82 protein-coding genes are annotated in these 101792 nt (G+C 33.7%); 54 read left to right on the top strand and 28 right to left on the bottom strand.

Annotated features, from left to right (window positions below; all coding sequences use genetic code 11):
- Positions 1-203 precede the first annotated feature (203 nt).
- The 4 genes from LUU93_RS17800 (at position 204) to LUU93_RS17785 (ending at position 4440) form a co-directional block, all read left to right on the top strand.
- Positions 204-1931, top strand: a complete 1728-nt coding sequence (locus LUU93_RS17800) for a M14 family metallopeptidase (RefSeq protein ID WP_232682511.1) — start codon at positions 204-206, stop codon at positions 1929-1931.
- A gap of 183 nt (positions 1932-2114) precedes the next feature.
- Complete coding sequence (locus LUU93_RS17795; protein ID WP_232682510.1) at positions 2115-2462, top strand: cyclic-phosphate processing receiver domain-containing protein; 348 nt, start codon at positions 2115-2117, stop codon at positions 2460-2462.
- Positions 2463-2756: 294 nt separating this feature from the next.
- Positions 2757-3872 (top strand): DUF4236 domain-containing protein, encoded by a 1116-nt coding sequence (locus LUU93_RS17790; protein ID WP_232682509.1) that lies wholly within the window; start codon positions 2757-2759, stop codon positions 3870-3872.
- A 337-nt stretch (positions 3873-4209) separates the two neighbouring features.
- Positions 4210-4440, top strand: a complete 231-nt coding sequence (locus tag LUU93_RS17785) for a DUF4287 domain-containing protein (protein WP_232682508.1) — start codon at positions 4210-4212, stop codon at positions 4438-4440.
- 122 nt (positions 4441-4562) lie between these two features.
- Here LUU93_RS17785 and LUU93_RS17780 read toward each other — a convergent pair whose 3' ends face one another.
- The gene (locus tag LUU93_RS17780) at positions 4563-5162 is read right to left on the bottom strand and encodes an NUDIX hydrolase (RefSeq protein ID WP_232682507.1); all 600 of its coding nucleotides are present in this window, start codon (positions 5160-5162) and stop codon (positions 4563-4565) included.
- A 7-nt stretch (positions 5163-5169) separates the two neighbouring features.
- Here LUU93_RS17780 and pyrE point away from each other — a divergent pair, with 7 nt between their 5' ends.
- A complete protein-coding gene (pyrE, locus tag LUU93_RS17775) occupies positions 5170-5814 on the top strand; it encodes an orotate phosphoribosyltransferase (RefSeq protein ID WP_053473537.1) in 645 nt (214 codons plus the stop codon).
- Between the two features lie 182 nt (positions 5815-5996).
- Complete coding sequence (locus LUU93_RS17770) at positions 5997-6389, top strand: SRPBCC family protein (protein ID WP_232682506.1); 393 nt, start codon at positions 5997-5999, stop codon at positions 6387-6389.
- Between the two features lie 180 nt (positions 6390-6569).
- Here the strand turns inward: LUU93_RS17770 and LUU93_RS17765 are convergent, their stop codons facing one another.
- Entirely contained in the window at positions 6570-7298 is a 729-nt protein-coding gene (locus LUU93_RS17765) for a biotin--[acetyl-CoA-carboxylase] ligase (RefSeq protein ID WP_232682505.1), read from the bottom strand.
- A gap of 92 nt (positions 7299-7390) precedes the next feature.
- Between LUU93_RS17765 and rsfS the strand changes: the two genes are divergently transcribed.
- From rsfS to LUU93_RS17695, 14 genes are all read left to right on the top strand, one after another.
- Positions 7391-7762, top strand: coding sequence for a ribosome silencing factor (rsfS, locus tag LUU93_RS17760; protein ID WP_012024667.1), 372 nt, complete (start codon positions 7391-7393; stop codon positions 7760-7762).
- 17 nt (positions 7763-7779) lie between these two features.
- Positions 7780-9705: an ATP-dependent zinc metalloprotease FtsH gene (gene ftsH / locus LUU93_RS17755; RefSeq protein WP_232682504.1), complete on the top strand. Its 1926-nt coding sequence runs from the start codon at positions 7780-7782 to the stop codon at positions 9703-9705.
- 116 nt (positions 9706-9821) lie between these two features.
- A complete protein-coding gene (locus tag LUU93_RS17750) occupies positions 9822-10427 on the top strand; it encodes a lactate utilization protein B/C (RefSeq protein WP_232682503.1) in 606 nt (201 codons plus the stop codon).
- Position 10428: 1 nt separating this feature from the next.
- A complete protein-coding gene (locus LUU93_RS17745) occupies positions 10429-11319 on the top strand; it encodes a phosphatidate cytidylyltransferase (protein ID WP_232682502.1) in 891 nt (296 codons plus the stop codon).
- A complete protein-coding gene (locus LUU93_RS17740; protein ID WP_232682501.1) occupies positions 11309-11962 on the top strand; it encodes a phosphatidylserine decarboxylase family protein in 654 nt (217 codons plus the stop codon). Before LUU93_RS17745 ends, LUU93_RS17740 begins: the two co-directional genes overlap by 11 nt.
- Entirely contained in the window at positions 11963-12232 is a 270-nt protein-coding gene (locus LUU93_RS17735) for an acyl-CoA-binding protein (RefSeq protein ID WP_232682500.1), read from the top strand.
- A 9-nt stretch (positions 12233-12241) separates the two neighbouring features.
- The gene (locus LUU93_RS17730) at positions 12242-13024 is read left to right on the top strand and encodes a superoxide dismutase (RefSeq protein ID WP_232682499.1); all 783 of its coding nucleotides are present in this window, start codon (positions 12242-12244) and stop codon (positions 13022-13024) included.
- A gap of 245 nt (positions 13025-13269) precedes the next feature.
- Positions 13270-17451, top strand: coding sequence for a hybrid sensor histidine kinase/response regulator transcription factor (locus tag LUU93_RS17725; protein ID WP_232682498.1), 4182 nt, complete (start codon positions 13270-13272; stop codon positions 17449-17451).
- A gap of 203 nt (positions 17452-17654) precedes the next feature.
- Positions 17655-20738, top strand: coding sequence for a SusC/RagA family TonB-linked outer membrane protein (locus tag LUU93_RS17720; protein ID WP_232682497.1), 3084 nt, complete (start codon positions 17655-17657; stop codon positions 20736-20738).
- A 10-nt stretch (positions 20739-20748) separates the two neighbouring features.
- Positions 20749-22296: a RagB/SusD family nutrient uptake outer membrane protein gene (locus tag LUU93_RS17715; RefSeq protein ID WP_232682496.1), complete on the top strand. Its 1548-nt coding sequence runs from the start codon at positions 20749-20751 to the stop codon at positions 22294-22296.
- A gap of 183 nt (positions 22297-22479) precedes the next feature.
- A complete protein-coding gene (locus tag LUU93_RS17710; RefSeq protein ID WP_232682495.1) occupies positions 22480-23538 on the top strand; it encodes a glycoside hydrolase family 130 protein in 1059 nt (352 codons plus the stop codon).
- Entirely contained in the window at positions 23538-24824 is a 1287-nt protein-coding gene (locus LUU93_RS17705) for an MFS transporter (protein WP_232682494.1), read from the top strand. The genes LUU93_RS17710 and LUU93_RS17705 overlap by 1 nt, the downstream gene beginning before the upstream one ends.
- Positions 24825-24840: 16 nt before the next feature.
- Complete coding sequence (locus LUU93_RS17700; RefSeq protein ID WP_232682493.1) at positions 24841-26562, top strand: glycoside hydrolase family protein; 1722 nt, start codon at positions 24841-24843, stop codon at positions 26560-26562.
- 208 nt (positions 26563-26770) lie between these two features.
- Entirely contained in the window at positions 26771-28354 is a 1584-nt protein-coding gene (locus tag LUU93_RS17695; RefSeq protein ID WP_232682492.1) for an alpha-glucosidase, read from the top strand.
- Between the two features lie 112 nt (positions 28355-28466).
- Here the strand turns inward: LUU93_RS17695 and LUU93_RS17690 are convergent, their stop codons facing one another.
- Positions 28467-30338: an alpha-amylase family protein gene (locus tag LUU93_RS17690; RefSeq protein WP_232682491.1), complete on the bottom strand. Its 1872-nt coding sequence runs from the start codon at positions 30336-30338 to the stop codon at positions 28467-28469.
- Positions 30339-30695: 357 nt separating this feature from the next.
- On the opposite strand from LUU93_RS17690, the gene LUU93_RS17685 reads away from it, so the two are divergent.
- The 7 genes from LUU93_RS17685 (at position 30696) to LUU93_RS17655 (ending at position 39967) form a co-directional block, all read left to right on the top strand.
- Complete coding sequence (locus LUU93_RS17685) at positions 30696-32372, top strand: OstA-like protein (protein ID WP_232682490.1); 1677 nt, start codon at positions 30696-30698, stop codon at positions 32370-32372.
- Positions 32373-32639: 267 nt separating this feature from the next.
- Entirely contained in the window at positions 32640-33830 is a 1191-nt protein-coding gene (locus LUU93_RS17680; protein WP_232682489.1) for an aspartate aminotransferase family protein, read from the top strand.
- Between the two features lie 160 nt (positions 33831-33990).
- Positions 33991-35385 (top strand): tetratricopeptide repeat protein, encoded by a 1395-nt coding sequence (locus LUU93_RS17675; RefSeq protein ID WP_053473553.1) that lies wholly within the window; start codon positions 33991-33993, stop codon positions 35383-35385.
- A gap of 2 nt (positions 35386-35387) precedes the next feature.
- The gene (locus LUU93_RS17670; protein ID WP_232682488.1) at positions 35388-36137 is read left to right on the top strand and encodes a shikimate dehydrogenase family protein; all 750 of its coding nucleotides are present in this window, start codon (positions 35388-35390) and stop codon (positions 36135-36137) included.
- A gap of 65 nt (positions 36138-36202) precedes the next feature.
- On the top strand, positions 36203-36964 hold the full coding sequence (locus tag LUU93_RS17665; protein WP_232682487.1) for a lipid A phosphoethanolamine transferase: 762 nt from the start codon (positions 36203-36205) through the stop codon (positions 36962-36964).
- A 246-nt stretch (positions 36965-37210) separates the two neighbouring features.
- Positions 37211-39208, top strand: a complete 1998-nt coding sequence (locus LUU93_RS17660; protein ID WP_232682486.1) for a DUF349 domain-containing protein — start codon at positions 37211-37213, stop codon at positions 39206-39208.
- A 339-nt stretch (positions 39209-39547) separates the two neighbouring features.
- Positions 39548-39967 (top strand): OsmC family protein, encoded by a 420-nt coding sequence (locus LUU93_RS17655; protein WP_232682485.1) that lies wholly within the window; start codon positions 39548-39550, stop codon positions 39965-39967.
- A gap of 71 nt (positions 39968-40038) precedes the next feature.
- Here the strand turns inward: LUU93_RS17655 and LUU93_RS17650 are convergent, their stop codons facing one another.
- Together LUU93_RS17650 and gyrA are read right to left on the bottom strand one after the other, a co-directional pair.
- Positions 40039-41310, bottom strand: a complete 1272-nt coding sequence (locus tag LUU93_RS17650) for a tetratricopeptide repeat protein (RefSeq protein ID WP_232682484.1) — start codon at positions 41308-41310, stop codon at positions 40039-40041.
- 46 nt (positions 41311-41356) lie between these two features.
- Positions 41357-43996 (bottom strand): DNA gyrase subunit A, encoded by a 2640-nt coding sequence (gene gyrA / locus LUU93_RS17645; protein ID WP_232682483.1) that lies wholly within the window; start codon positions 43994-43996, stop codon positions 41357-41359.
- A gap of 257 nt (positions 43997-44253) precedes the next feature.
- On the opposite strand from gyrA, the gene LUU93_RS17640 reads away from it, so the two are divergent.
- The 3 genes from LUU93_RS17640 to LUU93_RS17630 all read left to right on the top strand — a co-directional run bounded on the left by LUU93_RS17640 (position 44254) and on the right by LUU93_RS17630 (position 48925).
- On the top strand, positions 44254-46800 hold the full coding sequence (locus LUU93_RS17640) for an ATP-dependent Clp protease ATP-binding subunit (protein ID WP_232682482.1): 2547 nt from the start codon (positions 44254-44256) through the stop codon (positions 46798-46800).
- 139 nt (positions 46801-46939) lie between these two features.
- Entirely contained in the window at positions 46940-48310 is a 1371-nt protein-coding gene (rimK, locus tag LUU93_RS17635) for a 30S ribosomal protein S6--L-glutamate ligase (protein ID WP_232682481.1), read from the top strand.
- Positions 48311-48406: 96 nt separating this feature from the next.
- On the top strand, positions 48407-48925 hold the full coding sequence (locus tag LUU93_RS17630; RefSeq protein ID WP_232682512.1) for a DUF421 domain-containing protein: 519 nt from the start codon (positions 48407-48409) through the stop codon (positions 48923-48925).
- A gap of 7 nt (positions 48926-48932) precedes the next feature.
- Here the strand turns inward: LUU93_RS17630 and LUU93_RS17625 are convergent, their stop codons facing one another.
- The 4 genes from LUU93_RS17625 to hutH all read right to left on the bottom strand — a co-directional run bounded on the left by LUU93_RS17625 (position 48933) and on the right by hutH (position 53269).
- Complete coding sequence (locus LUU93_RS17625) at positions 48933-49313, bottom strand: hypothetical protein (RefSeq protein ID WP_232682480.1); 381 nt, start codon at positions 49311-49313, stop codon at positions 48933-48935.
- Between the two features lie 374 nt (positions 49314-49687).
- Positions 49688-51031 carry an inorganic phosphate transporter gene (locus LUU93_RS17620; protein ID WP_232682479.1) on the bottom strand — a complete coding sequence of 448 codons (1344 nt, stop codon included), beginning with the start codon at positions 51029-51031 and terminating at the stop codon, positions 49688-49690.
- A gap of 30 nt (positions 51032-51061) precedes the next feature.
- Positions 51062-51706 (bottom strand): DUF47 domain-containing protein, encoded by a 645-nt coding sequence (locus LUU93_RS17615; protein WP_207296872.1) that lies wholly within the window; start codon positions 51704-51706, stop codon positions 51062-51064.
- 48 nt (positions 51707-51754) lie between these two features.
- The gene (gene hutH / locus LUU93_RS17610) at positions 51755-53269 is read right to left on the bottom strand and encodes a histidine ammonia-lyase (RefSeq protein ID WP_232682478.1); all 1515 of its coding nucleotides are present in this window, start codon (positions 53267-53269) and stop codon (positions 51755-51757) included.
- A gap of 637 nt (positions 53270-53906) precedes the next feature.
- On the opposite strand from hutH, the gene thrA reads away from it, so the two are divergent.
- From thrA to LUU93_RS17580, 6 genes are all read left to right on the top strand, one after another.
- Positions 53907-56354 (top strand): bifunctional aspartate kinase/homoserine dehydrogenase I, encoded by a 2448-nt coding sequence (thrA, locus tag LUU93_RS17605; protein ID WP_232682477.1) that lies wholly within the window; start codon positions 53907-53909, stop codon positions 56352-56354.
- Positions 56355-56515: 161 nt separating this feature from the next.
- Positions 56516-57439, top strand: a complete 924-nt coding sequence (locus LUU93_RS17600; RefSeq protein WP_232682476.1) for a homoserine kinase — start codon at positions 56516-56518, stop codon at positions 57437-57439.
- A 361-nt stretch (positions 57440-57800) separates the two neighbouring features.
- Positions 57801-59090 carry a threonine synthase gene (gene thrC / locus LUU93_RS17595; protein WP_232682475.1) on the top strand — a complete coding sequence of 430 codons (1290 nt, stop codon included), beginning with the start codon at positions 57801-57803 and terminating at the stop codon, positions 59088-59090.
- A 249-nt stretch (positions 59091-59339) separates the two neighbouring features.
- Complete coding sequence (locus LUU93_RS17590; protein WP_232682474.1) at positions 59340-60386, top strand: hypothetical protein; 1047 nt, start codon at positions 59340-59342, stop codon at positions 60384-60386.
- 227 nt (positions 60387-60613) lie between these two features.
- Positions 60614-61234 (top strand): hypothetical protein, encoded by a 621-nt coding sequence (locus LUU93_RS17585; protein WP_232682473.1) that lies wholly within the window; start codon positions 60614-60616, stop codon positions 61232-61234.
- A 1-nt stretch (position 61235) separates the two neighbouring features.
- Positions 61236-61733: a TIR domain-containing protein gene (locus LUU93_RS17580; protein ID WP_232682472.1), complete on the top strand. Its 498-nt coding sequence runs from the start codon at positions 61236-61238 to the stop codon at positions 61731-61733.
- A gap of 96 nt (positions 61734-61829) precedes the next feature.
- Here LUU93_RS17580 and LUU93_RS17575 read toward each other — a convergent pair whose 3' ends face one another.
- Positions 61830-62213: a helix-turn-helix domain-containing protein gene (locus tag LUU93_RS17575; protein WP_232682471.1), complete on the bottom strand. Its 384-nt coding sequence runs from the start codon at positions 62211-62213 to the stop codon at positions 61830-61832.
- Positions 62214-62739: 526 nt separating this feature from the next.
- On the opposite strand from LUU93_RS17575, the gene LUU93_RS17570 reads away from it, so the two are divergent.
- The 4 genes from LUU93_RS17570 to LUU93_RS17555 all read left to right on the top strand — a co-directional run bounded on the left by LUU93_RS17570 (position 62740) and on the right by LUU93_RS17555 (position 65429).
- Complete coding sequence (locus LUU93_RS17570) at positions 62740-63270, top strand: DinB family protein (protein ID WP_232682470.1); 531 nt, start codon at positions 62740-62742, stop codon at positions 63268-63270.
- A gap of 24 nt (positions 63271-63294) precedes the next feature.
- Positions 63295-64122, top strand: coding sequence for an SMP-30/gluconolactonase/LRE family protein (locus LUU93_RS17565; protein ID WP_232682469.1), 828 nt, complete (start codon positions 63295-63297; stop codon positions 64120-64122).
- A gap of 132 nt (positions 64123-64254) precedes the next feature.
- Complete coding sequence (locus LUU93_RS17560) at positions 64255-64761, top strand: GNAT family N-acetyltransferase (protein WP_232682468.1); 507 nt, start codon at positions 64255-64257, stop codon at positions 64759-64761.
- Positions 64762-64880: 119 nt separating this feature from the next.
- Entirely contained in the window at positions 64881-65429 is a 549-nt protein-coding gene (locus LUU93_RS17555) for a HutD family protein (RefSeq protein ID WP_232682467.1), read from the top strand.
- A gap of 303 nt (positions 65430-65732) precedes the next feature.
- Here the strand turns inward: LUU93_RS17555 and LUU93_RS17550 are convergent, their stop codons facing one another.
- On the bottom strand, positions 65733-66305 hold the full coding sequence (locus LUU93_RS17550) for a Crp/Fnr family transcriptional regulator (protein ID WP_232682466.1): 573 nt from the start codon (positions 66303-66305) through the stop codon (positions 65733-65735).
- Positions 66306-66542: 237 nt separating this feature from the next.
- Here LUU93_RS17550 and LUU93_RS17545 point away from each other — a divergent pair, with 237 nt between their 5' ends.
- Complete coding sequence (locus tag LUU93_RS17545) at positions 66543-67658, top strand: pectate lyase family protein (RefSeq protein ID WP_232682465.1); 1116 nt, start codon at positions 66543-66545, stop codon at positions 67656-67658.
- Between the two features lie 218 nt (positions 67659-67876).
- On the opposite strand, the gene LUU93_RS17540 is transcribed toward LUU93_RS17545, so the two are convergent.
- The 3 genes from LUU93_RS17540 to LUU93_RS17530 all read right to left on the bottom strand — a co-directional run bounded on the left by LUU93_RS17540 (position 67877) and on the right by LUU93_RS17530 (position 70219).
- Positions 67877-68260, bottom strand: coding sequence for a DUF3037 domain-containing protein (locus LUU93_RS17540; RefSeq protein WP_232682464.1), 384 nt, complete (start codon positions 68258-68260; stop codon positions 67877-67879).
- A complete protein-coding gene (locus LUU93_RS17535; protein WP_232682463.1) occupies positions 68250-69032 on the bottom strand; it encodes a HipA family kinase in 783 nt (260 codons plus the stop codon). Before LUU93_RS17535 ends, LUU93_RS17540 begins: the two co-directional genes overlap by 11 nt.
- 338 nt (positions 69033-69370) lie before the next feature.
- On the bottom strand, positions 69371-70219 hold the full coding sequence (locus LUU93_RS17530; RefSeq protein WP_232682462.1) for an NAD(P)H-hydrate dehydratase: 849 nt from the start codon (positions 70217-70219) through the stop codon (positions 69371-69373).
- 374 nt (positions 70220-70593) lie between these two features.
- On the opposite strand from LUU93_RS17530, the gene gcvT reads away from it, so the two are divergent.
- The 3 genes from gcvT (at position 70594) to LUU93_RS17515 (ending at position 74807) form a co-directional block, all read left to right on the top strand.
- Entirely contained in the window at positions 70594-71676 is a 1083-nt protein-coding gene (gcvT, locus tag LUU93_RS17525; RefSeq protein WP_232682461.1) for a glycine cleavage system aminomethyltransferase GcvT, read from the top strand.
- 208 nt (positions 71677-71884) lie between these two features.
- A complete protein-coding gene (locus LUU93_RS17520) occupies positions 71885-73915 on the top strand; it encodes a S41 family peptidase (protein ID WP_232682460.1) in 2031 nt (676 codons plus the stop codon).
- A gap of 178 nt (positions 73916-74093) precedes the next feature.
- Positions 74094-74807, top strand: a complete 714-nt coding sequence (locus tag LUU93_RS17515) for a YebC/PmpR family DNA-binding transcriptional regulator (RefSeq protein WP_026729302.1) — start codon at positions 74094-74096, stop codon at positions 74805-74807.
- Between the two features lie 380 nt (positions 74808-75187).
- Here LUU93_RS17515 and LUU93_RS17510 read toward each other — a convergent pair whose 3' ends face one another.
- The 4 genes from LUU93_RS17510 to LUU93_RS17495 form a co-directional block, all read right to left on the bottom strand.
- A complete protein-coding gene (locus LUU93_RS17510) occupies positions 75188-76075 on the bottom strand; it encodes a LamG-like jellyroll fold domain-containing protein (RefSeq protein WP_232682459.1) in 888 nt (295 codons plus the stop codon).
- A gap of 317 nt (positions 76076-76392) precedes the next feature.
- The gene (locus tag LUU93_RS17505) at positions 76393-77304 is read right to left on the bottom strand and encodes a LamG domain-containing protein (protein WP_232682458.1); all 912 of its coding nucleotides are present in this window, start codon (positions 77302-77304) and stop codon (positions 76393-76395) included.
- Positions 77305-77686: 382 nt separating this feature from the next.
- Positions 77687-78727: a cysteate synthase gene (gene capA / locus LUU93_RS17500; RefSeq protein ID WP_232682457.1), complete on the bottom strand. Its 1041-nt coding sequence runs from the start codon at positions 78725-78727 to the stop codon at positions 77687-77689.
- A 70-nt stretch (positions 78728-78797) separates the two neighbouring features.
- Entirely contained in the window at positions 78798-80933 is a 2136-nt protein-coding gene (locus LUU93_RS17495; RefSeq protein ID WP_232682456.1) for a S9 family peptidase, read from the bottom strand.
- Between the two features lie 69 nt (positions 80934-81002).
- On the opposite strand from LUU93_RS17495, the gene LUU93_RS17490 reads away from it, so the two are divergent.
- Entirely contained in the window at positions 81003-81323 is a 321-nt protein-coding gene (locus LUU93_RS17490) for a YbaB/EbfC family nucleoid-associated protein (RefSeq protein WP_053473588.1), read from the top strand.
- Between the two features lie 221 nt (positions 81324-81544).
- Here the strand turns inward: LUU93_RS17490 and LUU93_RS17485 are convergent, their stop codons facing one another.
- Positions 81545-82564: a threonine aldolase family protein gene (locus tag LUU93_RS17485; protein WP_232682455.1), complete on the bottom strand. Its 1020-nt coding sequence runs from the start codon at positions 82562-82564 to the stop codon at positions 81545-81547.
- Between the two features lie 348 nt (positions 82565-82912).
- On the opposite strand from LUU93_RS17485, the gene prfB reads away from it, so the two are divergent.
- From prfB to hemN, 8 genes are all read left to right on the top strand, one after another.
- A protein-coding gene (gene prfB, locus LUU93_RS17480) for a peptide chain release factor 2 (protein ID WP_232682454.1) occupies positions 82913-84011 on the top strand; the annotation gives its coding sequence in 2 pieces (ribosomal slippage) (positions 82913-82975 and positions 82977-84011; 1098 coding nt in all).
- 89 nt (positions 84012-84100) lie between these two features.
- The gene (gene msrB, locus LUU93_RS17475; RefSeq protein ID WP_232682453.1) at positions 84101-84547 is read left to right on the top strand and encodes a peptide-methionine (R)-S-oxide reductase MsrB; all 447 of its coding nucleotides are present in this window, start codon (positions 84101-84103) and stop codon (positions 84545-84547) included.
- Positions 84548-84867: 320 nt separating this feature from the next.
- Positions 84868-85866 (top strand): UDP-3-O-(3-hydroxymyristoyl)glucosamine N-acyltransferase, encoded by a 999-nt coding sequence (gene lpxD, locus LUU93_RS17470; protein ID WP_232682452.1) that lies wholly within the window; start codon positions 84868-84870, stop codon positions 85864-85866.
- Between the two features lie 272 nt (positions 85867-86138).
- Positions 86139-87767, top strand: coding sequence for an acyl-CoA carboxylase subunit beta (locus tag LUU93_RS17465; RefSeq protein WP_232682451.1), 1629 nt, complete (start codon positions 86139-86141; stop codon positions 87765-87767).
- 121 nt (positions 87768-87888) lie between these two features.
- Positions 87889-88311, top strand: a complete 423-nt coding sequence (locus tag LUU93_RS17460; RefSeq protein WP_053473598.1) for a DoxX family protein — start codon at positions 87889-87891, stop codon at positions 88309-88311.
- Between the two features lie 114 nt (positions 88312-88425).
- Positions 88426-88773: a hypothetical protein gene (locus LUU93_RS17455; protein WP_232682450.1), complete on the top strand. Its 348-nt coding sequence runs from the start codon at positions 88426-88428 to the stop codon at positions 88771-88773.
- 112 nt (positions 88774-88885) lie between these two features.
- Complete coding sequence (locus LUU93_RS17450) at positions 88886-89356, top strand: hypothetical protein (protein ID WP_232682449.1); 471 nt, start codon at positions 88886-88888, stop codon at positions 89354-89356.
- A 125-nt stretch (positions 89357-89481) separates the two neighbouring features.
- Positions 89482-90846 carry an oxygen-independent coproporphyrinogen III oxidase gene (gene hemN, locus LUU93_RS17445; RefSeq protein ID WP_232682448.1) on the top strand — a complete coding sequence of 455 codons (1365 nt, stop codon included), beginning with the start codon at positions 89482-89484 and terminating at the stop codon, positions 90844-90846.
- On the opposite strand, the gene LUU93_RS17440 is transcribed toward hemN, so the two are convergent.
- The 8 genes from LUU93_RS17440 to LUU93_RS17405 all read right to left on the bottom strand — a co-directional run bounded on the left by LUU93_RS17440 (position 90843) and on the right by LUU93_RS17405 (position 99946).
- Entirely contained in the window at positions 90843-91544 is a 702-nt protein-coding gene (locus LUU93_RS17440) for a sulfite exporter TauE/SafE family protein (RefSeq protein ID WP_232682447.1), read from the bottom strand. The genes hemN and LUU93_RS17440 overlap by 4 nt on opposite strands.
- Before the next feature lie 480 nt (positions 91545-92024).
- Positions 92025-92474 carry a FixH family protein gene (locus LUU93_RS17435; protein WP_232682446.1) on the bottom strand — a complete coding sequence of 150 codons (450 nt, stop codon included), beginning with the start codon at positions 92472-92474 and terminating at the stop codon, positions 92025-92027.
- A 13-nt stretch (positions 92475-92487) separates the two neighbouring features.
- The gene (gene ccoG, locus LUU93_RS17430) at positions 92488-93906 is read right to left on the bottom strand and encodes a cytochrome c oxidase accessory protein CcoG (protein WP_232682445.1); all 1419 of its coding nucleotides are present in this window, start codon (positions 93904-93906) and stop codon (positions 92488-92490) included.
- Positions 93907-93916: 10 nt separating this feature from the next.
- Complete coding sequence (locus tag LUU93_RS17425) at positions 93917-94858, bottom strand: cbb3-type cytochrome c oxidase N-terminal domain-containing protein (protein WP_232682444.1); 942 nt, start codon at positions 94856-94858, stop codon at positions 93917-93919.
- A 2-nt stretch (positions 94859-94860) separates the two neighbouring features.
- Entirely contained in the window at positions 94861-95055 is a 195-nt protein-coding gene (locus tag LUU93_RS17420; RefSeq protein WP_053473606.1) for a CcoQ/FixQ family Cbb3-type cytochrome c oxidase assembly chaperone, read from the bottom strand.
- 7 nt (positions 95056-95062) lie between these two features.
- Positions 95063-97249 carry a cytochrome-c oxidase, cbb3-type subunit I gene (ccoN, locus tag LUU93_RS17415; protein ID WP_232682443.1) on the bottom strand — a complete coding sequence of 729 codons (2187 nt, stop codon included), beginning with the start codon at positions 97247-97249 and terminating at the stop codon, positions 95063-95065.
- A gap of 3 nt (positions 97250-97252) precedes the next feature.
- A complete protein-coding gene (gene ccoS / locus LUU93_RS17410; protein WP_232682442.1) occupies positions 97253-97444 on the bottom strand; it encodes a cbb3-type cytochrome oxidase assembly protein CcoS in 192 nt (63 codons plus the stop codon).
- 114 nt (positions 97445-97558) lie between these two features.
- Positions 97559-99946 carry a heavy metal translocating P-type ATPase gene (locus LUU93_RS17405; protein ID WP_232682441.1) on the bottom strand — a complete coding sequence of 796 codons (2388 nt, stop codon included), beginning with the start codon at positions 99944-99946 and terminating at the stop codon, positions 97559-97561.
- Positions 99947-100144: 198 nt separating this feature from the next.
- On the opposite strand from LUU93_RS17405, the gene LUU93_RS17400 reads away from it, so the two are divergent.
- The gene (locus tag LUU93_RS17400; RefSeq protein WP_232682440.1) at positions 100145-100825 is read left to right on the top strand and encodes a Crp/Fnr family transcriptional regulator; all 681 of its coding nucleotides are present in this window, start codon (positions 100145-100147) and stop codon (positions 100823-100825) included.
- A 1-nt stretch (position 100826) separates the two neighbouring features.
- On the opposite strand, the gene mazG is transcribed toward LUU93_RS17400, so the two are convergent.
- Positions 100827-101597 carry a nucleoside triphosphate pyrophosphohydrolase gene (mazG, locus tag LUU93_RS17395; protein WP_232682439.1) on the bottom strand — a complete coding sequence of 257 codons (771 nt, stop codon included), beginning with the start codon at positions 101595-101597 and terminating at the stop codon, positions 100827-100829.
- Positions 101598-101792: the final 195 nt, after the last annotated feature.

Genomic DNA, 101792 nt, shown 5'->3' with positions numbered 1-101792 from the left:
AGCGTGAAAACACAAATGGCTTTACACGCTATAGAGACTAGCTCAAAGACTGTCTTGAAAAAACAAAACTAATAAAAATTAAGATTTTAATTTGGAAATCAACACAGAATCTTTGCGGTTAAAAAAACACAAAGTACATCAAACTTGAAACCTGAAACTTGAAACAAAAAATCCTATATTTGATTCATAATAAAACCAAAATCATGAGATTTTTTACCATTATCATTTCATTTTTCACAATCACAATTTTCGCTCAAAACAATAAAAAATACGATACTTTTTTTGAAAAAGGAAACGGAAATCAATCGGCTTCATATCAGGAAACTATTGCTTATTTTAAGCTTTTAGCAAATGATTTTCCGACGATTCAAATTAAAGAAATGGGTTTAACAGATTCTGGTGAACCTTTGCACATGGTAACTTTTAATCCTGACAAAGAGTTTGATTTCGACAAAATCCAGAAAACAAAAGCTGTTCTTTTTGTCAATAACGGAATCCACGCCGGAGAACCAGACGGAATCGACGCCACAATGCAATTTTACAGAGATTTAGCTATAGGGAAACTGAAAGCTCCAAAAAATACCGTTTTAGTCTGCATTCCGGTTTATAATATTGGAGGTGCTTTAAATCGTAATTCGACAACGCGTGCAAATCAGGACGGACCAGAAATTTATGGTTTTAGAGGAAATGCGAGAAACTACGATTTGAATCGTGATTTAATGAAATCGGATACGAGAAATACAAAGAGTTTTGTCGAGATTTTCCAGAAAATAAATGCCGATGTTTTTATCGATAATCACGTAAGTAACGGTTCTGATTATCAATACAAACTGACTTATATTATGACACAGCATAATAAACTCGGAACTGTTTTGGGCGATTTTATGAATAATGAAATGATGCCGGCTTTGGTAAAAGATTTACAGAAAAAGAAAATCGAAACAATGCCTTATGTGGATTCTTTTAAAGATATACCAGACAAAGGTTTCGGACAGTTTGTCGATAGTCCGCGATATACAACGGGTTACACTTCCCTATTTAATACTATTGGTTTTGTGATCGAAACACACATGCTGAAAAAATATGCCGAACGTGTAAAAATGACGTACGAATACATGAAATCGACTTTGGATTTTACCGACGCCAATTATCAGAAAATCAAAGAACTTCGAGTGAAAAACTTAGAACAATATCAGTCTAAAAAATCGTATACTTTAAAATGGGAATTAGACAGCACAAAAGCCACAACTTTTTCATTTTTAGGATATGAAGCAGGTTACAAAAAAAGTGACGCCACAACAGGAAATCGTTTGTATTACGACCGAAGTAAACCTTATAAAAAAGACGTTCCATATATCAAAGAATTTAAATCGGTTAAGGAAATTGTGATTCCTACAGCTTATATTGTTCCAAGGGGATATTGGAATATTATTGATCTTTTGAAGAACAATAATATCTCTTTTTCACAACTTAAAAACGATACAATTATTGAAGTTGAAAGCTACAAAATTGTCGATTTTAAAACTGTTCCGTCTGCTTACGAAGGACATTATGCACATAGAAATACAACCGTAACTTCTAAAATCGTTAAAATGGCTTTCGCCAAAGGAGATTACATAGTTCCTACTAATCAAAAAGGTGTAAAATATCTTTTGGAAGCTTTTGAACCAGAAGGCATTGATTCGTTTTTTAACTGGAATTTCTTCGATCCTATTTTACAGCAAAAAGAACATTATTCAGAATATATTTTTGAAGATACTGCTGCACAGCTTTTAAAAGAAAACCCAGCTCTAAAAGCGGAATTAGAATCTAAAAAACAAACTGATGCTGAATTTGCTAAAAATCCTGAAGCGCAGTTGGATTGGATTTATAAGCATTCTGTTTATTATGAAAAGGCGCATATGCAGTATCCTGTTTATCGTGTACTTTAGTTTTTTTAAACCACAAAGATTTTATAATAGCCCCTAGCTTTAGCTAGGGGAATTAAAATGCCAATCGAACAGGCTTCAGCCTAATCGGCTTTTTTTTTGGCTAAAGCCTGTTTGTTACGTTTAAATTTTATCATCCAGCTAAAGCTGGACGCTATTCAAATTCATTTTTATATTCACTAAAAGATGACATACAAACTCTTTCTCGACGATATTAGAGACGTAAATATGGTTTACAAAAAATTAACTAATGATGATTTCATTGTGGTTAGAAATTCTCACGATTTTAAAAAAGTAATTCTTGAAAAAGGACTGCCAGAACTAATTAGTTTTGATAATGATTTAGGTCTTGATGAAAATGATCAAGTTGCCGAAGATGGTTACGCTTGCGCCAAATGGCTGGTTTATGAATCTGGAATAGATTTACAAAATTTAAAATTCAATGTTCATTCTGCTAATCCTGTTGCCAGTAAACAAATTCAGGGATTACTTGATAATTATATTAAACATTTAAGAAGTCAAGCAATGAATTAATATTTGTAAAATCTTGACTTTTAATCTGCTCTTCGAGTTACTCATTTGCAAGACTCTCTTATTACTGTGCGAAGTCTCCTGACTTTGTACCCGTTTCTATATTCCGTTCCAAAATTATTTTTTACTCTCTTTGTGGACTATTGGAATGAGTACGAAGTCAGGAGACTTCGCACAGCAATTACAAACACTTCGCAGGGCGGGAATTTTAAAATTCAAGCTATTTATGGATTTCCGTAATTTTTAAACTTTACATGTCTTTATTTTTGAATATTCATAAATTTAAAAATAAAAAATATGACTTGGAGTTTTCGCAAACGTATCAAAATTATCCCAGGAGTTCATCTTAATCTTAGCAAAATCGGTATCTCTACTTCTATAGGAATTAAAGGAGCCAATATGACTTTTGGAAGTTCAGGGACTTATCTAAATACAAATGTATTAGGTATTAGCAATAGACAACGATTAAACTATCCAGAAACTAATTTTAATCCTCAAATTCATAACGAAACACTAGAACTCACAGACAATATCTTTAGTTCTGACATACATGAAATTACAAGTCAAAACATGCAGGGAATTAAAGAAGCAATAATCTTGGCTAATCAACAAAGAAAAGATTTAAAAAAGGATTTGTTAAAAATTCAAGCTTCTTTGAATTCTTCAAAATTAAAACTGGGTTTAAGTTATTTCTTAGTGTATGGATTAGTTAAGAAAAATATTCCAGAAAATATCAGACTCAATATTGAAGTAAAGAAAGAAGCCATAAAACAAACCAAAGAGCAAATAGAAAACAGCTTTGTTAAACTTGAGATAGAATTTGAACCTGAAATTAGAGAGCAGTACCAAGCTCTTGTAGAAGCATTTAAAAAACTGATAACTTCACAAAAAATTTGGGATGTTACAAGTGCACATTACCAAGATAGAGTTGCTGCGAGATCTTCTGCCAGCACTTTAGTAAAAAAGAGAGAGGTTAGATTTACTATGAAATCACTTCCAGATATAAAATCAGATTTTAATGCTCTGTATTTTCAAAATACAAATGGTGCAGATTTATATTTCTATCCAAGTTTTATAGTTATGCATTCAAACAATACAAATTTTGCTTTAATTGGGATTGACGAACTAATTTTTAATCAAAATTATGTCAGGTTTACAGAAACTGGAATTATTCCAAAAGACTCCAAAGTAATAGATCGAACTTGGGCAAAAGTAAATAAAAATGGAACTCCGGATAAAAGATTTAAAGGTAATTATCAAATTCCTATTGTTCGTTATGGAGAAATTAAACTGAGAACAAATACTGGATTAAATGAAGAATACGAATTCAGTAATTATGAATTTACAGAAGAATTTGGCAAGGTCTTTAGAGATTATCAATCAACAATAAAATCTTTAAAACAACTTAATTAATATTCCGTAGGAATATCCCATCGGTAAAAAAAATAGTATTGTTTTGTATGTGTCCAGTAAGGACACCTGCTTTTTATAGAAATAACATATCTGCCCCATTAATCAAACGTTCCTACGGAACGTATAACTGCAATTTAAATTTAATTCTACCTAGCAGACATTCCTATGGAATGAAATGTTTTTTTGACCCCACCAGCGAAAGGAAATAAATTATTTTAAACCAGATAATAAACAAATTCAAGATTTACTTTATAATTACAACAGCCATCTGAAAAGTCAAAACAATTAAATATTAATTTGTATTTTCGTACAAATACGTTAACTAAATTAATATTGTATGTCATTTCAAGGATACTTAAAAACAATTAAAGAAAAAACAGGAAATGGCCCAGCCGAGTTTAAAACTTTAGCAGAACAAAAAGGATTTACCATAGAAGGAAAACTAAAACCCGAAGTAAAAGCTGGAGATATTGTAAACTGGCTTAAAAATGATTTTGACTTAGGCCAAGGACATTCAATGGCAATTTATGCACTGCTTAAAGGCATAAAAAATGAGGATAGTGAATAAAGAGTGTAATATTATTTAAAATCTCCTCTTTATTTATCCCTAGTGTCATCCTGAAAATGAAATCTCAACTTTTTAAATTCCAAATTCCAAAAATTAATTAAGATTGGAATTTGGAATTTTTATTATTGGATTTTTTCCTCCTGAAACAACAGCTTAATATTCTCATACGAGTTTTTAAGTGCGTCTTTGATCTGTTCCGGGTTCAGCCAGGCTACTTTTTCAATTCCTTCTTCGATTTGTCCATACGGAATTCCTTCAAAATCAGAATGCATTTCGAACCAATGCGTGATTTTGAGTTTGTATTTTCCGTTGCGTTTGAAGATATGATAGGTTTTTTGAAGTTTCTGGACAATACGAAGTTGGTTTACGCCGGTTTCTTCCTCAACTTCTCGCATGGCGGTGGCTTCAATGTCCTCGCCTTTCTCGATTCCGCCTTTAGGTAAATCCCATTTTCCGTTTCTGAAGATAAATAAAACCTCGCCTTTTTTATTGTACACAAAACCTCCGCCGGCTTTATTTACCGGAATTTTGGCTTTAAGGGTTTTCATTATCTCACTTTCGTCAGGATGATATAAAATGGCTTTTTGAATTTTATTTTGAAAAATTTTTATGATAAGCTGTTCGATATCAATACTTTCTAACAAGAACAATTGAAAATCTGTCTCGCGGGAGATTTCATTTGTCAAAAAAAGTGGTTTGTCGTTCACAAAAACTTTATACATTTGTACTATGATTTTTAATAAAGATACTGCCGAAAAAACAGCCGAATTGCTTTTGCAAATAAATGCAATTAAATTGAATCCCGAAAATCCTTTTACATGGGCTTCTGGTTGGAAATCTCCTATTTATTGCGATAATAGGTTAATTCTTTCATTTCCGAGCATCAGAAACTATGTTCGTGATGAGTTTGCCAAGAACATCGAAAAACAATTTGGGAAACCTGACGTTATTGCCGGTGTTGCTACTGGAGCCATTGGAATTGGAATTTTAGTTGCCGAAAGTCTAGGGCTTCCGTTTGTATATGTTCGTCCGGAACCAAAAAAACATGGCAGACAAAATCAAGTTGAAGGTTTTTTTCAAAAAGGCCAGAATGTTGTAGTTGTCGAGGATTTAATCAGTACAGGAAACAGCAGTTTGCTTGCCGTTGAAGCTTTACGCAATGAAGGCGCTAATATTAAAGGAATGGCAGCGATTTTTACCTATGGTTTTAATGTTGCCGAAGAGAATTTCAAAAATGCTAATGTTGACTTGTTTACATTAAGCAACTACGAAAATCTTTTAGATTTAGCAGTCCAAAAACAATATATAACAGAAGACCAGCAATCTACTCTACAAGAATGGAGCGTAAGCCCATCGACTTGGGGACAGGAGTAAAATTTTAGATTTTAGATTTTAGATTTTAGATTTTAGATTTTAGATTTTAGATTTTAGATTTTAGATTTTAGATTTTAGATTTTAGATTTTCTAAAAATCGCTTCGCTCTTTTTGAGATTTGGAATTTAAAAAATTGGAATTTATTTTGATTGCTACATACAAATAAAAAAACAAAATATTATATGAACTTAGAAAGTCCAAAAGTTACCGTTCAGAAATCAGCTCAGGATTTATTCGATCAACTGACTGATGTTAAGAATTTTGAAAAACTAATGCCGGATAACATCGCTAAATTTGAAGTAACAGGCGAAGATGCTTTTATTTTTGGATTGAAAGGTATGCCGGAAATCAAACTAAAAATGAAAGATAAGGCAGCGCCAAACAAAATTGTTTTGGGTGCAGCAAGTGATAAACTTCCGTTTACTTTAACTTCAAATATTGATACTATTTCTGATTCAGAAAGTGCCGTTCAATTATTCTTTGAAGGCGAATTCAACGCTATGATGGCGATGATGGTTAAAGGTCCAATCAGTAAGTTTATTGAAACTTTAGCAAACAATATGAACAAACTTTAATAATGGTTAATTATTAATTGTGAATTATAAATGAAAAGCCTGATTTAATTGTCGGGCTTTTTTTTGACACAGATTAAAAGGATTAAAATGATTTTTTTCTCACGCAGATCTGGCAGATTCTGCAGATTTATTTTAAGCAAAAAACCTTTGAACCTTTGCCTCTCTGCACCTTTGAACCTCCTAGTAAAGCATCTGAATCTCCTTTATCTCAAATTCTGAAACAGAATCATCTTCCAATAAAACCTGCAATTTCCCAATAGGAGAAACGCCCTGAATAATTCCCATGAAATTTTTGTCCTGAAGGTTTTTAAAAGGCATTGGAATTCCTTTTTTGAACAGCGAATTAAAATAATCTTCCCAGAAAACGGAAGATGTCGTTTTCCATAATTCGGTTTTTTCTTTTATTTTTTCTGTAATTAAAATTGTGAGATCGTTTTTATCAAAAGTTTTTCCGGAGATAACTGCCAACGAAGATCCGCGAGGCAGTTCTTCAAAATTAGTTTGATTGACATTTATTCCGATTCCGACAACTGACACTATCCTGCCATCGCTTTTTAGGGTATTTTCGATTAGTATGCCACCAATTTTTTTATTGTATGACATTATGTCGTTTGGCCATTTTATACATAAATCAGGAATATTTAACGATTTTAAAGTTTCTAAAACCGCTAAGGAAACTACAATACTCAAATTAAAAACCTGCTCATTATCAAACAGAAAATCTTTTACCAAGACGCTCATAATTAAGTTTTTACCCTTCTCAGAGTTCCACTTTGCCCCCATTTGCCCTTTGCCTTTTGTCTGATTTTCAGCCGTTACCACCGTAAAATTCTCCAGTTCATCCTGACTTGACAACGATTTTAAGAAATCATTTGTAGAATCTATGGCATCGAGTTTGATTAGTTTCATTAAATAATTTAAATATCTTAATTTAATATTTTGTTAAGGTTCAAAAATAATCACAAAATTTGGTAACTTTACAAATTCATATAAAATAATTCATGGCGAAAAAGACTATTAATAATGATGTTCTATTGGCGAACATAATCAAAGGGATTGAGGAAGTAAAAGGAAATGATATCGACATTCTTGACTTAAGAGATATAGACACAGCGGTTTGTGACTATTTCGTCATTTGCAACGGTAGCTCAAATACCCAAGTTAACGCCATTGTAAACTCAATACAAAAAACAGTATCTAAAGACTTAAAAGACAAACCCTGGCACGTAGAAGGAACCGATAACGCAGAATGGGTTCTTATGGATTATGTGCATATCGTGGTACATGTTTTCCAAAAACACATTCGTGAATACTATAATATCGAAAGCCTTTGGGGTGACGCCAAAATAACTACAATCGAAAACAAATACTAAAAGAAAAATTTTTCTAAATGGCTAAAGATAATAATCCAAATCCGAGTAAATTTAAAATAAGTCCCTGGTTAATATATACTGCAATACTTCTAGTTTTTTTATTTATAAGTTTTGCAACCGGTGGATCTAATTTAAGCGAACCTGCTCAATTGACTTCTTCTAAATTCAATACTTTATTAGAAAAAGGACAAATTGAAAAAGTTATCGTTTATAACAAAGCCGAAGCTGAAGTATACCTAACTGCTGCAGCTCTTAAAGATCCGGCAAATGAAAAAGTTTCTAAAGATATTTTTAAAAACCCAAACAAAGGGCCGCATTATACTTTAGAGATTGGTAACGACCAAATCTTTCAAACAAAACTTGAAAAAGCAGTTGGCGAAGGCAAACTAAAAGATTTCAATTTCCTTCAAAAAAATAACTGGAGCGATATTTTAATCAGCTTACTTCCTATCATCATTATTATTGGTGTATGGATATTCATTATGCGTAAAATGTCTGGCGGAGGCGCTGGCGGAGGCGGACAGATTTTCAATATTGGAAAATCGAAAGCTAAACTTTTTGATGAAAAAACAGATATCAAAACTACATTTAAAGATGTTGCAGGTTTAGAAGGTGCAAAAGAAGAAATACAAGAAATTGTAGAATTCCTTAAAAACCCTGAAAAATATACAAATCTTGGAGGTAAAATCCCTAAAGGGGCTTTACTTGTAGGACCTCCGGGAACTGGTAAAACATTATTAGCAAAAGCTGTTGCGGGTGAAGCGCAGGTTCCATTTTTCTCTTTATCAGGTTCTGATTTCGTTGAAATGTTTGTGGGAGTTGGTGCATCTCGTGTACGTGATTTGTTTAAACAGGCAAAAGAAAAATCTCCGGCAATTATCTTTATCGACGAGATTGATGCTGTAGGTAGAGCCCGTGGAAAAAGCAACATGTCTGGCGGAAACGACGAAAGAGAAAATACTTTGAACCAGTTATTGACAGAAATGGATGGTTTTGGTACAAACTCTAATGTAATTGTTTTGGCTGCAACAAACAGAGCCGACGTTCTTGATAAAGCTTTAATGCGTGCAGGACGTTTTGACAGACAAATTTTTGTTGACTTACCAGACATTCGCGAAAGAGCTGAAATTTTTAAAGTTCACTTAGCTCCTATCAAAAAAGTTGAAGGTCTGGATCTTGATTTCTTAGCAAAACAAACTCCGGGGTTCTCTGGTGCTGATATTGCAAATGTTTGTAACGAAGCTGCCTTAATCGCTGCCCGTAATAACAAACCTGCAGTTGACAGACAAGATTTCCTTGATGCTGTTGACAGAATTATTGGAGGTCTTGAAAAGAAAAATAAAATTATTACTCCAGAAGAAAAAAGAGCAATCGCGATTCACGAAGCAGGTCACGCTACTGTAAGCTGGATGCTGGAACATGCTGCCCCGCTTATTAAAGTAACTATTGTTCCCCGCGGACAAAGTTTAGGTGCTGCATGGTACTTGCCAGAAGAGAGACAAATCGTAAGAACAGATCAAATGCTTGATGAAATGTGCGCTACTATGGGAGGAAGAGCTGCTGAAAAGGTAACTTTTGACAGAATTTCGACTGGAGCATTAAGCGATTTAGAAAAAGTAACACGTCAGGCTCGTGCAATGGTAACGATTTATGGTTTGAACGATAAAATTGGAAATGTCACTTATTATGATTCATCTGGACAAAGTGAGTACAACTTCTCAAAACCATATTCTGATGAGACAGCAAAAATTATTGACAAAGAAATTTCAGAATTAATTGAAGGTCAATACCAAAGAGCGATTGAAATTTTACAAGAAAACAAAGACAAGTTAAATCAGCTTGCTGATATATTAATTGAAAAAGAAGTTATTTTTAAAGATGACTTAGAAGCAATTTTCGGAAAACGTACTTTTGACAAAAATTTAGAAGAAGTCGTTTCGTAAATTATTCATTAAATACACAATATTTTTTAAAATCTTAATTCAAAATACCCTTTTGAATTAAGATTTTTTTATCTTTGAACGTTTTCAATTAACATGTAAAGTATTTCATATAAAAAATGAATTTTTTCAAAAAAATATTTGGTTCCGGCGAATCTGCTTCTGACGAAGAACACGAAAGTGAGTACGCAGGAACTCCTGCCCCAAATAGTCATTTGTCTTTAGACGAACAATTCATTTTCAACTTCAAGAAAAATGGCGGTAAATTTTTGTATTGTGAAAACAGTCAGGAAGCTGCAGAACAATTCGAAAATATTTTAGAAGAAAACGACTGGTTTGAAAGTGAAGTATTGTGTTACGAGCCGGCTCTTTTTCATTTATTAGAAGAAAACAAATTATTCTATATTGCTCCGTCAAAACCTAAATTTTTATTAGCAAGCTGCGAAAATCTAATTTCAGATGAAGGTTCTATTCTTTTCTCTTCAAAACAGATCAGACAAAATAAACCAAACGAATTACCAGCAAATATTGTAATTATTGCCACAACAAGTCAAATTCTCCCAATGAAAAGTGATGGTTTAACTGCCATTAAACGTAAATACGATCGAGACATTCCAACTAATATCACCACAATAAAATATTTCGAAAAAGCAAAAGAAGAAGATTTTACCCAATACGGAAGTGTTGCCAAGAACCTTTATTTATTGCTCTTAGAAGATCTTTAAGATGAACGAAACGCTTAAAAGAACCCTTTCTGGTGCTGTTTATATTGCTCTGTTGTTAACGTCAATCTTGTTTTCTACTGAAAGCTTTATCATACTTTTTGGTGTTTTTCTAATTATTACCATTTATGAATTTTCAAATATTGTAAACTTTAATAAAGTCTTTGCTATTTTATTTGGAACTTTACTCTATACAATCGTAATACTAATCAGCCATTACAACAAACAAACTTCTGCTTATTTAAACGATACTTTTAAATCAAATCTTGATTTAGAAACCAATATCCAGCAGCTAGATCTTGTACTTTTGGCTATTACGCTGGTTGTATCTGTTAAATGTATTATCTTTTTATTTTATGACTCCGTTCAAAAAGTAAGCATTTCTTCAAAATATCTATATCTTTTAGGATATATTACATTACCCTTTCTTTTTATTGTAAAAATTTCTTTTGGAACAAATGATTACAACCCAAAGATTATCATAGGTCTGTTTGTGCTAATCTGGACAAATGACACTTTTGCGTATCTGGTTGGAAAATCAATGGGAAAACATAAATTATTCGAACGCGTATCTCCCAAAAAAACAATTGAAGGCTTTTTAGGCGGAATGTTTTTTGCGGCTTTTGCAGGATTTTTAATATCAAAATTATATATACAGCCTAATCCGGCTTTTAGCAGTAAATCTATTTTAATATGGACTATTATTGCTTTAATTGTGAGTATTTTTGGAACAATCGGTGATTTGATCGAATCGAAATTTAAAAGAATTGCCGGTATTAAAGACAGCGGTTCCATAATGCCGGGACACGGAGGTATCTTAGATCGACTAGATAGTGTTATATTTGTAGCACCAATTATATTTTTATTTTATCAAATTTTATATTATGTTTCATAAAGAAGGAGCCCCATCTATTTTATTAGGAACAGTTTTTACTGTTGTCGTACTTGTAATTGCTGATAGATTTATTGATATCAATTGGCTAAGAATGCTTGTTCAAATAGCAGCATTATTGATTTTGATCATTATTTTACAATTTTTTAGAAATCCTAAAAGAATTGCCGTTAGAAACAGCGATCACATACTTGCTCCGGTTGATGGAAAAGTTGTGGTTATTGAAGAAGTTTATGAAGGTGAATATTTTAAAGATAAACGTTTACAGGTTTCTATTTTTATGTCGCCTATCAATGTTCACGTTACTCGTTATGCGATGGACGGAATTATAAAATTCAGTAAATATCATCCTGGAAAATTTTTGGTTGCATGGCATCCAAAAGCTAGTGAGGAAAACGAAAGAACAACAGTTGTAATCGAAAATGATACTTTTGGTGCAATTCTTTACAGACAAATTGCCGGTGCATTAGCACGTAGAATTGTAAACTACGCTCAGGAAGGAATGCAGGTAATTCAGGGAACTGATGCTGGTTTTATCAAATTTGGATCGAGAGTAGATTTATTTTTACCTTTAGGTACACCAATTAATGTGGTTTTAAACCAAAAAGCAATTGGGGGAAAAACTATTATTGCTACAAAAGCTTAAATGGCAGAAAAAGATTTAGATACACGCTTCAATGAGGCTGTTGAAATTGCAATGAAAATGACTCAGGCCTCGCTGCCGCAAGATGTGCAGCTAAGACTTTATGCGTTTTATAAACAGGCAACTTTTGGAACTGCCGTTTACAATCAGTCTGAGAATTTTGATTTGAGAAATGCTTTTAAAACTAATGCCTGGATGCAGATTAGTCATTTATCAACAGATGAAGCTAAAGAGAATTACATCGAAATCATTAATTCACTAACATCAAAATAAATTAATATTATGAAGAAAAACATTACTCGTTTTAGCATTTTAGCTTCATTTTTTCTATTATTTTCTTGTAATGATAACAATAAGCTAACCGAAGTTGTAGAAGTTCCGCTGCCAACTAAGGAAGAAAAAATAACGATTGGCTCTCCAAATGACGTAAAAGCAGATCCCGGTTCATTTGAACTTACAAAACTGCCTTTTACCTACGACGGATTAAGTCCAGCTTTACGTTCCTTAACTTTAGAAACACATTATTCCAAACACTATTTATCGTATACAAATAATCTTAATAAAGAAATTGTTTCAACTGAGTTTGAAAATATGCCTATTGAGGATATTTTAAAAAAAATGCCTCTTAGTAATCTAAAACTTCGTCAAAATGCCGGCGGATATTACAATCATACGCTTTATTTTAATATTCTGACCCCAAAAGAGCAGACTCCAAAAGATACTCTTGCAGGTTCTATTAATAAAGAATTTGGATCTTTTAATAATCTTACCAATCAATTTAAAGGTCAGGCAGAGAAACAATTTGGTTCTGGCTGGGTTTGGCTGGTTGTCGACAGATACGGAAAATTACAAATTACGACTACAGAAGATCAGGATAATCCGTTAATGAAAAATGCATTAATTCCCGGAACGCCAATTTTAGGCATTGATTTATGGGAACATGCTTATTATCTGGATTATCAAAATAGAAAAGGAAGTTATATCGATGCTTTTTACGGACATATAAACTGGGAAAAAGTAAACGAATATTATGTCGAAGCCCTCAAAAAGGTCAAGAAAGTATAAAAAAGTAAAGCTGGTACTAAAAAAGTACCAGCTTTTTTTATGTTCTTATTTTTCAAACATAAGCTCTTTATTAATCAAAGGCAAAAAATATGACAAAAATCATAGCGTGGCAATGCATATTCATATATCTTTAAACATTGTGAAAAAATTTCTTTAAATCAGGAATCATATCACAAGCGAAACTATATAACTTTTGAGTAAACGAAAGATGACTATGCCGGGTGAAACGATTAAAAAAAAGTACAGTGAAAATTAAATCTATTCTCTTATATTTTGTTCTGATGATTTTCTTTTCATGTGACAATAGAGAGAAAGCCGTTTCTGTCAATAATTCTCAAAAGAGTTCGTTTTTAAAAACTACTCCGTTACATATCCATAATCAGAACTCTAAATCAATTGATATAGAGTATTCGTCTGAGCAATTGGATAATAATAAAGGGCTTTCTAACAGTTCTATTAATGCTATTTTTCAGGATTCTGACAATTTACTCTGGATAGGAACCTGGGATGGTTTAAACCGATATGACGGCAGCAATTTTAAAATTTACAGACCGGAAGCTAATAATGAAAACAGCCTAAGCAATCAGGTTATTTTAAAAATAGATGAAGACGGCAAGGGAAATATTTGGATTGTCACCATACACGGCATAAACCGATTTGATAAAAAAACGGGCGTTTTTCAGCGTTATTATTTTTCAAGAAAAGACATCTCTCCATTATCTGAATCTGAATTCAACATGGCGCTGGACTCTTCTAAAAGAGTTTTTTGTGCTGCAAAAAATTGGGGAATTGGCTATTTTGAAGATGATGCTTTTCAATTATTAAATTCAAAAAACCTTCCTAAAAAAGCGGTAAAAAAAATGCAGTTTACACAAAAAGGTGAATTGCTGGTTTTATTTGAAAATAATGATCTCTACAAATTATCCATTAAAACAGCCAAAAGCGGTAAAAAAGCAATCTCAGGAATACAACTCATTTCAAAAAACATTCAGTCGTTTGATGAAATTTCGAAACAAAAAATAGTTACTGTATCGCTAACCGGAAAAAGCAATTTATATTCTTTAAACAATGAAATTGTCCCCTTCAATAAAAACCATATTGAAAAAATTATAGGAAAAACTTCTGATGGTCTTATCGTTCTGGACAAATCAGGATATGCTGTTTTAGATCAAAATGGTGTTGAGGTAAAAAAAGATTGGCTAAAACATTTAAAAAACAAAACTACTGTTCTCATTCAGGGAAACGAAAACATATTTTGGGCAGGAACAGATGGCGACGGAATTTTTAAAATAAGTCCGCTAAAAAAACCTTTTAATCTGGTTTCCAAAGCAGAGATTCCAGAATTAGATGGTGCCATTGTAAGAACATTTTTAGAATTAGAAGATCATTCTTTTCTGGTTGGTACAAAAGGAAAGGGCTTGTTTAAATTCTCTTCAAATTTTTATTTAAATCCTGAAAAACCACTAGATTACAAAAATTACAACGAAAGTAATAGTGCCATAAATAATGCGGTTTTTTCTTTGCACAAAGGACAAAATGATTTAATTTTTATTGGTACGGATGGCGATGGTATTGCCGTTTATGATTCGAAAAAATCAAAATTATTTACCTGGAGAGAAATTATAGGTAGCGAGGCTTGTGCTTATTTTAAATCTGTTTATTCTATTTATCAGGATGAAAATGGGTTTATCTGGGTTGGAACTAATGGTTATGGCATGTTTCGTTTTAAGATTGAGCATTTAGGAAATAATCTAAAAGTTTCTGATTTTAAAAACTATGCGGCCAATAATAATCAAGGCAATGAATTGAGCAGTAATATTGTTTTTTCGATAATTCCAAAAAATAAATATCAGCTTTGGATCGGTACTCGTTTAGGCGGATTAAATTTATTTGATATCAAATCAGAACGGTTTTACGCTTACAGAAATCATAAAAATGATCCCGAAAGTTTATCCAACAATGATATTTTATGTTTGGTTACCGATGCTAAAAACAGACTCTGGATTGGAACTAGTCTGGGTTTAAACTTACTGGAAACAAAAAATGGCAAGCCTGTATTTAAAAGTTTTACGGTAAAAGACGGTCTTCCTAATAACACTATTCACGGAATTGTTTGCGATAAAAAAAATAATCTTTGGTTAAGCACCAATTTTGGCCTTTCTAATTTTAATGTTAAAGAGTTAAATTTTACTAATTACACTAAAAACGAAGGGCTCCAAAACAATGAATTTGCCGATGGTGCTTTTTATCAAAATCTAAAATCTGATTTTATATTTATGGGCGGTATAAAAGGATTTAATTATTTCCTGCCCCAAAATATAAAAGAGTCAAATGTAATTCCGGATCTCTTTATTGATAAAATAAGCGGGCAGAATCAGCCGCTGCCCTATTATCAAGGATTGGTTATTTCGCCAAATTCAACTTCTCATCCTTCTATTGTTTTAAATCATAATCAAAACTTTTTTGATATTGAATTGACGGCGCTGACCTTTATCAATACCGAAAAATGCCAGTACGCTTATCAATTAAAGAATTTTGACAAGGACTGGAATGTTATTGATAATCGAAGAATTATATCTTTTACCAACGTTCCTAAAGGAAATTATTCTTTATGGATAAAATGGTCCAATAGTGATGGTGTATGGACTAAACCGGTTCAGGCTGTTGATATACGTGTTAAACCGGTATATTGGCAGTCGAATATTGCCTTTTTAATTTATGCCCTGCTCCTATTAGCTTTTGCGTTTTTTATTCAGAGTTATTACAAAAAACGTCAATCCCTAAACCAAAATATCTTATTCAGGAAAAGGGAAATGGAAATACATGAAAACAGGCTGACTTTTTTTACAGAAATAGCGCATGAATTTCAAACACCGCTTACTTTAATTGTTGGTCCAATTCAAAAACTTTCTGAAGTAACAAACCTCAGCGAGAGAAACACGAAATTCATCCACATGATTCAGCGAAATTCTTCGCGTTTGCTGTTTCTGACGCAGCAATTACTTGAATTTAGAAAAGCTGAATTTGACCATATCGAAGTAAATGTGAAAAACTTTGATTTAGTCAATTTAATCGAACAAATTGCCGAATTGTTTGATGAATGGGCAATCGAAAAAAACATTAGTTATTCACTCGATATTCCGCCTGTTTTATTGGGCTGGTTTGACAAAGATAAAATTGAAAAAATAGTATTTAATCTCATGTCGAACGCTTTTAAATATACGCCTGAAAACGGAAAAATAACCTTGAAATTTAATATTCAGGACATTGGTTCAGAGAAATTAAATATCACGATAACCAATACAGGAAAAGGGATTTCGAAAGAAGAATCAGATTCATTATTTGATCAGTTTTTCTTAGCTAAATTAAATACCGAAACGGATAATACGATGTTCAGAACCGGTATTGGTCTGGCGTATGTAAAAAAATTAATTACAGCATTAAGAGGCGAAATTTCTGTTTCAAGTCAGGAAAATATCGAAACAACATTTACTGTTTTGCTTCCTTGTAATAAAGCTTCGTTTGGTGAAAAAGAACTGGATAGTACCGTAAGTCCTATTTTAATTTCAAATCACTTAAAAAATATCCTTGAAGAAACTCCGGTTAAAGAGGAAGAAACTCCGGACAAAATTTCATCATTAAGCCACATTACAGATGATCGAAAAGCGATATTAGTTGTTGAAGATGAAAAAGAAATACATTTGCTTCTTAATGATTTATTAGATCAAAAATATAAACTTATCACAGCTTACAACGGTTTAGAAGCTTTAAAAATTATTGAAAATGAAATTCCTGACCTTATTATCAGCGATGTGATGATGCCTTTTATGGACGGAATTGAGTTTTGTAAAATAATCAAGAACGATCTTAAAACCTGCCATATACCTTTTATTATGCTAACCGCAAAAGATTCTGTCCTGCACCGAATTGAAGGAATAGAAAGCGGTGCCAATTCTTATATCGCAAAGCCATTTTATCCAGATCATTTACTAATAAGGGTTCAAAAACTTCTGGAAGAAAAAGAGTTAATATCAAGACATTTTACGCAAGATACCCCTATTGAAAACCTTGCTTCTCTGCCTATTAATAATGACGAAAAAGACTTTATAAAAAAAGTAATAGAACTAATTCGCCGCAATATCGATAATGAAAATCTTCAGAGTTTATATATCGAAAAAGAATTAGGTATCAGCAATTCGCAATTGTATAGAAAAATTAAACAAATATTTGGTTTTACGCCGGGCGACTTGATTCGAACCATCAGATTAAAATATGCTGCAGAATTATTACGAAAGAATATTTTAACGGTATCTGAAGTTTGCTATGCGTCTGGCTTTAATAATCGCTCTTATTTTTACCGCGAGTTTAAAAAACTATATAATACTACCCCAAAAAATTACCAGCTCAAATATAAAACCAAGAGCTAAAACAAACACAACTCACTAAATACCAACATAATAAATACAAGTGTACACTTTTGAAGAAATAGTGTACACTGTTTCTTGTATGCACCAGCTAATTTTATAAACGATAATTATTTCAATCGTTATCGTAAAACTTTAAAAACATCTCTAACCTTTTTAACCATGAAAAAAAACAATCAAAACAGTAAACTAACTAACACTATCTTATGATGAAAAAACATATTTATAATTTGTTCCTGTTTGGAATAATTATGCTGGGAAGCATTATGAATGCTCAGACCGTAAAAGGTGTGGTTTCTGATATTGATGGGCCAATGCCACAAGCTAATATCAATGTAAAAGGAACTTCTAACTATGCCATAACCGATCTTGATGGTAATTATATCATTACGAATGCGGGTCCTGATGCTGTCCTGATTTTTAGCTATATGGGATATCAAACCCAGGAAATAGCTGTATCTGGCAGAAAGGAAATAAATGTTACCCTGACAGCAGATTCAAATACTTTGAATGAGGTTGTTATTGTAGGATATACAAGTGAAAAAAAATCGGTCATAACAGGTGCTGTCACAACTGTAGATATGAGCGAATTAGCTAAAACAAAAGTATCAGATGTTGGGCAGGCGCTGCAAGGACAAGTTGCCGGTGTTTCGGTTTCGGCTAATACCGGTGCTCCCGGTGACGGACTTAAAATACGTATTAGAGGTGAAGGTACACTTGGTAACAACGAAGTACTTTATGTTGTAGACGGTGTTGCTACCCGCGATATTTCATTCCTGAATATGTCTGATGTAAAATCGATGACAGTATTAAAAGATGCTGCTGCCACTGCTATATACGGATCAAGATCTTCGGGCGGGGTTGTTATTCTTACTACCAAAAGCGGTGCAAAAGGAAAAGCAAATATTGATGTAGAATATTATGGAGGAACTAGTTATGCTACTAACCTTCCAAAAATGTTAAACGCAAATCAGTATTTAACTGTAATGGATCAGGCTTGGCATAATTCTAACAATAATCCTGCTAATGCCATAAGCCCTTATCAAATCGACAGAACTAACGGACAAGTAAACGGTATTGCTTTATCAAACACAAACTGGTTAAAGGAATTATTTGGTGCAGGAAGAACAGACAATTTCCAAATTTCGGCCAGCGGAGGCACTGATAAAACACAATATTTAATTTCCGGCGGTTACTTTGGTCAAGATGGTATTGTGCTGGGCGATAAAGATACTTACAGACGTATCAATTTTAGGGCAAATATCAATACCGAAATTACAGAACGCTTAAAAGTGGGTACAAACTTTCAAATTACAAGCAGCAGGCAGGATAAAATGTCTTCTAGCGGAGATTCTCCCGGAGTAATTAGACACGCTTTACTGCGCCCATCTGTTTTAGGGGTTTATAAAGATGTAAACGATCCAACGTACAAACAAGACGATCCTTATACTGATCTTCCTTTTTACTTAAATAACAATCCTAATGGCGGATGGAGCCGAAATTATGAGCTGACCTCTAATCCTATTGCAATAGTTAATTATACAGATGATGTACGATCTGCCTTTAAAACCTTTGGAAATGTTTATGCAGAATATGCTTTTCTGGCTGATAAGTCATTAAAATTCAGAAGTAATTTTGGTGCCGAAATCACTTTTGACCACAATAAAGCTTTTGGCGAAAATTATGGAGATGATAATGACAACGACCCAAATGAGTTATATCCGGGACAAGGCAGACAAAATAAACCTTCTAGCTTAAACGAAAACAGGGGCGAAGCCACAACTTTTACGTTTACCAATACTTTAAACTATACAAAAAACCTTGCCGAGAAACACAGTATCAATGCATTATTAGGGGAAGAAACGGTTAGTTTCGACCAGTCTGCAGTAGGTGGAAGCAGAACAAATTATAACAATACGACAGATCCTTTCCGTTATTTGGATTACGGAAGTGATGTCAATAAAAACAGTTCAGGATCTGCACAAAGCTGGAATCTTATTTCCTTTTTTGCCTCTGCAAATTATGCGTACGATAATAAATACCTAGCTTCAGGTACAATAAGAGCCGATGGTTCTTCTCGTTTTGGACCTAATAACAAATGGGGGGTTTTCCCTTCTGTTTCCGGAGGATGGGTTATGTCCAGAGAAAAATTCATGGAAAACACAAAATGGGTTTCTAACCTAAAATGGAGAGCGAGCTGGGGACAATCTGGTAATCAGGAAATCCCTAATAATGCCTATGAAACCCTTGTTACCGAAACTGGCGGAATCATAAATGTGGTTCGTTACGGTAATCCTGACCTAAAATGGGAAACGACTACGCAAACCAACTTTGGTCTTGACTTAGGAGTATTAGAAAATAAACTGACTTTCACCGTCGATTATTTTGATAAAACAACCAATGATATTTTACTAGCCGTAGGGCTGCCGTCTGCAACGGTTGGCCAAATCAACAAAACCTATGTTAATGCCGGTATTGTAACTAATAAAGGTTTTGAATTTGGAACTAACTTTCAAAACAACGACCACGAATTTAAATACGGCATCAGCGGAAACATTGCTACTTTAAAAAATAATGTAGAACAATTGCAGCAATATGTTTCTGAGATTACAGATGATAAAACCCATACTAAAACTGTAGTGGGACAGCCTATTAGTTCCTATTATGGATTGAAATTCGATGGGATTTATCAAAATCAGGCAGAAATAAATTCTACATTATACTCAAATTCAAACAATGCAAAACCGGGCGATATTAAGTTTAAAGATTTAAACGGAGATGGACAAATTAATGCTGATGACAGAACATTTATAGGAAGCCCGATTCCTAAAATAACTTACGGCTTTTCATTTAATGCCGAATATAAAAGATTTGATATGTCGTTTCTTTTCCAAGGCGTTTCAGGTGTAGATCGTTACAATGATTTAAAACAAATTTTAGATTACGACAGCCGTCCTTTTAATTCTACCACTTCAGTATTAAACGCTTGGAATGGCGAAGGCACAAGCAGCACAATTCCTCGTAACACACTAAATGATAACGGCGGAAGTCAGGTTTCAAGTGTTTTTGTAGAAGATGCTTCTTACCTGCGATTAAAAAATCTTGAAATTGGATATACGTTTGACCCTAAAATAATTGGCGATACGTATTTAAGGTTGTATCTATCCGGACAAAACTTATTGACTTTTACGAAGTATACTGGATTAGATCCAGAATCGACTTCTTTTATAGATCAGGGTACTTATCCTCAATCTAGTACAATACTTATAGGTTTAAAATTTAAAATTTAATAATCGAATCATGAAATATAAATATATAACAGCGATACTAATTGCGCTGGCCTTAACAAGCTGCGAAGATGAACTTACCACAGATCCTATAGGGGCGCAAACTATGGAACAGGCAAATTCTAAGCCTACTTTAACCTCTGTAGAAAGTTCTGTAACCTCTTCTTACGATATGTTATCAAATAAATTAAACCAACTGGCCGAATGGGATTGGAATGGAGGTTTAGTGTTTCAAAATGATATTATTATTGATGATATCGCATCTGATGATATGGAAAAAAAATGGTCTCCAGACGGCGATCAGCCCTGGATGGATGAAATCAATAATTTTACTTTTACTTCGACAAATGGAGGTCCTAACGGATTGTGGAAATACAATTATGAAGGCATCAAAAGAACTAACATTGCATTGAATTTTTTATTAAATCCAGACATTGAATCGCTTACAGGAATTTCTACCCAAAGAAAAAATCAATTACTGGGCGAAGCTTATTTTTTACGCTCGTACTATTATTTTTCATTGGTAACAAATTTTGGTGATGTCCCTTTAATTCTTGCTCCTATAAAAACATATCAGGAAGCTTTTGATAAAGCCGTAAGAGCGCCAAAAGAAACCGTATGGAGCCAGATTAAAACCGATTTAGAAACAGCAAAAACACTTTTGCCAAACACAAAATATTCCTCAAGTACAGAAAAATGGAGAGTCTCTAAAGGAGCAGTTATTGCACTTTTGGCTAAAACGGCATTGTACAATAAAGACTGGGCTGGTGTAACTACTTTAGTATCAGAATTAGAAACAACAGGTTTTTATAGCCTTGATGCAAATTATTTTGATAACTTTAATATGAATAAGGAGTATGCAGACAATGAGGTAATTTTTTCTTATAACCACGTTAAGCAAGCAGATCCGAGAAAAGGAAACGGAATTTGTGCGCCTCTTGGATGGGGATTTTTTGCTCCAAGCACTGATTTCTTAGCCTCATTTGAACCTAATGATCCTAGAAAATTATATACCGTAAATACTTCTGAACAATGGGTTAATAAACTTTTAGGAACTACAGACGGAGGAAACAAAGGCGATGACGATGCTCCAAACAATAAAGTTTTCATTCGCTATGCTGATGTTTTACTTTGGAAAGCAGAAGCACTTAATGAAACTGGTAATTATTCAGGCGCTATTGATATTATAAACCAAATTAGAGCAAGAGCCAGAAATACAGTAACAACCGTTACGGTTAGAGTTATAGATCCTAATTCTACAACTAATCCGCCCGAAACGATGCCAGTTACTACAGTTGGCCCTCCTCCTCCTGCAGGAACATTACCAGACAGGCCAAATTCTGGAAATAAAGCTGTTGTAAAAGCCTGGTTAATTTCTGAAAGAAGAGCCGAGTTAGGTTTTGAAAATCAAAGAATGCCCGATTTAAAAAGATGGGGAATTGCTAAAGAAGTAATGACTGCTCACGGAAAAATTTTCTTAGACAAACATATGCTGTATCCAATTCCGCAATCTGAAGTAGATGCCTCAGCAGGACTTTTAACACAAAATCCTGGGTATTAGGATAAATCTATGTCTAATTTTAAATTGCCTCCAGCTTTAGCTGGAGATCTTAAAAGGAAATGAGAATTCGGCTTTAGCCAAAAACACCTTAATTATTTTGGCTAAAGCCGAATTTATTATCAATTATTCAACCTCCAGCTAAAGCTGGAGGCTATTAAAAACGATAAAATAAAACTAAAAATCATGAAAGATATAGCAAAACGTTTTACAGATAATCCGCTCTTATCACCTGTAGATATTCCTGCAAGCAGAGAAGGATTAGAAATTACCTGTTTATTAAACCCGGGAGTATTTCAATATGAAAATAAAACCTGGCTGGCAGTACGTGTTGCCGAAAGACCAAAACAAAAGGATAATATTATTTCTTTTCCGATATTGACTGAAACCGGTTCTATTCAAATTATTGAAATAGCAAAAAATGATCCTGAATTAATAGCAACTGATGCCAGAGTAATCAATTATAAAGGAGTAGATTATCTAACAACATTATCTCATTTACGCTTATTATGCAGCGAAGACGGGCATAATTTTTATGAACCAGAAAATTATCCGTCACTTGTTGGAGAAGGTATGTTAGAAACTTTTGGTATAGAGGACTGCCGCGTAGCCGAAATCGAAGGAACTTACTATTTAACTTTTACTTCAGTATCAGATAATGGTGTTGGCGTTGGTTTACGTACGACAACCGATTGGAAAAACTTCACTAAACATGGTATGATATTACCCGCGCATAATAAAGACTGTGCCATTTTTGAAGAAAAAATAAACGGATTATTTTATGCCTTACACCGCCCAAGCAGTGTAGATATTGGTGGTAATTATATCTGGATCGCCTCGTCTCCAGATGGTATTCATTGGGGAAATCACCAATGTATAATAAAAACAAGAAAAGGACTTTGGGACAGTAAAAGGGTTGGTGCCGGAGCCGCTCCAATAAAAACAGAAAAAGGATGGCTCGAAATTTATCACGGAGCCAATGAAAATCATCAATACTGTCTGGGTGCTTTTTTAATGGATTTAAAAGATCCTTCAAAAGTAATTGCAAGAACTATTGAACCTATTATGGTCCCTACGACAGAGTATGAATTAAGCGGATTTTTTGGAAACGTAGTATTCACCAACGGTCATATTGTAGAGCCAGACGGAGACACACTTACCATGTATTATGGCGCATCAGATGAATTTGTATGCGGTGCTCAATTTTCGATTAAAGAAATCCTTTTACTTTTAAAAAATAGCTAATGTTTAAAAAACTTATATCAGAAATTGATCATTTTAAAAGCCAGACCCATAATTTTCGTATTCTTATTTTCACCAACTTAGTCTATGCATTAGTACTACCGGTTATCGATATATTTGTTGCCGCTTATATTATGCGAAACTCTAATGATACCTCAAAAGTAGTTATCTATCAATTGGCAATTTATACCGGGATTCCGCTTACATTTTTATTAAATGGCTTCCTGTTGAAACATATCAATATCAAAAAATTATATTCAATCGGGATGATGCTCAGCGGAGTTTCGATGATTATAATGATGTCCTTAAAAACACTTGATTTAATCGGAATTGGTGTTGCCGGGATTACTATGGGACTTTCATTTGGTTTGTATTGGTCAAATCGCGATTATCTGGCTTTGTCCATAACAAATGATAACAACCGAAATTATTATTACGGATTAGAAACTTTTATTTATACCATAATTGCCATTGCAATACCTGCAGCAATCGGCTTGTTTATACAGTCAAAAATAGGCGAAGATCAAAAACATCAGGCTTATGAAATTATAACTGCTGTTGTTTTCGTAATTACCATTATTGCTTCGGTGGTTTGTTATAGAGGTCAATTTGTAAATCCCGTTCAAAAGCAATATATATTTTTCAAATTTCATCCGCTTTGGTACAAACTGTTATCACTTGCAGCCTTCAAAGGTTTGGCACAAGGGTTTTTAGTTACCGCTCCCGCCATGCTTATTTTTAAAATATTGGGAGAAGAAGGCGCATTAGGAAAAGCACAATCCATTGGAGCTGTTTTAGCCGCAATTATTATTTATTTCATAGGCCGTTTTTCTAAACCATCAGACAGAATTAAAACATTTTCAGTTGGATTAATTCTATTTGCTTTAGGCGCATGTTTAAATGGTTTCCTTTTTAACAAAATGGGCGTAATAATCTTTTTATTATTACTGCTTATAGCAAAACCTTTAATGGATTTAGCCTACTTCCCTATTCAGTTAAAAGTAATTGACATTGTTTCTAAAATCGAAAAAAGAGGTGAGTTTGCCTATATCTTAAACCATGAAGCCGGTTTATACCTTGGAAGGCTTTTAGGCGCCGGAACATTCTTAACCTTGTATTTTGTTGTATCTGAAGATTTTGCTTTAAGATATGCCATTGGTATTATCGCATTATTGCAGTTATGTTCCATTTACATCAGCAAAAAAATCATCAAACAAGGTCTTGAACTTTCACCAGATGAAGAAACAGAACCTAAAGTATTAGAAGCAGCAGCGGCAAGACTGCTTTAAATTAAAAAAGAACAAAATGAATACATTTATAAAAATAAGCACTTCGTGTCTGTTAGTTTTAAGTTTAACAGCAGCTGCACAAGTAAAACAGCAAAACATACCCCGTGTAGCACAAATGCCTGATTTACCACAGCCATTAAAAATTATTGATTATAAAAAACTGGCTTTAGATTTTGATAAAACAGTTTACGATTTTAATGCTAAAGGTAAATTTTGGCCAATGGTCTGGATGGATGACAGCAAGAAAAATTACCCTCAAACAGTTGTTGGATTATATACTGCTGTAGCAGATGTACGACAAGGCCAAAATAACAATAAAGGAATGTTTCATGAAGCCCTGGCGACAATGGGTGCTACACTTGGAGCTACATTAGTAGGGATAGACAAAAACAACTCGCAAAACCTAAACTATGTTGGCATGTTGAAAAACTATTTCAACAAAGACACCAACTGGAATATTATGATGAATAATACCTGCCCGGAAGTCGCTTTACTGGGCGGAGGTTATGGCCGTGATTGGTGGTATGATGTATATCCAAATCTTTTGTTTTATGCCATTTATGACAAATATCCTAACGAACCCGGTTTTACGGAAATAGCGAGAAGCATTGCAGATAAATTTTATGAGGCCGATGTAATTTTAAATGGCAATTACGAATACTCCTATTTTGATTATAACAAAATGAAGCCCATGACAAACAACATCTGTGTACAGCCAGACGCTGCGGCAGGACATGCGTGGGTATTGTATATGGCCTATAAAAAATTTGGCGATGCCAAATACTTAAAAGGAGCTAAAAGTGCATTAGCAGCATTAGAATCGCAACCTAAAAACCCTACTTATGAAGTTTTAATGCCTTTTGGAGCTTATTTAGCTGCAAGAATTAATGCCGAACAAGAAACAAAATATGATACAAACAAAATGCTGAACTGGACTTTTGACGGAACACCAATTTGTCGTGAAGGCTGGGGATCATTAGTAGGAAACTGGAATGGTATTGATATTTCGGGCGTTTATGGAAGTACGGTAGATCACGGCGGATACGGCTTTTTAATGAACACTTATGATGCTGCCTGGCCGCTTATACCAATGGTAAGATACGATCAGTCGTATGCTGTATCAATAGGAAAATGGATGTTGAATGCTGCCAATGCTTCTCGTTTTTTCTATCCGCAGTATATGCCCGATGAACATGAAACAATACCTGAATTGGTTGAAGTTTCAAAAGGTGTTATTGGTTACGAAGGCATTATAAAACAATCTAGTTATAAAGAATATGAAAACCTAAAAGGCCCTGTAGCACAAGGCGACGGTCCGCTTTGGGTTCCTGGCGAAAATCCAAAAGAATCTCAGTTTAGTGTTTACGGCAGTGGTCACGTTGGTATTTTTGGAAGCATTATCAGTGAAACCAATGTTACCGGAATATTACAACTAAATTTATTAGCAACCGATTTTTATAGTGACAAAGCATATCCTTCTTATCTATATTATAATCCATATTCTGCAAGTAAAACAGTAACTATAAAAGTTGAAAAAGGCGCAAAAGTAGATTTATACAATACCGTTTCGGGAAGTTTTGTAGCCAAAAATGTTTCTTCATCTGCTAAAATAAAAATGGATCCATTAAGTGCTGCTGTAATTGTACAAGTCCCTTCTGGCGGAAAAGTGAGTTATGAAGGTTCAAAAATGTTAGTTGATGGTATTGTGGTAGATTATAAATCGCAAGACAAAAAATAAGAACCCTTTTCGGTTTAGTTTTATACACAATCTTGTCATTCCGAGGAACGAGGAATCACACACGACACTCGACAAAGATTGGCGACATTTCTTTGCGGAGTTTCTGGTGCGATTCCTCGTTCCTCGGAATGACAAAAATGAGGATAATTAAATGGACAATAATACTATGAAATCTAATACCTTAAATTATATATTCATTTTTCTAATAATGCTAAACATAAATCTAGCCACCGCACAAAATACAGCTGACAAAAAATGGTGGAAAGAATCTGTTTTTTATCAAATCTATATGCCAAGTTATGCGGACAGCAACGGAGATGGATATGGTGATTTTAAAGGAATGACTAAAAAATTAGATTATCTAAAAGAATTAGGAATAAAAGGCATTTGGCTTACACCTTTTCTGACTTCGCCAAAAGTGGATAACGGTTATGATATTGCCAATTATTATGAAGTAGACCCAACGTATGGTACTAAAGCCGATTTTGACATTTTTTTGAATGAAGCTCATAAAAGAGGAATAAAAGTCATCATCGATATGGTTTTAAATCATACTTCTACAGATTGTAAATGGTTTCAGGAATCGAGAAAATCAAAGGATAATCCGTATCGGGATTATTATATCTGGAAAGATGAACCGAATAATTGGGAATCTTTTTTTGGAGGTACTGCGTGGGAAAAAGATACCGCAACCAATCAATATTACTATCATAAGTTTGATAAAAGAATGGCCGATTTGAACTGGTCAAATCCAAAAGTAGTTGCAGAGGTTCAAAAAATACTTCGTTTTTGGCTTGATGCAGGTGTAGACGGTTTCAGGTTAGATGTAATCAATTTCCTGACTACAAATGGCATTACAAAAGATAATCCGATAAAAAACGGGCAGCAGGAACATCTAAACGACATTGATCAGGAAGGCGTAAAAGATGCCATGAAAATTATAAAATCGACCGTAAATGAATACGATAACCGTTTTATTGTAGGAGAAATTGGAAGCGATAAAATCGAGGTTTTAAAACAATATCAATCGCAAGATTTATTGGATGTTGTTTTTAATTTCAATTTTGGAAGTATCAAAGAATTTTCGGCTCAGCGTATTTTTGATGAATTGCAAAGTATGGAAAAAAACATGAGTAACTATCCTACTTTGTTTTTTGGAAGCCATGATATGCCCAGAATGATTGACAGACTGGCTGACGGAAATAAAGACAGAGCTACTGCCCTTGCTGCTTTAATACTTACTGCAAAAGGAGTTCCGTTTATTTACTATGGCGAAGAAATTGGTATGCATAATATTATCGCCCAAAACATAAACGAAATGGTCGATATACAAGGTAAAACCCATTATCAATTGGCAATTGCACAAGGTAAAAACGACAAAGAAGCACTTCTTGAAGGAAACGAACACAATCGCGATAAATCACGAAGCCCAATGCAATGGAATGCAGAAGCATTTGCAGGATTTTCAACAGAAAAAACCTGGATTAAAATCAATCCTGATTATAAAGAAATAAATGTAACTGCTTTAAAAATTCAAAAAAAATCTATTCTTAACAGCTATAAAAAATTGACTGCTTTACGAAATAAAGAAAAAGTTTTGCAATATGGCAGCTATGATAATCTGGAACTTAATGGAGATCAAATTTCATTTACACGATCTTTTGAAAATGAGAAAATTACTGTTGTAATTAATTTTGGTATAAAAAAAGTAATAACACTACCAAAGGATGCGAAAATATTATTAGGTCAAAAAGAGTTAAAACCAAATAGTTATATTATTTATAAAAATTAGTTTTCATCCTGCAAGGTTTTCGAAACCTTGTAGGTCTTAACTATTTTAGAACCATACCTACAAGGTTTCGAAAACCTTGCAGGACTAACAAATCTAACTGTTTAATTGTCGACTATTTCAATTCAAAAATAAATGATTCTGAAGGCGCTATTTCAACTATAATAGTCCCTTCTCCGTTTTGTACAGTCAAAATGTTTTTCTTATCCAAATACAATTGATCCGTAAGCACATATTCACCATCTTTTAAATTCCATTTTAAAATAACATCAGATGGAATTTTCAAATTAAACGTACTAGTTTTTTCAGATGAAAAATTAGCAATTATAATCAGTTTTTGATTTTCTGACCAACGAACATAAGAATAAATTGATTCATCATAACCTACATTATTTTGGCGGTTTACAGATTGAATTTCCTGAAAACTTCCCATCAAAGCCGGGCTTTTTATAGAAAAATTCAATAATCTTTTATAAAAATCGCGAAGACTTTTTTCAGAATCAGATAATTGTCCGCCGTCAAATTTTCCTTCGTTCATCCATTTTTGATGATTTGGAACCCCAATATAATCGAAAATAGAAGTTCTCGAACGAGTTCCGAAACCTGCATTTTCATTTCCGGCCTCTCCTACCTCCTGTCCAAAATAAACCATTGTTGGCGATGTACTTAAAGTTGTCGAAACCACCATTAAAGGTTTACCTCGTTCCGGCGTTCCGGCAAATTCTGGAGAAGCTAAACGCTGTTCGTCATGATTGTCAAGAAAATGAAGCATATGATGCTCGATATCCGCCATTCCTTTTTGAATATCAGATAATCCATCCGGAGAAGATTTTCCGCGAATAACATCTTTCAGTTTATCATACGTTTCTACTTTATCATACAAATAATCCATTTTTCCTAGACGAATGTAATTTCTGTATTCCTTTGGATTATAAACTTCTGCCAATAAAAAAGCATCAGGATTTTTCATTTTAATTGCAGAATTCATATAACTCCAAAATTCGTATGGAACCATTTCGGCCATATCATAACGGAAGCCGTCAACACCTTTTGCTGTCCAGTATAAAGTTATTGATTTAAATTTCTTCCACGAATCTGGAACGTCTTTATCCTGCCAAAATGCAAAATGCTCCTGATATGATTTTTGATCAAAACCAGCCGGAAGTTCAGGAAAATCTTTTGAACCATCTGGGCGAACACCGTAATTTACTTTTACTGTTTCGTACCAGTCATTTTGATCTGGTTTTACTTTTCGGGAACCATTTCCTGTCCACTTTGCAGGGTTTTCATCAAAAACACCATCAACAAGAGCATTTTTTTCTCCGTTTAACGGAATATCTCCATCGGGAATTTCAAAATGCACATTTGGAATATAGTAGAAATTATTATCCCGTTTATATTCGGCAGTTACATCATCATCTGCACCAAAATCTTTTACACCTTCAGGATTATTTTTTCCTTCATATTTACGCGCAATATGATTCGGAACTATGTCGATAATTAATTTTAAACCCGCTTTATGAGTACGCGCAATTAAAGCCTCAAATTCCTGCAATCTGTTTGCCGGATTTACAGCTAAATCAGGGTTTACATTATAATAATCTTTTACAGCATACGGTGAACCCGCACGGCCTTTTACCACTTCTGGATCATCATTTGAAATTCCGTAAGCTGTATAATCATGAACTAAAGCATGATGCGGCACGCCTGTATACCAAATATAAGTTACACCTAAATCTTTTATTTCGTGAAGCGCTTTATCTGTAAAATCATTAAACTTTCCAACCCCGTTTTCTTCAATAGTTCCCCACGGTTTATTCGTTTTGTTTTTATTCCCAAATAAACGGGTAAAAACTTGGTAAACAACAATTTTATGATCTTTTGAATTTTCTTCCTTTACTTCACTCATTTTTAAATCTTTTGTCTTGCAGCCCGAAAACAACATCGCTGCGGCCATTCCCGCAGCAATAAATTTACTTTTTATCATAGTTTTTAAATCTAAACATATCTGTTTTTCGGAATTAGAAACCTAAATCCAATTCCTAAATTTAGTCTATTTTTTATAACTCTAAAGAATGTCATTTCAATTTATCATTTTGCAATAACGAAATCGTTAACTACAACGTGAGAGTTCATGGTTTTGTTGATAAATTCAAATGAGGTTCAAAGGGACAAAGGTTCAAAGGGACAAAGGTTTTAAAATCATAAAAAACTTTGAACCTTTGCCACTTTGAACCTTTGTACCTTTTGTATCTTTGAACCTCTGAACCTAAAAAGATAAATTAATGCTAATAACAATCTAAGGTTCTATCCTTTTTTATAAATTTGACAAAAATTTAATCACTTGAAGAAATTACTCTTTTTTATATCTTGTCTGCTTATATTAAGTGTTCAAATCATTTCTGCGCAAGCACCAAAAAATGCGCAGGGGCCAAAAAAAATCAACATAGAACATTCTGATTATTTAGATGTGGATCAAGCTACAGCACCTGATGCAGTCTTGCTTACCGGAAACGTAAAAGTAAACCATGACGGCGTAGTTCTTACCTGTAATAAAGCGTATTACTTTCAGAAAGAAAATTATCTTAAAGCCTTTGGTAATGTACAATTAGTACAAGGTGATACTTTGTTTTTAAATAGTAAATATGCCGAGTATAACGGAAATATGAAAAAAGCTTTTGCAACCGGAGATGCTGTAATGACTTCGCCAGATGCAACTCTGCAAACAGACACTATTAATTTTGACCGAAATACCCAAGAAGTTTTCTATAATACAAAAGGCACTATCGTGAACAAAGACAATACTTTAGTGAGTAAATCTGGAAAGTATTTTGTAGCCGAGAAAAAATTTCAGTTTTTGACAGAAGTTACCATAACGAACCCAAAGTATGTTATAAAATCAAATCATTTGGATTATTATAGTAATTCCGGTCATACTTATTTACTTGGTCCATCTACAATTACCAGTAAAACCAATTATATTTATACTGAAAAAGGGTTTTACGACACGAAGAAAAACCTCGCCCACTTTCTGCGGAAATCATATATAAAGTACGACGACCGACTCATTGAAGGAGATAGTTTATTTTATAATCGAAACACTGAATTTGCATCGGCAACACGAAATGTAAAAATTACCGATTCTATTAATAGAGGGCTTGTAAAAGGTCATTATGCCGAGATTTACAAACTAAAAGATTCAATGTTTGTAACCAAAAGAGCAGTTGCTATTAATTTAGTCGAAAACGACTCTGTTTATATTCACGGACAAAAACTAATGGTTACCGGAAAAGAAGGCGAACGAATTTTAAGAGCGTTTAAAAATGTCCGCTTTTATAAAACCGACATGAGCGGTAAATGCGATTCGATACATTCAAATTCTAAAACTGCTTTAACAAAACTGATTGGAAGTCCAATTTTATGGAACGGCGACAGCCAGATTACCGGGGAGGTGATGCATTTAATTGGTGATAACAATACAAGAAAGTTAGATTCATTAAAAGTTATTAATAACACTTTCCTCATTTCCAAGGACACTTTAGGAACGGGGTATAATCAGGTCAAGGGACTCAATTTATTCGGAAAATTTAAAGAAGGAAAACTCCATGATGTTGACGTCGTCAAAAATACCGAAGTCGTTTATTTTATGCGGAATGATGCCAATGAATTAATCGGAATTAATAAAAATGTCAGCAGTAAAATAAACCTGATTCTGGAGAACAATGCCGTAGAAACCATTACATTTTTTAATCGTGTTGACGGAGATATTTTCCCAGAAGCTGATTTACCTGAAAATGCCCGTAAACTACGAGGTTTTGTCTGGCGCGGTGACGAAAGAATAAAATCGAAAGACGATATTTTTACTGCCGAAGAAAATGAAATGAACGACAAATTAGTCAAAGAAGGAAAAGAACAGGAAGAAAAAGATAAAAACGTTCCTATGAAGGTCAGGAAAGAAACTTTAGATTACGATAAGAAAAAACCAGCCGTGAAAACAGAAACTAAGCCTAAAGTTAAATAGTTTTCAGTTTTCAGTCGCAGTTTTCAGTCACGGTCGCAGTCTCAGTTTTCAGAACTTGAAACACATTTTCAGTTTCAGCTTTGAGATCTTTGCATCAAGATGTAATCTTAATTTTAACCTTACAAACTTTGCGTAAATCTTTGCGATCTTTGCGGTAAAATTAGTCGTAGTTTTTAGTTTCAGTATTCAGTCGCAGTCACAGTTTTCAGAGCCTGAAACAAAAACCTGAGAACCTTAGTACCTTTGTCACTTTGAACCTTTAAAAAAATGAACCCAGATTTTATAAAATACCAGGCACAAACTTCTCCTTATCCTTTAGGAATGGAAGTTTCGCACGCCATAGGATCTTACATATACGATACAAACGATAAAAAATATCTAGACTTTGTTGCCGGAGTTTCGGCTTGTACACTCGGGCATCAGCATCCGAGAGTGAATCAGGCCATAAAAGATCAGTTAGACAAATATTCGCACGTAATGGTTTACGGAGAATATTCGCAAAGCCCCGCAGTACAATATTGCAAATTAATAGCCTCACTCCTGCCTGAATCCCTAAACAAAACTTATTTAGTAAATTCAGGAACAGAAGCAATTGAAGGCGCTTTAAAACTAGCCAAACGAACAACAGGACGCAGCCAGCTTATCTCTTGCCACAATGCCTATCACGGAAACACAATGGGTTCTATGAGTGTTATGGGATTTGAAGAACGCAAGCGAGCTTTTCGTCCACTGCTTCCAGATGTAGATTTCATTACATTTAATAACGAAGCCGATTTAGAAAAAATAACACCCAGAACCGCTGCTATTCTGTTAGAAACTATTCAGGGCGGTGCCGGATTTATTCAGCCCGAAAATAACTTTCTTCAAAAAGTCCGTAAGCGTTGTGATGAAGTTGGAGCCTTAATGATTGTAGATGAAATTCAGCCGGGTTTCGGGAGAACCGGAAAACTTTTCGGTTTTCAAAACTATGATGTTGTACCAGATATTGTTGTTATGGGAAAAGGTATGGGAGGCGGAATGCCTGTTGGTGCTTTTACTGCTTCGGCTGAAAAAATGGATCTTTTAACCGAAAATCCTAAACTGGGACATATTACCACATTTGGGGGGCATCCTGTCATTGCGTCAGCTTGTTTGGCTACTTTGCAGGAATTAACTGAGACAAATTTAATGCAGGAAGCATTAGAAAAGGAAAAACTCTTCAGATCGCTTTTGGTACATCCTTTGATAAAAGAAGTTAGAGGAAAGGGATTAATGCTTGCAGCAATGACAGAAACGGCAGATATAACAAATCAGGTTATTTTAAACTGTCAGGATAAAGGATTAATACTGTTTTGGCTTTTGTTTGAAGGATGTGCTATCCGGATAACACCGCCGCTTACCATTTCTGAAGAAGAAATAAGAGAGGGCTGTTCCATAATTTTAAATGTTATGGATGAAATTTTAAAAGCGGGCAAATAACTAAATAATCTGTTAAAAATCAGAATATTATATTTAAATTTGGAGCGTAAAATCTAAATTCATTGTTAATTAAATTGTTCAAAACAATTAATTTTCCTTCCCCACATCAATTATATGGATGCCTAAATTTATAACAGGCTAATTTCAAATAAAACAAAGTATGCAATTAAGCAACGAAGAAGAAGATTATAACCTATCCTTATCAAAATTTGAGTCGATGTTAAAAACTAACAAAGTGCTCTTTTTTGATTCTGAAGAATTTGAAGAAATTATTCTTCATTATTTAGATATAGGCAAGGCTAATTTAGCAAAAAAGGCCTTAAAACTTGCATTAGACCAACACCCAAAATCTACAGGCTTAAAATTAGTACAAGTAGAAATGCTGGTTTACGAAGACAAACTTGAGATCGCTGAGAAGCTTTTAAACGAGTTGTATGCAATCGAACCAAACAACGAGGAAATCTATATCCAAAAAGCAAATATTTGTTCTAAAAGAGACCAGCACGAAAAAGCGGTAGAATTACTTAAAATTGCCCTGCAATATACTGATGACTACGCCGACGTGTACAACTTGATTGGAATGGAATATCTTTTTATGGATAATCTTGAACTGGCAAAAGAAAGCTTCATCAAATGTCTTGAAGAAGATTTAGAAGATCAATCTGCCTTATATAACGTGGTTTACTGTTTTGAATTTTTAGATCAAAATCAGGAAGCTATTGTATATCTGAACGACTACATTAACAAAAACCCATATAGCGAAATTGCATGGCACCAGCTTGGAAGACTGCATTATGGCGTAAAAGAATACGAAAGTGCTATTCGTGCTTTTGATTATGCAACCTTAATCGACGATGAGTTTTTAGGTGCATTTATGGAAAAAGCAAAAGCTTACGAACGTCTTAAAAAGTACAATGAAGCTATTGAAAGCTATAATCGTACAATTGAATTAGACGACGCGACTTCGTATGCCTTGCTGCGTATTGGTAAATGTTATGAAAAATTAGGAAATGCTGTAAAAGCACTTCAGTATTACAACCAGACTGTTCACGAAGATCCGCTTTTAGATAAAGGCTGGATTGCAATTACAGATTTTCATGTTCGACAAAAAAACTTTCAAAAAGCATTATTTTTTGTCAATAAAGCATTAGCAATCGACAATCAAAATCGTTTGTACTGGAAACGTTATGCAACGATAAACAAACAAATGAACTTTTTTGAAGAGGCTGAATTCGGATACAGAAAAGCAGTTGAATTTGGAGATTATGCTCTTGATACCTGGTTATATTGGGTTGATATTCTTCAATTTCTTGGTGAATTCGAAAGTGCTATTCAAACATTGCTTCAGGCATCAGAATATTTCCCTGAAGAAAATGAAATTGAGTATCGTTTGGCAGGATTATATTTTATGATCCAAGATAATACAAAAGCAAAATTCCATTTAAGCAACGGACTTCGTTTAAACTTTGATAATTACATTCTTATCGAAGATTTATTTCCGGTTGTGTGGACAAAGAAAACAGTTAGAAATTATATCGAAAAACACAGAAAATAATAATGATTGATATTTTAAAAAGGCGTTTTGGCTTATTGGGCCGTAATATTAGTTACTCATTTTCAAAAGGTTATTTTACAGAAAAATTTAACGACGAAATTTTCGCAGGCAACAGTTACGAAAACTTCGACATTTCTGAGATCAGCCATTTTACAGGATTATTGAAAAACAATCCAGATTTGAAAGGTTTAAATGTTACGATTCCTTATAAAGAACAGGTTATCCCTTTTTTAGATAAACTATCAAAAAAAGCAGCTTTAATTGGTGCTGTAAATACTATTAAGTTTACCAAAAACGGAAAACTAAAAGGTTACAACACCGATTATTACGGCTTTAAAAAATCATTAAAACCTTTACTGGAACCGCATCATAAAAAGGCATTAATCCTTGGTACCGGCGGCGCTTCAAAAGGTGTGGCTTTTGCATTGGATGAACTTGGTATTCTTTATACGTTTGTTTCAAGAGAAGCAAAAGAAAACATCATTGATTACAACTTGATTAATGCTACCACTTTTGATAATTACCAAATTATAATCAATTGTACGCCAGTTGGCACAAGCCCTAACATAGAAGCTTACCCTGATATTCCTTATGAGTTTTTTACCGAAAAACACATCGCATACGATTTGATTTATAATCCTGCCGAAACTCAATTTCTTAAAAATGCTAAAGAAAGAGGTGCCGTAATTAAAAACGGATATGACATGCTTATTTTTCAGGCAGAGAAAGCCTGGAAGATATGGAACAAATAAAAAAATACAAAATGTAGGAAATTAAAGTAATTTTTGTAAATTAGTCTACTCATTTGTAGATAGTTATGAAAAAATCAATACTTTACTTCTGCATTTTATTTTTTATTTCTCTTGCTTCCACAGCACAGGAATCTCAAAACACAAATGAGACCGCAAGTAGTGTGTATACAGAAGCCCGATATCATTATTATCTAAAAACGATTTTACTTTTTAATGAATATTTAGATACTGATTCCGGCTCATTTAATACAACCGAGCTTAGGTTTCTACACCCAATCGCCAATAAGGCATGGAATTTAAGGGTCGATCTCCCTTTAATTTCTACTAATACTTCTTCTATAAACAAAACTGGAATTGGGGATATTGGAGTTGGAGTCAGCTATATTCCATACTTAGAACATAAAAACGGAGGAGTCGCTTTTCGCGCCCGTGTTATATCAAATTCTGCCGTTGATCCTGCTTTAGGGTCAGGAAAATGGGTTGTTGCCCCTGCTGTTTTCTATGGAAAATATCTGGTTATGAATAAATTGCTATGGATAAGTTCTTTAGAAAACCAATCTAGTTTTGCAGGATCAAGTAATAGAAGTGATATCAATACAACATCTTTTGAAAACTACTTTATGTACATTTTTGGAAAAAACTGGTTTGCTGCCGATGCCGCTTTTAGATACAATAATACAAATAAGGGTTACCCCAATAATGCTTTTGTAGAATTTGGCCGGAAAATAACAGCAAATGATATGGCATACATACACCCAAGTGCTGCTTTTGGAAATCATAAGTCTTATAATTGGGGAATTGAAGTTGGAATGCTGATTTTATTTTAATCAGGAATCAACAAAAGTTTCTATCAAAAAACGTTAGTTTAACCTCAATCTTCTAAAAATAATAGGAAATCAAAATTTTTATTCCCTTCAAACAATTTATAAAAATTATCATATCAGAGGTGTAAACAAGAGTAAAGAATAAGAATTTCATCGTAAAATACAGCATAAACAAACGATTTATTTTGTAGTTAGAAACACCTTTACTATCTTTCGCTCTGTTTAAAGTAAAAACCTTATACATTTAAAATGTTAGAAGAAAAGAATGATAACCTGCAAGAAGCAGACGGAAAATTGGGAATCGATATTAGTGATTCTACACAAGATGATACAATAGAAGCTGCAAAACAACCTGAAACAGTAACTGAAACTACTCTTTCAAATCCTGAAAATGAAGTTGAAGAAACGGCTGAAATTGAAGAATCAGATCATCAAAGTGCATTAGATGCCATAACAAATTCAAACGCCGAAGAAGGTGAAGATGAAACGCTAAAAGAGCGCCATGATATTCCTATGAAGGATTATGACACTTTTTCTTTAGATGCACTGGTAGATGAGCTTAAAAAATTGGTTAATACAGATAAAACAATGTCTGTAAAAGATCATATTGAGGAAATTAAAAAATCATTTTTACTGCAATACAACCATCTTATAGAAGAAAAAAGAGAAGAATTTAATGCTTCAAAAGAAGACCCAAATGAAGAATTTGAATATCATTCTCCTTTAAAATCTAAATTTGATGAATATTATAATGTTTTTAGAGAGAAAAGAAATGCTCATTTTAAACATTTACAAACTAATCTAAAATCTAATTTAGAAAACCGGCTTGCTATAGTTGAAGAATTAAAAGAACTTATAAATCCGCAGGCAAATATAAAAGACACTCTTAAACATTTTAATGATTTGAGAGAAAGATGGAAAAATGCCGGAGCAATTCCAAAAGACAAATACAATCACGTTTGGAACAATTACCATTTTCATGTAGAAAACTTTTATGATTATCTGCATTTAGACCGTGAAGCACGTGATTTAGATTTTAAACATAACTTAGAACAAAAGCAAAAAATTATTGCAAGGGTCGAAGAACTTGTAAATGAAGCTGATGTAAGTAAAGCGTTTCGTGAGTTGCAAGATTTACACCGACTTTGGAAAGAAGATATTGGTCCGGTTTCTAAAGAACACCGTGATTCTATCTGGAATACATTTAGCGAACTGACTAAAAAGATTCACGATAAAAGAGAAGTTTTATTTGAAAGCCAAAGAGCAAACGAACAGCAAAATCTTGAAACTAAAAAAGATATCATTTCTAAAATTGAGGTTTTAGGAACTGAAAAAGTGAACTCGCACTCGCAATGGCTTGTTCAGATTCAAAAAGTAGAAGCATTAAGAAATGAGTTTTTCGCTGCCGGAAAAGTTCCTTCTGAAGTAAATGAGGAAACCTGGGCTTCGTTTAAATCCGCAGTTAGAAATTTCAATGCTTTTAAAAACTCGTTTTATAAGGACATCAAGAAAGACCAAAACGATAATTTAAATAAAAAAATGGCTCTTGTAGCTAAAGCAAAAGAATTGCAGGAAAGCACAGATTTTGGTTCTACTACTCCAATCATGAAACAAATTCAGGAAGAATGGAAACAAATTGGCCATGTTCCTAAAAAATACTCAGATAAAATCTGGAAAGAGTTTAAAGATGCGTGTAATCATTATTTTGATAAATTAAAAGAACACAAATCTGAAGAAAATGCTGATGAGGTTGCTGCATTCGATAACAAAAAAGCGTATTTGGACATCTTAAGAGCTTATCAGCTTACAGGCGATCACAAAACAGACCTTGATGCTATAAAACAGCATATTGAAATCTGGAAAAGTTACGGAAAAGTGCCTTTTTCAAGACGTCATATTGAAGGCAAATTCAATAAAATTTTAGATGCACTTTTTGAAAAACTGAGTTTAAGTAAAAAAGAATCTGAAATGATGCGTTTTTCTAATAGAATCGATTCGTTATCAGACAGTAACGACACGAGAAAATTAGATAATGAAAAGATTTTCATTATGCGTAAAATTGAAGAAGTTCAGAACGAAATTTTCCAGTTAGAAAATAACATTCAGTTCTTTACCAATACTAAAAATGCTAAAAAAGAGAATTCAATTGTTACAGAAGTACGCAAAAACATTGCTATTCACAAAGAAAGCCTTGATGTATGGAAAGATAAACTGAAACAATTAAGAAACTTAAATCAGCCGGAATAATTGTCAGGTTGAGCGAAGTCGAATTTAAATATAAAAGGTGTAATGAAATTCATTGCACCTTTTTTTTATGCTTATTTTTTTAACCGCAAAGCACGCAAAGAAATTTATTTATTGGGGATTTATTAAAGCGCAAAGTTCGCAAAGCTTTACTTAAAAACTTTGCGGACTTTGCGTAAACCTTTGCGTGCTTTGCGGTAAAATCATAACAAACCTAAAACTTAACATTCTCATTAAATTTCGTAAAACTATTCTGCAAAATATTGATTATATTTGAGTTACCACTATTAACAAACAATCAAACAAATAACATTTAATACTAATTTTTAAATTAAGAAGAATATGAAATTTACAAGAAAAGCAAATGCCAACTGGAAAGGAACCGGCATGGAAGGAAAAGGAACTATAAGTACACAAAGTACAACATTAGATAACGCACAATTGTCTTTTAAAACAAGATTTGCAGATGGAGTTGGAACTAATCCTGAAGAATTAGTTGCGGCGGCACATTCCGGCTGTTTTACAATGCAGTTAAGCTTTTTACTTAACGAAGCAGGTTTTACTGCAGATGATTTATCTACAGAAGCTGCAGTAACTTTTGAAGATGGTTCTATAACATTAATTCATTTAGACTTAAAAGGAAAAGTGCCATCAATATCAGCAGAAGAATTTGAAAAAACTGCTGCAAAAGCAAAAGAAATCTGTCCGATTTCAAAACTTTTAAATACAACAATAACTTTGTCTGTATCATTAGTAAATTAAGCTATTTTACTAAGCATAAAAAAACCATCAGTTGTGGCTGATGGTTTTTTTATAAAATGAAATGACTAATATTAGTTCATTGTAGCTTTTAAAGCTTTTGCCTCTGCAGTCATTTCTAATGCCTTGTAAACTCCTAATAATGTTTTAGCAACATCTTCGTTTTTAGGATCTAATTCATTTGCTTTTTTAAGGTAAGGAATTACACCTTTAAAAACCCCTTCTCTCTGCGCTTTTAAAATATCATAACGTTTCATATCTTTTGCAGAAGTACCCAATTTATTCATTTCATCAATAATTGGCTTTTCAGCTTCTAACTTTAATGCCGCAAGGTTCAGGTATGCATTAGTATAGTTTGGATTGATTTCAATAGCTTTTAAGTAGTATTTCTCAGCATCTGCATCGTTTTTTGCATTTGCACTTAACACTCCTAAGTTGAATACTAAATCAGCATTGTTTGGATCTTTTTGTAACGCTTCTCCAACTAGTTTTTTGTACTGCTCATAATCTTTTGTTTCAAGATATAAGTTAGCTTCTGTAAGAATCAAAGAACTGTCATCCGGATTTGTTTTTCTGGCATCAGCAATTGCTTTCTTAGCTTCTTCAATTTTTCCTTTTTGAACTAAAATCAACGCTAAATTTTTGTAGATTTCACCTCTTTTTGAAGGAATAGCTTCTGTTTTAGGTTTTTCGTGAGTTCCTAATTTTATAGCTAAATCTCTTTCTTTAGCGTTAGCAAAGTTATCTTCATTGTTATTTGCTTTGTTTGTAGCTAAATATAAAGTCCCTTTACCAGAATAGTTTAATTTTTTTAACTCTTCATACATCGGAAGTGCAGTATCGAAATCCTGAGCGTTTACAGCTGTAGATGCTGCATAGTACAGGTTGATAGTGTCATTTTTATCTAACAAGTAAGCATCATATAATTTTTTAGCTCCGTCAGCATGTTTATTTGCCTGAGTATCTGCAATTGCAGAATTAATCAACAAACCTTTAATATTTGTAATTGAAGTCGCTGCTTGTGTAGAATATTTTTGTTTTCCAGATGCTTTCTCAACTTCGATTAATTTTTTATAGCTGTCAGCAGCTGCGCTTAAATTTTTACTTTCTTCAACTTTTTTGTTAGCAAGATCTAAATAAGCATTTCCTTGTACAAAATAGTACTGTGCCTGCTCCGTATCTTTTGCATTCACAATTAAGTTCTCTGCATCTTTTAGCTGAGCAAGTGCCCCTTGCGCATCACCGCTTTTTAATGCTTTTTCAGCATTTTTAATCTGATCTTTTTGAGCAAATGTAGCTACAGAAATCAGTAAAGCTGACGCTAGTATAACATATTTACTTTTCATAATGTTCAATTTGTATATTTAATTTAATTTTCTTGTGGTTTTACTTTTATTCTTCAGATTCTTCTTCTTCAGAATCATCTTCGTCTTCCACTACATCATCAGAGTCATCGTCATCGTCATCAGCAGTTCCGTCATCTTCAAGAACTTCTAAATCCGGTTTAACTCTTTCAATAGCAGATTCTACAACGTTACCATCTTCATCTACAACAACTTCTTCTGCATCATCTTTCATAACTTTTGTAACAGCAGCGATAGAATCTTTTCCTTTTAGGTTAATCAATCTAACACCTTGAGTAGCACGTCCCATAACACGTAAATCCTCAATCGCCATTCTAATTGTTAATCCAGATTTATTGATAATCATTAAATCATCAGAATCCGTAACGGCGTTAATTGAAATTAATTTTCCTGTTTTCTCCGTGATATTAAGAGTTTTAACCCCTTTACCTCCACGGTTTGTAATTCTGTAAACATCTTCTCCATCATCATCAACTAATTTAGTACGTTTTCCGTATCCGTTTTCAGTTACAACTAATATTTGAGAATCAGCAACATCATTTTTAGCAACAGTAACCATACCAATTACTTCATCAGTATCATCTTTTAAAGAAATTCCACGAACTCCAGAAGCTGTTCTTCCCATAGGGCGTGTTTTGGTTTCTTCAAAACGAACTAATTTACCAGATTTAACTGCCAGGATAATTTGGCTTTCTCCATCGGTTAATTTAGCTTCAAGTAATTCATCCCCTTCTTTAATTGTAATAGCGGCAACTCCATTTACACGAGGTTTAGAATATTTCTCTAAAGAAGTTTTCTTAACCTGTCCTTGTTTCGTAACCATTACAAGGTTATGCGTATTGATATAGTCTTTATCTTTTAAATCTTGTGTACAAATGAAAGCCTTTACTTTATCGTCGCTTTCAATGTTTACTAAGTTTTGAATTGCCCTGCCTTTTGCAGTTTTACTTCCTTCCGGAATTTCGTAAACACGCATCCAGAAACATTTTCCTTTTTGCGTAAAGAACATCATATATTGGTGGTTTGTTGCAACGAACATGTGTTCAAGGAAATCCTGATCTCTTGTTCCGGCGCTTTTTTGACCAACTCCGCCTCTATTTTGTGTTTTATATTCTGTAAGGTTTGTACGTTTAATATAACCTGCGTGCGAAATTGTAATTACCACATTTTCATCAGCAATTAAATCTTCGATACTTACATCTCCTCCAGAATATTCAATTTGAGAACGGCGGGCATCGCCATATTTATCGCGAATTTCAATAAGCTCTTCTTTAATCAAATTAGTTCTTAAATTAACATCTGCTAATAAAGCTTTTAAATGCTCGATTAATTTCATTAATTCTTCAAACTCAGCTCTTAGTTTATCCTGCTCCAGTCCTGTTAACTGACGTAAACGCATTTCTACAATTGCACGAGCCTGAATGTCAGATAATTTAAATCTTTCGATTAATTTCTCTCTCGCTTCATCTGTGTTTTTAGAACCTCTAATTAACGCAATTACTTCATCAATATTATCAGAAGCAATGATTAATCCTTCTAAAATATGTGCTCTTTCTTCTGCTTTACGCAATTCAAACTGTGTTCTTCTAACCACTACATCATGACGGTGCTCAATAAAGTAGTGAATCATATCTTTTAGATTCAACAATTGAGGGCGTCCTTTTACTAATGCAATGTTGTTTACACTGAAAGAAGATTGTAATTGTGTATACTTATATAAGGTATTTAAAACTACGTTTGGAGTAGCGTCGCGTTTTAAGATATAAACGATACGCATACCGTTTCTATCAGACTCGTCACGAATATTTGCAATACCATCGATTTTTTTATCATTTACCAAATCAGCCGTACGTTTGATCATTTCGGCTTTGTTAACCTGATAAGGAATTTCGGTAACGATAATACATTCTCTTCCGTCAACTTCTTCGAAGCCAACTTTCGCACGCATTACAATACGTCCTCTACCTGTTTTAAAAGCTTCACGAACGCCTTCGTAACCATATATTACACCACCGGTTGGAAAATCCGGAGCTTTAATATGTGTTATTAATTCGTCTACTTCAATATCATTATTATCAAGGTAAGCTAGTGTACCATTAATAACTTCCGTTAAATTGTGCGGCGGCATATTGGTTGCCATACCTACTGCAATACCAGTTGCTCCGTTTACCAATAAAGTAGGAACTCTTGTTGGCATTACTTTTGGCTCATATAAAGTATCGTCAAAGTTTAGTTGAAAATCAACTGTTTCTTTTTCGATATCTGCCATAATATCTTCTGAGATTTTGCGCATTCTGGCCTCAGTATAACGCATCGCTGCCGGACTGTCTCCATCGACAGAACCAAAATTACCCTGACCATCAACTAATAAATATCGCATACTCCACTCCTGAGCCATACGAACCATTGCATCATAAACTGAGGTATCTCCGTGAGGGTGATACTTACCCAGAACCTCCCCTACAATTCTTGCAGATTTTTTGTGGGCAGATCTTGAAGTTACACCTAAATCATACATTCCGTAAAGAACTCTTCGATGCACTGGTTTCAAGCCATCTCTAACATCAGGAAGCGCTCTCGATACAATTACTGACATCGAATAATCAATGTAAGCAGATTTCATTTCATCTTCAATGTTAATAGGAATTAACTTTTCTCCTTCAGACATAAGTTGTTATGTTTAAATAATTATTTAGTTTCAAAGCGTGCCAAGATACGTTTTTTTAAAATTTTTTCAGCTATTTCCTTACACTTATTTAAATGATTTATTAACAACTTTATTTTAGCTTTTAGTTAATAAATTAAGCGTTTTTTAACGCTTTTATTGTTATTTTTTTTGTCAATTAGCTGACAGTAGTTCTCGATGGGTATGGTTTTTGTTTTTCAAACTGTAATTCATTAAATTTACAATACCAATTATATATTATGGATGATAATTTTTCACCAAGAGTAAAAGATGTTATTACATACAGTAAGGAAGAAGCCCTTCGTTTAGGACACGACTTTATTGGTACTGAACATCTAATGCTGGGCATTTTAAGAGATGGTAACGGAAAAGCTATTCATATACTTAATAACCTGGCAGTCGATTTAGACCATTTACGCAGGAAAGTAGAAATACTGAGTCCAGCCAACCATAGCGTTGAGGTAAATGCCGAAAAGAAAAACCTTCATCTTACCCGACAAGCCGAAAGGGCACTGAAGACCACTTTTCTTGAAGCTAAAGTATTTCAAAGTTCATCGATTAGCACAGCTCATTTGCTTCTATGCATCTTACGAAACGAAAACGATCCAACAACCAAGCTGTTGAATAAGCTAAAAATAGATTATGACATAGCCAAAGAACAATATTTAAACATGACGCCAAACGAAGAAGAATTCTTAGAAAACTTGCCAAGAAACGAATCGTACAATGACGATTCAGGACAAGATGACAGTCTAAAGGAAAGCAGTTTTAATAATCCAGCCAATAAGTCAAACAAAAAATCTAAAACTCCAGTTTTAGATAATTTTGGGAGAGATTTAACAGAAATGGCTGAAGAAGGAAAACTAGATCCTGTTGTAGGACGCGAAAAAGAAATTGAACGTGTTTCACAAATTTTAAGCCGAAGAAAAAAGAACAATCCGCTTCTTATTGGAGAACCCGGAGTTGGTAAATCTGCTATTGCAGAAGGACTTGCCCTGCGTATTATCCAGAAGAAAGTATCACGTATTCTTTTTCACAAACGTGTTGTTACTCTTGATTTGGCAAGTTTAGTTGCCGGAACAAAATACAGAGGACAATTTGAAGAACGAATGAAGGCCGTCATGAACGAGCTTGAGAAAAACGATGACATTATTCTTTTTATAGATGAAATCCATACTATTGTAGGAGCTGGAGGAGCAACAGGTTCGCTTGATGCCTCAAACATGTTTAAACCTGCATTAGCAAGAGGAGAAATACAATGTATTGGTGCTACAACTCTTGACGAGTACAGACAATATATTGAAAAAGATGGTGCTCTTGAAAGACGTTTTCAAAAAGTAATTGTAGAACCAACTTCTGTTGAAGAAACAATTGCCATTTTGAACAACGTAAAAGACAAATACGAAGACCACCACAATGTTACTTATACGCAAGAAGCAATTGAAGCTTGTGTTAAATTAACAAACAGATATATGTCTGAGCGTTTCTTACCAGACAAAGCTATCGACGCGATGGACGAAGCCGGATCTCGTGTTCACATTACTAATATTGATGTTCCAAAACAAATTTTGGATTTAGAGCGTCAGTTAGAAGAAGTTCGCGAAATGAAAAACATGGTAGTTAAGAAACAAAAATATGAAGAAGCTGCCAAACTTCGCGATGATGAAAAACGCATCGAAAAAGATCTTGCTTTAGCACAAGAACAATGGGAAGAAGATTCTAAAAACAACAGAATTGAAGTTACAGAAGATAATGTAGCCGATGTTGTTTCCATGATGACAGGAATTCCTGTAAACCGAATTGCACAAACAGAAAGCAACAAATTAGCACAATTACCTGAATTAATCCAAAATAAAGTAATTGGGCAAAATGAAGCTGTTCTTAAAATTGCACGTTCTATTCAACGTAACAGAGCCGGACTTAAAGATCCTAATAAACCAATTGGTTCATTCATTTTCTTAGGTCAAACCGGGGTTGGTAAAACACAATTGGCTAAAGTACTGGCAAAAGAATTATTCGATTCTGAAGATGCGTTAATTCGTATCGATATGAGCGAATACATGGAAAAATTTGCTATTTCTCGTTTAGTTGGAGCGCCTCCGGGATATGTAGGTTATGAAGAAGGCGGTCAGTTAACTGAAAAAGTTCGCAGAAAACCATATTGCGTTGTACTTTTAGACGAGATCGAAAAAGCACACCCGGATGTGTTTAATATGATGCTGCAAGTTTTAGATGACGGATATTTAAACGATAGTTTAGGTCGTAAAATCGACTTTAAAAACACTATTATTATCATGACATCCAACGTTGGTGCACGTCAGTTAAAAGATTTCGGACAAGGTGTAGGATTTGGAACTGCTGCAAAAGTAGCTCAGGCCGATGAAAACTCAAAAAGCATTATCGAAAATGCTTTGAAGAAAACCTTTGCTCCTGAATTCTTAAACAGAATTGACGACGTAATCGTATTCAACAGTTTAGAAAAAGCAGATATTGATGTGATCATCGAAATTGAATTGAAAAAACTATATTCTCGTATTGCTGAATTAGGTTACAAATTAAGCTTAACAGACAAAGCAAAAGCATTTATTGCAGAAAAAGGTTTTGATAAGCAATTTGGAGCAAGACCGCTTAAAAGAGCAATTCAAAAATATGTTGAAGATTTGTTAGCCGAAGAAATCATCACTTCAAAAATACATTCAGGTGATGAAATCTTAATGGATTTAAAAGATGACTCTCAAGAACTTTCAGTAGAAATACACAAAGCCGAAGAGCCGACAAATCAATAAATTAGTTAAAAATCATAACAAAAATAATTTACCCGTTACGTTTTCATAACCTAACGGGTATTTTTTTTGAATAATTTACTATCTTTAGTAAAAGCAAATAGCTACTTTTGAATTTAAATTCTATAATAAAAAACAACGTATGCTTCAACACAAAGTCATTTTAGGCAGCGAAGAATGGTGCTCATTTCCAGAATTAGGAATCCCGACAATTAAGGCCCGCGTCGATTCTGGTGCCAAAACTTCGGCAATGCACGCTATAAACATAGCTCCCTTTATAAAAAATGATGCCAATTGGGTGAAATTTGACATTAATCCAATTCAAAATAATATCAAAACCATCATTCACTGCGAAGCCCCGCTTGTTGATAAAAGAATTGTAAAAAGTTCAAGCGGTTTTAGAGAACACCGTTATGTAATTCAGACCAGCATTAGAATTGGCGACTCAAAATGGCCAATCGAAATGACCCTGACCAATCGCGACTCAATGGGTTTTAGAATGCTTTTAGGGCGCGAAGCCATGAGCGGACGTGTGCTGGTAGATCCGGAAGAAAAATATCTGTTAGGGCAGCCAACGCCTGAATCTCTAAAAGAATTATATCAAAACTCAGAAAAAGCCAGTTCCGGTTTAAGAATTGGACTTTTAGCCAGTAATCCTGAATTGTACAGCAATAAAAGAATCATGGAAGCAGGTGAAATGCGCGGTCATGAAATGCATTTTTTAAACATCAAAGAATGCTATATGAAACTGGATGCCAAAACACCTGAGATACATTATCGCGGCGGAAAAATACTGAATCAATTTGATGCTATTATTCCTCGTATCCGTCCAAGCATTACTTTTTACGGCTGCGCCTTAACACGTCAATTTGAAGCTTTGAAAGTTTTTTGTTTAAATTCTGCTTCAGCAATAACCCAATCGCGTGATAAATTATATTCTCTGCAATTATTACTGCATAGCGGAATTGGCATCCCTACAACTGGTTTTGCTAATTCTCCTTTAGATACAGACGATTTAATAAAAATGGTTGGAGGTTCTCCCCTAATTGTCAAATTATTAGAAGGGACACAAGGAAAAGGGGTTGTTTTGGCCGAAACCAAAAAAGCCGCAGAAAGTGTTATCAATGCTTTTAAAAGCTTAAATGCTAATATCTTAGTTCAGGAATTTATTAAAGAAGCAAACGGAAAAGACATTCGCTGTTTTGTAATTGACGGTAAAGTCGTTGCAGCAATCCAGCGTGAAGCCATGCCGGGCGAGTTTAGAGCTAATATTCATCTTGGAGGAACTGCATCTGTCATCAAAGTAACTGCCGAAGAAAAGAAGATCGCTATTAAGGCTGCAAAAGCTATGGATTTAAAAGTTGCCGGAGTTGATATTATTCGTTCTTCAAAAGGACCTTTATTGCTTGAAGTAAACTCTTCTCCAGGTCTTGAAGGAATTGAAGGCGCAACAAACAAAGATGTTGCCGGGGAAATGATCAAAGCAATTGAAAAGAATTTCAAACTTAGTTAAGTTCATTTAAACTTAATACCGAATAAATAATTTAGCAGCTTTGTCAAAGTTTTTAACTCTGGCAAAGCTTTTTTTTAACCTAAACAATTTAAAATGATGGTTTTTCCTTATTTAGACATTATTTTACGAAGCGTTGCTGTATATTTTTTTATGACAATTGCCTTGCGCATTTTCGGAAAAAAAGAACTTTCACAATTAAATACTGCAGACATTATTCTGATTTTACTAATTAGTAACTCCGTTCAAAATGCAATGGTAGGATCAGACACCAGTCTTACCGGGGGTTTAGTTGCCGCATTAGTTTTATTTGTAATCAATTTTATTATTAAAAAATTAACTCGCAGATATAAGGTTTTTGGCGATCTGTTATTAGACAAACCCGAAGTATTAATTCACGATGGAAAACTAGATTTTAAGGCTTTAAGTAAGTTAGATATTTCTGATGAAGAATTAAAAGAAGCCATGAGAGAGCACGGAATCGAATTTTTTAAAAATGTAAAATTGGCAATGTTAGAGATTGACGGCACAATCAGCATAATTTCTAAGGATCAGGAAAAACTAAAACAAACACATTATAAGCGTAAGCATAATCGCAAAAACCTTCAGAAGTTTTAGAAAAAAATTATTTCTTAAAAGGAATTTTTGATTTACCATAAAATGACAAAAGCAATTCTTCATTGGCAAACCTGCCATCTAAATCATATTTCATAGGCGTTTTTACCAATAGTGTACTAAAGTTTCCTTCTACATCAATATAAACCTTTTTCATATAATATCTTTCAGAGGAAGCTAAACAATCTTGTATTGCAAATAACATTTTTTTTCGTGAAGCCTTTTGAATTCCAATCATATCAGTAACCTTGGCGATTACTAAAATAGTATCGTTTCTTTCTACCGTATAATATTTTAGTTTATTGGTATCAATCCCTTTTAAAGATTTACCAACAGATTCTTTTATAAAGCATGAAATTATATCTGATTCCTCATTTGGATTGCTGGTCACTTTTTTTCGGTCTATTTTTAAACTAATCATCCTTACATCATCGTCACCTTTACAGGAGAAAAGTAAAAAAAATGCAAATAGAAAAAATAGCGGTGAAAGTTTATTTTTTTTGAAGATATATATCAATTGTAATTAGCAGTTTTCAAACTCATTTCAATCTATTTCTATACTTTAGACAATGAATTTACAGGTTAGATAATCCTGCAAAGATCAATTTATAAAATAGTAAAGGATGACTGCTATAAATTTAAAAAACATCATTTACAGACATTTTTTCATTTATAAGTTAACAGCAATAAAAAAGCCGGCTTCAATTGAAACCGGCTTTTAATATTATATTGACAAAATGCGATTTACATTTCACATTAATCATTTTACGAAATAAACAAACTTAGTACAAAATACACTAAACCTGCTAATATTGCTGAAATTGGAATAGTTAGAATCCAAGCCCAAACCAAGCTTACCGTAACTCCCCAGCGAACTGCAGAAACACGTTTTGTTAATCCAACACCAATAATAGATCCTGTAATAGTATGCGTTGTACTTACCGGAATTTTTAAATGCTCTGTAAAATAAAGCGTTAAAGCTCCAGCAGTTTCAGCAGCAACACCTTCAAACGAACTTACTTTGGTGATTTTAGATCCCATTGTTTTTACAATTTTCCATCCACCGCTTAAAGTTCCCGCTGCAATTGCAGAATAACAAGCTAACGGAATCCATCCCGGCATTACCCCTTTTATTCCCAAATCATCATTTGGCAACACAACATCTAACCAAGAATCCATGTGAACTCCAGGATTTGTATTAATATAAACCGCTACAGCAGCAGCAATAATACCCATTACTTTTTGAGAATCATTTCCTCCGTGACCTAAACTAAAAGCCGCAGAAGATAATAATTGCATTTTTTTCAAAGCAGCATCGGCCTGATGAAGATTTAAACTGCTAAATATCAAACAAAATGCACTTACAGTTAAGATAATAAAGGCTACTAAAAACCATTTAATATTATGAGCATCAAAAGCTACACTCCAAAAATGAGAATCAAAACGCGGTTTTCCATGCTCTATAATTTCTTCGTAAGGAACCATTTGAGTATATACAAACCAAACTGTAGCTATCATTAAGGCAGCAGTAAATATTTTAGGCCAAATACTTTTACGAGAAGCATTTAATAACCAAATTGAAATTAAATAAGATGCTAAAGCCCCTAATAAAGGTGCTAAAACTATAAAAGCAATAATGATAAGAACTCCAGAAGGCATTGCACCATCTTTTCCAGCCTTATACCAGCTTACAATTTGATACCAATAATGTGTTGCCCCATCTTCTCCAACATAACCAGAAAAACCATGAACTGCAATAGCATGCGCAACAGCCGCACCGGCAAAACCTCCAATTAAAGTATGAGAAGAACTTGAAGGAATCCCTAACCACCAAGTCAATAAATTCCAGCAGATAGCCGCAATTACTCCTGCAAGAATTACTACAAGGTTAATTTCCATTGTGTGCGCTGTTTTAGCAACAGTATCTGCAACACCAAATCCGAAAACCCAATAAGCTAAAAAGTTAAAAAATGCTGCCCAAAGAACGGCCTGAAAAGGCGTTAAAACCTTTGTTGCAACAACAGTCGCTATAGCATTTGCCGCATCATGAAAACCATTGATGTAATCAAAAATTAAAGCTAATACTATAATTAATAAAAGTAGCGTCATAAAATTATAACTTCAGAATGAAAAATTGAATTAAGAATGTTTTACAGAAATAGATTCTAGTATGTTCGCAACACTCTTACATTTGTCTGTTGCTGATTCTAAAACAGATAACACTTCTTTATATTTAATAATATTTTTAGCGTCTGTTTCGTTTTCAAAAATTTCAAAAACTGCTTTGTTATATACATTATCAGATTTATTTTCCAGTTTGTTAATTCTGGCGCAAGCATCTTTAATGATTTTAAAATTCTTTAAGTTTCTTAACTCTTTCACAGCACTGTCAATGTTTTGACAAGCTTCAAGGTTAATTTCTGTCATCTTTCTGATAGATTTTGTAATCTTATCAACCTGATACAATCTCATACGGCTTGCTGCACCGTGAAGGTAATCAGCAACGTTATCAATAGAAGTAATTAATGTATGGATATCCTCTCTGTCAAATGGAGTGATAAAGTTTCTGCTCAATTCCAAATTGGTCTGACGGGTAATGTCCTCCCCTTTTTGTTCTAATTCGTCAATCTTTTGAAAAAGAATTTCTCTTTCTTTTAATGGAAGGTTAACCGCTTCGTGTAAATTAGAAGCTAGTTCAATTAAATTGCTTGAAGCTTCTTCAAAAAGTGGAAAGAATTTCTTGTCTTTCGGCACTAAAAATTGGAAAATACTGTTTATTGACATTTTTATATTTTTGATACGGCAAAATTACTTCAATAATATTTTACAATGTTAAGCCATTGTTAACAAATCGTTTTCTATTTGGAAACTACCCAGGAATGAAACGGTATTTTCAATATCATAATGCAAGATTCTGTCTTCCTTAACCAACGGAACAACTTCTCTATAACTATTTAAAAACATTTCGATAAAATCACTTGATTTTAGCGGCTCTCTGTAAGCAATTGCCTGAGATGCATTTAATAATTCAATTGCCAAAATACGCTCTAAATTATCTAAAACCCGTAAGGCTTTTGTCGCCCCGTTTGCTCCCATACTCACATGGTCTTCCTGACCGTTGCTCGAAACAATACTGTCAATACTCGACGGCACTGCCAATTGTTTGTTTTGACTTGCAATACTCGCCGCAGTATACTGCGGTATCATAAAACCAGAATTCAATCCCGGATTATCAACTAAAAATGCCGGAAGATTACGCAATCCAGAAATTAACTGATAGGTTCTTCTTTCAGAGATACTTCCTAATTCTGCCAAAGCAATTGCCATAAAATCTAAAGCCAAAGCTAAAGGCTGTCCGTGGAAATTTCCTCCTGAAATAATCTGATCGGCTTCAATAAATATATTTGGATTATCGGTAACTGAATTAATTTCCGTCTTAAATACTTTTCTAACGTAATCAATCGCATCTTTTGAAGCACCATGAACCTGAGGCATACAACGGAAAGAGTACGGATCCTGTACATGTTTCTTTTCCTGAGCGATAATTTCACTCCCATCTAAAAATTCTGTGATGCGTTGTGCCGTTACAATCTGTCCTTTGTGCGGGCGTATATAATGTATCAATTCGTTGAATGGCTCAATTCTGCCATCAAAACCTTCTAAGGAAATAGTTCCAATTAAATCTGCCAAATACGAATATTTATATGCTTTAATTAAAATGTGAGCTCCATAAGCGCTCATAAACTGCGTTCCGTTTAACAAAGCCAAACCTTCTTTTGACTGTAAAACAATTGGTTCCCATTTAAAATGTTTTAAAACTTCGGCAGAAACCATTTTTTTTCCTTCAAAATAAACTTCTCCTTCTCCTAATAAAGGTAAAGATAAATGTGCCAAAGGCGCTAAATCTCCAGAAGCCCCAAGTGACCCCTGATTATAAATTACAGGTAAAATATCATTATTGTAAAAATCAACCAAACGGCTTAAAGTCTGCAGTTGTATTCCAGAGTGTCCGTAGCTTAAAGATTGGATTTTAAGCAAAAGCATCATTTTTACAATTTCTAACGGAACTTCTTCTCCCGTTCCGCAGGCGTGGGATTTTACTAAATTTTCCTGAAGTTTAGATAAGTTTTCATTTGAGATTTTTACACTGTAAAGTGATCCAAAACCTGTATTGATTCCATAAATTGGTGCTGTATGCGATGCCATTTTTTTATCTAAATAATCACGGCATTTTTGAACATTTACTTTAGCTTCTTCAGATAATTCAAGCATTTTATCATTTGCTAAAATCTCGTGCAGGGTTTCTAATGTTATGGTTTCAGTGCTTATATAATGGATTTCTCTCATGACAATTTTTAATTTAAGATGTCAAAATTCAACAAATCAATATTAAAAAGCAACATTTTATCACAATAATTAAAATTTCAATATAACCTGTTTCTCACTTTTATTTATTTCACAATATTAATCATACAAAATTGATGTGATAATTAAAAATGTTTTTAACTTAAAGCCTTAGAATTTTGTATCAAATCTTAATAGAGAATTTAAAAAAGTGTATGTTTCTGAAATATTTTAATCAAAAATCAATTCCTTCTCTTGGTTTATTTCTTAAAATCAGAACTTGAAATATATCAAAACTTCAACTTAACATATTTAATTTTAACAAAAGCTCAATATTGAATTCTAAGGATTTAAATTATTAAAATATTCGTAAAAAAGCCTTCAAAGTTTTTAACTCGTATAAAAATCTGTACTTTTGGAAAATCAAAAATGAAACATAACAGCGCAAAATATCAATCTACAATGACAACTCAAACAGGAGTTGCAATTGCTGCTGCAACAATTTCTACTACAACAACTACTACCCCTTAGGGGTATACATTTTTACATATAATCCAGATTATCTATACTTTTTTCGCAAAAGAAGAAAGGTAATGGATACATAAAAACTATTGCATTCAAAGAAATAAAAATATCAAAAATGAAAGTATTAAAATTTGGCGGAACTTCGGTTGCCAATGCTCAAAATATAAAACTCGTTCTCGAAATTGTTAATCAAAAAGCTAAAAATGACAAATTAGTAGTTGTAGTTTCTGCACTTAGTAAAGTAACTGATTTACTACAATTAGCAGCGGCAAAAGCAGCAGCAAACGACGAAGGCTTTAGAGATATTGTTGCTGAAATCGAGAAAAAACACCTTGACACACTTAAAGAACTCATTCCCGTAAGTGAGCAAAGCAGTTTGTTAAGTCATGTAAAAAGAATTATCAATCATCTTGAAACTTTATTAGACGGTTGTTTCCTTTTAGGCGAATTATCACCAAGAACTGCCGATACTATTTTAAGTTTTGGAGAATTGCTTTCGTCTTATATCATCGCGCAGGCGTTTCAGCAAACTGAAAAAAATGCGGTTTATAAAGACAGCCGCGAGTTAATTAAAACAAATGCTGATTTTGGAAAAGCAGCTGTTAATTTCGAAATTTCAAACCGATTGATTCAGGAATATTTTGCCTCGAATCAATCAAAAATCAATATTCTTCCAGGTTTTATTGCGCAGACTTTAGACGGGATTACTTCGACTTTAGGACGCGGCGGATCTGATTATACTGCGGCAATTATTGCAGGAGCAATCGATGCGGAACAACTGGAAATCTGGACAGATGTAAATGGAATGTTTACAGCAAACCCAAAAATCGTAAAACAAGCACGTCCAATTGCGAACATTTCATATCAGGAAGCGATGGAATTGTCGCATTTTGGTGCCAAAGTTTTGTATCCGCCAACAATTCAGCCGGTTTTAAGAAAAAACATTCCTATCCTGATCAAAAATACTTTTGAACCGGAGGCTGAGGGGACTTTAATTTCTGATACTGTTGTATCAAAAGATACCGTTGTAAAAGGAATCAGCCATATCGATCATATTTCGCTGCTGACACTTGAAGGCCCTGGAATGATTGGTGTTGCAGGTTCTTCAAGACGTTTGTTTGAAGTATTGTCTCAGGAAAAAATCAATGTAATTTTTATTACTCAGGCTTCTTCTGAACATTCAATTTGTATCGGAATTTTAAATTCTGATGCTGATAATGCCGAAGCTGCGATTAACAAAGCTTTTGAAATCGAAATTGCACAAAACAAAATCGATCCTTGTTACGTAGAAAAAGACCTTTGCATTATTGCTTTGGTGGGTGAAAACATGAAAAATCATCAGGGTTTAAGCGGAAGAATGTTCAGCACTTTAGGAAAAAACAACGTAAACATTCGTGCAATCGCGCAAGGTGCTTCAGAAAGAAATATCTCGACTGTAATTAACGAAAGAGACGTTAAAAAAGCATTGAATACTTTACACGAAAATTTCTTTGAAGAAAACACAAAACAGCTCAATTTATTTGTAATGGGAGTTGGAAATGTGGGCGAAAAATTCATCGAGCAAATCCACAGCCAGAAGAAATTCTTAAAAGATAATTTAAAAATTAATGTCCGCGTAATTGCTTTATCAAATTCAAGAAAAATGCTTTTTGATGAAGACGGAATTTCATTAAAAGAATGGCAGGCCGATTTAGATAAAGGAGAAACTGCCAGCAAAGAAGAATTTATCGCAAGAGCAAAAGAACTAAATTTACGTAACAGTATTTTTGTTGATATTACAGCAAATGCAAGCGTTTCTGAAACATACGAGCAATTCTTAAAACAAAGTATTGCCGTTGTAACTTGCAACAAAATTGCTTGTTCATCTGCTTACGACAACTATAAAAAATTAAAAAGCTTATCTCGCCAATACAATGCTCCTTTCTTGTTTGAAACGAATGTTGGTGCGGGATTGCCAATTATTGATACTGTAAAAAACCTTATTGCATCTGGTGATAAAGTGCATAAAATTCAGGCGGTTTTATCTGGAAGCTTGAACTTTATCTTCAACAATTTTGACGAAAACAATTCTTTCCACGATGTGGTAAAAGAAGCTGGAGTTCAAGGTTTCACAGAACCAGATCCAAAAATCGACTTAAGCGGAATTGACGTTGCTCGTAAAATCCTAATCTTAATTCGCGAAAGCGGTTACGAAATGGATATTGATGCCATTGCAAATGAATCTTTCTTGCCAGCAGAATGTTTAGCAACAACAAACAATGAAGATTTCTTTGCATCGTTAATCAAACACGCTTCTCATTTTGAAGGTATTTATAAAGAAGCTTTAGCCAAAGATTCAAGATTGAAATACGTAGCGCAATTCGAAAACGGAAAAGCAAGCGTTGGTCTGCAATTCATTCCAAAAGATCATCCTTTCTACAACCTGGAAGGAAAAGACAATATTGTGCTTTTCTACACAGATCGTTATGTAGATCAGCCTTTATTAATCAAAGGAGCCGGAGCCGGAGCCGCAGTAACAGCATCAGGAATTTTTGCTGACGTTATTCGTATTGGGAATGTTTAGCCGCTAAGGCACTAAGACGCTAAGTTTTTAAGTTTTTCTTTGAGACTTAGCGCAAAAAATAAAAAAATATTTGTGGCTTAGCGCCTTCATGGCGAAAAGACCAAAGCATTAAAAAAATAAAACTTTGTGACTTTGTGCCTTCGTGGCAAAACCAACCAGAAATGAAAGAAATAAAACTATTTTGCCCGGCAACTATTGCAAACCTCTCATGCGGATTTGACGTACTTGGACTTTGCTTAGACAATGCAGGCGATGAAATGATTGTTCGAAAAGTCGATCAAAAAGGAGTTCGAATCACTAAAATTGTGGGTGCCGATTTGCCTTTGGAAACCGAGAAAAACGTTTCTGGAGTTGCAGCTTTGGCAATGCTTGAAACTTTAGATGAACTGGATTTTGGATTCGAAATCGAAATTTATAAAAATATCAAAGCCGGAAGCGGAATCGGAAGCAGTGCTGCAAGTTCTGCGGGAGCGGTTTTCGGAATTAATGAATTATTAGGAAGACCTTATTCTCGTAAAGATTTGGTTCAGTTTGCGATGCAGGGCGAGAAATTAGCCAGCGGAAACGCTCACGCCGACAACGTTGCTCCTGCCCTTTTAGGCGGATTTACTTTGGTAAGAAGTTATGCGCCGCTTGATATTATCAGAATTGACAGTCCTGAGGAATTGTACGCAACGGTTGTTCACCCGCAAATTGAGTTGAAAACATCTGATGCTCGTTCGGTTTTAAAACAAAACGTTTCTCTAAAAAGCGCCATCATGCAATGGGGAAATGTAGGCGGATTGGTTGCAGGTCTTTACACTAAAGATTACGAATTGATCGGGCGTTCGCTTCATGACGAAATCGTAGAGCCTTTAAGAAGCGTTTTAATTCCGGGATTCGATCAAATCAAACAAACGGCTTATGAAAATGGTGCTTTAGGTTCTGGAATTTCAGGTTCTGGCCCATCAATTTTCGCTTTAAGCAGAGGAAAAAATACCGCCGATCAAATCGCAAAAGCCATGAGCGACGTTTACGAAAAAATGAATTTGCCATATGAAATTCACGTTTCGAAAATTAATCCTGATGGAGTTAGGATTTTGTAGAAAAGTATTAAGTACGAAGAATTAAGTATTAAGACAAAGTTTGTCAGACTGAGCGATCCCGAGGCTTCGGGAGAAGCCCGCGCAAAGTAAAGACACAACGTTTGTCATTTCGAGGAACGAGAAATCGCACTAGTTTGTCGACAAAGATTGGCGAATATCTGTACGGAGTTTCGAGTGTGATTTCTCGTTCCTCGAAATGACAAACTAAACTTGCCATACTGTGCGGGGCTTCGACTTCGCTCTGCCTGACAGAACTAACATATAATTGAAATAAAAAATATTGCCACAAAGCTTTGCGAACATTGCGTTTTCAAAAGAAACTAATTCCTTGCGTTCTTTGCGGTTAAATAAAAAACAACCAATGAAATACTACAGTTTAAACCATAATGCCCCAAAAGTTTCTTTCCAAGAAGCTGTTATACAAGGATTAGCGAGTGATAAAGGATTATATTTTCCAGAAAACATCACGGCTTTAGATCCGTCATTTTTTGATAAAATCGGAAGTTTTAGTAATGAAGAAATTGCGTATGAAGCGATAAAACAATTCGTTGGCGATGAAATCCCGGCTTCAACATTAAAAGAAATCATTGCCGAAACTTTAGTTTTTGATTTTCCGGTTGTGAAAGTCGAAGACGGAATTTATTCATTAGAATTATTCCACGGTCCTACAATGGCATTTAAAGACGTTGGAGCGCGTTTTATGTCACGTTGTTTGGGTTATTTCAATAAAGACAAAAAAGACGCTAAAAACACCGTTTTAGTAGCGACTTCCGGAGATACGGGCGGAGCCGTTGCAAGCGGATTTCTAGGCGTTGACGGCGTTGATGTTGTCATTTTATATCCGTCAGGAAAAGTGAGCGATATTCAGGAAAAACAATTGACTACTTTAGGACAAAACATTAAAGCACTAGAAGTTGACGGTGTTTTTGACGATTGTCAGGATATGGTGAAAAAAGCGTTTTTAGATGAAACTTTAGCGCACAAAAACCTGACTTCTGCAAACTCTATTAATATTGCGCGCTGGTTACCGCAAATGTTCTATTTCTTCTTTGCTTACAAAGCATTGAAAAACCAAAACAAACCATTAGTTTTCTCTTGTCCAAGCGGAAACTTCGGAAATATCTGCGCCGGAATTATGGCAAAAAAATTAGGTTTGCCAATTGAGCATTTTGTAGCGTCTACAAACGTAAACGACACAGTGCCAAGATTCTTAGAAAACGGAAAATATGATCCAAAACCTTCTAAAGCAACAATCTCTAACGCAATGGACGTTGGAAACCCAAGCAACTTTATTAGAATTCAGGAATTGTACAACAATGACTTAAAAGCGTTCGAAAAAGACTTTTCTTCTTATAGTTATACTGATAAAGAAACATTAGTTGCTCTAAAGAAAATCTATAACACAGATGGTTATATCGCAGAACCGCACGGCGCTGTTGGTTATTTAGGTTTGAAAAAAGAATTGGAGAAACATAGCAATGCAATTGGTGTTTTCTTAGAAACGGCGCATCCTATTAAGTTCTTAGATGTTGTTGAACCTGCTTTAGGAATTACACTTCCGATTCCAACTCAAATTGAGAGTGTTATTAATGAGGAGAAAGTTAGTGTGAAGATTAAGACTTATGAGGAGTTGAAGGTGTTTTTAGAGTAATTCAATTTATTATCAATATAAAAAATGGCTGGAATTTGTTTTTCAGCCTTTTTCTTTACTAATCATCATAACATAGGATTCGGTTTCTGTCATTCGCTATAAAATTTCAAAGATTGGCAAGAAAAACAAATATATTTGAAAAACAAGAAAACGCAACAACGCTTTCTTATCTATCCTAATTTAGGTGTATATTTGAGGGTTTGTTTCGGTTATAAACGAGTTATGGGCAATATCTAAAAACCTCCAAATATGTGTATCTATCTAACATCGAAAGAAAAATTAAGCTATAAGAATGCCGAGCATATTATTTCAGCTGGCTTAGGAGGAAAACTTAAGTTGCCTTTAGGATATGTCAGCGATGAATTCAATAATATAATTTCTAAATGTGAACAAGAGTTTTTACGATCATCAATCATTTCACTTCCTAGACAAATTTCTGGACCTGGTAAAAGAGGAAGTCTAAATCCCAAAAAAGAAACAAAGTCTAAAATTTCAGTTTTTAGCGAACCTACGAACGGAGAATCTTTTTCGCTTGGTTATATTCAAATGAGTAAGCCATTTGAAATTCCTCATGTAATATTTAATCAAATAACTGGAGAAGTTATTTTCAATTTTCCAAAAGAAAATTCTGAAGACGAATTAAAAAATTTTTCCGAGAATATATCAAAAGCCAAAAACTTAAAAACTAGATTTATTAAATTTGAAGCGCTTGAAAAGCATAAATTTATTTTGGGAATTAAAAGCGGAATTGAAGAAAATTATTCATGCTTTATAGCAAGTTACGATGGTAAAACCAATCCTTTCACACAAACTTTAGTAAATGAAATTTCCAATACTTTAAATAACTCAATTAATCCTCTATTAATAAGTTCTCAAGTCAGAACTCACCAATCAGCTAAAGTAGATTCGAATTATTACAGATGCTGTGCGAAAATTGCTTTTAATTTTTTAGCCTTTTGTTCAGGGAAAGATTTCGTCCTAAATTCGAAATTCAATACATTAAGAGATTGGATTGTTAATGGTGGTAAAAATGAATTTGTATACATTCTGCATCCAAACAAAACTTCTACACTTAAATTTCCAGAAGATTCACATCAAATTAGGATTTTTGTGGTTGATGGAAATTTAGTTGCAAATATTACATTCTATGACAAATTCAATAATTTGGTAATACTATGCAGGAATTTTAATAAAAAATTTAAGATAAAAGGACTAATTTGTGATTGGAAAAATGAAAAAGAATATGAACTTTATGAGTATATTGCACAATCAATTAAAGATACTGCTCCCCGCTAGCAAGGGTAATAATTTTTTATTGTTATTGCTGCTGTTTTTGCATTCTTGAAAACGACAAATACAGGTTCAACTTCCTTTATTCATCTTAAATTTTTAAAAACTCACAAGGAAAACAAAAATATTTAAAAATAAGAAAACGTAATTAACTTTCGCTAATTCAGACTAATTTGGGTCAATAAATGAAAGTTTCTTTCTTGTATATAGAAGCAATATTAAACAACCAAAATATGAAGAACGGACCAATTTTTTTCATCCTAAACATTATTTTAGAAAATTTAAAATATATTTCATTAGTAGAGTTATTTAAATATCTAGCAGTAAAACTATTTGCAAGAAATCGTAGTAATGACAAAAAGAATACCGCTAAAAGGTTTGCTGTTGATTTATTTATAATATTAAAATGGATTTTGGTAATCTATCTTTTGCAAAACGAAGTGCTGAATACTTTTTATACGATTTTTATATGGTACTTAATATATTCCAACCTATACACTTATTTTTATTATCATGTATGGCATAAAGACTCTATGAGCACTGACGGATTTCTGATTGACAGAGTTAGAAGACGATTCATAACTTTAATGCTTTCAATTGGATTTTCAAATTTATGCTTCGCTTATCTAATTAGATTTCCTTATGTTAGCGATTTCAACTGGTCTAATAGCAGTTCAACAAACGCAAAAGCTTTGTGGTTTAGCTTTGCAAACTCACTAACCGCGAATTACGAATATGTAAAACCACAAACAGAGATTGGAGTTGACATTACAATTCTTCAATTAATCATAAGTTTTATATTTCTAACTTTAATATTAGGTAAATCTCTTCCACAAACTAATTCAACAAGATAAAATGGCTTATACTAACAAAACTTACGTCTGCTTTGATGCAGATAGCGACATTCATTACTACAGACTTATGACAGCTTGGAAAGAAAATGACAAAATTGAATTTAATTTCTACAACGCGCATGAAATAAATAATTTGCGTGATGGAAGCTCAGAAACAACAATAAAAGCAAAACTTAGAGAACGTTTGCAAAACACGAAAGTACTTGTCGTTCTTATTGGAAAAAAAAGTGCTAATCTATACAAATATGTTCGCTGGGAAATCGAATGGGCAATTGAAAATAATATCCCAATTGTTGCAGTAAATCTTAATGGAACAAAGCAAATGGATCCATTATATTGTCCTCCGATTTTAAAAGATAAGCTCGCAATTCATATTTCATTTGGACAAAAAATTATGGATCATGCTTTAAATAATTGGCCAGCCAGTCATTTATCTCACAGAAAAGCAAATGAAACTGGACCGTATTCTTATAAAGACAGTTTATATTTTAGCCTTTAAGCAACACTCTTGGAACGCTCGCGTTAGCAATTGAGCATAAAAAAAAGAGATCTTAAAATTAAGATCTCTTTTTTATTTAATATACGTTTAAAAACGTTATTTCCCGTTCAATAATTTCTCCAAATACTCCACTTTATCTTTTTCAGCTTGCACCAAACGTTCGTAAAGTTCAACAACTTTATCTAAAGGATTAAAAGTACAATTGCAATTGTAAATTGCACTTTGATCTTGAAAAGTATTTCCAATAATATTAAAAACCGCTTCTTCCGAAAAGTTTTTAATTGCTTCAACAGAAACTCCAAGAGCATTTGCGATCTCAATAAGTTTTTGTTCATCTACAGTTTCGCTGTTTTCAATAGCCGAAATTGTCTGCTGATTTGTTCCTATAGCCTGTGCCAGTGCTTCCTGTTTCATATCTTTAAGCTCTCTGATACGGCTTATATTTCTGCCGATATGTTTTGGTTTTATTGCTGTACTCATAATTCAAAGATATTTAAAATTCTTAAACGAAAATTAATTTCGGTAAAAAACAAAACTGTTTTTGTAAGATACGCTTTTTATTATTAATATAAACTACTGTTTATCAAACTTACAATTAAATAAACCAATATTTGCGCACAATATTAAAATCAATTGCCTCCAGCTTTAGCTGGGGGTTTTGTTTTGCACAATAAAAGGCTTTAGCCAAAATACACAAAAGATTAGGCTAAAGCCATTTTCTACTCTAACTTTGTCCCTCCAGCTAAAGCCGGAGGCAATTCAATTTTTATAAAACACAGTCCTCCTGCTCCACAAAGTGTTCTTTATCAAGAATCGTAGTCGCTGCGCGAAGTCTCCCGACTTCGCATACTATAACTATAAATTTTGCAGCTTTTTTCATAAAAATAAATTTCATTATTAGATTTCTATAAGTGAAATCATTAAGTTTGAACTAAATAAAATAAGTTATTTTTATCCCTGTTTATATTTTGTTTTTTGGCCCCCATAAAACATCAAAAATAAATTAATGATGAAATTAATTACAAAAGCAAAAAAAGGTGAATACCCTGAATATGCCGAAATGTATATGAAACTATTATCTGATGATGGCTTGATTTTAAAACATCTAAAAGATAATTTTTTGATGATAAAAGACTTCATATATTCTTTACCCAAAGAAAAATTATTACATCGTTATGAAGAAAGTAAATGGAGTATTAAAGAAATATTAGTGCATATCATTGATGACGAGAGAATTTTTTCTTATCGCGCATTGAGATTTGCAAGAAATGAAAAACTAAACTTAATTGGGTTTGACCAGGATTCTTATGCTATTTATTCTGGAGCAGATAAACGGGATTTAGATAATATTTTTGAAGAATATGAAGCTGTAAGAAATTCTACAATTGCCCTTTTTAATGGACTTCCCGAAGAAGCATTTGACAGAATGGGACATGGTACCGGGACTGCGAATGATGCAACCGTCAGAGCATTGGCTTATCATATTGCAGGACACGAACTTCATCATTTTAATTTTATCAAAGAAAACTATTTGTAGAAAAGAAATCTAAAACCAATCAAAATGAAAAAAAATATTTTTTATATTTTATTGCTATTTATAATAAGTTTTTCGAGTATTGCTCAACATTCTTTAAATAGAATCTGGATAACTGATAGTATTTTGCCAATTCCTGAATCGGTATTATATGACAAAACAGATCAGATTTTATACACCTCTTTAATGGATGGCTCACCGGCTGAACGTGACGGAAAAGGAAGCATAGGAAAATTAGCTCCCGACGGGAAAATCATTAATTTAAATTGGATACAAGGTTTAAATGCTCCAAAAGGCATTGCAAAATTCAAGAATAAGTTATTTGTAGCCGACCTTACAGAAATTGTAATTATAGATATAAAACAACAAAAAATACTAAAAAAAATAACCGTTGATGATGCCAAAATATTAAATGATGTAACTATTGATAAAAAAGGAATTGTTTATGTGTCTGATCCAAAAGTTGGTAAGATTTTCAAACTAGAAAATGATATTGCAACTGTTTATTTAGAAAACCTAAACAAGCCAAATGGTCTAAAATTTATCGATAATAATTTGTATTTTTTAGACAATGGATCATTATACAAAATAAATGATAAAAAGACTAAACAACTTTTGGCAGAAGGCATGGATGAAAATACAGATGGTATTGAGCCGATAGCAGACAATGAGTTTATTGTGAGTTGCTGGACTGGAATTGTTTATTATGTAAATAAAGATGGCACAAAAGAAATTCTTTCGGATACCAGAAAAGAGGAATATTACTCAGCGGATATAGGACTCGACAATGAGAAAAAAATAGTCTATGTGCCTTCTCTTTTCAAAAAAACCATAGCAGCATATTCACTTAGATAAAACAATAATAAAAGTCTGTCTTTCCTTTTAAACTATCTATTTTAAAAACCACTTATTATAAACTAAAAGCTACAACTACAATTTTGCAGCTTTTTTTATCTTTGAAAAATCAATCTCAAGAATATATTACTCGTGATTACAAAAGCAACTTTACAAGACATTCCTGCATTAACAACCTTAATAAACTCAGCATACAGAGGAGAAACTTCTAAAAAAGGCTGGACAACCGAAGCCCATCTACTAGAAGGAAAAAGAACTGACGAACTGGAAATGACCCAAATTTTCCTTGATCCAAAAAATATGATTCTGAAATTTACGGAGAATGATAGAATTATTGGTTCGGTTTTATTGGTTGAAAAAGGACATCAATTGTATTTAGGAATGCTGACCGTTTCTCCTGAACTTCAAAATAGCGGAATCGGGAAAAAGCTTTTGGCTGAAGCCGAAATTCATGCTAAATCTCTTGGTTTGTCTGGTATTATTATGACGGTTATTTCGGTTCGTGAAGAACTTATTGCGTGGTACAAACGTCACGATTATGTTGATACGGGCGAAAGAGAACCATTCCCTCAAAGCGAAATTCATATTACAGTTTCAGAAGAACCTTTGGAGTTTATATTTCTAGAGAAAAAGATTTAAGTTTTTTTTGCCACGAAGGCACAAAGACGCTAAGTTTTTTTTTATAAGTGATGTAAGCTTATTTAAACAGGATTTAAGATGTATCTGGAAATTTGAAATCATATTAAAATATTCAATAAATGAACATACAGCTTTTACCTAAAAAAAGTAGTAAAGCTTCTATTTGGAGTGGCGGATTGACATATGAATATATGATATATCCAAAAACAGCAAACTATACTGATAGAGATTTTGTATTTAGAATAAGCAGTGCTGCAATAGAGAAAGTGCCTTCTGAGTTTACCAAATTTAAGGGCTATTACCGATACTTAGTTATGCTTGATAACTGCTTGGATATTGAGGTAAACAAAGAAAGAAAAATATATGAGAAGTATGAAATCATGGAATTTAATTCAGATGATAAAGTGACTTCTTATACAAATGGTATGGATTTTAATTGGATGGTTTCTGAAAAAATAAGCCATCATAAACTGGAAATAACAAATAGTAATCAGAATTGTAATGCTCAAATAATGATTTTATTTTCTTTACATACAACAATTATTAAAATTAATGAAAAAACATACGATCTGGAACCTTATGATTTATTAGTCATTGAAAATCAAAAAAAGGAAAACATAATGCTTCATTTTTCTAATGAATGCCTATTTGGGATATTGGATTTTTAATAGAATCGAAGTTGTTTTGCCCCGATGGCACAACGGTACAAAGTTTTTTTGAATCTAGCAAAGTTGCAGTAGCGCAAAGATTTTTCACGCAGATTTAAAAAGATTTAAGCAGATTTAAAAAGATCATTTATTAAATTAAATCTGCCTGAATCTGCAAAATCTGCGTGAAACAAAAATCATTTTTAATCCTTTTATCCCGATAGCCATCGGGAGTGGCTAAAAATCTTATGTTAGACGCACTGCAGTGCGTCTCTACAGAAAACCTTTGAACCTTTATTACTCTGTACCTTTGAACCTTTAAAATTAAGAAACCCTTCTCTTAATCTTTGATAAAAACTCGTGCGAAACGCCCAAATATGATGAAAGATTTTTATTGTTTATGGTCTGGACTTTTTGCGGGTAACGATCTTTAAAATCTAAATAACGCTGTTTTGATGTTTTATTCAAAACATCTAACAGTCTTTGCTGGATAGCCACATTAGCACTCTCAATCATTAAAACATGAAACTGAATAAGTTTGGGAACTTCTGCAAATAACTGCGCTTTTTGGGTTTTATTTATAACCAAAATTTCGCTGTCTTCGATGGCCCTAATATTATAAGTCGTTGGCTTTTGATGATAAAAACTTTCCAGGTCACACATCCATTCATTTTCGAAAGAAAAGAAAATCACACTTTCTGTTCCGTTTTCATTTAAAATATAAGTTTTAAATGAACCTTTTAAAATAAACCCTTCATAACTGTTGTTCGAATCCTGAATTTGAAGAAACTGATTCTTTTTGAGTTTAATAAGTTCAGCTTTTGAAACAATAATATTCCATTCTTCATCAGTGAGCGGGATCTTTCGCTCAATGTTTTTTCTTAGTAGGTTGTACATGCTTGTGGTTTTTTGTTGGAAATAAATTTGTTTTTTCAATTCACTATCTATTAGGGGTTTAGAAAATGTAATCGATTACGTAAAAGTACACTATTTATGCATTTTTGTAAATTAACAACTGTTAAAAAAACGAATTTCACAGAAATTTTTACAAAAGTTTGAACTTGTTCAACTTTTTTCCTGCAAATTATAGTCAGATTTGTGTTGTTAAACTTTATTAATAACCAAACCTTAATTATGAAACTACAATCAACACTCTCAATGTTTTTACTAACATTGACTTTCGGTTTTACGGCATGTAACACTGAAGAAATTGCTTCCCCAAATGAAGAAGCAAGTATCAAAACAACAAATGAAGTTCAGTCAGGTTCGACGAATTTAACTGCAAAAATTGGGAACTGCTCTGAAGTTCCGGGATGGGCTTCTCAAAACGGAAGTACAACCGGTGGTGGTTCTTCGGCTGAAACTACTGTTACTACTTATGCTCAATTAAAATCTGCTATCGAAAACAGCTCAGTAAAAGTCATCAAAGTTTCCGGAACTATTACAGTTACCACAAGGTTGTCATTTCAGGATCAAACCGGTAAAACAATTTATGGTGCGAGCGGTGCAAAACTGGTTTCGACTAACCAGACTAAAGATGCTTCTGGTATTATCAGTATCAAAAGATGTAAAAACCTGATCATCAGAAATCTTATTTTTGAAGGTCCGGGAGCTTACGATACTGATGGGTGGGACAATGCAGTTTTGGACGACTGCCAAAATGTATGGGTTGACCACTGCGAATTTAGAGATGGTGTTGACGGAAACTTCGACATCAAAAACAAGTCAGATTACATCACGGTTTCGTATACCAAATTTGGATACTTAAAACCACCAAAAGCTGGAGGTTCTGGCGGAACTGACGATCACAGATATTCAAACTTAATTGGTTCAAGTGATGGTGCTACTGCAGATCGCGGAAAATTGAGAATTACTTTTGCAAGATGCTGGTGGGCTCCCGGATGCAGAGAAAGAATGCCAAGAGTTCGTTTTGGAAAAGTACATTTGGTTAATAACTTCTACAACAGTACTGTGAGCAACAAATGTGTTGCTGCTGGTTTTGAAGCTGATATTCGTGTAGAAAGCAACGTTTTTGAAGGTGTAAAAACACCTATCGAATTAATGAGCGGCTATACTGCTGTTACCGCAGCTGATAACGTTTTCACGAATACAACCGGAAATCAAGCCGGAAGCGGTACTGCTTTTACCCCGCCATATTCTATTATAAAACTTAGCAAAACAGCTGTTAAAGCAGATATTTCGGCTAATGCAGGAGCAACTTTAGGCGGTAATACCTGCGGTTCGTTTTAAAAAATGAGTTAGTTTAGTTTTTATTTTTTAAACCATATAAGTGATATAAGTTATTTAAGTTTTGAGCTTAAATTATAATTTATAGTTCTTATATGGTTTTTTATTTAATTGCTGAATTCACTATTTTTTATATACTTTGCGGCTTCGTGTCTTTGCGAGATTATTTTTTAAGATAAGAAAACCTATGTCCCTTTGCTCCTCTGAACCTTTGAACCTCTTTAAAGAATTAATTCTTCAAACAATCTCTGAATCGTTTTCTCTAAATCTAAACACATCCCCGGATGAGGTCTTGAAGTTTGTATTGCCGAACTTCTAATTGCGGTTAACCAGCGAAAACGGGACGGAATATCCATTTCGGCAATTGGGCCGCCGTCTTTGGCTCCGTTTGCGATTTTCTCCAGTGATGTTAGATTGCATTCTAATTGTTCGATATCAAAATCGTTTGAAAGAGCTTGAATCCTGGTTTGATCCAGATGAAAAAGCACTTTTATAAATTTGGCTTTTTTGCAAAACAAAATGATTCCGATATTCAGGAATTCTTCGCGTTCTACCCTTGGCACAACACGAATCACAGCATATTCGTATAAGTGATTATCTTGCATTTTGAGCCTGATTTACAAATATTTCTGAATTATCTAATCTCGTCTTTAAAAACTGTAAATAAACGTTTCGCAAGTTTTCCGGTGTTTCATCTGCATCTTCCCACTGCAGCCATTCCAGCGGAATTGTATTTACAATTTCTTCTAAAATTTCTAACGTTAAAATCCCTTTAAATTCGGCATCGACTTCTTTTAAAAGTGAAGCCTGCGGCAGTAAAACATGGTCTTTTATCAATGCAAACGGACTTTTAGCATGCTGTTCCCAATTGTTCCAGGAATGATGAAAATACAAACATGCCCCGTGATCAATTAACCATAATTCTTTATGCCAGATCAGCATATTTGTATTTTTGAAAGTGCGGTCAACATTTGTAATATAGGCATCCAGCCAAACAATCTGCGAAGCTAATTTTGCATCGACAGTTGTTACAACGGGATCAAAAGTTATGGCACCTGACAAAAAATGAAGTGCCAGATTTAACCCCTGGCTTCCCTGCAGTAAATCCTGAATTTCTTCATCGGCTTCTGTTCTTCCAAAGGCTTCGTCGAGATTAGCAAATACTAATTCCGGAAGCTGTAATTTTAAGGCTCTTGCTATTTGTCCGCCAACTAATTCGGCTATAAGGGCTTTTACGCCGTGTCCGGCACCTCTAAATTTTAATACGTATTTAAAATCGTCATCGGCTTCTGCCAAAGCGGGTAAAGAACCGCCTTCGCGCAGCGGCGTTATATAACGCATGACATTTACCGTTCTGAGATCGAAGTTGTTTTTCATAAATACAAACTTACGATTTTTGATTTTAGATTGTAGAGGGTAGATTTTAGATTTTTTTCTAGTTGCTTTGCTTTTTAAAGCTCGCAAAGATTCATCGCTATTTTTGTCATCCTGAGGAACGAAGGATCGCACCAGAAGCTCGACAAAGATTGGCGATTTAATTTGTGGTTACTGTGTGTAGTTCTAGTGCGATCCTTCGTTCCTCAGGATGACAAACTGGATGTTGTGCTCTAACAATAAAGCCTTTGCGTTCCTTCGACTTCGCTCAGGATGACAAAAATGAGGAGCACCACTTTGCGAACTTTGCGAAAAAAAACTTTGCGAGCTTTGCGTTAAAATTACTTTTCTAAACTCAAAAATGCTTTCCCTAAATTCTTGATTATATCTGAGGCTATAAAAGATTCGTAACCAGTTTTTCGTAAAGCAATATCTGCTGTTAATCCATGAAGATAGACTCCGAATTTTGAGGCGTATTTGGGTTCGTAGCCTTGCGCCAGGAGACTCGTGAGGATTCCGGTTAAAGTGTCGCCGCTTCCTGCTGTTGCTAAAGCTGCGTTTCCGCTTGTATTTTCGTAGACAGAATTTCTGTTTATAGTGAATGTTGGTGCGCCTTTCATGACTACAATAACTTTATACTTTTCTGAAAAGGCGATTGTTTTTTGAAATTTTTCAGATTCTGAATTCCATTTTCCAATCAAGCGTTCTAATTCTTTTGGATGTGGTGTCAGAATAGTATCTTCGGGAACTAATTCCAGCCAGGATAAATTTTCAGAAATAATATTTAAGGCATCGGCATCTAAAACTAATGGCGCTTTGTTAACTCTTAAAAATTCAAATAAGGCTTTTTGTGTTCCGAGTTCCTTCCCTATTCCCGGTCCAATTCCAACTGCTTGTGGAATCAATGGCAGATGAATATTTGTAATAAAATTTATGCTTTCATCAGTAACAGTCATTACTTCGGGAATTGAAATTTGAAGAATTTGATAACCGCATTTTGGTATAAAAGTAGTAACGAGACCGCACCCAGATTTTAAACAGGATTTTGAAGCCAGAACGGCTGCCCCTATTTTTCCATAACTTCCGGCGATAATCACAGCATGGCCCTGAATTCCCTTATGTGTATGAGGGTTTACTGGTTTATAAATTCTTACTATTTCTTCTTTTGTAATTAAATATGGAGATTTCATTTGACAGCTTTTGTTGGTACTTTTATTTTTAAACACATAGTCGATAGTTTTTTTTACCGAGAGAGGCGTTTCACTTGTTAAAACAAACACAGACTGGATGTGGAAAATATGATTTTTATAAATATAAACCATTTAATTAAATTGGCTTCTTTATACTCTAAAATTACATAAAAAATCGAAAGTGCAGATGTTTATTGTTACCGTTGAGTCCTAGCCCTGATAGCAGCGGCATCCTTTTGCTTTTTTCTTTAAAAAGCAAAAGATATAGCGGATAGCAGGAAATAGCTCCTAATCGTTGCGAAATTTATAATTTAGACTACTAAAATTTGATATTTTTTGAATAAATTTGCGACTCAATTTTATAAAACAACACAATGAAAAATACTGCGCTTACGCACATACATGAGAGTTTGGGAGCGAAAATGCTGCCTTTTGCGGGTTATAATATGCCTATTACATACGAAGGTGTAAATGCTGAACATGAAACGGTTCGTAATAGTGTGGGCGTTTTTGACGTTTCGCATATGGGTGAATTTTTGCTAACGGGGCCAAATGCTTTGACTTTGATTCAAAAAGTGACTTCAAACGATGCTTCAATTTTGACTATTGGCAGAGCGCAATATTCTTGTCTGCCAAATAATGAAGGTGGAATTGTAGACGATTTGATTGTTTATAAAATGAAAGAAGAACAATATTTGCTTGTTGTAAATGCTTCAAATATTGAAAAAGACTGGAACTGGATTTCATCGCACAATGACTTGGGTGTTGAGATGAAAAACCTTTCTGATGATTATTCGTTGTTGGCGATTCAGGGGCCAAAAGCTGTTGAGGCTATGCAGGCTTTGTCGTCTATAGATTTATCTACTATACCTTATTACCATTTTGAAGTTGGTGATTTTGCAGGAATTGAACATGTAATTATTTCTGCAACAGGATATACTGGTTCTGGCGGATTTGAAATTTATTGCAAAAACAGCGAAGTAGAACAAGTTTGGAACAAAGTTTTTGAAGCTGGTGCAGCTTTCGGCATTAAACCAATTGGTCTTGCTGCACGTGATACTTTACGTCTTGAAATGGGTTTTTGTTTGTACGGAAATGATATTAATGATACTACTTCTCCGCTTGAAGCCGGTTTAGGATGGATTACTAAATTTACTAAAGATTTTACAAACTCTGAGGCTCTTAAAAAACAAAAGGAAGCTGGTGTTACCAGAAAATTAATTGCTTTTGAAATGCAGGAACGAGCGGTGCCAAGACATGATTACGAAATTGTAGATGGTTCTGGGGCAGTAATTGGAATTGTAACTTCTGGAACAATGTCTCCATCTATGAATAAAGGAATTGGTTTAGGATATGTTACTGTTCCTAACAGCACTGTTGATAGTGATATTTTTATCAGAATCAGAAAAAATGATGTTCCTGCTAAAGTGGTAAAATTGCCTTTTTACAAGAAATAATTAAAAATATAAATATTGTGAAATGCATTACTATAATTGGTAATGCATTTTTTTTTGCCGCAGATTAAAATGATTGTACGGATTAATCCTTCAAATCTTTTAATCCGCGGCATCTTCTTTGTAATTTATATGTAAGATTATTTAGAAAAAATATAAATCTTTTTCAAAAAATTAGCGTAACTTTAATATAAATGTTGACATTTCACCTATGAACAAATTTTTGTCGTTATTTTTTCTGTTTACCACTTTCCTATTTAGTCAAAATAGCGCCGAGACATGCGAAATTCTCAACAAAATAAATGCTGTTATTCAAACAGAACATTTACGTCCAAAACCTGTTGATGACAGTTTATCAGTTTTTGTTTTTGATAATTTAATCAATGAATTGGATCCTTCAAGAAACATTTTCTTTAAAAGCGAATACGATGAAATGTCGGCAAAATATCGTTATAATTTAGATGATTTGATTCTTCAAAATGACTGCAGTTTTTTGACTGATATTACTGCGAGATATATAAACGGATTAATTAGAACCAAAGAAGTACTTGAAAAAATCCAGTCGACTGCATTTGATTACACAAAGAAAGATACTATTAGATTCTACAAAAAATCCTTTCCTTTTTATTTAAAGAAAGAAGATTTAGAGAAAGTATGGCGCAAAAAACTGCGCTATCAAATTCTGGATGATATCGCTGAAACCAGTAGTAATCTGGATTCTATTAAAACCAATTTCACTTCTATTGAAACAAAATCCAGAAAATTAATTCTGTCGAATGAAATTTGTCGTATCAACACACTTTTAGAAACTAAAACGAAACAAGACGAAAACCTTTATAATTTCTTTTGTACTTATTTTGATCCACATACCGCTTATTTTAGCGACGATTCTAAATCGAGTTTTGTAGCTTCATTATCAAAAGAACATTTGTCATTGGGAATGACGGTAAATCTTAATGAAAAAAATGAAATTATTGTTCACGAAATAGACCCAAATGGTCCGGCATATCAAACAGGGCAGATTAAAAAGGGAGATCAGATCATTTCTGTTTCAAATCATAAAGAAACACTTCAGGTTTCCTGCGCTTCGTTAGAATCTATTTCTACAATGATTTTATCTGAAGCCAATAGAAGTCTTACGCTTACGCTGAAAAGAAACTCGGGCAAAAATTTTGACGTTCACATTGAGAAACAAGTAATGAAAGATGAAGAAAATTCGGTTTTCAGTTTTATAATTGGTAAAGAAAGTAAAATTGGCTATATAAAAATTCCAAGTTTCTATGCTGATTTAGATGGAAACAGCCGAAAAGGCTGTGCCGATGATGTTGCCCGTGAAGTCATTAAACTCGAAAGAGATAATATTAAAGGTTTAGTTATTGACTTAATTGACAATGGCGGCGGCTCGATGGAAGAAGCTATAAAAATGGCTGGAATGTTTGTTGATTATGGACCAATTTCGATTGTAATTGATCACAGTAAAGAAAAATCAGTAATAAATGATCCTTATAAAGGTATGATTTACAGAGGTCCAATTGTGATTTTAATGAACAGCAATACGGCTTCTGCAAGTGAATTTTTCTCTTCGATAATGCAGGATTACAATCGTGCGCTTTTGTTAGGAAGCAATACACTTGGAAAAGCTACTATGCAGACGATTCTTTCGCTTGACGAAAATAAAAATACTGATTTCCTGAAAATTACTATCAATAAATTCTACAGGGTTACCGGAAAAAGTCATCAATATATTGGGGTTACACCAGATGTAATTTTACCTGAGTTTTATGAAGATGTTTATCAAAAAGAAAGTGATTTTCCCACTGCTATGAAAAACGACAGTATTGAATCGCTCTTAAAATACAGACCCTACGTAAAACGCAGCTTAATTGATAAACTGGCTAAAAACAGTTCTTTAAGATTGGCTGATAATTTTTATTTTAATGATATTAAAAAGATCAATCTAAAAATAGATCAATTGGTAAATACGCCAAAAGCAGAGATTCCGATGACTTTGGATGCGGTTTTTAAACAAAAGAAAATCGTAAATTCTCTTTGGACAGAGATCAATACTTTTAATGACGAAAATAATCCGCTGGATGTTTACAATTCTTCTGTAAATCAGTTTTTATTAGGCGCTTATCCTAACGATAAAACGATTAATCAATACCAAATGGATAATTTAAAAACAAATCCTTACCTCAACGAAGCGGTGAATATTATTAATGACTTTAATTTTTCGAAATAAAGATTTTTGTTTCAAGTTTTTTTGTTTCAGGTTTCAAGTTTCACCGCAATGATCGCAAAGTTGTGCCAACTTGAAACATGAAACCTAAAACTTGAAACAAATAAAAAAAATTAAAATTTTGATTTTGGATAAATAAGGAATAACCTTTATTTTTGCATCACAAAACTAAAAATTAGAAATGGGAAGAGCGTTCGAATTTAGAAAAGGAAGAAAAATGAAACGTTGGTCAGCAATGGCCAAAACATTTACCAGAATTGGTAAAGACATCGTTATGGCTGTTAAAGAAGGCGGCCCTAACCCTGACGCCAATTCTAGATTAAGAGCTGTTATACAAAACGCTAAAGCGGCTAACATGCCAAAAGACAATGTTGAGCGCGCGATTAAAAATGCCAGTAATAAGGATACTGCCAACTATAAAGAAATTTTATTTGAAGGATATGCTCCTCACGGAATTGCAATTTTGATCGAAACTGCATCTGATAATAATAACAGAACTGTAGCAAACATTCGCAGTTATTTTAACAAATGCAACGGTACAATGGGAACTCAGGGTTCTGTTGAATTTATGTTTGATCATACTTGTAATTTCAGAATTGCAAATAATGGTCTTGATGCCGAGGAATTAGAACTTGAATTAATTGATTTTGGTGCTGAAGAAGTTTTTGAAGATGAAGACGGAATCTTAATTTATGCTCCTTTTGGAAGCTTTGGTGCTTTGCAAAAAGAACTAGAAAACAGAGGTTTAGAAATTTTATCTTCTGGTTTTGAGCGTATTCCGCAAATCACAAAAGAATTAACCGAAGCTCAAATCGCTGACGTTGAGAAACTAATCGAAAAAATCGAAGAAGATGATGATGTTATGAACGTTTATCATACTATGAAAGAGGAATAATATTTTTCTTTTAATAAAAAATTTAAAAGCTCTGATTTTTTTCAGGGCTTTTTTGTTTTGTTAAAATTTATGCAGAAAAAAGCAAAATATTATAAAAAGTAAAATAAACTATTATATTTGCCGCAATCAGATCATAATTCCTTTAAACAAAAACAAATATGCAAACATCAAAATACACAAGATTTGCCGTAATTATTCTGGTAATCTTATTTGTAGTGCTTAGTGTAATAAGCTAATAAAAAATCAAAAGAGGCTGTCTCAAAATCGAGACAACCTCTTTTTTATTCGGATACCTATCGGAGAAATTTTCCATTTACGCGATTCTCAACGGCTTGATTTTACTTTTGAGACAGCCTCTTTTTTTTATAGAAAATATAAAATTACTTTTTTGGTGTGTTTGTTACTTTGATCAAATACGTTCCTTCTGGCAAATCGCCAATATTAGAAGCGTTTGCCCCTATTATTTTTTGACCCTGAGAGAAAACCTCAACATTTTTACTGCTTTTAGCAGTTTCGGCAGAAGGTGCTGCAGCTGGTAATTTTACAGGTGCTGCGGCAGCTTTTTTTCCCGGACTTGAAACTGGTACTGGCGGGGCTGCCACTGTTTTAGCCGGCTTTGAACTGGTATAAGACTCCATAACCTGTTCATCTGTCATGGCAACCGTATACAATTTAATGTCGTCAATATCGGCATTGATACTTGCAGCCGCATTTAATTTTCCGATACTTAAAATATAACCTTTCGTCGAACGCGAAATTCCCTCGGCAGCTTTTAGTAATTCACCATTACGATAAATTTTTGAAATATTGCCATCGTAAGTAATGCTGTACATGTACCAAATATCTTTTGAAAGCGGTACAAAAGCAGCAACATCATTTCCTGGTCCCCATCCCGCAAGATTTACCTCAGAATTACCTCCGGCTGATGCTTGCTGTACGAATCCGAAATATTGCGTATTTGCCGCAGTACCATAACCTAAAACATAATTGGCTGCAGTTACGGCATTAAATTTAACCCAAATAGATATTGTTCTTGGCTTATTTCCCTGCGGAAGGTCGCCTACAACGGCCTGAAAAGCTTTATTAGAAAGCCGCAAAGCCCCTTTAGCAGTCCCCATTCTGTCATTTACAAAAACTGGGGTTCCTAAAAAGGAAATGGTATTATCTGCACTGTTTAAATTTCCGTTGAAATTAAATTCCTGAACCGGATTTTGCGAATTAGCATTTAAAAAACTTACAAACATTAAAGTGAGTAATATTTTTTTCATAGTTTATATAGATTTTTTACTGGATATCTTTTTATGATAAATCTTTATTTGACAACAAATTTGAACAGCTAAATCCAACTATTACAAATTTTTGAATATTTTTTTTATAAATTTTGTTAAAAATATAATTTTAATTCAGCATAAACAAACAAATCTTACACACAAATACAGAATTCTCACAAAATATAAAAAAATATGGGCGTAACCGGCAAAAAAAAGCCTTATGAATTCAAAAGGCTTTTTCCCTAATTCAAAAAAACTAATTGCTGCTAAACAATATTAAAAAACTAACTATTAAAAAAATTAATTAAATGGCCTTATTTTGAAGTTATTTTTTTTGCAGGTGCACTCGTAATTCTTAATAAATATGTTCCTTCAGGAAGATCGTTAATAGTCATTGAATTATCCCCTACTACTTTTTGTCCTTGCGAATACACTTCTATATTTTTGCTTCCCATATTTACATCTTTACTTACAATTATATTGCTTGATGTAGTTTTTGCCGCAGTTTTAGATTTTATGGCAGCACCTTTTGCTTTAGGAGCTGCTGTAATTTCTGCAGCAACTATTAAAGGTTTAGAACTATTATAAGACTCCGCTGCCTGTTCATCAGTCAAAGCTACATCATAGATTTTTAAATCATCCACATCAGCATTTATACCAACTGTTGTATTTATTTCACCTAATCTAAAAATAGTACCTTTTGTAGAACGTTTTAAACCGCTTATGTATTTTAACAACTCTCCGTTACGGTACATTTTAGAAACTGTTCCATCAAAAGTTATCGTATATTGATACCAAACACCTTTTGCTATTGGAGTCGAAACAATAAGATCATTTGCAGCGCCCCAGCCAGCCAGACTTAAATCTGAATTAGAAGAGACTGTCGACTGCTGCAGCAAACCAAAATATTGAGCATTATAGGCTGAACCATAACCCCAGATATAATTTGCCGATGCTATATCATTAAATTTAATCCAAATGCTAACAGTTCTCGCTTTATTGCCTTGCGGCAGATCATCTACAACGGCTTCCAGTGCTTTATTATTTAATCTTTGAGCATTTCCGGCAGCTCCAGATCTATCGGGTACAAAATCATTTGTTCCCATAAAAGAAATTGTATTAGATTCATTATTTAAAGTCCCATTGAAATTAAACTCCTGAATTGGATTTTGAGCAGTCGCATTTAAACAACTTACAAACATTACTGAGAGTAGAAATTTTTTCATAATAGCAGAATTTAGGGTTATAAATAAAGTGTTTCATTTATACAGAGCTAAACTATACTATTATGTTTTTCGTCGGAAATTTTTTCGTTAACATACCTAAATAATCGTTAAAATAACCAAAACTGATGATTTTTTACATAAAATTAGTTTTAATTATACTACTAAAACAATTCTTAAAATTATAAATTAACCTCAATTACAATTAAAATATCTTACGTATAAATACGGTATATTCAAACAAAACAAAATAATTAACATTTAGGAATTTTATGTTTCAAAGTAATATTATCCTATTATACTGAATCTTTAAATAACGTAAAAGTTCACATAAAAAAACTCCATTCGCAGAACGAATGGAGTTTAATATTTTTAAAAATAGTTATTATTTTACAAATTCAATTTTTTGAGTTTCTTCTTCATTAACACTGTCAAAGAATCCTTGTTCGTTCATCCACTCATCACTAAATACTTTACTCATATAACGTGAACCGTGATCAGGGAAGATTGCAATAATGTTGCTGTCTTTTGTAAACTCTCCTTCTTCTGCATACTGTTTAATTGCCTGCATTACTGCTCCAGATGTATATCCAACAAATAAACCTTCTTTACGAGTGATTTCTCTTGCTGAATGGGCACTTTCTTCATCGGTAACTTTCATAAACTTATCGATGATATCAAAATCTGTTGCCGAAGGAATTAAATTTTTACCTAAACCTTCAATACGATATGGATAAATTTCTTTATTATCAAATTCTCTTGTTTCGTGGTATTTTTTCAATACTGATCCAAAAGCATCTACTCCTAAGATTCTAATATTTGGATTTTGCTCTTTTAAGAATTTTGCTGTTCCGGAAATTGTTCCTCCGGTTCCGCTGCAAGCAATAAGATGTGTGATTTGTCCTTTTGTTTGTTCCCAAATTTCGGGACCAGTAGTATTGTAATGGGCATCAATATTTAGCTGATTGAAATATTGATTGATATAAACTGAACCCTTTGTTTCTTCGTGTAATCGTTTTGCTACATTGTAGTATGATCTTTCATCATCTGCAGAAACGTGAGCCGGACAGACATAAACTTTTGCACCTAAGCTTCGCAGCATGTCAATTTTATCCTTGGATGATTTTGAACTCACGGCCAAAATACAATTGTAACCTTTTATAATGCTTACCATTGCTAAACTAAAACCTGTATTACCTGATGTAGTTTCTATAATGGTATCGCCTGGTGATAATATTCCTTTTCTTTCGGCTTCTTCAATAATATATAACGCTATTCTATCTTTTGAGGAATGACCTGGATTAAAAGCTTCTACCTTTGCGTAGAAATTTCCTTCTAACTCTTCGGTGATTTTATTTAGTTTAATAAGCGGGGTATTACCTATTAATTCTAAAACATTATTATAAGCGTTTATTTCTTCTTTCATAAAAAAATAGTTAATCAAAGGTATTTTTTAAGCACCTTGACAGGTTGCAAATTTAACAAAAAAAATCTAATTAGCTTTTAATTTTTTCTAAATCTAATAAAAAACTAAATTCTTTTGCTAAATCTTTTAAAGCTTCGAAACGTCCTGAAGCCCCGCCATGTCCGGCATCCATATTCGTATCTAAAAACAATTGATTATTATTTGTCTTTAAATCTCTTAATTTAGCCACCCATTTAGCTGGTTCCCAGTATTGTACTTGAGAATCATGCAATCCTGTAGACACATACATATTAGGATATTTTTGTGCTTTTACGTTGTCATAAGGTGAATACGACAACATATAATCGTAATACTTTTTATTGTTTGGGTTTCCCCATTCGTCATACTCTCCGGTTGTAAGCGGAATACTATCATCCAGCATTGTTGTAATAACATCTACAAATGGTACTTGCGCTATAACACCGTTGTACAACTCTGGTGCTTCATTTACGATCACCCCCATTAAAAGTCCTCCTGCAGATCCACCTTCAGCATAAAGATGTTCTGGCGAAGTATATTTTTCGTCTATTACAAATTTAGAGCAATCGATGAAATCTGTAAAGGTATTTTTCTTTTTTAACAGTTTCCCGTCTTCATACCATTGTCTTCCTAAATCTTCTCCACCTCTAATATGGGCAATTGCATAGACAAAACCACGGTCTAGCAACGAGAGCCTTGTCGAAGAAAAATAAGTATCCATTGTAATTCCGTATGAACCATAAGCATAAAGAAGTAAGGGATTTTTACCATTTTTCTGCATTCCTTTTTTATAAATCATCGAAATTGGCACTCTTACACCGTCTCTTGCTGTTGCCCAAACTCGTTCTTCGACATAATTTTCTTTATCAAATTTTCCGCCTAAAACCTGTTGTTCTTTTAAGATTACTTTGGTTTTAGTTTTCATATTAAAATCAATTACAGATGACGGCGTGGCAAGCGATTGATAGCTGTAACGCAGAATATCGGTATCGAAATCAATATTTGTTGTAGTAAAAGCATTGTATGTTTCGCTTCCAAAAGGCAGGTAATAATCCGGCTCATCATTCCAAGGCATAATTCGGATATGATTTAAACCATTCGAGCGTTCTTCTATAACTAAAAAGTTTTTAAATATCTCGATCTCTTCCAACAAAACATCTTCCCTATGCGGAATAACATCAACCCAGTTTTTTTTGCCCGTTTTATTTTCAGGCGTTTTCATCAGCTTGAAATTGGTTGCTTTGTCTTTATTAGTTAAGATATAAAATGAATCTTCATAATGAGAAATGCTGTATTCTAAACCACGAACACGGGGCTGAAATACCTCAAATTCTCCATCCGGATTATCTGAATTTAGTATTCTGTATTCTGTGGTTAAAGTACTCGATGAACCAATTACAATATATTTCTTTGATTTTTCTTTACTTATCGAAACATTAAAAGTATCATCTATTTCGTCATAAACTAAAACATCATTTTTAGAATCTGTGTTTAATTTATGTCTGAAAATCTTGTCAGCTCTTAAAGTTACTTCATCCTGTTTGGTATAAAAAATAGTTTTATTATCATTTGCCCAGACAGATCCTCCTGTTGCATTTTCGATTTTATCTGATAGAATTTCTCCTGTTTCAAGATTCTTAATTTGAATGGTATAAATCCTTCTTCCAACAATATCAGTTCCAAAACTGGCAAATTTATTATCAGGGCTTATACTCAACCCTCCTAATTTAAAATAAGCATGGCTTTTTGCCAATTCGTTACAGTTGAACAAAATTTCTTCTTCTGCTGAAAGGCTTCCTTTTTTTCTTGAAAAAATTGGATAATCCTGTCCTGTTTCAAAACGTGTAATATAAAAATATCCGTTGTAGAAATAAGGAACTGATGAATCATCTTCTTTAATTCTTCCTTTCATTTCTTCATACAAAGATTCCTGAAAACCTTTTGTATGAACTGTCATTTTTTGGTAATATTCGTTTTCTTTATTCAGATAATCAATAACTTCTGGGTTTTCTCTGTCATTCAGCCAAAAATAATTATCGATTCGGGTTTCTTTGTGTTTTTTTAATGTTTTTGGAATTTCCTTAGCCTTTGGAGCTTGTATATTTTCTTGCATTGATTGAGCATTTGTTTTTAAATACGAAGGAGCAAAAGTAGTACAAACGCAACAGAACAAAATTAATTTTTTCATAAAATATTCTATTGATTTAATAAAGCAATATACTAATTTTGTCTGAAATAATTTAAAAATCAACAAAAAATGGATTTAATGGGAATGATGGGGAAACTTAAAGAAACCCAGCAGAAAATTGAAGATACAAAGAAACGCCTTGACACTGTTTTAATTGACGAACAAAGCGCTGACGGATTATTAAAAATTACAATTACTGCCAATAGAAAAATAAAATCAATCTCTGTTGATGATTCTCTTTTAGAAGATAAAGAACAACTGGAAGATTATTTAATTGTAACACTAAACAAAGCCATCGAAAGAGCTACAAGCGTAAACGAAAGTGAACTTGATGCTGTAGCAAAAATGGATATGCCGATGATTCCGGGAATGGATAATTTGTTTAAATAAAGAGACAAAGGTTCAGAGTTACAAAGAGACAAAGGTTAAAAAAAAAGGAGGCTGTCTCAAAAGTAAAATCAAGCTGTTGAGAATCGCGTAAATGGGAAATTTCTCCGATAGGTATCCGAATAAAAAAGAGGTTGTCTCGACTTTTGAGACAGTCTCCTTTTTTTAGGTACGACAAAGAAAACCTTTGTCTCTTTGTAACTCTGAACCTTTGTCCCTCTTTCCTAAATCTTCGAAAACATCTCTAAAACATACGTATGCATTACTTCTTTATAATCTAAATGGGTAACGATTCTTAGTTTGTTATGTCCTAAGGAACTTATTAAAATATTTTTTTGTTTTAATTTTTCAATCAAAAGCTGATCACTATAACCTTCGGCCAATGAAAAAATCAAAATATTTGTTTCTACGGGTTCTACAGATGCAATCCAGGATTTTGTACTTAAAATTGCCCCTATTTCTTTTGCTCTGCGATGATCTTCTGCAAGACGTTCAATATTGTTAGCCAGTGCGTATAATCCCGCTGCGGCTAAATAACCCACCTGACGCATTCCGCCGCCTAGTATTTTTCTGATTCTTAATGCTCGGTGAATATCTGCTTTGCTTCCCAATAAAACGGAACCAATTGGCGCGCCTAAACCTTTTGATAAACAAACCGAAATAGTATCGAAAATGGCCCCAAATTCCTTCGGGTTTTGTCTTTTGGCAACCAATGCGTTCCAAATTCTGGCTCCATCCAAATGAAACTTCAAATTATTAGCATCACAGACTTTTTTTATTTCTCTTAAATCTTCTAATTCATAACAAGCTCCGCCGCCTTTATTGGTCGTATTTTCAACACAAACCAAACTCGTCAGCGGACTATGATAAAATTCAGGATCATTAATCGCTGCTGCCACCTGTACCGCATTTATCATTCCCCGATCTCCATCCAGCAAACAGCACGAAACGCCGCTGTTAAAGGAAACTCCACCCCCTTCATAATGAAAAACGTGAGCATATTTATCGGCAATTAATTGTTCACCGGGCTGTGTATGCAGTTTTATTGCAGTTTGATTCGCCATAGTTCCCGACGGAAAAAAAAGTCCAGCTTCCATACCAAAAAAATCGGCTATTCTTGTCTCTAATTCGATAACCGTAGGATCTTGTTTGTATACGTCGTCTCCAACCTGAGCGTTAAACATATACTGCAGCATCTCGTATGAAGGTTTGGTAATGGTATCGCTAATTAAATTTATTTCCATATAAAAACTATATCTTTTTTGGACAGCAAAATTACATATTACTGTTTGTTATTAATCCCAAGTTTTAATAAATTTTAACTTGTGAATTACTTAGAACCAAATTAACGTAATATTTATAAAAAACATATAAAACTAGCATTAATAATTCGAAAATTGATTTCTTGCTTTAAGAAACAATTGTGTCTGCTAAAAAAAGTCTTTTAGGGTTTGTACTTTTTGCACAACAATTTAATGCTGAATTCTAAAAACTAAATCTTATTTTTGCAGAACGAAATTACACATTAGTTTTTTTTACCCAGCCTAATGTAATATCAACAAAAAACATCTAAAAAAACAAGTTATTAATTTATGACAACAGCCGAACAAGTAAAAGGTATTGTGGAGCGCCTTGGTGCGTTGAGGAGGTATCTTTGACGTTGATGCCAAGCTAATCGAAATCGCAAACGAAGAAGAAAAAACTTTTGCACCAGATTTTTGGAACAATCCAAAAGAAGCCGAAAATATTGTAAAAAATCTTCGAAACAAGAAAAAATGGATTGAAGATTATGATAAAGCTGTAGGTCTTACAGATGAACTACAGCTGGCTTATGATTTTTATAAAGAAGGAGAACTTTCGACAGAGGAGTTAGATGAACAATACACCATAACTCAATCTCATATAGAAAACATCGAATTCAAAAACATGCTTTCTGACGAAGGCGATAGTTTAAGTGCAGTGGTTCAGATTACTGCCGGAGCCGGCGGAACAGAAAGCTGTGACTGGGCAGGAATGCTGATGCGTATGTACATGATGTGGGGAGAAAGTTATGGATATAAAATAAAAGAACTTAACTTTCAGGAAGGTGATGTTGCCGGTATTAAAACCGTAACTTTAGAGTTTGAAGGCGATTATTCCTTTGGATACTTAAAAGGAGAAAATGGCGTTCACCGTTTGGTTAGAATATCTCCTTTTGACAGTAATGCCAAACGTCATACTTCATTTGTATCTGTTTATGTTTATCCGCTTGTTGATGACAGTATCGAAATTGACATTAATCCAGCTGATATCGAAATTACAACCTCTCGTTCGAGTGGTGCCGGAGGACAGAACGTAAATAAAGTGGAGACGAAAGTACAATTAGTTCACAAACCAACCGGAATCCAGATTCAGTGTTCTGAAACGAGATCTCAGCAAGATAACAGACAGCGTGCTATGCAGATGCTTCGTTCTCAATTATATGAAATTGAATTAAAGAAACAACAAGCACAGCGTGCCGATATCGAAGCCGGAAAAATGAAAATTGAATGGGGTTCGCAGATTCGTAATTATGTAATGCAGCCTTATAAATTAGTTAAAGACGTTCGTACAGGTTATGAAACCAGTGATGTTGATGGTGTAATGAACGGAAATATAGATGCCTTCTTAAAAGCCTATTTAATGATGATGGGACAAAAAGAGGAGGAATAAGTCACAGTGTTCAGTTTTTAGTATTCAGTCTCAGTTTACAGTAAACTTGAAACGTGAAACATGAAACCTCAAACTAAAAAGAAAAGATCATGATAAAATGGGCAGATGTAATTCATTTTACAAATAAAGGAAATCCGGCTCCTGAAAAAAGAGTGGAGAAAACAGAAGAAGAATGGAAACAGCTTTTAACTCCGGAAGAATATCAGGTAACACGTTTAAAAGGAACCGAAAGATCTTTTAGTTCTGAATTATGCAGTTTATTTGATCCCGGTATTTATGAGTGTAAATGCTGTGGAACCGTTCTTTTTGATGCAGGCGAAAAATTTGAATCCGGAACTGGCTGGCCATCATTTACGCAGCCTATTAAAGAAAATGCGATTGGTTATCATGCCGACAAATCATACGGAATGATTCGCGTTGAGGTTGTATGCAATGTGTGCGATGCGCATTTAGGTCATGTTTTTCCTGACGGGCCGCCGCCAAGTGGTTTACGATACTGCATTAATGCTGTTTCATTATCAAAAATTAAAGAATAAATTCATGAAGCGATTCCTTTTAAAAGTGAATCGCTTTTTTTATCTGAATAACTTAACAAAACAAATGTAAGTTACTGCTTACCAATAAAATAATTTATTTTATCGAAAGTAATTTTTAAGATAATTCGCCTAAAAACATAATCTTCACAAATCAATTTATTAAAAAACACGCAAAAATTTAATATTTAAAATGTTAATTTTGTAATATTTATACTTCTATTTTAAATATTTATTAAGAAATGCAAAAAAAATATTAGGTAATTAAAATCTAATTTATTTTATTTGGCAAAAATTAACCCTTAGTCGATTAAAAATTGTCAATGAGATCCTATTCAATTCAAGAAATTAATGAAGTAATTAATGGCGTAATTTACGGCACAACTTCGCAGAGCATTACCGCAACAGAGCAATTAGAAAAAGCTACAACTTCAGAAATTTCGTTTATAGGAAACAAAAAATATGAAAAATACTGGTCGACATCAAATGCATCAATTGCTGTTGTCAACGAAGACATTTCGATTGAACCTGGAGAAAACCGCGCTTTTATAAAAGTAAAAAATGCCGATTTGGCCATGTCGCAAATTCTGGCACTTTTTGCTCCGCCTGCTCCAATTTTTCATAATAACATCCATAGAACTGCTACTATAGACGAAACAGCAATTATTGGCGAAGGTGCTAAAATTGGTGCCGGCTGTTATATTGGGCCAAAAGTTGAAATTGGTGCCAATGCAGTAATTTATCCAAATGTTACTATTCTGGATGAATGTACCATTGGAAAAAATACCATTCTTTGGTCAGGAACAGTTGTTCGTGAGCGTTGCCATATTGGAAGTGATTGTATTATTCACCCAAACGCAACAATTGGTGCTGATGGTTTTGGTTTTCGACCTTGTACTGAAAAAGGTTTAGTTAAAATTCCACAAATTGGGAATGTAATCATTGGCAACGGAGTTGAAATTGGAGCAAATTCTTGTGTTGACCGTGGAAAATTTAGTTCGACAGTTTTGGGAGACGGATGTAAAATTGATAATTTAGTTCAAATTGGACATAACAGTAAATTAGGCCGATTCTGTATTATGGCAGGAAACAGTGGTTTAGCAGGTTCTGTAACTTTAGGAAATGGTGTTATTATTGGCGGAAGTGCCTCTATAAAAGATCATACCACTATTGGAGACGGAGCTGTAATTGGTGCTGGATCTGGTGTTACCGGAGACGTCCCTGCAGGAAAAACAATGCTGGGTTATCCGGCTGTTGAAGCTCGTGATGCTTTAAAACAATGGGCGATGCTAAAACGAATGGTTTGCACTCCTAAAAAATAAATTAATCTATAATTCTTAATATATTTAACACATAGAAGCATAGATTTTGTACGCTCAAAAAGGCGTTTCACTTGTTTAAATAAACATAGTTAGGCTATGTGTTAGAAACTAGTTTCTTTTTACTCCCTTCTTTAAACTATAAATCCTATGTTTCTATGTGTTTAAATAAAAAACCAGAATTATAAACTTTTTCTTAATTCACAAAGCAATCGGTTTATTTCAATGGATTTTGTAAATTAGCCAACACTATTTTGTAAAATCAATATTATATCATGGATTTAAACTTCAATAAAAACGAAGATCACAATAAACTATTACTTTCAGAACTAAAACAAAAATTTGCCAAAGTAAAACTAGGCGGCGGCGAAAAACGAATTGAAAAACTACATGCCGAAGGAAAAATGACGGCTCGTGAGCGTATCGCTTATTTGTTAGACGAAAATTCAGAAAATATTGAAATTGGCGGTTTTGCCGGAGAAGGAATGTACACTGATCATGGCGGATGTCCTTCTGGTGGAGTTGTTATTAAAATAGGATACATAAAAGGGAAACAATGTGTTGTAGTTGCCAATGATGCTACTGTAAAAGCTGGTGCCTGGTTTCCTATTACAGCTAAAAAAAACCTGCGTGCTCAGGAAATTGCAATCGAAAACAAACTTCCTATTATTTATTTGGTAGACAGCGCCGGAGTTTATCTGCCAATGCAGGATGAAATTTTTCCCGATAAAGAACATTTCGGCCGAATCTTTAGAAATAACGCTCAAATGAGCAGTATGGGAATCACGCAAATCGCTGCCGTTATGGGAAGCTGTGTTGCCGGAGGTGCTTATCTGCCAATTATGAGCGATGAAGCTTTAATTGTAGACAAAACAGGAAGCATTTTCCTTGCAGGGAGTTATTTAGTCAAAGCTGCAATTGGCGAAACGATTGATAATGAAACTTTGGGCGGCGCAACAACACACTGCGAAATTTCGGGAGTGACTGATTATAAAGCCAAAGATGATAAAGATGCTTTAGACAAAATCAAAAATATTGTTGATAAAATTGGTGATTTTGATAAAGCCGGCTATAGTCGAATTAAAGCTGAAAAACCTGCTTTAGACCAAAATGATATTTACGGAATTTTACCAAAAGCAAGAAACGAACAATACGATATGATGGAAATCATCAATCGTTTGGTTGATAATTCAGAATTTGAAGCTTATAAAGACGGTTACGGTCAATCATTAATTACGGGTTATGCTAGAATTGACGGCTGGGCAGTTGGTATTATAGCTAATCAGCGTAAAGTGGTGAAAACAAAAAAAGGCGAAATGCAGTTTGGCGGTGTAATTTATTCTGACAGCGCCGATAAAGCAACCCGTTTTATTGCAAATTGCAACCAAAAGAAAATTCCGTTGGTATTTTTACAAGACGTTACCGGATTTATGGTTGGTTCAAAATCAGAACATGGCGGTATTATTAAAGATGGTGCCAAAATGGTAAATGCGGTAAGTAATTCTGTTGTGCCAAAATTTACTGTAATTGTGGGTAATTCATATGGAGCAGGAAATTACGCCATGTGCGGAAAAGCCTATGATCCAAGATTAATATTTGCCTGGCCAAGTGCAGAACTTGCCGTTATGGGCGGAACACAAGCTGCTAAAGTTTTAGCGCAAATCGAAGCTTCTTCACTTAAAGCAAAAGGAGAAGTTGTTGACGAAGCCAAAAAAACAGAATTATTCAACAAAATAAAAGCACGTTACGACGAACAGACTTCGCCTTATTATGCTGCATCAAGATTATGGACAGATGCGATTATTGATCCGCTGGATACCCGCAAATGGATTTCAATGGGAATCGAGGCTGCCAACCACGCTCCTATACAAAAACCGTTTAATCTGGGTGTAATTCAGGTTTAATATTTCACTAAAACAGATAACGTGTTAAATAAATAGTAAAAAACTTATTTTCAGATACTTAAATTAAATATATCATTAAAAAATTATTAACTTTATATATAATTTTTAATCACGTAGTATCATGGAAAATGTCAAAAGCTTAAATAAGTGGGCAAACGCCCATACTTATTTACCAGTAGATTTAGTACGTATAATATTGGGTGTTTTTCTATTTATGAAAGGAGTTTCTTTTGTAACAAACGTTCAGTATTTACATGATTTAATTTCTCCAATTGATCGGTTCGGAGGCGGAATGTTTCTTCTGCATTATATTGCACCGGCACACATGATTGGAGGCATAATGATTGTTTTTGGGCTACTTACCCGCTGGGCAATTGCAGCTCAATTACCAATACTATTTGGAGCTGTTCTCGTAAACTTTATGGGACACATGCATTCTGAAAGCTTAATTCTTGCAATTGTAGTTTTACTCATTTGCATCTTCTTCTTATTTTACGGAGGAGGAAAACATTCTGCCGACTATTATTTTAAAATGCAGCAATAAAAATATTTTATCCTCAACTTTTAATAGTTGAGGATAAAATAATAAAGCCATTTTTAAGAAGTAATTAGCACTTAAAATTTTATTTATTGTGTTTTATGAACTAAATTCGCCGCCATGAATTGGATTCGTAAAACCATACTTTTTGTATCACTTTTGATTATAGGTCTTTTTGCCGCTCAGGCAAACGAACTTCCTGTGCAAAAAACGGAAAGCCAAAAAACAGATACCAATTTTTCTAAACAAACTGCAGATTCTTCAGCATTTATTCAGCCTCAGGCAAGCTATCATTTTGCTGCAAATATTAAAACAGATCATACTGCATCAATTAAATGGTTTGATTCGTTACTTATTGTTATTCCGCAGTATAAAATAATAAAAACTGCCTTTAACTTTACCAACCCATTTCCTGCACAGAGCAAAAAAATCTCATTAATGCTCTACGCCTTCCATTTTTTCTGGTAATTAAACTTTGAAATTTTAACCTGAAGAAACAATTCTTCACCAGTAATTAAACCGTTTCTATCCTGAAACTGTTTACTATTTCATATTATTTACCAAATTAAAAAAAACAAACATGGAAACAAGTGTAACCATAATTGGTATTGTGATTGCGGTCATAGTAGCCATTCCGATATATTTTTCAGCACGATCGAGCACAGCAAACAAAACAAAAATTTTAGACATCAAAAAGAAATACAACCCAAACAATCCTCAGGAATTTGATTTGACTGAATCTCAAAGCAATAAAACATTAACAATCGATCAAAAAAACAGAAAATTTATTTTGATGAATTTCAATCCAAACCAACAAGAATCAACTTATGTCGATTTGAGAACTGTTTCATCTTGCAAATTAGTTTTAACTACAGAAGGAAACTCAAATAGAATTGTAAAAATTGATTATGAATTTCTGGAAAGAGAAACTTCTAATAAAATTACAGTTCCATTCTATGATTTTGATGATGACCGCATCAAACAAATAAGTGCGTATCAAGATCATATGTTTGCCAAAAAATGGCTTAAAATCATTCAGGATTCTATTTAGTGTTAGTTATTTAATTCAGTAGAAAGAGGCTCATAAAGAGCCTCTTTTTTTGTCTCATACATGATATTTGTCATTTTATGTCTGTCGTTCAAATAGTAATTTTGATGTAAACTAAATCCGTCTTTATGAAAATTTCATTGACCCAGAAATACAATGTGCCTGGCCCAAGATACACGAGTTATCCTACAGTTCCTTATTGGAATGAAACTGCTTTTACAGTTGAAGAATGGAAAACATCTTTTCAAAAAGCATTTGCTGAAAGCAATTCAAAAAACGGAATTAGTCTCTATATTCATCTTCCTTTTTGCGAAAGTATGTGTACCTTTTGCGGATGCAACAAACGAATTACAAAAAATCATTCTGTCGAAGAAAAATACATTCAGGCACTTTTGAAAGAATGGAGTTTGTACTGCAGATTACTGCCAGAAAAACCTCTTATTAAAGAAATCCATTTAGGTGGAGGAACGCCTACTTTTTTTTCAACCAATAACTTAGAACATCTTATTAATGGTATTTTTAGCTTCGCAAATAAAGCTGAAAATCACGAATTTAGTTTTGAAGGACATCCTAATAATACGACTTACGAACAACTTAAAAAATTATATGATTTGGGCTTTCGCCGGGTGAGTTTTGGCGTTCAGGATTATTCAGAAAAAGTACAGAAAGCAATTAATCGTATTCAGCCTTTTCATAATGTTGCCAAGGTTACTTTTTGGGCTAAAGAAATTGGTTATAAATCTATCGGACATGATATTATATTCGGATTACCTTTCCAAACTTTAGATGATGTTGTTGATACTGTTGAGAAAACAAATTCCTTAAAACCAGATCGACTGGCTTTTTACAGCTATGCTCATGTGCCATGGATTAAAGGAAACGGACAACGTGGGTTCAACGATGAAAATCTTCCAAAAGATGCCGAAAAGAGACAGCTTTATGAAATAGGCAAACAGTTACTTTCTGTTAATGGTTATCATGAAATTGGCATGGATCATTTTGCTTTATCTTCAGACAGTTTATTTCATGCTGCTCACAACAAAAAAATGCATCGAAATTTTATGGGGTACAGTGCTTCAAAAACACAACTTATGATTGGTTTAGGAGTTTCTTCAATTAGTGACAGCTGGTACGGGTTTGCACAAAACACTAAAAATCTCGAAGATTATTATCAGTTATTAGAATGGAACCAGCTTCCGGTTGTAAAAGGCCATATTTTGAATGAAGAAGATCTTATCATTAGAAAACACATTCTAAATTTGACCTGCGATCTTGAAACTTCCTGGAGTAATGATTCTTTATATTTCAAAGAATTACCTCAAGTTTTAATGGCTTTAAAAGAAATAGAAAACGATCAATTAATTGTAATTGAAGAAAATAAAATCAAAATTACAGAAGCCGGAAGACCATTTGTCCGCAATATTTGTATGGCTTTTGATTTACATTTAAAAAGAAAATCACCGGAAACTAATTTGTTTTCGATGACGGTTTAATGACAATTAGGAGTTCCCTGAACAAACAAACTCATATTTGAAGGAGATAAATAGGGAATTCCTAAACCTAAGCCTCTCAGAATAAATAATACTCCAATAATTACAGCAACATAAGGAATTGCTTTTTGAATTTTATTTCGAAACGGTAATTTTAATAATGAGTTGACGTAAACTACAACTGTCATTAACGGAATAGTTCCTAATCCGTACAATAACATATACAAAACACCAAAACCGGCACTCTGCATGGCAATTGCTCCAAATAAAGCAACATAAACCATTCCGCATGGCAGGAATCCATTTAACAGGCCAATTGTAAAAAGAGATGTATAGCTTTTCTTTTTAAACTGACTTCCTAAGCTTGATTTTATATTGGAAATTACTTTATAAACGGGCTTTGAAAAATTGTATTTAGCGAATATTTTTTCTGGTATCAAAACAATTAGAATCATGGCAATACCAATAAAAATTGACATGTTTTGCTGCATTCCTGCTAAGAAAAATCCTCTTCCCAATAATCCGAAGATTAAACCAATCGTTGAGTAAGCAGTTAATCTTCCTAAATGATAAGTGATAATCTGCGTTACTTTTTTAGCTTCGTTTTGATGATCAACAGGAAGCATCATAGCAATTGGTCCGCACATGCCAACACAATGCAGACTACTGATAAGACCTAATATGAATGCTGAAAATAACATTTTTATTTATTTTTTATTGTCAAATTTTTGGTTATCATGTGTCCCTACGGGACACTTTTTTGTGGAATTTTATATTTTTTTCTACCAATGAGATGTTCCTAACGGAACATATATCGTAGAGATTATATATCGGTAAAAAGTAATATGCAAATATTTTGATGTCCGTAGAGAGTAAACATTTTGCCCAAAAAGTTAAATCAATATTAACGTGTAGTCCCTATGGGACATTTTCCTTTCGATATGCTTTTTTTCTACTGATATTTTGCTCCTAACGGAGCATATTTTATCGTAATTAATTATCATATTTTGCTAATCATTTGCCTCAAATGGAGGAGATTTTATTGAAATTAATTACCGATCTTTTTCCTTTGACAGATATTATTCAAGCATATCTCGTAGAGATAAAATATCGGTAAAAAAGAAATGCTCGAGTACTCTATTGTCCCGTAGGGGCTAAACTTCCTGCAAAAAAAGACTAAATCAATTTACGTAGATAACTTCTTTTGTTAAGTATTTTTTACCCTCATACTGCCATTCCATATTAACATCCCAGCGACCTTTGATTAGTTTTTTATGCGGAATTAATAGTGAAGAATTAGTCAAAGCTATTTCAGTATTAAAATCAAATTTTTTGTTTGAAGGTCGGTACAACAAAATGTTTCCCTTTATTTTATCACTTTCAAAAGCAGCGGGAAAAGTAACCTTTACACCATCTTCTTCAAACTTTACTGAAGGTTTATGCTGTAAATCATGCGCATTTTGAATTCTGGCCATTTCCTCTTGAAAATGCGTATCGTGTTTGTAATACTCTTCTACAACCAAATCATTGTCGTACTTACTATTTGACTGTACTTCAAAAACAAAGTATAATATAAAAGTCATAAACAAAGCAAATGCAATGACAATTCCGGTTCCCCAATTAATTTTCATGATACTGTATATTTTAATTAAAACTTCGCGGCCCTAAGAAATTTGTTGTGGTGGTTTCGAGTAATTCTTTGCCATTATACACACCAATTTTCACATTGGTTTTGTCACTCTCCAGTAAAACTTCGTCTATTTCTATAAATAAAGTTCCTTGCGAAATAGCTTCTTTTGCCACTTTAAAATGCTCTTTCCCTACATTGTTAATTTCACCTTTTTGATCGATTAATTCAAAATGAATATCATTATAATCTTTCATGGTTTTGTTGACAATTTTATAGGTATAAACATTACTTATTTTATCTCCTTTATGTTGAAAAAGCTGTCCGGGTAAACGCAGAATAACGGCCTGAACATCTGTTCTTAAAAACAACATCCCAACAAAAATACCCATTAAAATAAAAAGAACTGCACTGTAACCTTTCATTCTGGCAGTAAACTTAAAAGGTTCTTTTTTAACGATTTCATCTTCTGATGCATAACGAATAAGACCTTTCGGCAATCCTACACTTTCCATTATATGATCACATTCGTCAATACAAGCGGTGCAATTTGTACACTCTAACTGAGTTCCGTTTCTAATGTCAATTCCCATTGGGCAAACATGAACACATTGAAGGCAATCAATACAATCTCCTTTCCCAGTTAATGCTCTGTCTTCTTTTTTATTGAATTTTGCCCTTCCTTCTTCTTTTTCTCCTCTCACAAAATCATACGTAACGTTGATAGATTTGTTGTCTAAAAGAACGCCCTGCAGTCTCCCGTATGGGCAGGCTATGATACAAACCTGTTCGCGGAACCAGACAAAAACAAAATAGAAAACTCCGGTAAAAATAAGTAGTGCAATAAAATTACTTGCCTGCTGAATTGGCCCTTGTTCAACCATTAATAGTAAAGAATCACTTCCCACTAAATAAGCCAGAAAAACATTGGCAATTCCAAAAGAGATTAAAAAGAAAATCGTCCATTTAGTCAATCTTTTTCTGATTTTTTCAGCATTCCATTCCTGTCTTGCTAAACGGGATTGTGAACCACGATCGCCATCAATCCAATATTCGATTCGGCGAAAAACCAATTCAAGAAAAATGGTCTGCGGACAAATCCATCCGCAAAATATTCGGCCAAAAACAACTGTAAATAAAAGTACAAAGACAACGCCAATAAGCATTGAAATTACAAAGAGGTAAAAATCTTGGGGCCAAAAAGGAAAGCCGAAGATATTAAAACGACGTTCAATGATATTGAACATCATAAACTGGTTTCCGTTTACTTTTATAAACGGATTTATTATCAAAATTGCCAATAAAACATAACTGACAATTTTGCGGTAATCATAAAATTTACCAGACGGTTTCTTCGGAAAAATAAATTTTCTTTTACCACCTTCATCTATAGTTCCAATGGTATCTCTAAAAGCTTCGTCTGGTAAATTTGACATGATATTCTAATTATTTTTTAACTTGTGTGGTATCTTTTTTTGTATCTGCAGCGGCATCTGTTTTAGGAGTACTTTCATCTACCCAAACATCTCCTTCCGGTGCTTTAGGATCTTTTGGATTCGATCCTTGCAATGATAAAATATAACTCGCCACTTTTTGAATTTCTTTTGGTTTCATACCATTTGTTTTCCACGAAACCATCCCTTTTCCATCTCGTCCACCGTTGGTAATAGTATGAAATACATTTTTAATTCCTCCACCTAAAATCCAATGATCATCTGTTAAGTTAGGTCCAATTTGTCCTCCTCCGTCTGCTCTGTGACAAGCGGCACAATTCATTGCGAAAATTTCTTTTCCTGCAGCCAAACTTGCATCATCAGTCAGTAAAACAACCGTTTTTTCATCCATTAAATCCGGAGCTGTTTTTAAATATTCTTCGACATCAATTTTAGCTTGTGCCATTTCTTTTTTAAGTTCCATTTCCTGATCATCAGCTCCTAATACATCATAACGAACTACATAGATTACTCCAAAAATGATACAGATATAGAATAAATAAACCCACCACGGCGGTAAATTATTATCAAGCTCTTTGATGCCGTCATAATCATGGTCCATCAATAAATCTGCTTCTTTAGACATTGGTTCTGTCTTAGTAAGCTTGTGCATTAATTCTTTGAACCAAGTGCTTTCCTGAAGACTTAAACTATTCTCATAATCTAATTTTGCCTTTTCTTCTGGTGACATTAATTGATACATCACTTTATTTACAGCACTAAGTGTAATTTCGATTGCAATCAAAATAAACAGAAAGACAAATAAAAAAACTGATACCATTGGGTATTTTACAAAAGCAGGTCTGTCGCCTGAATCAATAAAATATTCCATCAAAGCAAATACAATGAAGAAAATTAACGGTACTCTAACATATACTGGGAAAAACTTTTTCATTTTTATCTATCTTTTGAGATTATAACTTGCCCTTCTTCTAAGGGTATATTACTCATTTCCTGAATTTTATCTTTTTTATAAGAAAACACCCAAATGCCCAATCCTACGAAAAAGAAAAAGAAAATCAAGAGGGAAAGTATCGGGTAAATTTCTACACCCGATATCGTTTCCATATTGTGTTTTATCTGTTCAAACATAATGCTGTTATTTAGAAGTTTCTTTTACTTTAATATCAGTACCAAGTCTTTGAATATATGCAATCAAAGCAACAATTTCTCTTTCATTCATCGGAATGAATTTTTCACCTTTTGCGGCAGCTTTTTTACGGCTGTCTTCATAACTTTTTACAAAGTCAGGATCATTTTCAAGGCTTTTCTCTATTTTAACTGCCTGTTCTCTCAATGTTCTTTGTGCATTTGCAACATCTTCTGACGAGTAAGGAACTCCAAGTGAAATCATTGCGTTCATTTTCTTTTGAGTCAATGAGATATCTAAAGGCTTATTATCAAATAACCATTTGTAACCCGGCATAATTGATCCTGCAGATGTACTTTGCGGATTCCACATATGGTTAAAATGCCAGTTGTCATTGTACTTACCTCCTACTCTTAACAAGTCCGGACCTGTACGTTTTGATCCCCACAAAAATGGATGATCGTAAACAAATTCTCCAGCTTTTGACTGAGGTCCATAACGTTCAACCTCACTTCTAAACGGACGAACTGATTGTGAGTGACAGCCTACACATCCTTCTCTAATATATAAATCACGTCCTTCAAGCTCCAATGGTGTATATGGCTTTACACTTGAAATAGTCGGAATATTTGATTTTACCATAATCGTTGGTACGATCTGAATAACACCTCCAATTAAAATGGCAATTGTAGCCAAAATGGTTAACTGAATTGGTTTTCTTTCTAACCATGAATGGAATTTTTCTCCACTTAATCTATTACTGCTTATTTTTTGTAATGCCGGAGCTTGTGCTAATTCATCTTCGATTGTTTCACCAGCTCTAACTGTCATGATAATATTGTAAACCAATGTCAGCATTCCTATTAAGTACAAACTACCTCCTATTGCTCTCATCCAATACATTGGCATAATTGCAGTTACAGTTTCAAGGAAGTTTCCGTACGTTAAAGTTCCGTCTGGGTTAAATTGTTTCCACATTGATGCTTGTTGAAAACCTGCAACGTATAATGGAATTGTATACACAATAATACCAAGAGTACCAATCCAGAAATGGAAATTTGCTAATTTTTTAGAGAATAATGCTGTTTTTGTCATTCGTGGAATCAACCAGTAAATAATGGCAAACGACATAAATCCGTTCCAAGCTAATGCACCAACGTGTACGTGTGCAACGATCCAGTCTGTATAGTGCGCAATAGCATTTACATTTTTCAGAGATAACATTGGTCCTTCAAAAGTCGCCATTCCGTAACCTGTAATCGCTACAACAAAGAATTTTAAAACCGGTTCTTCACGAACTTTATCCCACGCACCTCTTAATGTTAATAGTCCGTTGATCATACCTCCCCAAGACGGGGCAATAAGCATTACTGAAAATGCAACACCTAAATTTTGAGCCCAGTTTGGTAAAGCTGAATATAATAAGTGGTGCGGCCCTGCCCAGATATAGATAAAAATTAAAGACCAAAAGTGAATAATAGATAATCTATAAGAGTAAATAGGACGATTTGCAATTTTAGGAACGAAGTAATACATCAATCCTAAAAATGGCGTAGTTAAGAAAAATGCAACTGCATTATGTCCGTACCACCATTGTACCAATGCATCCTGAACACCAGCGTATACAGAGTAACTTTTTAATCCTGAAACAGGAATTTCAATATTATTGAAAATATGCAATACGGCAACTGTTACAAATGTTGCCAAATAAAACCAAATTGCTACATATAAATGGCGCTCTCTACGACGCAGCATGGTTCCTATCATATTGATTCCCATGACAACCCAAATTAACGCTATAGCAATATCAATAGGCCATTCAAGTTCTGCATATTCCTTCGAAGAAGTATATCCTAATGGCAATGTGATGGCTGCGGCGACAATGATTAACTGCCAGCCCCAAAAATGCAGATTACTTAAAAAGTCGCTAAACATTCTGGCTTTCAGCAATCGCTGCATTGAATAATACATCCCTGCAAAAAAAGCATTCCCAACAAAGGCAAAAATAACGGCATTTGTGTGTAAAGGCCTTAAACGACCATAACTAAGCCATGAAATCCCATCTGTAATATTGGGAAAAAGGTACATAACCGCCAGGGTCAGCCCCACTAACATACCCACAACTCCAAATAGAATGGTGGCGTAAATGAATTTTTTTACAATTTTGTTGTCGTAATAAAACTGTTCCATTTCCATAATTTATACTTGTTTTTCTTCGATTGGTGAATTATTATTTTGGGATGTAATTTTGGTCTCGTCGTCAAAAAGAATTCTGACCGAGGGCGTATAATCATCATCGTATTGCCCTGATTTTACAGCAACAATAAAGGCAATAAAGAAACAGATTGCTACGAAAATACTTACTGAAATTAAAAGATAAATAACACTCATACCGTAAATTTATGTTAACAAAATTACTAGGTGATTGGCTTTTAAAATATGATAATTATCATAGTTGTAGAAGAATGTTAAAAATAAGAAAAATAATCTTACAATCGTTTAAAATCAGTCTAAATTCTTACAACTTAAATAATTAGACATAAAAGTAACGAAGCTTACAATCGTAATAGTGCTTAAAGGCATAATGATTGCAGCAACTAAAGGGAGCAGGTTTCCGGTAACGGCAAACGTAAGTCCTACAATATTATAAAGAAGTGACAGACCAAAACTCATTTTGATAATCAGGATAGATTTATGAGAGAGTTTTAAGAAGTAGTTTAATCGTGAAAATTCACCTGCGTCGAGAATTGCATCGCAGGCGGGAGAAAATACATTTACATTTTCGGATACAGAAACACCAACGTTGCTTTGTGCAAGAGCCCCCGCATCATTTAGGCCATCACCTACCATCATAACATTTTTTCCTGTTTCCTGCAGTTTCTTGATAAATTCTAATTTCTGTTCTGGCTTTTGGTTAAAAACCAGTTCGGTATTTTTAGGCAAAATAGCTTCGAGATTTTCTCTTTCGCCATCATTATCCCCAGAAAGTACTTTTATATTATATTCTCTGCTAAGTGTTTCAAACAATTTTTCAAGCCCTTCGCGATATTGATTTTGGAAGATAAATTTTCCATAATATATATTGTCGATTTTAATATGAAGTGAGGTTCGTTCTATTTCTGAAGAGTCTAAAACCTCGCTTTCAACAAATGATGAAGAACCTATTTTTACTTCTTTTTCTTCGGCGAAAGCCAAAATTCCTTTTCCGGTAATTTCCTGAAAATCATCAATTTTTATTCTTTCATATTCCGGTAAAAAGTCATACAGCATCCTGCTTAAAGGATGATTTGAACCTCGAAGCACATTTTTTATTAATTGCAAATTTTCATCAGAAAAATCAATTCCTTCATATAAAATATTAGATTTTTTATTGGTTGTAATGGTTCCGGTTTTATCAAAAACAATAGTGTCAACTTTAGCTAATTGTTCGATTACTAAAGCATTTTTCAGATACATTTTTTGTTTTCCCATTATTCTGAGAATATTTCCAAAAGTAAACGGGGCCGTAAGTGCCAGCGCGCAAGGACACGCGACAATTAATACTGCTGTAAAAACATTAAAGGCAATATTAGCATCGATAAATATCCAGTAACCAAACCCTGCAAAGGCAATAAGCAGTAAAATTGGTGTAAAATAACGACTTAAAGCATCTGTAATCGTTTTGTGTTTTTGCTCTACTTTTTTCTGGAAAATTTCGTTACTCCATAATTGAGTCAGATAACTTTGAGAAACGGAATGTAAAACTTCCATTTCTATAACTTTACCTATTTGTTTTCCGCCGGCGAATATTTTGTCTCCTGATTTTTTTGTGATTGGGACAGCTTCTCCGGTAACAAAACTATAATCAATTTCGGCCTTTTCGCTCATTAAAATTCCGTCTACCGGAATTAATTCCTGATTTCGGATCAGCAATCTGTTTCCTTTTAGAACATCATAAATAGGTACGCTTTCTTCAGAAAAATCTGCATTGATCCTCGTTACCGCAATTGGAAAATAGGATTTGAAATCTCTTTCGAAACTTAAAAAACTATAGGTTTTTGTTTGAAACATTTTCCCCAGCAGCATAAAGAAAACCAAACTGGCCAAACTGTCAAAAAATCCCGGTCCGTGATCCATCAGCATATCATAAGTACTACGGATGAACATTACAATAATTCCTAAAGCTATAGGAATATCAATATTTAACATTCTGGTTCGTATACTGTGATAAGCCGAAACGTAATAACCACTTGCAGAATATAAAAAACTTGGTAATGCTAAAAGAAAAATTAAAATTCTAAAAAACGGTTTATAGCTGTCTAACCAGAATTCTTTGATTTCGAAATATTCAGGAAATGAAAGCAGCATAATATTTCCGAAACAGAAAAAAGCAACGCCTACTTTATAAGTCAAACTTCTGTCTACTTTATTTTTACCTGTTTCGTAATTTTCTAAACTAATATAAGGCTCGTAACCTATAGAACTTAATAAGTATACAATTGATTTTAGAGAAACGGTTTCTGAATTGAAGGTGATTCGAACCTTTTTTTCGGGGAAATTAACTTGTGAGGTGCTGATTCCGGGCTGTAAACGATTTAGGTTTTCAAGAATCCAGATACATGAACTGCAGTGAATATGCGGAATATTTAATGAAACTATTGAAGTATTTGCTTCCTGAAATTCGAGAACTTTAGCTAAAATTGCTTCGTTGTCTAAAAAGTCATATTTGCCCTGAATATCTTGAGGAGTAGCACCTGGCGATTTTTCGAAATCATAATAGCAGGTTAAATCATTTAGACTAAAAATTTCATAAACTGTTTTACAGCCTGTACAACAAAACTTTTTTTCATCAAAATTGATTTCTTCATTTTTAGGAATAGTCAGCCCGCAATGAAAACAACTCTGCTCGCTCATAATTTGTTTTTTAATTTGCAAAATTCAATAAAAGCGGTAACTATAACTATGACATTTATCATGTTATAATGAAATCTAATCCTAAAGTAATAAAATAATTTATCAAATCTAAATAATACCTTTTTCTACGCATTTTTAGCCGTAAAAGTACTTTTAAACCACAAGAATTGGTTAATTTTACACCAAATTACTCCTGCTATGAATAAATGTGATCAATGTATTGTTCGTCAGCTTTCTTCTTTAAAAGCCCTGAATAAAGATGAAGTTGTAAAATTGGCTAATAGCAAAACCACCTACACAATTAAAAAAGGCGAAGCTATTTTTGAAGAGGGCGAAGTTACTAACGGTGTTTTCTGCGTTAAGGACGGAGTTGGAAAACTTTCTAAATTAAGCGCCAACGGAAAAGATCAAATCGTTAAACTTGTAAAATCCGGAGAACTTTTAGGACAGCGTTCGATGATTAGCAATGAGCCTGCAAATTTATCTGCAAAAGCAATTGCTGACATGGAAGTTTGTTTTATTCCAAAATCTGAAATCATCCATTTCTTTAACAACAACAATCAGTTTTCTTTAAATTTGATGCAGTCTGTATGTGAAGATTTGAAAGAATCTGAAAATGATAAAATTGCCTTAGTACAAAAAACGGTAAAACAGCGTTTGGCAGAAACTTTATTGCATTTGCATAATGAGTTTGGAGAAAATGCAGATAAAACCCTAAAAGTACAGCTTACCAGAGAAGAACTTGCGGGAATAATTGGAACAGCAACTGAAAGCTGCATCCGCTTATTATCTGACTTTAATAAACTGGAATTGATTGAATTAGTGGGTAAAAAAATAATGCTTAAAAATATAAAAGCATTAAAACGAATGGCAGAATAAATTACTGTTTTTTAGCTTCGTTCCAAAAAACATCCATTTCAGCCAGAGTCATATCCATTAAAGGTTTTCCTAACTCGCCTGCTTTACTTTCTAAATATTGAAAACGCTTAATAAATTTTTTATTTGTACGTTCTAAAGCATCTTCCGGGTTAACATTTAAAAATCTGGCATAGTTGATCATCGAGAATAAAACATCTCCAAATTCGGCTTCAATTTTGTCCTGATCACCTGCTTCAACTTCAACCTGCAATTCGTTTAGTTCTTCCTGAACTTTGTCCCAAACCTGATGCGGTTCTTCCCAGTCAAAACCCACTCCTTTTACTTTATCCTGAATTCGGCTTGCTTTTACTAATGCCGGTAAACTTCTCGGAACTCCTTCTAAAACTGATTTCTTACCTTCTTTAAGTTTTAGTTTTTCCCAGTTTTGTTTTACTTCTTCTTCATCTTTTACAACAGTATCAGAATAAATATGTGGATGACGGTGAATTAATTTATCGCAGATTTCGTTGCAGACATCGGCAATGTCAAAATCGTTGGTTTCTGAGCCTATTTTAGCATAAAAAACAATATGAAGCAGTAAATCTCCAAGTTCTTTTTTTACTTCATTTAAATCATTGTCCAAAATGGCATCGCCTAACTCGTAAGTTTCTTCAATCGTTAAATGCCTTAATGTCTGCAATGTCTGTTTTTTATCCCATGGGCACTGCTCACGAAGTTCATCCATGATAATTAATAATCTTTCGAAGGCTTTGAGTTGAAGTTCTTTGCTCATTTTTTTATTTTAAGATACCAAAATTAAAATAATTTGCTGATTAAACGGCTCTTTCTTAAACTAAAAAAGAAGAGGCTGTCTCAAAAGTGAGGCAGCTTTTTTTGTGGCATAAAAAAAGGAAAGCTTTCGCTTTCCTAATTCTTGCAATTTGATTAAATTGCGGTGTGTGTATAGCTTCAAAAGTAGTCTTTAAAG

It is taken from the genome of Flavobacterium soyae (assembly GCF_021245985.1).
Classification (GTDB): domain Bacteria; phylum Bacteroidota; class Bacteroidia; order Flavobacteriales; family Flavobacteriaceae; genus Flavobacterium; species Flavobacterium soyae.
The sequence above is the reverse complement of the archived record's forward strand: the minus strand, read 5'-3'. Positions and strand labels throughout refer to the sequence as shown.

Bases quoted from the DNA above. Each gene is read 5' to 3' on its own strand.
- LUU93_RS17800 (WP_232682511.1), top strand. From the start codon at position 204: ATGAGATTTTTTACCATTATCATTTCATTTTTCACAATCACAATTTTC.
- LUU93_RS17795 (WP_232682510.1), top strand. From the start codon at position 2,115: ATGACATACAAACTCTTTCTCGACGATATTAGAGACGTAAATATGGTT.
- LUU93_RS17790 (WP_232682509.1), top strand. From the start codon at position 2,757: ATGACTTGGAGTTTTCGCAAACGTATCAAAATTATCCCAGGAGTTCAT.
- LUU93_RS17785 (WP_232682508.1), top strand. From the start codon at position 4,210: ATGTCATTTCAAGGATACTTAAAAACAATTAAAGAAAAAACAGGAAAT.
- LUU93_RS17780 (WP_232682507.1), bottom strand. From the start codon at position 5,162: ATGTATAAAGTTTTTGTGAACGACAAACCACTTTTTTTGACAAATGAA.
- pyrE (WP_053473537.1), top strand. From the start codon at position 5,170: ATGATTTTTAATAAAGATACTGCCGAAAAAACAGCCGAATTGCTTTTG.
- LUU93_RS17770 (WP_232682506.1), top strand. From the start codon at position 5,997: ATGAACTTAGAAAGTCCAAAAGTTACCGTTCAGAAATCAGCTCAGGAT.
- LUU93_RS17765 (WP_232682505.1), bottom strand. From the start codon at position 7,298: ATGAAACTAATCAAACTCGATGCCATAGATTCTACAAATGATTTCTTA.
- rsfS (WP_012024667.1), top strand. From the start codon at position 7,391: ATGGCGAAAAAGACTATTAATAATGATGTTCTATTGGCGAACATAATC.
- ftsH (WP_232682504.1), top strand. From the start codon at position 7,780: ATGGCTAAAGATAATAATCCAAATCCGAGTAAATTTAAAATAAGTCCC.
- LUU93_RS17750 (WP_232682503.1), top strand. From the start codon at position 9,822: ATGAATTTTTTCAAAAAAATATTTGGTTCCGGCGAATCTGCTTCTGAC.
- LUU93_RS17745 (WP_232682502.1), top strand. From the start codon at position 10,429: ATGAACGAAACGCTTAAAAGAACCCTTTCTGGTGCTGTTTATATTGCT.
- LUU93_RS17740 (WP_232682501.1), top strand. From the start codon at position 11,309: ATGTTTCATAAAGAAGGAGCCCCATCTATTTTATTAGGAACAGTTTTT.
- LUU93_RS17735 (WP_232682500.1), top strand. From the start codon at position 11,963: ATGGCAGAAAAAGATTTAGATACACGCTTCAATGAGGCTGTTGAAATT.
- LUU93_RS17730 (WP_232682499.1), top strand. From the start codon at position 12,242: ATGAAGAAAAACATTACTCGTTTTAGCATTTTAGCTTCATTTTTTCTA.
- LUU93_RS17720 (WP_232682497.1), top strand. From the start codon at position 17,655: ATGATGAAAAAACATATTTATAATTTGTTCCTGTTTGGAATAATTATG.
- LUU93_RS17715 (WP_232682496.1), top strand. From the start codon at position 20,749: ATGAAATATAAATATATAACAGCGATACTAATTGCGCTGGCCTTAACA.
- LUU93_RS17710 (WP_232682495.1), top strand. From the start codon at position 22,480: ATGAAAGATATAGCAAAACGTTTTACAGATAATCCGCTCTTATCACCT.
- LUU93_RS17705 (WP_232682494.1), top strand. From the start codon at position 23,538: ATGTTTAAAAAACTTATATCAGAAATTGATCATTTTAAAAGCCAGACC.
- LUU93_RS17700 (WP_232682493.1), top strand. From the start codon at position 24,841: ATGAATACATTTATAAAAATAAGCACTTCGTGTCTGTTAGTTTTAAGT.
- LUU93_RS17695 (WP_232682492.1), top strand. From the start codon at position 26,771: ATGCTAAACATAAATCTAGCCACCGCACAAAATACAGCTGACAAAAAA.
- LUU93_RS17690 (WP_232682491.1), bottom strand. From the start codon at position 30,338: ATGATAAAAAGTAAATTTATTGCTGCGGGAATGGCCGCAGCGATGTTG.
- LUU93_RS17680 (WP_232682489.1), top strand. From the start codon at position 32,640: ATGAACCCAGATTTTATAAAATACCAGGCACAAACTTCTCCTTATCCT.
- LUU93_RS17675 (WP_053473553.1), top strand. From the start codon at position 33,991: ATGCAATTAAGCAACGAAGAAGAAGATTATAACCTATCCTTATCAAAA.
- LUU93_RS17670 (WP_232682488.1), top strand. From the start codon at position 35,388: ATGATTGATATTTTAAAAAGGCGTTTTGGCTTATTGGGCCGTAATATT.
- LUU93_RS17665 (WP_232682487.1), top strand. From the start codon at position 36,203: ATGAAAAAATCAATACTTTACTTCTGCATTTTATTTTTTATTTCTCTT.
- LUU93_RS17660 (WP_232682486.1), top strand. From the start codon at position 37,211: ATGTTAGAAGAAAAGAATGATAACCTGCAAGAAGCAGACGGAAAATTG.
- LUU93_RS17655 (WP_232682485.1), top strand. From the start codon at position 39,548: ATGAAATTTACAAGAAAAGCAAATGCCAACTGGAAAGGAACCGGCATG.
- LUU93_RS17650 (WP_232682484.1), bottom strand. From the start codon at position 41,310: ATGAAAAGTAAATATGTTATACTAGCGTCAGCTTTACTGATTTCTGTA.
- gyrA (WP_232682483.1), bottom strand. From the start codon at position 43,996: ATGTCTGAAGGAGAAAAGTTAATTCCTATTAACATTGAAGATGAAATG.
- LUU93_RS17640 (WP_232682482.1), top strand. From the start codon at position 44,254: ATGGATGATAATTTTTCACCAAGAGTAAAAGATGTTATTACATACAGT.
- rimK (WP_232682481.1), top strand. From the start codon at position 46,940: ATGCTTCAACACAAAGTCATTTTAGGCAGCGAAGAATGGTGCTCATTT.
- LUU93_RS17630 (WP_232682512.1), top strand. From the start codon at position 48,407: ATGGTTTTTCCTTATTTAGACATTATTTTACGAAGCGTTGCTGTATAT.
- LUU93_RS17620 (WP_232682479.1), bottom strand. From the start codon at position 51,031: ATGACGCTACTTTTATTAATTATAGTATTAGCTTTAATTTTTGATTAC.
- LUU93_RS17615 (WP_207296872.1), bottom strand. From the start codon at position 51,706: ATGTCAATAAACAGTATTTTCCAATTTTTAGTGCCGAAAGACAAGAAA.
- hutH (WP_232682478.1), bottom strand. From the start codon at position 53,269: ATGAGAGAAATCCATTATATAAGCACTGAAACCATAACATTAGAAACC.
- thrA (WP_232682477.1), top strand. From the start codon at position 53,907: ATGAAAGTATTAAAATTTGGCGGAACTTCGGTTGCCAATGCTCAAAAT.
- LUU93_RS17600 (WP_232682476.1), top strand. From the start codon at position 56,516: ATGAAAGAAATAAAACTATTTTGCCCGGCAACTATTGCAAACCTCTCA.
- thrC (WP_232682475.1), top strand. From the start codon at position 57,801: ATGAAATACTACAGTTTAAACCATAATGCCCCAAAAGTTTCTTTCCAA.
- LUU93_RS17590 (WP_232682474.1), top strand. From the start codon at position 59,340: ATGTGTATCTATCTAACATCGAAAGAAAAATTAAGCTATAAGAATGCC.
- LUU93_RS17585 (WP_232682473.1), top strand. From the start codon at position 60,614: ATGAAGAACGGACCAATTTTTTTCATCCTAAACATTATTTTAGAAAAT.
- LUU93_RS17580 (WP_232682472.1), top strand. From the start codon at position 61,236: ATGGCTTATACTAACAAAACTTACGTCTGCTTTGATGCAGATAGCGAC.
- LUU93_RS17575 (WP_232682471.1), bottom strand. From the start codon at position 62,213: ATGAGTACAGCAATAAAACCAAAACATATCGGCAGAAATATAAGCCGT.
- LUU93_RS17570 (WP_232682470.1), top strand. From the start codon at position 62,740: ATGATGAAATTAATTACAAAAGCAAAAAAAGGTGAATACCCTGAATAT.
- LUU93_RS17565 (WP_232682469.1), top strand. From the start codon at position 63,295: ATGAAAAAAAATATTTTTTATATTTTATTGCTATTTATAATAAGTTTT.
- LUU93_RS17555 (WP_232682467.1), top strand. From the start codon at position 64,881: ATGAACATACAGCTTTTACCTAAAAAAAGTAGTAAAGCTTCTATTTGG.
- LUU93_RS17550 (WP_232682466.1), bottom strand. From the start codon at position 66,305: ATGTACAACCTACTAAGAAAAAACATTGAGCGAAAGATCCCGCTCACT.
- LUU93_RS17545 (WP_232682465.1), top strand. From the start codon at position 66,543: ATGAAACTACAATCAACACTCTCAATGTTTTTACTAACATTGACTTTC.
- LUU93_RS17540 (WP_232682464.1), bottom strand. From the start codon at position 68,260: ATGCAAGATAATCACTTATACGAATATGCTGTGATTCGTGTTGTGCCA.
- LUU93_RS17535 (WP_232682463.1), bottom strand. From the start codon at position 69,032: ATGAAAAACAACTTCGATCTCAGAACGGTAAATGTCATGCGTTATATA.
- LUU93_RS17530 (WP_232682462.1), bottom strand. From the start codon at position 70,219: ATGAAATCTCCATATTTAATTACAAAAGAAGAAATAGTAAGAATTTAT.
- gcvT (WP_232682461.1), top strand. From the start codon at position 70,594: ATGAAAAATACTGCGCTTACGCACATACATGAGAGTTTGGGAGCGAAA.
- LUU93_RS17520 (WP_232682460.1), top strand. From the start codon at position 71,885: ATGAACAAATTTTTGTCGTTATTTTTTCTGTTTACCACTTTCCTATTT.
- LUU93_RS17515 (WP_026729302.1), top strand. From the start codon at position 74,094: ATGGGAAGAGCGTTCGAATTTAGAAAAGGAAGAAAAATGAAACGTTGG.
- LUU93_RS17510 (WP_232682459.1), bottom strand. From the start codon at position 76,075: ATGAAAAAAATATTACTCACTTTAATGTTTGTAAGTTTTTTAAATGCT.
- LUU93_RS17505 (WP_232682458.1), bottom strand. From the start codon at position 77,304: ATGAAAAAATTTCTACTCTCAGTAATGTTTGTAAGTTGTTTAAATGCG.
- capA (WP_232682457.1), bottom strand. From the start codon at position 78,727: ATGAAAGAAGAAATAAACGCTTATAATAATGTTTTAGAATTAATAGGT.
- LUU93_RS17495 (WP_232682456.1), bottom strand. From the start codon at position 80,933: ATGAAAAAATTAATTTTGTTCTGTTGCGTTTGTACTACTTTTGCTCCT.
- LUU93_RS17490 (WP_053473588.1), top strand. From the start codon at position 81,003: ATGGATTTAATGGGAATGATGGGGAAACTTAAAGAAACCCAGCAGAAA.
- LUU93_RS17485 (WP_232682455.1), bottom strand. From the start codon at position 82,564: ATGGAAATAAATTTAATTAGCGATACCATTACCAAACCTTCATACGAG.
- msrB (WP_232682453.1), top strand. From the start codon at position 84,101: ATGATAAAATGGGCAGATGTAATTCATTTTACAAATAAAGGAAATCCG.
- lpxD (WP_232682452.1), top strand. From the start codon at position 84,868: ATGAGATCCTATTCAATTCAAGAAATTAATGAAGTAATTAATGGCGTA.
- LUU93_RS17465 (WP_232682451.1), top strand. From the start codon at position 86,139: ATGGATTTAAACTTCAATAAAAACGAAGATCACAATAAACTATTACTT.
- LUU93_RS17460 (WP_053473598.1), top strand. From the start codon at position 87,889: ATGGAAAATGTCAAAAGCTTAAATAAGTGGGCAAACGCCCATACTTAT.
- LUU93_RS17455 (WP_232682450.1), top strand. From the start codon at position 88,426: ATGAATTGGATTCGTAAAACCATACTTTTTGTATCACTTTTGATTATA.
- LUU93_RS17450 (WP_232682449.1), top strand. From the start codon at position 88,886: ATGGAAACAAGTGTAACCATAATTGGTATTGTGATTGCGGTCATAGTA.
- hemN (WP_232682448.1), top strand. From the start codon at position 89,482: ATGAAAATTTCATTGACCCAGAAATACAATGTGCCTGGCCCAAGATAC.
- LUU93_RS17440 (WP_232682447.1), bottom strand. From the start codon at position 91,544: ATGTTATTTTCAGCATTCATATTAGGTCTTATCAGTAGTCTGCATTGT.
- LUU93_RS17435 (WP_232682446.1), bottom strand. From the start codon at position 92,474: ATGAAAATTAATTGGGGAACCGGAATTGTCATTGCATTTGCTTTGTTT.
- ccoG (WP_232682445.1), bottom strand. From the start codon at position 93,906: ATGTCAAATTTACCAGACGAAGCTTTTAGAGATACCATTGGAACTATA.
- LUU93_RS17425 (WP_232682444.1), bottom strand. From the start codon at position 94,858: ATGAAAAAGTTTTTCCCAGTATATGTTAGAGTACCGTTAATTTTCTTC.
- LUU93_RS17420 (WP_053473606.1), bottom strand. From the start codon at position 95,055: ATGTTTGAACAGATAAAACACAATATGGAAACGATATCGGGTGTAGAA.
- ccoN (WP_232682443.1), bottom strand. From the start codon at position 97,249: ATGGAAATGGAACAGTTTTATTACGACAACAAAATTGTAAAAAAATTC.
- ccoS (WP_232682442.1), bottom strand. From the start codon at position 97,444: ATGAGTGTTATTTATCTTTTAATTTCAGTAAGTATTTTCGTAGCAATC.
- LUU93_RS17405 (WP_232682441.1), bottom strand. From the start codon at position 99,946: ATGAGCGAGCAGAGTTGTTTTCATTGCGGGCTGACTATTCCTAAAAAT.
- LUU93_RS17400 (WP_232682440.1), top strand. From the start codon at position 100,145: ATGAATAAATGTGATCAATGTATTGTTCGTCAGCTTTCTTCTTTAAAA.
- mazG (WP_232682439.1), bottom strand. From the start codon at position 101,597: ATGAGCAAAGAACTTCAACTCAAAGCCTTCGAAAGATTATTAATTATC.